Origin of the sequence: Haloarcula hispanica ATCC 33960 (genome assembly GCF_000223905.1) — an archaeon.
Taxonomy (GTDB): domain Archaea; phylum Halobacteriota; class Halobacteria; order Halobacteriales; family Haloarculaceae; genus Haloarcula; species Haloarcula hispanica.
The window spans coordinates 2,724,310-2,835,048 of record NC_015948.1 but is presented as its reverse complement, the minus strand read 5'-3'; the positions used below and the strand labels follow the sequence as shown (position 1 = coordinate 2,835,048).

At 64.3% G+C, this 110,739-nt stretch carries 117 protein-coding genes and 6 tRNA genes (2 of these 123 cut by a window edge); 63 read left to right on the top strand and 60 right to left on the bottom strand.

Going from position 1 to position 110,739, the window contains the following annotated elements; translation table 11 throughout:
* A protein-coding gene (gene pyrE, locus HAH_RS14350; protein ID WP_014041567.1) for an orotate phosphoribosyltransferase crosses the window boundary here: on the top strand, positions 1-538 show its 3' portion. 14 nt of this gene lie to the left of the window's left edge; 538 of the gene's 552 nt are visible here — the last part of the coding sequence; the start codon falls outside the window, past its left edge; the stop codon is at positions 536-538.
* A gap of 86 nt (positions 539-624) precedes the next feature.
* Positions 625-873 carry a glutathione S-transferase N-terminal domain-containing protein gene (locus tag HAH_RS14345; protein ID WP_014041566.1) on the top strand — a complete coding sequence of 83 codons (249 nt, stop codon included), beginning with the start codon at positions 625-627 and terminating at the stop codon, positions 871-873.
* A 58-nt stretch (positions 874-931) separates the two neighbouring features.
* Here HAH_RS14345 and HAH_RS14340 read toward each other — a convergent pair whose 3' ends face one another.
* The gene (locus HAH_RS14340) at positions 932-1,900 is read right to left on the bottom strand and encodes a transcriptional regulator (RefSeq protein ID WP_014041565.1); all 969 of its coding nucleotides are present in this window, start codon (positions 1,898-1,900) and stop codon (positions 932-934) included.
* A gap of 128 nt (positions 1,901-2,028) precedes the next feature.
* Here HAH_RS14340 and HAH_RS14335 point away from each other — a divergent pair, with 128 nt between their 5' ends.
* The 3 genes from HAH_RS14335 to HAH_RS14325 all read left to right on the top strand — a co-directional run bounded on the left by HAH_RS14335 (position 2,029) and on the right by HAH_RS14325 (position 4,020).
* On the top strand, positions 2,029-3,294 hold the full coding sequence (locus HAH_RS14335) for a tRNA(Ile)(2)-agmatinylcytidine synthase (protein ID WP_044952074.1): 1,266 nt from the start codon (positions 2,029-2,031) through the stop codon (positions 3,292-3,294).
* Positions 3,295-3,553: 259 nt separating this feature from the next.
* Positions 3,554-3,760, top strand: a complete 207-nt coding sequence (locus HAH_RS14330) for a hypothetical protein (protein WP_014041563.1) — start codon at positions 3,554-3,556, stop codon at positions 3,758-3,760.
* A gap of 32 nt (positions 3,761-3,792) precedes the next feature.
* Positions 3,793-4,020, top strand: coding sequence for a hypothetical protein (locus tag HAH_RS14325; RefSeq protein ID WP_023843450.1), 228 nt, complete (start codon positions 3,793-3,795; stop codon positions 4,018-4,020).
* A gap of 1 nt (position 4,021) precedes the next feature.
* Here HAH_RS14325 and HAH_RS14320 read toward each other — a convergent pair whose 3' ends face one another.
* Both HAH_RS14320 and HAH_RS14315 read right to left on the bottom strand, forming a co-directional pair.
* Positions 4,022-5,086, bottom strand: coding sequence for a pyridoxal-phosphate dependent enzyme (locus tag HAH_RS14320; RefSeq protein ID WP_014041561.1), 1,065 nt, complete (start codon positions 5,084-5,086; stop codon positions 4,022-4,024).
* A gap of 280 nt (positions 5,087-5,366) precedes the next feature.
* Positions 5,367-6,323, bottom strand: coding sequence for a succinylglutamate desuccinylase/aspartoacylase family protein (locus HAH_RS14315; RefSeq protein ID WP_014041560.1), 957 nt, complete (start codon positions 6,321-6,323; stop codon positions 5,367-5,369).
* A 99-nt stretch (positions 6,324-6,422) separates the two neighbouring features.
* On the opposite strand from HAH_RS14315, the gene HAH_RS14310 reads away from it, so the two are divergent.
* The gene (locus tag HAH_RS14310; protein ID WP_014041559.1) at positions 6,423-6,674 is read left to right on the top strand and encodes a DUF7536 family protein; all 252 of its coding nucleotides are present in this window, start codon (positions 6,423-6,425) and stop codon (positions 6,672-6,674) included.
* A 7-nt stretch (positions 6,675-6,681) separates the two neighbouring features.
* Here HAH_RS14310 and HAH_RS14305 read toward each other — a convergent pair whose 3' ends face one another.
* On the bottom strand, positions 6,682-7,905 hold the full coding sequence (locus HAH_RS14305) for a potassium channel family protein (protein WP_044952068.1): 1,224 nt from the start codon (positions 7,903-7,905) through the stop codon (positions 6,682-6,684).
* Positions 7,906-8,138: 233 nt separating this feature from the next.
* Here HAH_RS14305 and citZ point away from each other — a divergent pair, with 233 nt between their 5' ends.
* Positions 8,139-9,284 carry a citrate synthase gene (gene citZ, locus HAH_RS14300; RefSeq protein WP_014041557.1) on the top strand — a complete coding sequence of 382 codons (1,146 nt, stop codon included), beginning with the start codon at positions 8,139-8,141 and terminating at the stop codon, positions 9,282-9,284.
* A 367-nt stretch (positions 9,285-9,651) separates the two neighbouring features.
* Here citZ and HAH_RS14295 read toward each other — a convergent pair whose 3' ends face one another.
* Entirely contained in the window at positions 9,652-11,286 is a 1,635-nt protein-coding gene (locus tag HAH_RS14295) for a potassium channel family protein (protein WP_014041556.1), read from the bottom strand.
* Between the two features lie 285 nt (positions 11,287-11,571).
* Between HAH_RS14295 and ilvA the strand changes: the two genes are divergently transcribed.
* From ilvA to HAH_RS14275, 4 genes are all read left to right on the top strand, one after another.
* A complete protein-coding gene (ilvA, locus tag HAH_RS14290; RefSeq protein WP_014041555.1) occupies positions 11,572-12,783 on the top strand; it encodes a threonine ammonia-lyase in 1,212 nt (403 codons plus the stop codon).
* Between the two features lie 151 nt (positions 12,784-12,934).
* Entirely contained in the window at positions 12,935-13,138 is a 204-nt protein-coding gene (locus HAH_RS14285; protein WP_014041554.1) for a hypothetical protein, read from the top strand.
* Between the two features lie 29 nt (positions 13,139-13,167).
* Positions 13,168-13,249, top strand: a tRNA-Ser gene (locus tag HAH_RS14280).
* 344 nt (positions 13,250-13,593) lie between these two features.
* Complete coding sequence (locus tag HAH_RS14275) at positions 13,594-15,072, top strand: polysaccharide biosynthesis protein (protein ID WP_014041553.1); 1,479 nt, start codon at positions 13,594-13,596, stop codon at positions 15,070-15,072.
* Between the two features lie 30 nt (positions 15,073-15,102).
* On the opposite strand, the gene HAH_RS14270 is transcribed toward HAH_RS14275, so the two are convergent.
* Entirely contained in the window at positions 15,103-15,474 is a 372-nt protein-coding gene (locus HAH_RS14270; RefSeq protein WP_014041552.1) for a VOC family protein, read from the bottom strand.
* A 59-nt stretch (positions 15,475-15,533) separates the two neighbouring features.
* Positions 15,534-16,412: a PhzF family phenazine biosynthesis protein gene (locus HAH_RS14265; RefSeq protein WP_014041550.1), complete on the bottom strand. Its 879-nt coding sequence runs from the start codon at positions 16,410-16,412 to the stop codon at positions 15,534-15,536.
* On the opposite strand from HAH_RS14265, the gene HAH_RS14260 reads away from it, so the two are divergent.
* Positions 16,404-17,132 (top strand): DJ-1/PfpI family protein, encoded by a 729-nt coding sequence (locus tag HAH_RS14260; RefSeq protein WP_014041551.1) that lies wholly within the window; start codon positions 16,404-16,406, stop codon positions 17,130-17,132. The genes HAH_RS14265 and HAH_RS14260 overlap by 9 nt on opposite strands.
* Before the next feature lie 9 nt (positions 17,133-17,141).
* Here the strand turns inward: HAH_RS14260 and HAH_RS14255 are convergent, their stop codons facing one another.
* Together HAH_RS14255 and rnz are read right to left on the bottom strand one after the other, a co-directional pair.
* A complete protein-coding gene (locus tag HAH_RS14255) occupies positions 17,142-18,215 on the bottom strand; it encodes a Gfo/Idh/MocA family protein (protein WP_014041549.1) in 1,074 nt (357 codons plus the stop codon).
* Positions 18,216-18,257: 42 nt separating this feature from the next.
* Complete coding sequence (gene rnz / locus HAH_RS14250; protein WP_044952062.1) at positions 18,258-19,193, bottom strand: ribonuclease Z; 936 nt, start codon at positions 19,191-19,193, stop codon at positions 18,258-18,260.
* 369 nt (positions 19,194-19,562) lie between these two features.
* On the opposite strand from rnz, the gene HAH_RS14245 reads away from it, so the two are divergent.
* The 3 genes from HAH_RS14245 to HAH_RS14235 all read left to right on the top strand — a co-directional run bounded on the left by HAH_RS14245 (position 19,563) and on the right by HAH_RS14235 (position 22,370).
* Positions 19,563-20,789 (top strand): ribonuclease E domain-containing protein, encoded by a 1,227-nt coding sequence (locus tag HAH_RS14245; protein ID WP_014041547.1) that lies wholly within the window; start codon positions 19,563-19,565, stop codon positions 20,787-20,789.
* A gap of 57 nt (positions 20,790-20,846) precedes the next feature.
* Positions 20,847-21,512: a potassium channel family protein gene (locus tag HAH_RS14240; RefSeq protein ID WP_014041546.1), complete on the top strand. Its 666-nt coding sequence runs from the start codon at positions 20,847-20,849 to the stop codon at positions 21,510-21,512.
* A gap of 381 nt (positions 21,513-21,893) precedes the next feature.
* Positions 21,894-22,370: a DUF7384 family protein gene (locus HAH_RS14235; protein ID WP_014041544.1), complete on the top strand. Its 477-nt coding sequence runs from the start codon at positions 21,894-21,896 to the stop codon at positions 22,368-22,370.
* A 16-nt stretch (positions 22,371-22,386) separates the two neighbouring features.
* Here the strand turns inward: HAH_RS14235 and HAH_RS14230 are convergent, their stop codons facing one another.
* The 10 genes from HAH_RS14230 to HAH_RS14190 form a co-directional block, all read right to left on the bottom strand.
* Positions 22,387-24,090 carry a methyl-accepting chemotaxis protein gene (locus HAH_RS14230; protein WP_044952059.1) on the bottom strand — a complete coding sequence of 568 codons (1,704 nt, stop codon included), beginning with the start codon at positions 24,088-24,090 and terminating at the stop codon, positions 22,387-22,389.
* 131 nt (positions 24,091-24,221) lie between these two features.
* Positions 24,222-25,019, bottom strand: a complete 798-nt coding sequence (locus tag HAH_RS14225; RefSeq protein WP_014041542.1) for an SDR family NAD(P)-dependent oxidoreductase — start codon at positions 25,017-25,019, stop codon at positions 24,222-24,224.
* The gene (locus HAH_RS20345; RefSeq protein ID WP_255355555.1) at positions 25,009-25,131 is read right to left on the bottom strand and encodes a hypothetical protein; all 123 of its coding nucleotides are present in this window, start codon (positions 25,129-25,131) and stop codon (positions 25,009-25,011) included. Before HAH_RS20345 ends, HAH_RS14225 begins: the two co-directional genes overlap by 11 nt.
* Positions 25,121-25,792: a non-canonical purine NTP pyrophosphatase gene (locus tag HAH_RS14220; protein ID WP_014041541.1), complete on the bottom strand. Its 672-nt coding sequence runs from the start codon at positions 25,790-25,792 to the stop codon at positions 25,121-25,123. The genes HAH_RS20345 and HAH_RS14220 overlap by 11 nt, the downstream gene beginning before the upstream one ends.
* A gap of 65 nt (positions 25,793-25,857) precedes the next feature.
* Positions 25,858-26,133 (bottom strand): DUF5808 domain-containing protein, encoded by a 276-nt coding sequence (locus HAH_RS14215; protein ID WP_004590574.1) that lies wholly within the window; start codon positions 26,131-26,133, stop codon positions 25,858-25,860.
* A 267-nt stretch (positions 26,134-26,400) separates the two neighbouring features.
* Positions 26,401-28,062 (bottom strand): bifunctional N(6)-L-threonylcarbamoyladenine synthase/serine/threonine protein kinase, encoded by a 1,662-nt coding sequence (locus HAH_RS14210; RefSeq protein ID WP_014041540.1) that lies wholly within the window; start codon positions 28,060-28,062, stop codon positions 26,401-26,403.
* 9 nt (positions 28,063-28,071) lie between these two features.
* Complete coding sequence (locus tag HAH_RS14205; RefSeq protein ID WP_004590578.1) at positions 28,072-28,206, bottom strand: 30S ribosomal protein S27ae; 135 nt, start codon at positions 28,204-28,206, stop codon at positions 28,072-28,074.
* Complete coding sequence (locus tag HAH_RS14200) at positions 28,207-28,515, bottom strand: 30S ribosomal protein S24e (RefSeq protein WP_004516108.1); 309 nt, start codon at positions 28,513-28,515, stop codon at positions 28,207-28,209.
* A 194-nt stretch (positions 28,516-28,709) separates the two neighbouring features.
* Positions 28,710-29,717 carry an AAA family ATPase gene (locus HAH_RS14195; RefSeq protein WP_014041539.1) on the bottom strand — a complete coding sequence of 336 codons (1,008 nt, stop codon included), beginning with the start codon at positions 29,715-29,717 and terminating at the stop codon, positions 28,710-28,712.
* Positions 29,718-30,339: 622 nt separating this feature from the next.
* Positions 30,340-30,410, bottom strand: a tRNA-Gly gene (locus HAH_RS14190).
* Between the two features lie 206 nt (positions 30,411-30,616).
* On the opposite strand from HAH_RS14190, the gene HAH_RS14185 reads away from it, so the two are divergent.
* Entirely contained in the window at positions 30,617-31,450 is an 834-nt protein-coding gene (locus HAH_RS14185) for an NAD+ synthase (protein WP_014041538.1), read from the top strand.
* Positions 31,451-31,473: 23 nt separating this feature from the next.
* Here the strand turns inward: HAH_RS14185 and HAH_RS14180 are convergent, their stop codons facing one another.
* Both HAH_RS14180 and HAH_RS14175 read right to left on the bottom strand, forming a co-directional pair.
* Positions 31,474-32,250, bottom strand: coding sequence for a DUF3105 domain-containing protein (locus HAH_RS14180; protein ID WP_014041537.1), 777 nt, complete (start codon positions 32,248-32,250; stop codon positions 31,474-31,476).
* Between the two features lie 38 nt (positions 32,251-32,288).
* A complete protein-coding gene (locus HAH_RS14175; RefSeq protein WP_014041536.1) occupies positions 32,289-32,963 on the bottom strand; it encodes an enoyl-CoA hydratase/isomerase family protein in 675 nt (224 codons plus the stop codon).
* 60 nt (positions 32,964-33,023) lie between these two features.
* Here HAH_RS14175 and HAH_RS14170 point away from each other — a divergent pair, with 60 nt between their 5' ends.
* From HAH_RS14170 to HAH_RS14150, 5 genes are all read left to right on the top strand, one after another.
* The gene (locus HAH_RS14170; RefSeq protein WP_014041535.1) at positions 33,024-33,680 is read left to right on the top strand and encodes a DUF7114 family protein; all 657 of its coding nucleotides are present in this window, start codon (positions 33,024-33,026) and stop codon (positions 33,678-33,680) included.
* 67 nt (positions 33,681-33,747) lie between these two features.
* Positions 33,748-33,819: transfer RNA gene (locus HAH_RS14165), tRNA-Thr, on the top strand.
* Between the two features lie 304 nt (positions 33,820-34,123).
* Positions 34,124-34,363 carry a hypothetical protein gene (locus tag HAH_RS14160; protein WP_023843446.1) on the top strand — a complete coding sequence of 80 codons (240 nt, stop codon included), beginning with the start codon at positions 34,124-34,126 and terminating at the stop codon, positions 34,361-34,363.
* 74 nt (positions 34,364-34,437) lie between these two features.
* Positions 34,438-34,677, top strand: coding sequence for a hypothetical protein (locus HAH_RS14155; protein ID WP_023843445.1), 240 nt, complete (start codon positions 34,438-34,440; stop codon positions 34,675-34,677).
* The gene (locus HAH_RS14150) at positions 34,674-34,949 is read left to right on the top strand and encodes a hypothetical protein (protein WP_014041532.1); all 276 of its coding nucleotides are present in this window, start codon (positions 34,674-34,676) and stop codon (positions 34,947-34,949) included. Before HAH_RS14155 ends, HAH_RS14150 begins: the two co-directional genes overlap by 4 nt.
* A 57-nt stretch (positions 34,950-35,006) precedes the next feature.
* Here the strand turns inward: HAH_RS14150 and HAH_RS14145 are convergent, their stop codons facing one another.
* The 7 genes from HAH_RS14145 to HAH_RS14120 all read right to left on the bottom strand — a co-directional run bounded on the left by HAH_RS14145 (position 35,007) and on the right by HAH_RS14120 (position 40,500).
* On the bottom strand, positions 35,007-35,447 hold the full coding sequence (locus tag HAH_RS14145; protein WP_014041531.1) for an acyl-CoA thioesterase: 441 nt from the start codon (positions 35,445-35,447) through the stop codon (positions 35,007-35,009).
* A gap of 129 nt (positions 35,448-35,576) precedes the next feature.
* A complete protein-coding gene (locus tag HAH_RS14140; protein ID WP_004590591.1) occupies positions 35,577-36,125 on the bottom strand; it encodes a KH domain-containing protein in 549 nt (182 codons plus the stop codon).
* Between the two features lie 95 nt (positions 36,126-36,220).
* Positions 36,221-37,261, bottom strand: a complete 1,041-nt coding sequence (locus tag HAH_RS14135; protein ID WP_044952056.1) for a PAS domain-containing sensor histidine kinase — start codon at positions 37,259-37,261, stop codon at positions 36,221-36,223.
* Positions 37,262-37,470: 209 nt separating this feature from the next.
* Complete coding sequence (gene rio1 / locus HAH_RS14130) at positions 37,471-38,406, bottom strand: serine/threonine-protein kinase Rio1 (RefSeq protein WP_014041528.1); 936 nt, start codon at positions 38,404-38,406, stop codon at positions 37,471-37,473.
* A gap of 41 nt (positions 38,407-38,447) precedes the next feature.
* The gene (eif1A, locus tag HAH_RS14125) at positions 38,448-38,735 is read right to left on the bottom strand and encodes a translation initiation factor eIF-1A (RefSeq protein WP_004516096.1); all 288 of its coding nucleotides are present in this window, start codon (positions 38,733-38,735) and stop codon (positions 38,448-38,450) included.
* A gap of 120 nt (positions 38,736-38,855) precedes the next feature.
* Entirely contained in the window at positions 38,856-38,984 is a 129-nt protein-coding gene (locus tag HAH_RS20340; RefSeq protein WP_023843444.1) for a hypothetical protein, read from the bottom strand.
* Positions 38,977-40,500 (bottom strand): aldehyde dehydrogenase family protein, encoded by a 1,524-nt coding sequence (locus HAH_RS14120; RefSeq protein WP_014041527.1) that lies wholly within the window; start codon positions 40,498-40,500, stop codon positions 38,977-38,979. Before HAH_RS14120 ends, HAH_RS20340 begins: the two co-directional genes overlap by 8 nt.
* A 188-nt stretch (positions 40,501-40,688) precedes the next feature.
* On the opposite strand from HAH_RS14120, the gene HAH_RS14115 reads away from it, so the two are divergent.
* Positions 40,689-41,405 carry a helix-turn-helix domain-containing protein gene (locus HAH_RS14115; protein ID WP_014041526.1) on the top strand — a complete coding sequence of 239 codons (717 nt, stop codon included), beginning with the start codon at positions 40,689-40,691 and terminating at the stop codon, positions 41,403-41,405.
* A gap of 1 nt (position 41,406) precedes the next feature.
* Here HAH_RS14115 and HAH_RS14110 read toward each other — a convergent pair whose 3' ends face one another.
* Both HAH_RS14110 and HAH_RS14105 read right to left on the bottom strand, forming a co-directional pair.
* Entirely contained in the window at positions 41,407-42,243 is an 837-nt protein-coding gene (locus HAH_RS14110; protein WP_014041525.1) for a proline dehydrogenase family protein, read from the bottom strand.
* Positions 42,244-42,314: 71 nt separating this feature from the next.
* Entirely contained in the window at positions 42,315-43,286 is a 972-nt protein-coding gene (locus tag HAH_RS14105) for a proline racemase family protein (RefSeq protein WP_014041524.1), read from the bottom strand.
* Between the two features lie 140 nt (positions 43,287-43,426).
* Here HAH_RS14105 and HAH_RS14100 point away from each other — a divergent pair, with 140 nt between their 5' ends.
* The 7 genes from HAH_RS14100 to HAH_RS14070 all read left to right on the top strand — a co-directional run bounded on the left by HAH_RS14100 (position 43,427) and on the right by HAH_RS14070 (position 49,115).
* A complete protein-coding gene (locus HAH_RS14100; protein WP_014041523.1) occupies positions 43,427-44,725 on the top strand; it encodes an ABC transporter substrate-binding protein in 1,299 nt (432 codons plus the stop codon).
* A gap of 30 nt (positions 44,726-44,755) precedes the next feature.
* Positions 44,756-45,673, top strand: a complete 918-nt coding sequence (locus HAH_RS14095; protein ID WP_014041522.1) for a branched-chain amino acid ABC transporter permease — start codon at positions 44,756-44,758, stop codon at positions 45,671-45,673.
* Entirely contained in the window at positions 45,670-46,779 is a 1,110-nt protein-coding gene (locus HAH_RS14090; RefSeq protein WP_014041521.1) for a branched-chain amino acid ABC transporter permease, read from the top strand. Before HAH_RS14095 ends, HAH_RS14090 begins: the two co-directional genes overlap by 4 nt.
* The gene (locus HAH_RS14085; RefSeq protein ID WP_023843442.1) at positions 46,772-47,584 is read left to right on the top strand and encodes an ABC transporter ATP-binding protein; all 813 of its coding nucleotides are present in this window, start codon (positions 46,772-46,774) and stop codon (positions 47,582-47,584) included. Before HAH_RS14090 ends, HAH_RS14085 begins: the two co-directional genes overlap by 8 nt.
* Positions 47,581-48,303, top strand: coding sequence for an ABC transporter ATP-binding protein (locus tag HAH_RS14080; protein ID WP_011224244.1), 723 nt, complete (start codon positions 47,581-47,583; stop codon positions 48,301-48,303). Before HAH_RS14085 ends, HAH_RS14080 begins: the two co-directional genes overlap by 4 nt.
* A gap of 117 nt (positions 48,304-48,420) precedes the next feature.
* Positions 48,421-48,831: an SCP2 sterol-binding domain-containing protein gene (locus tag HAH_RS14075; RefSeq protein WP_014041519.1), complete on the top strand. Its 411-nt coding sequence runs from the start codon at positions 48,421-48,423 to the stop codon at positions 48,829-48,831.
* 38 nt (positions 48,832-48,869) lie between these two features.
* Positions 48,870-49,115, top strand: coding sequence for a DUF7470 family protein (locus HAH_RS14070; RefSeq protein ID WP_004590621.1), 246 nt, complete (start codon positions 48,870-48,872; stop codon positions 49,113-49,115).
* 11 nt (positions 49,116-49,126) lie between these two features.
* Here HAH_RS14070 and HAH_RS14065 read toward each other — a convergent pair whose 3' ends face one another.
* The gene (locus HAH_RS14065; protein WP_014041518.1) at positions 49,127-50,173 is read right to left on the bottom strand and encodes a PAS domain-containing sensor histidine kinase; all 1,047 of its coding nucleotides are present in this window, start codon (positions 50,171-50,173) and stop codon (positions 49,127-49,129) included.
* 115 nt (positions 50,174-50,288) lie between these two features.
* Complete coding sequence (locus HAH_RS14060) at positions 50,289-52,265, bottom strand: DUF460 domain-containing protein (RefSeq protein WP_014041517.1); 1,977 nt, start codon at positions 52,263-52,265, stop codon at positions 50,289-50,291.
* Positions 52,266-52,508: 243 nt separating this feature from the next.
* Between HAH_RS14060 and HAH_RS14055 the strand changes: the two genes are divergently transcribed.
* The 4 genes from HAH_RS14055 (at position 52,509) to HAH_RS14040 (ending at position 54,955) form a co-directional block, all read left to right on the top strand.
* Complete coding sequence (locus HAH_RS14055) at positions 52,509-53,069, top strand: sugar O-acetyltransferase (protein ID WP_014041516.1); 561 nt, start codon at positions 52,509-52,511, stop codon at positions 53,067-53,069.
* Between the two features lie 97 nt (positions 53,070-53,166).
* Positions 53,167-53,514: a thioredoxin family protein gene (locus HAH_RS14050; RefSeq protein WP_044952312.1), complete on the top strand. Its 348-nt coding sequence runs from the start codon at positions 53,167-53,169 to the stop codon at positions 53,512-53,514.
* 62 nt (positions 53,515-53,576) lie between these two features.
* Positions 53,577-54,344: a glycerophosphoryl diester phosphodiesterase membrane domain-containing protein gene (locus HAH_RS14045; RefSeq protein WP_014041514.1), complete on the top strand. Its 768-nt coding sequence runs from the start codon at positions 53,577-53,579 to the stop codon at positions 54,342-54,344.
* 92 nt (positions 54,345-54,436) lie between these two features.
* Positions 54,437-54,955, top strand: a complete 519-nt coding sequence (locus HAH_RS14040) for an HPP family protein (RefSeq protein ID WP_014041513.1) — start codon at positions 54,437-54,439, stop codon at positions 54,953-54,955.
* Positions 54,956-54,986: 31 nt separating this feature from the next.
* Here HAH_RS14040 and HAH_RS14035 read toward each other — a convergent pair whose 3' ends face one another.
* Positions 54,987-55,424, bottom strand: coding sequence for a universal stress protein (locus HAH_RS14035; protein WP_014041512.1), 438 nt, complete (start codon positions 55,422-55,424; stop codon positions 54,987-54,989).
* A 4-nt stretch (positions 55,425-55,428) separates the two neighbouring features.
* Positions 55,429-56,523, bottom strand: coding sequence for a sulfite exporter TauE/SafE family protein (locus tag HAH_RS14030; RefSeq protein WP_014041511.1), 1,095 nt, complete (start codon positions 56,521-56,523; stop codon positions 55,429-55,431).
* A gap of 165 nt (positions 56,524-56,688) precedes the next feature.
* Here HAH_RS14030 and HAH_RS19710 point away from each other — a divergent pair, with 165 nt between their 5' ends.
* Together HAH_RS19710 and ddh are read left to right on the top strand one after the other, a co-directional pair.
* Positions 56,689-56,865, top strand: a complete 177-nt coding sequence (locus HAH_RS19710; RefSeq protein ID WP_014041510.1) for a hypothetical protein — start codon at positions 56,689-56,691, stop codon at positions 56,863-56,865.
* A 62-nt stretch (positions 56,866-56,927) separates the two neighbouring features.
* On the top strand, positions 56,928-57,854 hold the full coding sequence (gene ddh / locus HAH_RS14025) for a D-2-hydroxyacid dehydrogenase (protein WP_014041509.1): 927 nt from the start codon (positions 56,928-56,930) through the stop codon (positions 57,852-57,854).
* Positions 57,855-57,896: 42 nt separating this feature from the next.
* Here the strand turns inward: ddh and HAH_RS14020 are convergent, their stop codons facing one another.
* Both HAH_RS14020 and thiD read right to left on the bottom strand, forming a co-directional pair.
* Positions 57,897-58,532, bottom strand: coding sequence for a DsbA family oxidoreductase (locus HAH_RS14020; protein WP_014041508.1), 636 nt, complete (start codon positions 58,530-58,532; stop codon positions 57,897-57,899).
* 75 nt (positions 58,533-58,607) lie between these two features.
* Positions 58,608-59,984: a bifunctional hydroxymethylpyrimidine kinase/phosphomethylpyrimidine kinase gene (thiD, locus tag HAH_RS14015; RefSeq protein ID WP_023843441.1), complete on the bottom strand. Its 1,377-nt coding sequence runs from the start codon at positions 59,982-59,984 to the stop codon at positions 58,608-58,610.
* 122 nt (positions 59,985-60,106) lie between these two features.
* Here thiD and HAH_RS20010 point away from each other — a divergent pair, with 122 nt between their 5' ends.
* Complete coding sequence (locus tag HAH_RS20010; protein ID WP_004590650.1) at positions 60,107-60,271, top strand: DUF7331 family protein; 165 nt, start codon at positions 60,107-60,109, stop codon at positions 60,269-60,271.
* Positions 60,272-60,276: 5 nt separating this feature from the next.
* Here HAH_RS20010 and HAH_RS14010 read toward each other — a convergent pair whose 3' ends face one another.
* The 8 genes from HAH_RS14010 to HAH_RS13975 form a co-directional block, all read right to left on the bottom strand.
* Entirely contained in the window at positions 60,277-61,158 is an 882-nt protein-coding gene (locus tag HAH_RS14010; RefSeq protein WP_044952050.1) for a DMT family transporter, read from the bottom strand.
* Positions 61,159-61,198: 40 nt separating this feature from the next.
* Positions 61,199-63,505 carry a CARDB domain-containing protein gene (locus HAH_RS14005; RefSeq protein ID WP_014041505.1) on the bottom strand — a complete coding sequence of 769 codons (2,307 nt, stop codon included), beginning with the start codon at positions 63,503-63,505 and terminating at the stop codon, positions 61,199-61,201.
* A 250-nt stretch (positions 63,506-63,755) separates the two neighbouring features.
* Positions 63,756-64,049: a stress response translation initiation inhibitor YciH gene (gene yciH, locus HAH_RS14000; protein ID WP_004516073.1), complete on the bottom strand. Its 294-nt coding sequence runs from the start codon at positions 64,047-64,049 to the stop codon at positions 63,756-63,758.
* A gap of 44 nt (positions 64,050-64,093) precedes the next feature.
* The gene (locus HAH_RS13995; protein ID WP_014041504.1) at positions 64,094-66,328 is read right to left on the bottom strand and encodes a transglutaminase TgpA family protein; all 2,235 of its coding nucleotides are present in this window, start codon (positions 66,326-66,328) and stop codon (positions 64,094-64,096) included.
* The gene (locus HAH_RS13990) at positions 66,325-67,299 is read right to left on the bottom strand and encodes a DUF58 domain-containing protein (protein WP_014041503.1); all 975 of its coding nucleotides are present in this window, start codon (positions 67,297-67,299) and stop codon (positions 66,325-66,327) included. The genes HAH_RS13995 and HAH_RS13990 overlap by 4 nt, the downstream gene beginning before the upstream one ends.
* Positions 67,296-68,255: an AAA family ATPase gene (locus tag HAH_RS13985; RefSeq protein WP_014041502.1), complete on the bottom strand. Its 960-nt coding sequence runs from the start codon at positions 68,253-68,255 to the stop codon at positions 67,296-67,298. The genes HAH_RS13990 and HAH_RS13985 overlap by 4 nt, the downstream gene beginning before the upstream one ends.
* A 193-nt stretch (positions 68,256-68,448) precedes the next feature.
* On the bottom strand, positions 68,449-68,718 hold the full coding sequence (locus HAH_RS13980; RefSeq protein ID WP_014041501.1) for a DUF7573 domain-containing protein: 270 nt from the start codon (positions 68,716-68,718) through the stop codon (positions 68,449-68,451).
* 73 nt (positions 68,719-68,791) lie between these two features.
* On the bottom strand, positions 68,792-69,475 hold the full coding sequence (locus tag HAH_RS13975) for a class I SAM-dependent methyltransferase (protein ID WP_014041500.1): 684 nt from the start codon (positions 69,473-69,475) through the stop codon (positions 68,792-68,794).
* Between the two features lie 162 nt (positions 69,476-69,637).
* On the opposite strand from HAH_RS13975, the gene HAH_RS13970 reads away from it, so the two are divergent.
* Both HAH_RS13970 and HAH_RS13965 read left to right on the top strand, forming a co-directional pair.
* Positions 69,638-70,981 (top strand): tryptophanase, encoded by a 1,344-nt coding sequence (locus HAH_RS13970; protein WP_044952048.1) that lies wholly within the window; start codon positions 69,638-69,640, stop codon positions 70,979-70,981.
* Between the two features lie 98 nt (positions 70,982-71,079).
* A complete protein-coding gene (locus HAH_RS13965; RefSeq protein WP_014041498.1) occupies positions 71,080-71,298 on the top strand; it encodes a hypothetical protein in 219 nt (72 codons plus the stop codon).
* Here the strand turns inward: HAH_RS13965 and HAH_RS13960 are convergent.
* The 7 genes from HAH_RS13960 to HAH_RS13930 form a co-directional block, all read right to left on the bottom strand.
* Positions 71,255-72,232: a 5,10-methylenetetrahydromethanopterin reductase gene (locus HAH_RS13960; protein WP_014041497.1), complete on the bottom strand. Its 978-nt coding sequence runs from the start codon at positions 72,230-72,232 to the stop codon at positions 71,255-71,257. The genes HAH_RS13965 and HAH_RS13960 overlap by 44 nt on opposite strands.
* Entirely contained in the window at positions 72,219-72,992 is a 774-nt protein-coding gene (locus tag HAH_RS13955) for a coenzyme F420-0:L-glutamate ligase (RefSeq protein ID WP_014041496.1), read from the bottom strand. The genes HAH_RS13960 and HAH_RS13955 overlap by 14 nt, the downstream gene beginning before the upstream one ends.
* Before the next feature lie 106 nt (positions 72,993-73,098).
* Positions 73,099-73,587 (bottom strand): metallophosphoesterase family protein, encoded by a 489-nt coding sequence (locus HAH_RS13950; RefSeq protein WP_014041495.1) that lies wholly within the window; start codon positions 73,585-73,587, stop codon positions 73,099-73,101.
* A 74-nt stretch (positions 73,588-73,661) separates the two neighbouring features.
* Positions 73,662-73,958 (bottom strand): winged helix-turn-helix transcriptional regulator, encoded by a 297-nt coding sequence (locus HAH_RS13945; RefSeq protein ID WP_170832126.1) that lies wholly within the window; start codon positions 73,956-73,958, stop codon positions 73,662-73,664.
* 117 nt (positions 73,959-74,075) lie between these two features.
* On the bottom strand, positions 74,076-74,729 hold the full coding sequence (locus HAH_RS13940; protein WP_005537126.1) for a hypothetical protein: 654 nt from the start codon (positions 74,727-74,729) through the stop codon (positions 74,076-74,078).
* A 432-nt stretch (positions 74,730-75,161) separates the two neighbouring features.
* A tRNA-Asp gene (locus tag HAH_RS13935) sits at positions 75,162-75,234 on the bottom strand.
* A 51-nt stretch (positions 75,235-75,285) separates the two neighbouring features.
* A tRNA-Asp gene (locus HAH_RS13930) sits at positions 75,286-75,358 on the bottom strand.
* Between the two features lie 276 nt (positions 75,359-75,634).
* Here HAH_RS13930 and HAH_RS13925 point away from each other — a divergent pair.
* The 7 genes from HAH_RS13925 (at position 75,635) to HAH_RS13895 (ending at position 84,219) form a co-directional block, all read left to right on the top strand.
* On the top strand, positions 75,635-75,862 hold the full coding sequence (locus HAH_RS13925) for a DNA-directed RNA polymerase subunit H (protein WP_004959115.1): 228 nt from the start codon (positions 75,635-75,637) through the stop codon (positions 75,860-75,862).
* On the top strand, positions 75,862-77,427 hold the full coding sequence (locus HAH_RS13920; protein WP_004959113.1) for a DNA-directed RNA polymerase subunit B'': 1,566 nt from the start codon (positions 75,862-75,864) through the stop codon (positions 77,425-77,427). Before HAH_RS13925 ends, HAH_RS13920 begins: the two co-directional genes overlap by 1 nt.
* A gap of 1 nt (position 77,428) precedes the next feature.
* The gene (gene rpoB, locus HAH_RS13915; protein ID WP_023843439.1) at positions 77,429-79,255 is read left to right on the top strand and encodes a DNA-directed RNA polymerase subunit B; all 1,827 of its coding nucleotides are present in this window, start codon (positions 77,429-77,431) and stop codon (positions 79,253-79,255) included.
* Positions 79,252-82,161 carry a DNA-directed RNA polymerase subunit A' gene (locus HAH_RS13910; RefSeq protein ID WP_014041493.1) on the top strand — a complete coding sequence of 970 codons (2,910 nt, stop codon included), beginning with the start codon at positions 79,252-79,254 and terminating at the stop codon, positions 82,159-82,161. Before rpoB ends, HAH_RS13910 begins: the two co-directional genes overlap by 4 nt.
* A 2-nt stretch (positions 82,162-82,163) precedes the next feature.
* Positions 82,164-83,351: a DNA-directed RNA polymerase subunit A'' gene (gene rpoA2, locus HAH_RS13905; RefSeq protein WP_014041492.1), complete on the top strand. Its 1,188-nt coding sequence runs from the start codon at positions 82,164-82,166 to the stop codon at positions 83,349-83,351.
* Complete coding sequence (locus tag HAH_RS13900; protein WP_004515442.1) at positions 83,351-83,776, top strand: NusA-like transcription termination signal-binding factor; 426 nt, start codon at positions 83,351-83,353, stop codon at positions 83,774-83,776. The genes rpoA2 and HAH_RS13900 overlap by 1 nt, the downstream gene beginning before the upstream one ends.
* Positions 83,777-83,874: 98 nt before the next feature.
* Positions 83,875-84,219, top strand: a complete 345-nt coding sequence (locus HAH_RS13895; RefSeq protein WP_014041491.1) for a hypothetical protein — start codon at positions 83,875-83,877, stop codon at positions 84,217-84,219.
* A 26-nt stretch (positions 84,220-84,245) separates the two neighbouring features.
* On the opposite strand, the gene HAH_RS13890 is transcribed toward HAH_RS13895, so the two are convergent.
* Positions 84,246-86,633 (bottom strand): methyl-accepting chemotaxis protein, encoded by a 2,388-nt coding sequence (locus HAH_RS13890; protein ID WP_014041490.1) that lies wholly within the window; start codon positions 86,631-86,633, stop codon positions 84,246-84,248.
* Between the two features lie 458 nt (positions 86,634-87,091).
* Between HAH_RS13890 and HAH_RS13885 the strand changes: the two genes are divergently transcribed.
* The 6 genes from HAH_RS13885 (at position 87,092) to HAH_RS13860 (ending at position 91,644) form a co-directional block, all read left to right on the top strand.
* Positions 87,092-87,520: a 30S ribosomal protein S12 gene (locus HAH_RS13885; RefSeq protein WP_004515440.1), complete on the top strand. Its 429-nt coding sequence runs from the start codon at positions 87,092-87,094 to the stop codon at positions 87,518-87,520.
* Positions 87,521-87,522: 2 nt separating this feature from the next.
* Positions 87,523-88,143 carry a 30S ribosomal protein S7 gene (locus HAH_RS13880; RefSeq protein WP_014041489.1) on the top strand — a complete coding sequence of 207 codons (621 nt, stop codon included), beginning with the start codon at positions 87,523-87,525 and terminating at the stop codon, positions 88,141-88,143.
* Between the two features lie 49 nt (positions 88,144-88,192).
* Positions 88,193-89,572, top strand: coding sequence for a PQQ-dependent sugar dehydrogenase (locus HAH_RS13875; protein WP_014041488.1), 1,380 nt, complete (start codon positions 88,193-88,195; stop codon positions 89,570-89,572).
* Positions 89,573-89,657: 85 nt separating this feature from the next.
* Positions 89,658-90,239 (top strand): biotin transporter BioY, encoded by a 582-nt coding sequence (locus tag HAH_RS13870; RefSeq protein WP_014041487.1) that lies wholly within the window; start codon positions 89,658-89,660, stop codon positions 90,237-90,239.
* A complete protein-coding gene (locus HAH_RS13865; RefSeq protein WP_014041486.1) occupies positions 90,236-90,940 on the top strand; it encodes an energy-coupling factor ABC transporter ATP-binding protein in 705 nt (234 codons plus the stop codon). Before HAH_RS13870 ends, HAH_RS13865 begins: the two co-directional genes overlap by 4 nt.
* Positions 90,934-91,644 carry an energy-coupling factor transporter transmembrane component T family protein gene (locus tag HAH_RS13860; protein WP_014041485.1) on the top strand — a complete coding sequence of 237 codons (711 nt, stop codon included), beginning with the start codon at positions 90,934-90,936 and terminating at the stop codon, positions 91,642-91,644. The genes HAH_RS13865 and HAH_RS13860 overlap by 7 nt, the downstream gene beginning before the upstream one ends.
* Before the next feature lie 54 nt (positions 91,645-91,698).
* Here the strand turns inward: HAH_RS13860 and HAH_RS13855 are convergent, their stop codons facing one another.
* The 3 genes from HAH_RS13855 to HAH_RS13845 form a co-directional block, all read right to left on the bottom strand.
* Entirely contained in the window at positions 91,699-94,842 is a 3,144-nt protein-coding gene (locus HAH_RS13855) for a PAS domain S-box protein (RefSeq protein WP_014041484.1), read from the bottom strand.
* Positions 94,843-94,995: 153 nt separating this feature from the next.
* Positions 94,996-95,790: a DUF5781 family protein gene (locus HAH_RS13850; RefSeq protein ID WP_023843438.1), complete on the bottom strand. Its 795-nt coding sequence runs from the start codon at positions 95,788-95,790 to the stop codon at positions 94,996-94,998.
* Positions 95,791-95,860: 70 nt separating this feature from the next.
* Positions 95,861-97,054 (bottom strand): trans-sulfuration enzyme family protein, encoded by a 1,194-nt coding sequence (locus HAH_RS13845; protein ID WP_014041482.1) that lies wholly within the window; start codon positions 97,052-97,054, stop codon positions 95,861-95,863.
* 279 nt (positions 97,055-97,333) lie between these two features.
* Between HAH_RS13845 and HAH_RS13840 the strand changes: the two genes are divergently transcribed.
* The gene (locus tag HAH_RS13840; RefSeq protein WP_014041481.1) at positions 97,334-99,520 is read left to right on the top strand and encodes an elongation factor EF-2; all 2,187 of its coding nucleotides are present in this window, start codon (positions 97,334-97,336) and stop codon (positions 99,518-99,520) included.
* A 196-nt stretch (positions 99,521-99,716) separates the two neighbouring features.
* On the opposite strand, the gene HAH_RS13835 is transcribed toward HAH_RS13840, so the two are convergent.
* A complete protein-coding gene (locus tag HAH_RS13835; protein WP_014041480.1) occupies positions 99,717-100,811 on the bottom strand; it encodes a peptidase in 1,095 nt (364 codons plus the stop codon).
* A gap of 105 nt (positions 100,812-100,916) precedes the next feature.
* Here HAH_RS13835 and HAH_RS13830 point away from each other — a divergent pair, with 105 nt between their 5' ends.
* The 11 genes from HAH_RS13830 to HAH_RS19705 all read left to right on the top strand — a co-directional run bounded on the left by HAH_RS13830 (position 100,917) and on the right by HAH_RS19705 (position 108,143).
* A complete protein-coding gene (locus HAH_RS13830) occupies positions 100,917-101,138 on the top strand; it encodes a hypothetical protein (RefSeq protein ID WP_014041479.1) in 222 nt (73 codons plus the stop codon).
* Positions 101,139-101,217: 79 nt separating this feature from the next.
* Positions 101,218-101,751 carry an amino acid-binding protein gene (locus tag HAH_RS13825; protein ID WP_008307542.1) on the top strand — a complete coding sequence of 178 codons (534 nt, stop codon included), beginning with the start codon at positions 101,218-101,220 and terminating at the stop codon, positions 101,749-101,751.
* The gene (locus HAH_RS13820) at positions 101,748-102,692 is read left to right on the top strand and encodes a homoserine dehydrogenase (protein WP_014041478.1); all 945 of its coding nucleotides are present in this window, start codon (positions 101,748-101,750) and stop codon (positions 102,690-102,692) included. The genes HAH_RS13825 and HAH_RS13820 overlap by 4 nt, the downstream gene beginning before the upstream one ends.
* A 277-nt stretch (positions 102,693-102,969) precedes the next feature.
* Entirely contained in the window at positions 102,970-104,235 is a 1,266-nt protein-coding gene (gene tuf / locus HAH_RS13815; RefSeq protein WP_005537153.1) for a translation elongation factor EF-1 subunit alpha, read from the top strand.
* 3 nt (positions 104,236-104,238) lie between these two features.
* The gene (gene rpsJ / locus HAH_RS13810; protein WP_004515425.1) at positions 104,239-104,550 is read left to right on the top strand and encodes a 30S ribosomal protein S10; all 312 of its coding nucleotides are present in this window, start codon (positions 104,239-104,241) and stop codon (positions 104,548-104,550) included.
* A 138-nt stretch (positions 104,551-104,688) separates the two neighbouring features.
* A tRNA-Ala gene (locus HAH_RS13805) sits at positions 104,689-104,760 on the top strand.
* Between the two features lie 191 nt (positions 104,761-104,951).
* Positions 104,952-105,215, top strand: coding sequence for a DUF7563 family protein (locus HAH_RS13800; RefSeq protein ID WP_004590698.1), 264 nt, complete (start codon positions 104,952-104,954; stop codon positions 105,213-105,215).
* Complete coding sequence (locus HAH_RS19180; RefSeq protein WP_014041477.1) at positions 105,212-105,409, top strand: helix-turn-helix transcriptional regulator; 198 nt, start codon at positions 105,212-105,214, stop codon at positions 105,407-105,409. The genes HAH_RS13800 and HAH_RS19180 overlap by 4 nt, the downstream gene beginning before the upstream one ends.
* A gap of 142 nt (positions 105,410-105,551) precedes the next feature.
* Positions 105,552-107,168 carry a DUF7845 domain-containing protein gene (locus HAH_RS13795; RefSeq protein ID WP_014041476.1) on the top strand — a complete coding sequence of 539 codons (1,617 nt, stop codon included), beginning with the start codon at positions 105,552-105,554 and terminating at the stop codon, positions 107,166-107,168.
* A 358-nt stretch (positions 107,169-107,526) separates the two neighbouring features.
* Positions 107,527-107,892: a hypothetical protein gene (locus HAH_RS13790; protein WP_023843436.1), complete on the top strand. Its 366-nt coding sequence runs from the start codon at positions 107,527-107,529 to the stop codon at positions 107,890-107,892.
* A 59-nt stretch (positions 107,893-107,951) separates the two neighbouring features.
* The gene (locus HAH_RS19705; RefSeq protein WP_014041474.1) at positions 107,952-108,143 is read left to right on the top strand and encodes a hypothetical protein; all 192 of its coding nucleotides are present in this window, start codon (positions 107,952-107,954) and stop codon (positions 108,141-108,143) included.
* A 24-nt stretch (positions 108,144-108,167) separates the two neighbouring features.
* On the opposite strand, the gene HAH_RS19545 is transcribed toward HAH_RS19705, so the two are convergent.
* The 4 genes from HAH_RS19545 to HAH_RS13775 form a co-directional block, all read right to left on the bottom strand.
* Complete coding sequence (locus tag HAH_RS19545) at positions 108,168-108,668, bottom strand: hypothetical protein (protein WP_144443763.1); 501 nt, start codon at positions 108,666-108,668, stop codon at positions 108,168-108,170.
* A gap of 87 nt (positions 108,669-108,755) precedes the next feature.
* Positions 108,756-109,139 carry a hypothetical protein gene (locus HAH_RS13785; protein WP_023843435.1) on the bottom strand — a complete coding sequence of 128 codons (384 nt, stop codon included), beginning with the start codon at positions 109,137-109,139 and terminating at the stop codon, positions 108,756-108,758.
* Between the two features lie 160 nt (positions 109,140-109,299).
* Complete coding sequence (locus HAH_RS13780) at positions 109,300-110,475, bottom strand: hypothetical protein (protein WP_014041473.1); 1,176 nt, start codon at positions 110,473-110,475, stop codon at positions 109,300-109,302.
* A protein-coding gene (locus tag HAH_RS13775) for a DUF2062 domain-containing protein (RefSeq protein WP_014041472.1) crosses the window boundary here: on the bottom strand, positions 110,468-110,739 show its 3' portion. It continues 523 nt past the right edge of the window; only the last 272 of its 795 coding nucleotides appear in the window; the start codon falls outside the window, past its right edge; its stop codon occupies positions 110,468-110,470. The genes HAH_RS13780 and HAH_RS13775 overlap by 8 nt, the downstream gene beginning before the upstream one ends.

The window sequence follows — 110,739 nt, the reverse complement described above, 5'->3', positions numbered from 1 at the left end:
CCTCATCGCGGCGCTGCGGGACGCCGACGCCGTCAAGTTCGGGGAGTTCGAGCTCTCCCACGGCGGCACGTCGAACTACTACGTCGACAAGTACGTCTTCGAGACCAACCCCGACTGTCTGGACCGCATCGCCGAGGCCTTCGCCGAGCGCATCGCCGAGTGGGACACGGACGCCACGCTCGCCGGCGTCGCCCTCGGCGCAGTCCCGCTGGTCGCGGTCACCAGTGTCGAGACGGGCATTCCCTACGTCATCGCCCGCAAGCAGGCAAAGGAGTACGGCACGGGCAACCGAATCGAAGGGGATCTGGCCGACGGCGAGGAGGTCATCATCCTCGAAGACATCGCGACGACCGGCCAGAGTGCGGTCGACGCCGCCGAGGCGCTCCGCGAGGCCGGCGCTATCGTCAACCGCGTGCTCGTCGTCGTCGACCGCGAGGAGGGGGCCAGCGAGAACCTCGCCGACCACGACCTCGAACTGTCCTCGCTCGTGACTGCCTCTGACCTGCTCGCCGACGCACCCGACGATATCGACGTATAGCGCTGGTCGGAACGCTCTCGGCCCTGCACGAGACGAGCACACCACCGATGTGTTCTTGACGCTGGCTCGCCTACCCACGAGTGCAAATGGCTAATCTCGAACTCTACGAACTCGAAGGCTGTCCGTACTGTGCGAAGGTAATCAAGAAACTCGACGAGCTGGGCCTCGACTACGAATCCCACATGGTCCCGCGGTCCCACGGCGATCGGACCGAAGTGAAGGAGGTTTCGGGCCAGACGGGCGTTCCCGTCCTCGTCGACGAGGACAACGGCGTCGACGGGATGCCTGAATCCGACGACATCGTCGAGTACCTCGAAGAAACGTACGGGCAGTAGACTCGGCGCTTACGGTAGTTCTCGTTTTTACGTGACAGCGAAGACTGAGAGCGCCCGCTCAGGCCACTTCCTCGGGTTCCTCGCCGCGCTCCATAATGAGGTCGCGCAGGTCGATGGCGTCCTCGATGTTTTCCATCTCCTCTTTCTCGATGAGCGCGGTCCCCTCGACGGACTCCCGTCGGAGTTCGTCGACGACGTACACCGACCGAGTCCGGGTTACCTCGCCGACCGAGGACATGATGCGGGCTCGCTTCTCGGCCGTCTCGGTGAACGCCGAGTGACCGGCAAGGACTTGCCCGTGCTCGTCGTCGCTCTCGTTGACGCTCTTGAACGGCGCGCGGTCCGTCGGGTGGACCTCGAAGCCGATACGAGTGAATACCGTCACAATCGGCTCGTCTTCCGGTGCGACGGCGGGGTCGTCCGGTGTCGGCTCGTCGTCACGGACTTCCTCGGCGCCGTCGAGGACGCTCACCGGCGAGGTCAGCGGCGCGTCGAACAGGTCCTCCAGTTCGGCGGCCACCTCGACGGAAGCGTCCATTCCGTCCTCGTATTTCGAGACCGTCCGTCGGGAGACGCCAAGTTCCTTTGCCAGTCGGCCGAGCGACCAGTCGCGGTTCTCGCGCACGTCAGCGAGAATCTCGGAGTCGATGTTGACGTAGAGTCCGCCCGGCGCGGCGTAGATGAGCGGTGGGACCTCCTCGACGAACAGGTCCATCGCGGTGTCGGGCGACAGCACGGGGACGCCGTGCCGGAAGTAGACGACGCCGGGTTTCAGTTCCTCGTCACGGGTCCGGAGTCCGACTACGATCGGTGTAGCATTCAGGTACGTGCCCAGTCGCCGCATCTCGCCCCCGGTCTGTGCGTCGAAGGCGTCGATGTTGCCCAGTATCTTCAGGAGCAACACGTCCTCACCGCGACGGGCAGCGATGTCGAAACTCTTCGGACGAATCGCACAGCGGTCGCTGACGAGGAAGCCAGCGTCTTCGAGCATCGCCATGACGTTTTCCACCAGCGCCGACCGTGACATAGTACTCTGTACCTCTACTGAGTCTAGCCCGCTCACCCATTATATGCATTGCGCCGTTCGTTGACCTCTCAGGCTCCTACCGACAGCGTGACGAAAGGGGTTTGACCGTTTCGGGGCTACAGGCGCTTGTGACTGTCGTCGGCCTCGATGATACGGACTCGCGCGAGCGGGGGATGTGTACGACCTACGCCGCCGCCAGCCTCGCGGAGTCGATACGCGACGCCGGGGGGACCGTCGAGCGACTGCTCCTCGTCCGACTGAACCCTGCCGTTGAGCACAAGACCCGCGGGAACGCGGCGCTGGCAGTGCATACGGACCTCGATGCCGACACGGCGCTTGAACTGGCCGGGGACGTGCTCGACATGGCTGAGACCGACGACCCCCGGACCAACCCCGGCGCTATCGTCGCGGACTGCGACCCCGAAGACGTCCCGCCGCAGGTCGCAACGTTCGCCTGCGAGACAATACAGTCGATACAGGACCCGATGGCCGCGACGACGCTAGCTGACGTGGTCGGGTTCGCCCGCTGTCAGCGGGGCAACGGCCGCGGGCTCGTCGGCGCGCTCGCGGCGGTCGGGGCCTGGGCCGCGCTGTCGGACTGGACCTACGAACACATCGCCTACCGGGAGCGAGACCGGTGGGGCACTGAGCGGGCGGTCGACGGCGAGAGCGTCCGCGACGTAGCGGCCGAGTACTACCCCGACGTGTGGGACACTGTCGACCGTGCATCGGGCTATCCTGTCTGCGTTCCCCGGACGCCGTGTCCGATTCTCTACGGGATCCGCGGCGACGACCCCGACGCCTGCCGCGCCGTTGCCGACGCGATCGACAGCGAACCCATCGCCCGGCGAGCGACGTTCGTGACGAACCAGGGGACGGACGTCCATCTACAGGACGCCGCTGTCGACGCGGTCACGGCTGACAGCGCCTACCGCGTCACCGGCGACGTGGTCGACGCCCCCGAAACGCGGGAGGGCGGACATGTGTTCGTTACGCTCGAGGGCGACGATACGACCCTCGACTGTGCGGCCTTCGAGCCGACAAAGGGCTTTCGCGACCGGGTCCGCTCGCTCAGGGTGGGCGACCGAATCACCGCCTGTGGCGAAGTGACTGACGGCACGCTCAAACTGGAGAAGTTCGCGGTCCGGGAACTCGTTCGGACGGAACCCGTCACGCCGGACTGCCCGGACTGTGGGCGGTCGATGAAATCCGCCGGCCGGAACCAGGGCTATCGGTGTCGGGACTGCGGGACCAGCGCCGACGGCAAGGTCGAGCAGTCAATCGAGCGGGGACTGGAACGCGGCTGGTACGAAGTGCCGCCGGTTGCACGCCGCCACATCGCGAAGCCGCTGGTCCGTGGCGGGTTCGACGCGCCCACTCACCCGTCCCGCTGAGACCGATTAGCGTCGCGGTGTACCGGTCTCTCTCGACCTCGGGGACGACATTATCCGGAAATCAGATCCGACAATTCGAATGCGGTGTGACATCGTCGCGTAAACATCCCACCCGACAATCAATCGTGGCCCTGGTCCTGTCTTCTATCTGGTTCGAACCGGCTACCGTCGAGTAAGCACCACGAATATTCCGGTAATACGGGGATATACCTCGATTTAGACTACGGATAACAATATTGATATACCGTTATGTGCGGCCATGAGCACCGAAGGGGCAGACACCCACCGGCGAAATACGACGGACGGCGAGGCCGCCGAGAAGCTATTGACTGTCGAACACGAGCCGGCTGCGGGCGGCGGCCAGCGCTCGATCCTGTATCCGCCCGGCAGCACGCCCTCCGAACTGGAAGCGAACTGGCTGGCCGTTTCGTCGGACCTTCTCGTTCCGCTTGACGACGTTCAGTAGCCCTTACGCCCGATAACCGACAGGTAACAATAATGATACCTGTCGTGAATCGAGACATGGACTCCGATACCCGGTCGACGAGTGCGGTGACGGCAGCGGCTGACGTTGACGAGGGAACGCTACCTGCCGTGGTACGCTCCCGTCCCGACGGCAGTGAGCGACTCATCTGCTACGCGCCGGATGTCGACACGACAGACGTAGAGGACCAGTGGCTCTCCGTCGATGCCGACTTTCCGGTCTCGACACTGCTGATGCGGTAGGTTAGTCGTTCCGTCCGGTCAACGCAACAACCACGTCGTCACCGTCCTGGAGTTCTCCCCGCTCTCTGAACTGAGGGAGCGCAGCCGTCGCCGTCGCACACGTCGGCTCGACGTGAAACCCTGCCCCACTGAGTCGGTCGCGCTCTCGCTCGGTTGCCGCCGCGGAGACAGCGACGGCGGCACCGCCGGTTTCGTCGATGGCATGTCGTACTTGCTGGGCACGCGGCGGGTCGCGGATGTGGATCCCGTCAGCGAGGTCGTTGGCAGCAGCGTCGTCCGGTGTACTGCCCTCCTCGTCGGCGATGGGACTGTACCCGACCGCTTGCGTCCCCAGTATACGCGGGATAGCGTCCGTCCATCCAGCTTGCTCCAGTGCCCGGAACCCGCGGTAGAGGCCGAGAAACAGCGTCCCGTGACCGAGCGGTGTGACGACGGCGTCCGGCACGCTCCAGTTTCTCTGGGCGGCGATTTCGTAGGCGGCCGTCGCCGTCCCGGCGAAGAACGCGGGGTTCCAGGCGTGACTGGCGTACCAGCCCGCCCCACTCTCGACGGCGTCGATACAGGCCGCGGTTACGGACTCTCTACTCCCCTCGACCGGGACCACGTCGGCTCCGGTCCGTTCGATGCGGCGAACCTTCGCTTCCTTTGCGCTCGCCGGGACGTATATCTCCGCGTCCAGGCCCGCCCGTGCCGCGTAGGACGCGACTGCCAGCCCGGCGTTGCCCGAGGAGTCTTCGAGCACGCGGTCGGCTCCGACTCCGAGCGCTTCGGCGATGACCGTCGCCGCGCCGCGGTCCTTGAAACTCCCCGTCGGGTGGAGATACTCCAGTTTGAACGTGGCGTCCCACCCGGGCGCGTCGACCAGCGGCGTCCAGCCCTCGCCTAAACTGACCCGTTCGTCCATGGGGAGGAAGTCAGCGAAGTCCCAGACGCCGCTGGTTCGCGAGAACTGCGCCGGTCGGCTGTCGGGCAGGGGCTGGCTGGCGTAATCAAGCGGAGCCCCGCAGGAACACCGCCAGGGTTCCTCACGGGGGTACTCCCGGTCGCAGACGCTACAGGTGCGCATGGTCCCACTCGGATGCGGACGGTCCAAAAGCTGGCGGCGTCTGTGGCGCGGTAGTCGGTGCCTGTGGCTGGGCTGGCGGAGCGCACGGAGCGATGGCCGGGCGGCCGCTCCGTCGGCCGCCCCGGGGAAAGGCAGGTCAGCAAGCGAGCATACGCGGCGCGAAGCGCCGCGTTTCACGGGACCGAGCGTAGCGAGGTCCCGCGTTTTTCCCACGTTTTGCGAGGGGGTGCCCACAGGCCGCACCGCGGCCGAGGACACTCTCCGAAGTAAAAAGTGGTTGTCAGTAGGTGTCGACGTTCGTCCCGACCGAGCAGACGTACTCGCCGGTCGCGACCTGCGGGAGTCGACGGGCACGCCAGAACACGCCGCTGGAGTCGGCGGTGATTTCGGCCTTCGGATCGCCGAACACGTCGGTCACCTCGAACAGCGTCTCGCCGCGGGCGACGCGGTCGCCGAGGTCGGGCTTGAGGTCGATGAGGCCGCCGACGGGGGAGCCGTACTGTTCGAATCCGGAGGCGCGGGTCTGGGGGCGCGTGTCATGGTGGCCATCGAGGAAGCCGTAGTAGTGCAGGACGTTGAAGACACCGTCGACGCCCCGCTGGATGGACTGTTCATCCCAGCCGACACAGCCGCCGAGTTCGGGGTCGATTGTCGGCACGCCCTCGTCGGGGGCGGCGCGAGCCAACTGCCCGTCGGGGCCTTTCTGGTCGAGGATGTAGCCACAGCCGAACACTTTCGCGAGTTCGAGACACTCCTCGTGGAGGCGGTGGCGGGTGCCACACCGGACCCGTACCTCGTCGATCATCCGCGAGGTCGACCCCTGGTGTAGGTCGAGCACGTAGTCGGCGCTGATGGCGGCGTTGAACGTCGCCGCGGCGATGCGCTCGCTCGACGTCCCCGTTTTGTCGCCCGGATACGCCCGATTCATCTTCGTGTCGTCGATCGGGTTGCGGTGCTCGGCGACCTGGAACGCGTGGTAGTTGACGACGCCACAGACTAGAATCGTTCCGGACAGCTCTGCTGGGTCGAGCTGCGGGAGTGTTCGCTGGATGACGCCGACGCCGTTCAACTCGTCGCCGTCGCTGGCCGCCTGTATGTAGAGGGTCCGCCCGTCGTCGACACCGTTGACGACGGCGACCGGTAGCCCGAACGTCGACCCGTCGCGGGTCTCACCGACCTCCAGCCGCCCCGTGTCTTTCTCACCGGGGGCGGCGGTCGCCGTACCGAAAGTAACCATTGTTCCCACGTTTGCCTTGGGAGCCTTTACTGGTTCGGATTTCGCCAGCAGTTGCGCCGGACCGACGGCATCTTGGGGCCGCCACCCCTATCGACAGGTGTGTCCCAGTCCGAGCCACAGAGCGGGAAAGCGGCGATGGTCGCGGCGCTGAACGTGCCACGGAACGCGAAAATCGGCTTCGTACTCGCCGGCCTGTTCACGGCGGGGCTGTTCGCCCTGTTCGTCCTGCCGGGGACCCAGCGCCCGATGGGGTTCTACGTGGCGCTGGGGTTCGTTCTCGCGACGTCGCTGGGCGGTCTGCTGACGGCGCTGTTTACGGCCGTGTCTGCTGTGCGACTCGCAAGACAGTAGCAGAACGCTATTTTCCCTCGGCCAGTTCTGTAAGCCGACCGCCGCCGGTTCGAGTCCCCTTCGCGATGAGCACGTCGCCCGTCTGAATCTGCGTTTCCGGGCCCGGCGAAACGACCCAGTCGCCGCCCTCGCGCCCGGTCCGTTCACTCTCCCCGGCCCCGCGACGTATCGCGATGATCCGCATACCCGTCGCCGTCTTGACCGCCGCGTCGCCGATGGTCGTCCCAGCGAGGTCGCTGTCGGGGTACACCGCCGTCCGGACGATGACCTCGTCGGACTCCTGCACGGCCTCGGCGACGACCGGATGGGTCGACAGTCCCCGCAGAACCCCCTCGCTCATCTCCAGCGCGGCGTCGGAGATAACCTCCGTCGAACGGGCCAGGTGGACGAGGCCTCGCAGCGACACGGGGTCGTCGATGTCGGCGGCGGCCCGGAGCGTCCAGGCCTCGAACCGGGACTGCAGCGCGTCGACCTCGGCTTCGAGTTCGACGACTTCCTCGGCGACTTCCGTACTGTCGAACAGCACCGCGCCGTAGGCCAGATCGACGGCCAGCTCGCCCATGTCTTTCATCAGGACGATGGAGTCGACGGCGCGTTCGAGGTCCCGGACGCCTCCCTCCGGCGGTTCCGGCGGCTCGTACACGTCGCCGGTCGCGTCCTGATACACCTCGGCGATGCCGGCCTCTGGCCCCCGGAACAGCACCACGTCGTCCGCTTCGAGGCGCGTCTCCCGGTCGGGGTTGAGCAGCCAGTTCCCCTGCCGGCGGATCGCCAGCGCGCGGACGCCGGTCTCGGTTTCGAGGTTCAGGCTCCCCAGCGTCTCATTGGCTAGCCGAGAGTCCGAACCGATTGTCGCCCGCACGAGCGTCTCGACGGCTTCGGGCAGGGCCGCCCGCATCGTGTCTGGCAGGCCGATATCCTCTAGCACTATTTTGGCGATGTCGCCGGCCGCGTCGCTGATCTTCTCGGCGGCCCCGACCATCCCCAGGACGGGGGCCAGCGACTCCGCGTCCGCCGTCGACCGGCAGGCCATCAGGAGGCTCATGCGTGCGCGCAACTGGAGCACGTCCATCTTTTCCTCTAACTCCAGCACCTCCGCGGCCACGTCGTCGCTACCCAGCAGGACAGCCGAGTACGAGAGGTCGATGAGCAACTCGGCGGTGTCTTTCATCTCGGCCAGCACCTGCTTGACGCTGACCGGTTCGTACTCGACCGTCCCTGTCGGGTCCATGGCCGTCGATTCGATGGCCCCGAGCAAAAACGTTCCTCACTGTGTGGAGAGATAGCGCGCCCCGCTGTCAGCCACGACTGGCCGTTTGCATACCAGTGTGGGTGCTACGTTGGGGTATCGACCCAAATAGACCGGTAATCAGATGGACAGTCGTCCAATAACTGTTCCTGACATTGTGCCACACACGCTCGGAAAGAAAATGTTTTTCCCGGAAGGTAGGGAACTGATTGCGTATGTCCGACGACCTCAAGAAGGGACTCGAGGGTGTCATCGTCGCCGAGTCCGAACTCAGCGTTATCGACGGCGACGCTGGCAAACTCGTGTATCGGGGGTACACCATCGAGGACCTTGCGAAGGGTGCCAGCTACGAAGAGGTGCTGTACCTGCTCTGGCACGGCCACCTGCCGAACCGGGACGAACTCTCCGAGTTCAAGCAGGCGATGGTGGACGCGCGCGGCGTGGACGACGACGTCATCTCGACCGTGCGACAACTCGCCGAAGCGGACGAGAACCCGATGGCAGCGCTCCGGACTGCGGTGTCGATGCTCTCGGCGTTCGACCCTGCGCCCGAGGACGCCGAACCGACCGACGAGACGGTCAATCTTGAAACTGGACGGCGAATCACGGCCAAGATCCCGACCATCATCGCGGCGTTCACCCGTATCCGCGACGGCAAGGAACCCGTCGCACCTCGCGACGACCTCGACCACGCCGCGAACTTCCTGTACATGCTCAACGGCGAGGAGCCCGACGACGTGCTCGCCGACGTGTTCGACCAGGCGCTCGTCCTCCACGCCGACCACGGCCTCAACGCCTCGACGTTCTCGGCTATCACGACGGCGTCGACGCTGTCGGACGTTCACAGCGCGGTCACTTCCGCCATCGGGACCCTGAAGGGGCCGCTCCACGGTGGGGCCAATCAGGACGTTATGGAGATGCTAAAGGAGGTCGACGACGCCGAATCCGACCCGCTGGACTGGGTCAAGAACGCCCTCGACGAGGGCCGCCGCGTCTCCGGCTTCGGCCACCGCGTCTACAACGTCAAGGACCCGCGCGCGAAGATTCTCGGCGAGCGCTCGAAGGAACTCGGCGAGGCCGCCGGGACGCTCAAGTGGTACGAGATGTCCACCACTATCGAGGACTACCTCATGGAAGAGAAGGGGCTGGCCCCGAACGTCGACTTCTACTCGGCGTCGACGTACTACCAGATGGGCATCCCCATCGACATCTACACCCCCATCTTCGCGATGTCCCGCGTCGGCGGCTGGGTCGCCCACGTCTTCGAGTACATCGAGGATAACCGTCTGATCCGACCGCGTGCCCGCTACGTCGGCAAGAACCCCGACGAGACGGAGTTCGTGCCGCTGGACGAGCGGTAAGGCGCTCCCGCTGTCAGTCGTCCGTAGCCTGTCACTACCGCGTGGCCGTGAGCGCGTTTCATCGCGCGAACCGGGGAAGGGCAGGGCGGCCAGCGTCCAGCGGCGACGCCGCCGGTTCTCGGAATCGGCCCAAGATGCATCTCCTGTCGAGTCTCTCCAATATCGAACTCTGCGGTAACGGACGCGTAGCGACTGTCCGCGAACGAAGTGAGCGGTTCACCGAACGCGAGCATAGCGAGCGTTCGGCCTTTTTCGCCACCGAAAGACTCGCGAGGCTCGTCTTTCGAGCCTTGCTTTGCTCCGCTCAGCAAGACCACGTTTTTGCGCCGAGCGGTGCGTGAAGCGCACCCGAGGCGGAAAAAGGTGGTTAGCCAAACGTCGATTTGAACCGCGTCACGCCGTCGTCGGTGCCGGCGATGACGAGCTTGTCAGTCGGTTCGATAGTCACGCCAGGACCGAGGTCAGTGATGACTGCACCGTCGCGTTCGATGGCGACGACCGTACAGCCCGTCCGTGAGCGGACATCGGCCTCGCCGATCGTCGTATTCCCGAGACCGTTAGCGGCGACGCGGATGACCTCGACTTGCTGGTCCATCGAGATGACGTCCTCGTCTTCGAGGATCGTGGAGGCGAGCATCCGGCCGCTGACCGTCGACAGCGCGAGGACGTAGTCAGCGCCCGCCCGGTACATCTTCTGGACGTTCTCGCTTTCCTCGGCGCGGGCAATGATTTCGACGTCCGGGTTGAGGTCACGGATGACCAGCGTCGCGAACTCGGTGTCGGTGTCCTCCGATAGGGCGAGAATAACCGTTCTGGCTGCGCCGACGCCAGCGTGTCGCAGGTCGTCTGGCTCCGTGGCGTCGCCGACGACATCGACGCCGGGCTCGTCGGTCTGATCGAGCACTGTGTGCGGCACCCCGGCGTTCGTGAGCGCCGCCGTGATCGTCTGGCCGACCTCGCCGGCACCGATGATGACAGTCTCCCCGCGGCGGAAGCCGTGTACGCTAGAAAGCGTCATCTCCTTGAGCTGTTCCAGCTGACGTTCGGTCCCCGAGACCAGCAGGACAGTACTGCCGTCGAGTTCGGCGTCGGGGTCGGGCGGACTCACGAACTGGCCACGGAACCACGCGCCGATGACGTTGACGCCGGTCTCCTCGCGGATGCCGCTGTCGGCCAGCGTCGTTCCGACGAGGTCGCTCCCACGGTGGATCGGCAGTTCGGCGATGTCGAAGTCCTCACCGATCTCTATCGAATCCCCGAGCGTCGTCGAGACGCCGGTCGTGACTTTGCTCGCGAGGCTCTCACCGAGCAGTCCACGCGGCGACAGGACGGCGTCGGCGCCGGCGAGGTCGTGGTACTTCGCCCGGTCGGGCTCCTTGACGACACTGACGGTCTGGACGGACTCGTCGACTTCACGGGCGGTGAGGATGATACTGGTGTTCACCTGGTCGGACGCGTCGGCCACGACCGCGCGGGCGGACGACAGATGGGCTCGCTCGAGCCCGTCGACGGACTGCGGGTCGGCGTGGATGACGTAGTACCCGTCTTCGTAGAGGTCGTTGGCCCGGTTCCGGTCCGGCTCGACGATGACGTAGTCGACGTCCCAGGTGTCGAGTTCGGTGACGAGTGTCTCACCGCGGGGAGAGAACTGACAGATGACGACGTGGTCGCTGAGTCCGTTTTCGACCGTATTCGGGGCTTTCGTCTCCATTGCCTCCTCGAACAGCGGAAACAGCAACACCGGTAATGCGAGGAAGATGAGCACGACGCCGGTGATGTCCATCACGATGATGAGTAGTAACATCTCCGTGCTCTGCCAGTCCCCATCCGAGCCGTAGCCAGTCGTAGTAAACGTCTCTACGACGATTTGCAGCGATTTCAGGAACGTGCGCGGCTCGTTCTCGAAGGCCGACATCCCGTAGTCGTAGGCCAGCGCATAGGCTAGGATGATGCCAACGAGGCCGAGAACGTACAGCGCTGTTCGTCGCTGCCAGGTATCCATCTACTACGTTCTGGGATACCGAGTGTAAAACAGTTCTGTCCGGCTAGTCGACGGCCCTCTCAGGAAACGAGCGCCAGGGAGAGTTTCTCACCCGGCCGTTGTCCCGCACTTTCACTTTCACCGCGCTACGACGGGATTTAAGTTAATCGCGTTCCTTCTCCCGCGTGCAGTCACACGCTCCCCCTTTCCGTTTCAGGACACTACCCGAGCAGTCGTGGCTATGGCGGCCGTCGATGCCGCATGGTCGGCCGACAGTATAACATGGTCCGGTGAATAGCCACTCCCATGCTCTCATTTGAGGACGTCCTCGCGGCACAGGACACCGTCTCTGAAACGGCCAGGCACACACCGCTCGATTACTCGCACACGTTTTCGGCGATGACAGGCGCGGATATTCATCTCAAACTCGAACTGTTCCAGCGCACGGGGTCGTTCAAGATACGGGGTGCGACCAACCGCATCGCGTCGCTCTCGGACGCTGAACGGGAAGCCGGTGTCGTCACGGCGAGCGCCGGCAACCACGCTCAGGGAGTTGCACTGGCCGCCACGCGAATCGGCGTCGACTCGAAAATCGTGATGCCGGAACGAGCACCAGTCTCGAAGGTGAAGGCGACCCGGAGCTACGGCGGCAACGTGGTCCTCCACGGCCGGGACTACGACGCGGCCGCCGAACACGCCCACGAACTCGAGCGCGAGGAGGGCCGGACCTACGTCCACGCTTTCGACGACGAGAAAGTGATGGCGGGGCAGGGGACCATCGGACTGGAAATCTACGAGGACCTCCCCGGTGTGGACACGGTCGTCGTTCCAATCGGCGGCGGCGGGCTCATCAGCGGCATCGCCACGGCGCTCAAAGGTAAGGACGAAAGCATCCGCGTCATCGGCGTCCAGGCCGAGGGAGCGTCCAGCGTGGCCGAATCCCTGGAGAAGGGGCACCGTATCGAACGTGACAGCGTCGAGACCATTGCCGACGGCATTGCCACTCGTACCACCGGCGAAAAGACGTTCGAGGTCATCAGCGAACGCGTCGACGAGGTCGTGACGGTGTCGGACTCCGAAATCGCTGTCGCCCTGACGACGCTGTTAGAGCGCTCAAAAACACTCGCCGAGGGCGCGGGTGCCGTCGCGCTGGCCGCCGTCATGGAGGAGAAGTTCGATTTCGAGGACGACGAGACGATTGTCCCCGCGCTGTGTGGCGGGAACATCGACCTGAACATGTTGACTAACGTCATCATGCGCGGCCTCGTCGAGACCGGCCGCTATCTCAAGATCCGGACTGTCCTTCAGGACCGCCCCGGCGCGCTAGAGGAACTCGTCGAGGTCCTCTCGCGCGAGCAGGTCAACATCTATGGCATCGAGCACGACCGGACCAGTCGCGACGTGGCGATGAGTTCGGCCGAGGTCGAACTGGATCTGGAGACCCGCGGCCACGACCACGTTGACGAACTCATCGACGCGCTCACCGACGAGGGGTACGAGGTCGACGTGCTCGTCTGACTGGGTCTCTCCCCCCGAGCCAGAGCGCGCCGAGAGAACTGTTCTCGACTGATTTCGGCGGGGTTTTAGCCGCGGCGGCCACCGCTTCGTGTATGCGACGGCTCGCACGGACAGTACCTGCCGATACAACAGCACGGAACGGAGGGCGCTGATGGACCCGCGAACGAAGGCCAGCCTCCTGTGGGGCGTCGTCGGGGGCCTCGCGTTTCTGGTTCTCGTTCAGGGTTACGAACTGCTGGCCGGGACGCCGGTGTCGATATCAGCCAAAGCCGGCGTCGCCGTAGCCGTCGGTATCGGGGCGACGCTGGCCTCTTACCGCATGCAGCCCCGGCTGTTCGGAAACGAAAGCCCTTAATCGCCCGCCCTCGCACTCTCGAAATACGTGCCAGGATGGCCGAACGGTAAGGCGCACGCCTGGAAAGCGTGTTCCCTTTCGGGATTCTGGGTTCAAATCCCAGTCCTGGCGTTTTCTGTGACTGACTGCGAGTGAGGAGCGACAGCGACGAGCGAGCCAGCAGTCACGAAACGTACACTGACTGGAATTTGAGCACGCGAGTCGCAGCCCCGGGAGCACAGCGAAGCGAGCACCCCGGAACGTCTCGCCATCGGTTCAAATCCCAGTCCTGGCGTAGTGAGGTTCGAACGAAGTGAGAACCTCCGGAAACGCGAACGGCGAACGAAGTGAGCCGTGAACAGAGATTTTCTGTGACTGACTGCGAGTGAGGAGCGATAGCGCCTGTCACATTGCTGTTCCGACTGCCAGTGCAACCACCGCACCGTTTTCCCGCCCACAGCCCTGATACTCGGTCGATGGTCGAACAGCGTGACGGCGACGAGATAGACCTGCTGGACTCCTCTATTCGGACGACCAGCGGGGCGCTGTTCTCGACGACGCTGTTCGTTCTCAGCGGTATCGTCTACGCGTTCGTCACATCGCCTGGAGCGACCGGGACGTATTTCTTCGTCAGTATCTCGGTCTCGCTCGTCCTTCGTCCGATTCGGGGCATCAGCCAGACGCTGCAGAAAGTCGGCAGCGAACGGGGCGAAGCTGTCGGCCCGTATCTCGGACTGGCAGTGCTATTCGCCCTCGGCTATCTCCTCGTCGCCGGTGTGGCTGTGGCCGCGCTGGCCGGCGTCATCGTCCGCAATACCGTGGTGTCTCCGGGACTGCTCGCGCCTGTCGGTCTGTACGCCCTTGCGGTTGCACTGTCGATGGTCGCGACGAGTCTGGTCGGTGCCATCGGCTACCCGAGCGTACAGACGTGGCTTAACGGCGTCCAGAGCGCCATCCAGCTCATTATCCTGCTGGCGCTGGCCCCGACACTGACGACCGCCGGCGACCTGCTGCTCGTCGTGGCCGGGGTTCGGCTGGCGGTGCTCGTTCCTGTGACCGTCGCGCTGGGCGTCGTCCCGACGCTGCCGGACCGACACGCCGTCGAGCGCGCCTGGAACTTTGCCAGGTGGAGCGTCCCGGACCAGGTGCTGGACCGTCTGTCGTACAATATGCCGGTGTACGTGCTGGGCGTCGTCGCGACGCCGGCGGCTGTCGGGATCTACGAGGCCGCCGACCGGTTCGCTGACTTCGGCGCGACGATTTCCTGGCGGCTCTCCTCCCCGCTGCTCACGAAGGTCAGCGGGGACTCCTCCGCCGGTGACACGCAACTCGCGTACCTCGACGGGGCGGTCACCGGCGGGACGGGCGTCACCTTCGTCGTTTTCGGCTACCTGTTGGCCGCACACGACGTGGTTGCGCGGATCGCTTTCGCCGGCTCGGAGGGTGTCTTCTCGACGACTGTCCTGCTCGTCGGCGGCGTGAACATCCTCCGTGGCTTCTGGACGCTCACGTCACACGCCATGGAGGGTATCGGGAAACCGAGCGTGAGCTTCCGCACGAAGCTCTACGGACTGGCGTTCAGCGTTCCAGTGCCCACGATCTTCGGGGCGGAGTTCGGGGCGGTCGCCGGGGCCGCCGGGTACGGCGTCATGAATTTGGTCGTCTTTGGGTACGTCATCTACTATTCTCGGGCCGTCTTCGGCCGGATTCCGCTCGAACCCAAGGTTGCAGCGTATCTCACTGTCGGCCTCGGAGTCTCGTTCGCACTCACGACCGGTGCGGTCGCCGGCCTCACGCGCGCTGGCCTCTCCCCGGTAATCGTTGCCAGCGCGGCCGCTGTGACGTGCCTCGTCGGCTTCGGCGGCTTCCTCGCTGCGGTGTCCGAACCGGCTCGACTCGTCGCCACCCGGACGGCAGCGCTATGGCGCGGTCGGGTTCGCTCCCTGCTTGGGTGAGCACTGCTCGTTCGCTGCGGATGTCGCCGCTCAGAGCCAGCGGTAGAACTCCAGTGTGTACCCTTCGGGGTCCTCGACGAAGGCGGCGAAGGCCTCTGCAGCGTCGACTTCAGTCGGTTCCAGCACCGGCGCAGCGCCGGCGTCGATGGCCGTCTCGAAGGTCCCCTCGACATCGTCGACGGTGAACGCGATGTGGTCCACGTCGGCGCGGTTCGGCGCGACCGGGGTGGTGCGGTCGGGATCGTAGCGCAGTTGCAGGTCGCCGTCGCCGTCTCGGCCGAGATAGACGTTCTCCACGCCGTCTAGCGTGAACCGATTCGTCTCCTCGAAGCCCAGCGCGTCGTAGAACTCCATCGCGCGGTCGAGGTTTGAGACGCAGATCGCGGTGTGTGCGAGGTCCATGCCGCGGCGTTGTGGACGGGGCGAAATGAGTGTGCCGGAAACCCGGCTGTCACGGCCACTTAGAGCAGGTCGCCGCGAGCGACGGCGACGACGCTGCCGCCGACTCGGACGCTGATGTCCTCGCCGCTGCCGTCAGTTGAGAGATGCAACAGCGACGGTCGCCCCATCTCGTAGCCCTGCTCGACACGGGCCTCGACGGCAGGGCTCCCGAGCATCTCGTGGCGGGCGAGATACGCGGCCAGGCAGCCGTTCGAGGAGCCGGTCGCGGGGTCCTCCGGCACGTTGTAGAACGGCGCGAACACGCGGACGGCGAGGTCGTTATCGGCGCTTCGCGGCTCTCGACAGACCGCCAGGACGTTCTTCGCGTCCCGGTCGCCGGTCACGGCGTCGTAGGCGTCGCGGTCCAGGTCGATGGCTTCCAGCGCGTCGCGGTCGGCCACCGGGACGACAATCGTCGCCAGCCCCGTGGAGACGATTTCGACCGGCCAGTCGTGGTCCAGTCGGTCAGCCGGCAGGCCGAGAACGGCGGCGAGGTCCTCGTGGGTCAACTGCTCGCCGAACTCGGGGGCCTGCTGTGTCATCCACAGGATCTCGCGGCCGTCGCGCTCTCGCACTTCGACCGGGACCTCGCCAACAGGCAAGTCCAGCGTCACCGTTTCTGGAGTCCCGTCAGCCAGGTGGTCCCGGATGACCTGTGCGGTCCCGAGCGTCGGGTGGCCGGCGAAGGGTATCTCGGCCGCCGGAGTGAAGATGCGGACCGGCCACGCACCGTCGGTCGGTTCGCCGGTGACGAACGTCGTCTCCGAGTAATCCATCTCCGCGGCGATAGCCTGCATCTCGTCCTCGTGCAGGTCGCCGGCGTCGGTCACGACGGCGAGTTGGTTCCCGGCGTATCGCTCCCGGGCGAACACGTCGACGATGTGAAACGGATGGGACATACCTGTTCGCTCGGCGTCGCTCCCAAAGAACACTCCGGATGCCTGTCGGATGGTACCGAGTCGCTTGAAGCCACCGGGCTATTTCTCGCCGTCAGCCGTATCGAGGGCATGGACACTGTTGCAATCGCCTGCTTCGACGGGTTCGACGAACTGGACGCCATCGGGCCCTACGAGGTGTTCGAGAACGCGGCGCGCTCTGGCGCGTCGTGGGACGTGACGCTTCGCTCGGTGCGCGACTCGGACACGGTCACTGCGAGCCACGGGCTTCGAGTCGAACCGGACGGATTGCTCGCCGACGTGACCCCGGACCTGCTCGTCGTCGCTGGCGGCGGGTGGAACGACCGAAGCGAGGCCGGCGTCTGGACGGAGACCGAACGCGGCGACCTGCCCGACGCCGTCGCGGCGGCACACGACCGCGGTGCGACTGTTGCCGGCGTCTGTACCGGCGGGATGGTGCTCTCTCGGGCCGGCCTGCTCGATGGCCGGCCAGCGGTGACACATGGCGGCGCAATCGAGGACCTGCGGGCGACCGACGCGACGGTTGTCGACGCCCGGGTCGTCGACGACGATGACGTTCTGACCTGTGGCGGCGTCACGTCCGGGCTGGACCTCGCCGTCCACCTCGTCGAACGCGAGTGGGGCGCGGACGTGGCCGCCGCTGTCTGTGAGGAGATGGAATACGAGCCCTGCGGCGAGGTCTTCCGCGGCGAATCGGCGTAAAACGCGGAATCAGGCGTTCGCGCGGGCGTCGTCGAGCAGCGCCTGCACGTCGACGGCCTCGCCGGTCGCGCTGCTCTCGATGGCGGCGAAGACGATAGCCATCGACTGGAGGACGCTGTCGACGTTCGTCGGCATCGGCTCGCCGCCGTCGACCCAGTCACAGAACTGCTCGATGAGCCAGGCGTTCTTCCAGTGGGGCCGTTCGGCCAGCGGCACCGCCTCGCCGTCGCCCTTGCCGATGCTCTCGAAGTTCCCGGTGTCGTACGCGTCGGCGTGGAACCGCTCGACATCGCGGCGGTCGAGGAGGACCGTCTGGTCCGAACATTCGGCGCGGAACTGCTCGTGCCCCCAGCCGTTCAGCGTCGTCGCGTTGGCGTAACTGCCCTCGTACTGTGCACGGGTCCCGTCGGCGAAATGCAGCGTCACGAGGCCGCTGCAGTCACCGTCGTAGTCGGCCTCCTCGGGTGTCCACGTCTCGGCGTACACCCGCTCGCAGGGCGAATCGGCCAGCGACGCGAGGATGTCGAGGTGGTGGATTGCGCCGTCGAGCAGGAGCATGTTCTCCATTTCGTAGACGTAGTCGGCGTAGAAACCTCGCTCGCGGACGTTGCCCGTGTACCGAGCCGTCAGATAATCGATGTCGCCGGCCTCCTCAACGGCCCGGCGGAACGTCGTCTTGTCCCGGTCGAACCGGTGGCTCATCGTGATCCCCATCTTCTTGCCGGCCTTCTCCACCTTCTCGGCCACCCGGACCGACGCCTCCAGTGTGTCGGCAATCGGCTTCTCCGAGATGATATGCAGGTCGTGGGCGAGCGCCGTCTCCACGACGGCCTCGTGGGTCGACGGCGGCGTCACGATAGAACAGATGTCGGCCGGCCGCTCCGAGAGCGCGGTTTCGAGGTCGGTGTAGCACTCCTCGGGCGACAGTCCGAGTTCTTGCTCTGCCAGCTCGTGTCGTTCCGGGTCGGTGTCGACCGCGGCGACGACCTCGATTCGGTCATCGTGAACGTTCGGCGGAATCGCGTCTGTCGCCCAGGTGGACCCCTGGCCCCCCAGACCGACGTGGACTAATCTGTGTGTCATGGCTTCGTTATCGCTTCGAGGAATAAATGCTGCACTATCTCATCAGTACTCGTCTGCGTCCGGGAACTCGACACGGCGCTCCATCCCGTCTTCGGCGAGCACGACCTCGCCGTCGAACGCGTCCCGGGCTTCGTCGACTAGCTCGTCGGCGCTCGCGGCGTAGCGGGTCGAAATATGGGTCAGTGCCAGCGTCGACGCGCCGGCCTGCCGCGCCACGTCGGCGGCTTCCCGGGCGGTTGAGTGCGCCGTCGCCTTCGCTCGCTCTTTCCGGTCCTCGGCGAAGGTAGCGTCGTGGACGAGGAGGTCTGCGTCCTCGCTCGCTTCGATGACGCTCTCTGTCGGCAGCGTGTCGCCGGTGTAGACGAACCGCCGGCCGGGACGGGCTGGACCGACGACGGCCTCCGGCTGGATAGTTTCACCATCGTGTTCGACGGCCTCGCCGCGGTGGAGCTTGGAGTACTTCGGCCCTGGCGGGATACCGAACTCCTCTTCGGCTTTCTCCCGGTCGAACTTCCCCTTCCGGTCGTCCTCATCGAGGACGTAGCCGACGCTAGCACACCGGTGTTCGGTTTCGATGGCGCGGATCTCGTACTCCGACCGGTCGAGGACTACGTCTCCGGCCGACACCTCGTTGATGCGGACGGGAAACGAGGGTGTCGTCCCGTTGGCCTGGATTAGCTGTTTGATGTTCCCGCGCGTGCCCGCCGGCGTGTGGATGGCGATGGCGCGCTCCCGTTCGTTGAAATCCCACGTCTGGAGCAGCCCCGGAATCCCGAGGACGTGGTCGCCGTGGAGATGCGTGACGAACAGGTGGTCGATAGCGAAGCCGGTGCCGTAGCGCATCATCTGCCGCTGTGTGCCCTCGCCGCAGTCGAAGAGCAGGTAGTCGCCGTCGCGATTGACGAAGATGCTGCTCGTGTTGCGCTGGGTCGTCGGCACGGCCCCACTCGTCCCGAGAAACGTCACGCGCATAGTCATCGAATCCTCTACTGTCGACGGGTAAACCGGTGTCGAAAGGGTGTCGTCACAGGAGCGGTAGCACTCTTCGTCTTGTCACTGCGCCGCTCGTTTGTGTGTCGGGATGTGACATGGCTGTTTCTACTGACCGGTAATGGCGGCTGCTTTCCGGCGTCACACACTGTCTCGCGCGCTTCTCCGTCGAGACCTTAACCACCAGCAAAACAATTTAACACTGAGTAAGTGTCGCTCAGTCTCACTTTCCCGAGCCGGCAGTAACAGATGACGGCTTAGCAGGTTATTATGTCCTATTGAACTGTCTCGCCAGTTTATGTGTCCCTCACCCGTTGCATCGTTCGCATTGCCTTCCGATCACCGCAGAACCGCATCATGATACGCACACGCACACTCGCCGTTTTCGCTGCGCTACTCGTCGTCGGCGGCCTCACCGCACAGGTCGGGGCTGTACCGGGCGTGACAGCGCAACAGGAATCGCCGTCAGAACAAGCCGGGAACACAGGCGTCGCAGTCGATTCCCTGACCGCCCCGGAGAGCGTCGCACCGAACTCGACTGCTGACGTGGCCGCGACGGTCACGAACAACGAGAACACTACAGTGACTGAATCCGTGGCGTTCCGGTTCGACGGGGCTGTCGTCGACCGGACGCTCGTCACGCTTGAGCCCAACGAGACCACCACAGTCCAGTTCTCAGCGGACACGACCGGCGTCGCGCCCGGTGACTACCGCCACGGTGTCTTCACCAGCGACGACGGGCAGGTCGCTCCAGTTACCGTCTCTGAATCGTTCACCCTGGAGAGCCTCGACGCACCGACGAACGCTACCGCCGGTGACAACATCACTGTCGACGCGACCGTCGCCAACCCGAACGACTTCAACACGACACAGGCCGTCGAGTTCCGACTGGGTGGCCAGCCGCTGGCCTCCGAGTCTGTGACCCTCGACGCGAACGAATCCACTGACGTGACGTTCACCGTTGACACGACCGGCGTCGAGCCGGATACGTACACTCATAGCGTCTTCACGCGCGACGACGGTGCGTTCGCCGAGATAACCATCGACTCAGCCGTCGATGTGCCCGAAGAGCCGACTGAAGACGAGACTGAAGAACCGACTGAGGACGTGACCGAAGAGCCGCCGGCGAACGAGACTGAAGAGCCGCCCGCGAACGAGACTGAAGAGCCGCCCGCGAACGAAACCGAGGAGCCGCCCGCGAACGAAACTGAAGAACCACCAGCGGACGAAACTGAAGAACCGGCTGAGAACGAAACCGAAGAACCACCAGCGGACGAAACCGAGGAGCCGCCCGCGAACGAAACCGAAGAACCACCAGCGGACGAAACCGAGGAGCCGCCCGCGAACGAAACCGAAGAACCACCAGCGGACGAAACTGAAGAACCGACCGAAGGCGAAACGGAAGAGCCGCCCGCGAACGAGACTGAGGAGCCGACCGAAGGCGAAACGGAGGAGCCGCCAGTAGACGAGACTGAAGAGCCGCCAGCAGACGAGACCGAAGACGGAACCGAGGAGACTGACGAAAGCGACGAGACTGACGAAACGGACAACGCGACCGAAGAAGCCGCGACGACAGAAGGCTAACGCGCGCCACCCTGTCACCCGTTCACATTTTTAATGGTGGCCGTCGTACCGTAGTCCATGAAGTTCGTTATCGTTGGCTATGGCCGCGTCGGCATCCGGACCGCACGGATCCTACAGAGCGAGGGCCACGAGGTTGTTATCGTCGACAACGACCCTGTGAAAGTCGAACGGGCCTCGGAGACCGGGTTCGAGACGATTCAGGGTGACGGCAACGAGGAGAGCGTCCTCATCGATGCCGGCATCGAAACCGCGGACGCTATCGGCGGCCTCACGGGCGACCTGAACACGAACTTCACCGCCTGCATGATTGGCAAGGAGTTCGGCTGTCGGACCGTTCTGCGGATCGACGCCGACTACCGCGAGGAGATATACGAGAAGTACGCCGCCGACGTGGACGAGATCATCTATCCCGAGCGGCTGGGCGCGGCCGGCGCGAAGACGGCACTGCTGGGCGGTGACTTCAACGTCCTCGCAGACCTGACCGAACAGCTCTCGGTCGCGAGTATCCGCATTCCCGACGACTCGCCGTTCGTCGGGAAACGGGTCGTCGAGGTGGAACTACCAGGAGACGCACACATCTACGCACACGGCAAAGACCACGAACCGATGACGATTCCGCTCCCACAGACGGAAATCGAACCCGGCGACAGTGTCGCGATCATGGCCGACCCCGGTGGACTGGACGATATTCGGGCGACGCTCCGGGGCGACGCGTCAGCCTGAGATTCCGGGACCGCATCCCGCGTTGTCGTCTCTTTTTCAGGACGATAGCGCTTGCTGTCTGCGGCGAAAGCCGGAGGGAGTAGAATATGAAAGGGAGGATCGCGGTGTCCGGGCGCGCCTGGGGAGGATAGGATGGCACACAGTGGCACCGACATCCACTGGAGCCGTGGAAGCGCGCCCGTACCGGGTGGAATGCTACCGGTAGACATAAATGCCCGTCAGACAGGCGGCCGACGGACGACAGACGGCACGGCTTTTTGCCCGTTCAGCTACTGCTTCCTGCTATGACCTGGGCGACGTTGTTCGAACGTGCGGCGGACCACCAGACCACGGTCGACGCTGTCCGTGTGGCCCTCGACGAGCACCGGGCGGAGGACGACGATGCGTGAGCCGTCGCCGGCGCGTGTCGTCGCCGACGCCGACGTCCTCGCCGCCGATCTGCTGTGTGGACCAGACAGCGATGCCCGTGCCGCTATCGACCACATCCGCCGGCACTCGTGGGTCACGCTCGTCGCGAGTGACCACCTGCTAGACGATGCCGCTGCCGTTATCGCCGACCTCGCCGACGACGACCTGGCGGCCGATTGGCGGGCGCGGATCGAACCCGACTGTGACATCGTCGAGCACCCGGTCGGCGACCAGCCCGCGCTGGCATCGGCCTATCGGGGCGGCGCACAGCACCTCCTCTCCTACGATGACGACCTGCGGAGCGCCCGGACCAGCGCGTCGCTCAACCGTCATCTGTCCCTGAGTGTCAGACCACCGGACGCCTTCGCGCGCCTGTTCGACCCGGAGTCACTATACCCAGTCGTCGAGGACGGCGAGTATCCCGGTCCGGACCGTGACCCACGCGCGTAGCCGGTAATCTCGCTGCTTAGTCGTCAGCCGTCGTTACGGTGGTTGTGGCGCCTGCTCCCGACGGCCCGGCTGCGTCCTCGGCAACGTCGAATTCTGCAAGCACCTCACGCAACTCGTCGGTCTGGGCTGCCATCTCCTGTACCTCGGTGGTCACTTCGGTAATCGTCGCGGTCTGTTCCTCGGTCGCGGCGGCGACAGCCTCGGACTCCTCGTTGGTCTGCTCGCTCACTGTCGCGACTTCGTCGACCATATCGACGACCTCCTGCGTGGTCTCTGCCTGTTCGGAGGTAGCTCCTGATATCTCCTGAATCGAATCGTTGACCTCGCCGAGCACGTCGACGATGTCCTCGAAGTCCCGGAGCGCCGACTCGATGGTTGCGGCGCTGTCGGTCACCTGCTGGTTCGTCGCTTCCACGTCGCTGACGGTTTCGCTGGCCTCGTGCTGGACCGCCTCGATGCGGTCCGATACGTCCGTTGCAGCGTCACGGGTCTCTTCGGCGAGCGTCTTCACCTCGTCGGCGACGACGGCGAACCCGTCACCGCTTCCGTCCGCGCGGGCCGCCTCGATGGAGGCGTTCAGCGCGAGCATATTGGTCTGCTCGGCGATGTCCGTGATGACCTCGACGATGTCGTCAATCTCGCTGATCTGGTCGACCAGACTCTCGACCGCAACGGCGATGTCGTCGATACGGGCCTCCATTTCGTCGAGTTCATCGATAGCTTGCTCGGCGTCCGCGCGCCCCTCTCGGCCTCGCTGTGTCGCCTGCTCGGCGGTCCCGGCGGCGCTTTCGGCGGTCGCGGCGATCTCTTCGACGGTGGCAGACAGCCTGTTCATCTCCGAGGCGACGTCGTCGTGGCGCGACGCCTGCTGACTGGCTCCCGCCGAGATCTCCTGAACCGACCGGGAAATCTCGTCGCTCGCATCGTCGATCTCTTCGACGCTCCGGGTGACGTGATCGCTCGTCTCGTCGACGTCCTCTGCGAACGCGGCGACGGTGGCAACCGTCTCCCCCAGCGTCGTCACGAGGTCGTTGTAGTTCTGGACAACGGCGTCGAACTGCTCGTCGTCGGCCTCGAAGTCCTCGTCGATAGTGGCCGTCAGGTCCCCGTCTTTCGCCCGTTCGGCGGCGTCACCGAAGGCGACGACGAGGTCGTTCAACGCCTGGGAGCGCCGTTCGAGGTCGCTGGTCATCGTCTTGAGTTCGGTGGTGTAGTCGTCCATACTGGCGGCCATCTTCTCCAACGACTCTCCGAAAGCTCCGGGGACATCCTCGTCGAGGACGTCGGCGTCGAACTCCTGTCGGGAGAGCGCGTCGGCCTGTCGGGACACCGTCAGAAGGTAGGATTGCATCGACCGAAACGACGAGAGCAGTTCGGCGACCTCGTCGTCCCGCTCGCTCTCGGGCAGTTCCACGTCGAGCTCGCCGGACGCGATGTGGTCCGCACCCGCGGCCATGGCTGTGATTGGCTCGACGAAGTCCTCGCGGGTGATGAACACCGTGTTGGCGAACGCGACGATAGCGCCAGCGAGCAATACACCGGTGACGACGAACCGGACGGTCCCGCTGGCGACGAGAGAGACGACTGCCAGCGCGACCGAGGCGGCAAACTGTAGACCGACGGCCGCGAGCACCTTCCGCTCGACGGAGCCGGAGACGCCGAAGAGGTCCAGTGATTCGCGTATCACCGCTTTGTACTGTCCGACGGGGTCTGTGAGCATACGCACCCTTTTCTTACAGTGTTTAATAATGTTCCAGTCTAATTCTCGGATATTGAAAAGAAATCAGTGGACGTAGGCCCGGTAATAAGCGACACAAGCCCAGGGCCGATAGCGTTCTCGTACTTGATTCTCTACCGGCCTCGATTGACCAGCGCTGCAACGCGCCGGACGACACAGCGCGGCGTCACCCTGACCAGCCGGTCGATAAGCCGCATCGACCGCCGCGGAATGACGACAGTCTCGCCAGCGGCGGCTCCTTCGTAGGCCGCCGTCGCGACTGCTTCGGGCGTATTCGAGGCGACAGACCCAACCATCGAGTCCGCCATCCCGGCTCGTTCCTGAAACTCTGTGTCGACCGGGCCGGGACAGACGACCGTCACATCGACCGGAGTCTCACGGAGTTCCTCGGCCAACGCCTCGCTGAAGCTGTTGATGTACGCTTTGCTCGCGTAGTAGCCAGCGAGATTCGGTCCCGGCTGGAACCCGGCGACTGAACCCACGTTGATAACCGCGCCGCCGTCGTCGAACTCGTCGAGGAATAGCCGCGTCAGTTCGACCGGGAGCATGACGTTCAGCCGCAACTGCGTCCGCTCGGCGTCGAGATCGCTTTCCGCGAACGGGCCGTAGGTCCCCACGCCGACGTTGTTGACGAGGACACCGATGTCCAGCTCGCGGTCCAGCACCTCCTCGTACAGGGCTTCGGCGGCCGCCGCGTGGTCGAGGTCCATTACAATCGGTGTCGCCGTGACGCCCCTCGTTTCGAGGGCCGCGGCCAGCCGCTCCAGTTTCCGCTCGCTCCGGGCGACCAGCACCACGTCGTGCCCGCGTGCGGCGAACTCCTGTGCCAGCGATTTGCCGATGCCCGCCGACGCACCGGTTATCAGGGCGGTGCCGCCGGTCCCGACGACCGGCACGTCGCTACCGCTCACCGTACCACTCCGCGACCGGTGTCGCTTCGGGTTCCAGCGCCGTCGGTCCCTCGTCGCTGGAACTTCCGAGGGATGGGCCCCATCCCTCGACGGACGGTTCGCTACCGCTCACCGTACCACTCCGCGAACTTCGACAACGCCCGCCCGCGGTGGGAGATCGCGTTCTTCTGCTCGGTGCTCATCTCCGCGAACGTCGTTCCGTCGTGCTCGAAGATCGGGTCGAAGCCGAACCCGCCCTCGCCGCGCGGCGCGACGATTTCACCGTTCACGCGCCCCTCGAACAGCTTTACCGGGACTGTCTCGCTGCTCCTCCCCGCGCTCCCGTCATGGACCTGTTCGTCCGTCGTCGCCGCGCCGCGGTCGTCGGCCGCTAGGTCCTGTCCGCGCCGGTCCTCGCGGTCGATCCCGCCCGGATCAGGCGTCGCCTCGAACCCTTCGCCGTCGCAGTAGGCGATGACCGTCTTGAACGCCGCGCCGCGGTCGTCCTCCGGCTCGGTCATGCGCCAGACGCGCTCTACGCCGACGGTGTCCTCGACGTAGGAGGAGTACGGCCCGGGGAACCCGTCGAAGGCGTCGATGAACAGTCCTGCGTCGTCGACGATGACCGGTCCGTCAGCCGCTCGGTAGGCCGCCCGCGCCCCCTCGGCCGCGACCGTTTTCAGGTCGTCTGCCTGGACTTCCGGGTAATCGAAGTCGAACTGTTCGACCTCGTCGTCGAGATACTCGGTCGCCTCCCGGACCTTCCCGGGGTTGGTCGTGACAAAATTGAGCATACCGGCACACAGCGACCGGCGATAAAAGAGCCGTCGAAACTCCGCAACCGCCCAACCAATCCGTCTCAGTCGACGACGACTTCGACAGGTTCGTCCTCGCTCTCGGATTCGAACTCCTCGCTGCTGCCGCCGCGTTCGAGATACAGCATCACGCCGGCGACCGCCAGCACGACCCACGAGCGCCAGTTCGCCAGGTTCAGCGTGTAGCCGATGCCGAACGGCTTCTCCACCAGCATGTCATCGCCCGGCTTCCAATAGGCCGACACCAACCGCTTGAGGCTCGGTCGTTCGAAGTTGTACGGCACGCCGAACAACGTTCCCGACTGGGGTTTTTCTGCCATACCGATTCCTATTCGGGCCGAGGTTAAACCATTTGTCCACCACCTTTTTCGACGGGGGCATCGCGCTCGCTCCCGGCGAGCGCTCAACCCCCGTCCAAAAACGTCCTCAGAAGTCGGAGACTTCTGATGGGCTGCACAAGAGCTTCGCTCTTGTGAACGTGGGCGAAAAAGGCGCGAATCGCGGAGCGATTCGCGTGAAACCGCGGCCGAAGGCCGCGGTATGCTTGCTCCGCCGACCGCAACTCAGCACCGCCCTTGGTTCCTATCCTACTGATACCGGCCCCGACCCTCGATGTCGTCGAGGCTGGCGAACACCGTGTCGGCGTGGTCGCTCTCGGTCCGGTAGGCGTCCTCGGCAGCCGACAGCAGCGTCTCGGGATCGTCCGCGGTCCCGGCGAGCGACTGGGCGAGGACGTGGAGGTCCATCGCGTGGTCCTCGGCCTCCTGCGTGTAGTAGCCGAGGCCGAAGTCGATCAGGAACGTCTGGTCCGCCTGTTCGTCACGACCACCGACCCGGACGTTTCGCGTCGTCGGGTCTCCGTGGACGAAGCCGGCGTCGTGGATGCGAGCGAGCCATCGGCCCACGTCTGTAACGCGTGACTCGGACAGCCCCTCGCGCAGGTCAGCATCGCCCACGCGCTGGAAAACGATACGAGATTCCTGCGGGTCCACGTCACGGACAAGCGGCGTCGGGACGCCGTTGCGCCGGGCTTCGCTGGTGAGTCGGGCCTCCTGTCTGGTGCGTTCGATTCGCAGGCGCTCGTCGAGCGTCGGATGGCGGTAGCTGCGGGGCACGCGCTCCTTGATGACGCGATCACCGTCGAAGCGGACGGTCGCCTCCGCGCCCTGGACTTCGTCGTCCGCCGCCCGATAGCTGTCCACCGACTCTTCGGTCCCGCGCCAGGTGACGGCCACCTCGTCGGGCCGGAAGTTCGAGTCAATCTGTGAGTCTTCGATAGCGATGGTGTCGCCGGCCGCGTACATCTTCGCGCCGAGCATCGCGATCATCCCGGCGTTGTCCCGCAGGAAGCGGTGCTCGGGGGCGTAAAACGTTGCGCCGCGTTGCTCGCACATCTCGCCGAGCATCCGCTGGAGACGGTCGTTCTGGCCGACGCCGCCGCCAAGCACCAGCTCGTCAGCGCCGGTCAGCGACAGCGCCCGCTCGGAGACTTCCGTCAGCATCGCGAAAATGGTCTCCTCCATCCCGCGGCAGACATCGTCGACCGGAACGCCGTCGTCGACGGCCTGCTTGGCGGCGCTCATGATGCCCGAGAACGAGAAGTCCATCCCCTTGACGACGTAGGGCAGTTCGTGGTACTCGCCGTCGCGGGCGTGCTGTTCGACCTTCGGTCCGCCGGGATGGGACCAGCCGATGTGGCGGGTAAACTTGTCGATGGCGTTGCCGACGCCGGTGTCCATCGTCTCGCCCAGCACGCGGTAGCGGCCGTTCCGGTAGCCCAGGATGTGGGCGTTCGCGCCGGAGGCGTTCAGACACACCGGCGAATCGAAGCCCGAGCGATGGCGGCCCACTTCGAGGTGAGCGACCATGTGGTTCACGCCGACCAGCGGCACGTCGAACCGTTGGGCGACCGCCCGAGCGGCTGTGGCGACGATGCGAAGACAGGGGCCGAGTCCCGGGCCACGAGCGAAGGCGACGGCGTCAATCGGCGCGCTGTCGTCTCCGTCCCCGTTCGTACCGCCAGCGGCCGCCCGCTCGTGTGCATGTCCGATGGCCGTCTCGACGACGGTCGGAATGGCTTCGCCCATGTGCTCGGCGGCCTCGCGCGGGTGGATGCCGCCGCTGTCTGGCGCGTATGCGTCCGTCTCGATGAAAACGTGGTCGTCGTCAGTTACCTGCGCTGGGTCCGGCGTCTCGAACACCGCAGCACTGGCTGCCCAGGCGGTACCTTCGATACCCAGAATACGCATCGGGCGGCCTTACTTCCACTCGGTGTAGCCGCACTTGCCGCAGTGCTGGCGGTCCTCGTGCTCGGCGAGGACGGTGTCACCGCACCGGGGACAGGTCTCGCGGTCGAGTTCGCCGTCGTCGCTGTAGTACTCGTTGTGTGGCATCTATGCTTCCTCCGCTTCCTCTTCGCCGTCGGCGACGATCTTGTTGCGTTCGAGCATGTGGTCCTGCTCGACATCGCGAGCGTACTCGGGGTTGTCGTAGACCTTCGCGTAGCCGACCGTCTTCCGCATGCCGAACTTGGTGTCGAGCTTGTGGATGACGACTTCTTCGGCATCCTTGTTCAGCGTGGCCGCAAGAGAGTCGCGGACAGAGAGACGGGAGGGGGTGGCTTCGTCGTGGACGACCTCGAACCGGACGTCCGTGCGGTGCAACATGGGATTCTCGTCTTCTTCGATGATGTCGATATCCATGGTTCGTTGTCCGTATCTACCCGCCGAAGCGCGTAAAAGGATTTCGAAGCGGTTGACGCCGCCTCGGCGGCTGAGCGTCCGCGATTCCATGTCACCGCGCCGTATCGCGGTTCGGCGAGGAACGGGAACGCGCTGTAGCGGCACGCTCCGACCGTTACAGTCCTGATAAAGCGATAGCGGCTGGACGCCGACCCTTACTGCTCGCCCAGCTGTGCGAGGAGGTGTGAGAGATGAATTCGCTCGTTGGCCGCGTCGACGAGCGCCATATCCGTCTCCCCGGCCATGGTGTGAATTTCGGCCAGTCGATCGCCGGAGTAGCGTGACCGGGCCACCGCCAGTATGTCGTCGAGGATGTCGGACGCGCCATACCCCTCGTCGACGAGCAGGTCGTCGAGCGTCGACCGCGCGTCGGTAAAGCGCCCGTCTTCGGCGGCTTCAATCATCTGCTCGACCTGGTCGTCGGCTTCGACGGCGTTCAGCGTCTCGAAGGCGGCGTCCATCGTCACCTCGCCCTCGGCTTCGGCGGTCGTCTGGGCGGCCAGCACTGCTGTTCGGAGGTCCCCCTCAGCGTAGCCGGCGACGTACTCGATGCCGTCGTCGTCGTGGTCGACGCCCTCCGCGGTGACGATGTCCTCCAGCACGGACGCCGTCTCCTCGTGAGTCGGTTCGCGCATCACGACCGGGAAACACCGCGAGCGGATCGGCGGGATAACGGCCGATGGCTGGCGCGTCGCGATGACGAACTGCGTCGCCTCGTAGTACTGCTCCATCACCCGACGGAGCGCCTGCTGGAAGTCCTCGCGCATCCCCTCAGCGTTGTCGAGCAGGATGGTTTTGTAGCTGCCCGACACCGGCGAGTAGCTGGCGGACTCCTTGAGGACGTGGTTGATGAGGTCGGCCTTCGAGGATTCGCGGCGGCGCTTGCTGTCGATGAACGACGCGAACCGCGGATCGTTCGAGACCTCCTTTTTCGTCATGCCGAACACGTCGGCCATGTTGAGTTCCGTGAAGTCCGCGTCGGGGTTCTCGTGGACTTCCCGGGCAAAGGCTCGGACAGCGGCCGTCTTCCCGCTCCCTTTCGGCCCGTGGACCAGGAGGTTCATCGGCTCCTCGATGGCTCCTTGCAGGTGCTCGCGGGCCTTCGGCTGGCGGATGTCCGACAACTCCGGGGCGTGTGTCTCCGTCCACAGCGGCGCGTCCATCTGTTGGCACTGGGTATGCCCGGCCCCGACAAGTATCCCGCGGTCCGCGGGCTCACGCTATCCGCTGGTACCAATGGTGCAATCGCGGCGCGTTCAGTGACGCCGCTCACGACCGCAACCCAATAGCGACCGACACACCGGCACCGGTGGTCCCCGGCCCTCGCTTACGAGAGCAGACTGTCCGCGACTGGCTGCCATCCACATTCCACGCACTCGAACTCCGCGTCGGCTGTTTTTATCACCGGCTCATGGCATTGCTTACATTCCAGTAGGGGATTGTGGGGCCGAGTGGCTGGTCGAGGCATGCGTTAACATATTACATGTTATTCTCATATAACCATTCATTCTACGTACCTAGAACCATGCCGCTACGACCGGCGGAGCTGAAGTCGTATACCGGCTATGTGTGCGTTTCCAGCTGCCGCTCCTGCTGGTTGTTCGCAGCAAAACCCGCCGGCCGGGAGTGAGCGAACGCGACGCGTTCGCGAACATCGGGCGGCAAACGACCGCAGGGAGTGCGCCGGCCGGGAATTGAACCCGATGGCGAGACTCACTCTGTTCGCCTCGCGTGATTCAATTCCCGTGGACTGCATTTGCTGCTCGCGACTTGCTCGCAGCAAAATGCGCCGGCCGGGAATTGAACCCGGGCTATTGCCTTGGGAAGGCAATGTCCTACCACTGGACCACCGGCGCTCGTTGCACTCGCGCCGAGGCTCGCAAATCCGTCGGATTTGCTCACCACCGGCGCACTTCGGTAGACTGCAGGTCGGTCGGACCTGCGAACCCCGTATCGAACTGTCAACAGCGACCGCACTTGAACGTAGCGTTTCGACTGGACGGTCGTCCGAAAATATCGCGCCGATGGATGGGTATTAGTTCCGCCCGGCCAACTAATAGATATGGCAACAGCGGACTCCGTCGTACGGGCCAACGACCCGATGGACCTGACGTTCTCCGAGGCTGAACTGGACGCCCACCGCGACCATATCACGTCGTTCATCGAGGACCAGGTCGACGCTGCCGGTGTCGACACCGTGGTGCTGGGGCTCTCTGGCGGCATCGACAGCACACTCGTCTCACACCTGGCTGTCGAGGCGCTTGGCCGCGACGCTGTCCACGGCCTCGTGATGCCCAGCGAGGTCAACCGCGCGGACAACATGAGTGACGCCGAGCGCGTGGCCAACGACCTGCTCGGCATCGAGTACGACGTTATCGAAATCAACCCGCTGGTCGACGCATTCCTCGACGCCTATCCCGACGCCGAGGGCGACCAGCTCGCCGTCGGCAATCTCCGGGTTCGCTGTCGGGCGGTGCTGAACTATCTCGTCGGTAACCACGAGCAGGCGCTGGTCCTAGGCACCGGGAACCGGAGCGAAGCACTGGTCGGCTACTACACGAAGTACGGCGACGGCGCGGTCGACTGCCATCCCATCGCGGCGCTGTACAAACAGCAGGTCCGACAGCTGGCGAAACACGTCGGGGTCCCGGACGACCTCGCCGAAAAGACCGCCAGCGCCGAGATGTGGGCCGGCCAGACCGACGCCGACGAGATGGGGATGGACTACGACACGCTCGACTCTATCCTCGCTCTGCATATCGACGGCGGTGTCCCGGCGGCTGCGACAGCCGACCGGCTCGGTGTCCCGCTCGATGTCGTCGAGACTGTCCGCGAGATGTACGAATCGAGCGCCCACAAGCGGGCGATGCCGCCGGGTGCGGACCCGCTGTACTGAGGCCTGTTCCTTCGACTTAGTCGTTAACGGACCGGGTTCTCCGGGCCGCGACCCAGATACTCCGAGAGGAACGCGTGGACGGTCTCGGCGTCGTAGCTGTCCATCGTTAGCTCGTGCCGCCACGCCGTCACGACGTAGGTCGCCCGCGGGTCGTCGTTGGGGTTCGGAACAGCGATGACGCTCCGCCAGGTGCCGGTGTGGGTGCTGGAGAACTCCCGAAGGCTCTCTCTGGCTTCTGGGGAAATTGAATCGGGGTCGTAGTAGACGATGACCGCGCCGTGTTCGAGCGTGTGGACGAGCGAACCGAGCAGCGGCGTCGCCTCGTAGAAGCCTGCACTCACCGTTGACGCATAGTGTGTCCCGGAGAGTGGCGGGACTCGCTGGTAGTCGATAGCACTGCCTTCTTCGACATGGTTGTTCCCCCGGTCCGGGAACTGTTCCACACTGGACAGTCGGTCACTGTCGCCGGTGTCGTCCAGTGACGACGCTTCGACCCCGGTGGCCTCGACCGCGGAGAGCGGCTGTGCACCTGTCGTCCCGACCAGGTCCGCGTCACTTCCGCTGCCGCCGTCGCCACCGCTCAACTGAGTCACGTACACTGTGAGCCCAATAGCGAGCACGACGACGACGCCGATAACAATCGGCCCGACCGGGAGGGCGTTCCCCTCTTCGCCACTGGTATGCTCTTCGACGCGCCGTCGATCAATCGCGCCCAGTTCGCCGTCGTGGGCGTCGGCGAGATGGTCAAGGTAGGTGTCGTCGCCGTCGAACGATTCCCCGCAGTACTCACAGTCGACCATTGGCGGTCCGTATGCGAGGCGTCGTCTTGTACCCTTTCCTACTCCGCCTTCGCGCTGAGGTCGGCGAAGGCCTGCTGTTCGCGGCGCTCCTGTGTTTCCCTGTCTGCATCGTCTCGCATCCGTGCTTTCAGCACTCGAAGCGCGTCCGCGTCGACGGCTGCTATCTCTTCAGCGACAGCCCGAGGCTCCGCAGTCACCCGTGAGACCAGCCCCATCTGCAGCGCCGTCTCGGCGTCAAGCGTTCGGCCAGAGAGCGCGATGTCGAGCGCGTCGCCGGTCCCGACGATGTCGGGGAGCCGCGCTGTCCCGCCCCAGGCCCCGAACAGGCCGAGTTTGACCCCCGTTTCCGCGAAGGTCGCGCCGGGCGTCGCCACCCGGATATCGCAGGCCAGCGCCAGTTCGACGCCGCCGCCCCGCGCCGCGCCGTCGATACCGGCGACGACGGCCCCGTCGTAGGATTCGAGCGTCCGAGCGACCCGCTGACCCAGCGCCGCGAACGCCTCGGCGCTCTCCGAATCGAGGGCCTTGACCTCGTCGAGGTCCGCGCCGGCGCAGAACGCCTCGCCAGCGCCGTGGAGATACAGCACTGGCTCGGTCGCTGACTCGACTGCTGTTTCGAGGTCACGTAGCGCCGTGCTGGTGAGCGCGTTGCGCTGGTCGGGCCGGTCGAGCGTCAGGGTCCGGATACCATCGCCGCTCGTGGTCTGTACCATGCCTGCTGTGACTCTGCGGTTTCCAAAGGTCTTTGCCCTTCCCGTCGCTAGACCCTCATAATGGAGGAAGTGGCGGCAGTTCGCCGAGCGGCGTTGGCGGCAGTCGACGATGTCGAGCCTGACCGGCTTCACGAGCGGATCGCCGCTCGCCTGGACGACGCGTCGCTTGCGCCCGGCGTCCTGGCGCTCGTCAGCGCGGGCGCAACCAGCGACCCACCGGTCGACCTGGCCGACGGCGTCGCCGACCGAGCCGCCGGCGTTCAACTCATCTACGAGGGACTTTCGCTCACTCGCCAACTGGCCCACGACGACCCTTGGGTCAACGGCGACCGCGACGCGGCCGACCTGGATATCCTCATCGCGGACATCCTCGTCTCGCGTGGCTTCTACCTGCTCGCCAGGACCGAGGCCGCCGACGCCGCCGTCTCCGTCGTCCGTTCGTTCGGCCACGACCAGACAGTCCGTCAGACGACCAACGACGACAGTCTCGACGCCGCGCTCGAAACTGACATTCTGGAACTCGCCGTGGTCGCCGGCGTCACCGCCGCCGGCATCCGACCCACACCGACGCTCCGCGAGTACGCGACTGAACTGGCCGTCGACGGCCTCCCGTCGAACGCCAAATTGCTCGGTGAGGAGGTTGCCGACGCGCTCCGGGCCCGCGCGGGGGCCGAACAGCCATCCGGCGACGGGACCGAGGCCGCCGCCGACCACTGATACTAATCGACACACCGGCCCTGAATCGAAACGACTTTAGACAATTGCCGGATACACATTGATGCGTGCCTGGGTAGCTTAGCGGTAAAGCGCGTCCTTGGTAAGGACGAGACCCCGGATTCAAATTCCGGCCTAGGCTTTTTCCAAGCGACTGACCCAGAGCGCCAGCGATGGGTCCGGAGCGCGTGAAACGCCGGATCCGGAATTTGAATCCCTGCCAGTCGCAGCGCCGACCAGCGTGAGGGCGACCGTCCTGCTCCGGTTCACATTCCGGCAGAGGCTTTCTACAACGAATTAACTGTCCAGAGCGACGGACTCCGTGATCAGGTGAGGCAATAGTGGCAGTTGCAAGCCCGAAATTGTACCGAAGCGTGGAATCCCGAAACCTTCAGTTCTGCTGACCGCTTGCAAAGGGATATACCGCTGTAGGCCCAACATTGCATGTGAGTACCACACACGACGAGACGGCAGAGGCGGTATCGCAAGCCGAGAACGGCCGCGCCATGGGGCCCGCCGCGCTGGCGTCCGTCGCGTCCGTTGCCCTGGCGCTATATTTCTACTACGTCCGCGGCGACAAACAGCGGGGTCAGTTCATCGGTCTCTGGCCTGCGACCATCCTCGGACTCGCCGCGTATCTCAGACTCGGCGAAATCAAACGGCTTCTCCGAGAGGGCGCTGACTGAACAGGAACTGACGCCGGATTCCGCCGTGGTATCGAGTTACAACCAGCCGTCCGACCAGCCACCACCATCGACACATGCGCTCAACCCTCGCCCAGACCATCACACGCCTTGACCTTGACACCCGAATCCAGTACGGACTGATGCTCCTCTTCGGAGGACTCTGCCTGCTAGCGGCGGCCGCCCCGCTTGGCCCCCTCACGAAGGCCGTCGTCGTCTCCGCGCTGTTCGGATTCACCGGCGGGCTCTGGGTGTCACACCTCGTGCAGATCATTCAACGGGCCGCGGAAACGGCACAGCCCGAGGCCGAGCAATGACTGAAGATGTCACCGAGGACTCGCCACAGACATCCGGCTTCCTCGCCGGGCTCGAGTTTCTCACCGGTGAGGACCCCAGCGCAGGCTCGTTCCTGCTGGTCGTTGGGATGGTCACCTGCGTCTTCATCGCCGCGTTCCAGTTCATGCTGACCCCCCCGATTTCGACACTGCTTACGGGGCTCGTTCTGGTCATCGCCGTTATCAGCTTCATACTGGGTGCGGTGCTGGATATGCTCAATTACTTCGACACGCCGCGGAGCCCGTCACATTGAGCCTGGCGCACGGAAGCCATCCCGCTAACACCGCCCTCTAGTGGCAGTTCCTGTCGGCTACCGCTGCGGTTCTTCTGCGAGCGCCGTTTCCCGTAGTCGCTTGCATGCCTCGCTTTCGGCCGTCAGTTCGGGCACAGGCGTGGGCGTGCCGTCGTCGACGGCGACGAAGGTGGCGTAGGCGCTCGTCGTCTCCTCCGTTTCGCCCGTGTGGGGGTCCTCGCGGGCGACTTCGATGCGAACCCGGACGCTGGTTCGGCCCGTCGCGTAGGCGTATGACTCGATGAGTGCGGTGTCACCGATGGGTATCGGGCGCTCGAAGTCGACGCGAGACATCTGCGCGGTCACGCAGGACTCTCTGGCGGCCCGCATGGCCGACATCGCCCCGATTTCGTCCATCCACTTCATCACGATGCCCCCGTGGGCACTGTTGTAGTTGTTAGCGTGGGTCGGCTGGACGCGCTCACGGTTGACGATGTGCGTATCGGCGATGGTCGGCATACCGTCTCGTAGAGCGCGTCCGGGGAAAACGGTGTGGTGCGCCGCTGACGGGATTCAGCAGCGACCGTGTGCGCATCCACACTGTCGTCGTGGCGCGTAATCGCCAATCAAACAGCCGATTCGCCGCAGTTACCCGGTGAACTGGTGGTATTCGAGGCCCTTGTGTTTCATCTCGTTGTGCTTGCGTTCGAGGAACGAGTAGACGGAGCCATGCGGTGCACCGTCCAGAATCATCTCGGCAGCCTCCCGGACGGCGTCGACCTGCTCCGGACCGCCGATGATGCCCAGCGTCGAGCCGTAAATGACCACGGCCGCGCCGGAGAGTTCCTGCATGAGTTCCCGCGTCCGGCCACCCTCACCAATGAGACGGCCCTTCTGGCGGCGGAAGTCGTTCTTGTTGCGGGAGGCGGCCTCGATATCGATGAGTTCGAACATCATCATGTCGTCTTCGAGCAGCGCCAGCGCGTCGTCGGGCGCGAACCCGCGGCCGATGGCCTTCACGATGTCGGGGCCTTTCAGCGCCGTCACCGGGTCGCCGACGGACTCGACTTTCACCGTGCCGTCCTCGGAATCGATATCCAACCGGACCTCTGCGCGCTCCTCGATTTCGCGCATGGTCTCACCTCCCTCGCCGATCAGCACACCGATACGGTCCTGCGGAATCTTCACGTGTTGCATAAGTATACTACCCCGTAGGAGGTTCTGCCTGTTTAAAACTTCGGCAGTCGCGTGACTGACAAGTGCCGGGCGGCCGTCCGCCGGCAGAACCCGCTTCAGTCCAGAAACTCGACGCCGGTGATTTCGAACCGCGCGCCGCCCGTGTCGCTGTCGGTGACGAGGATGTCCCAGCCGTGTGCGCCCGCGATGGTCCGGACGATCGAGAGCCCGTAGCCGCTGCCGTCTTCGGCAGTCGTGAAGCCGTGGTCGAACACGTCGTCTTTGATGTCTACCGGGATGCCGGGGCCGTCGTCCTCGACGTAGAAGCCGTGGTCCAGCGGGCCGACGCGGACGATAACGGCGCCGTCGCCGTGTCGGATGCTGTTCTGAAAGAGGTTCTCGAACAGTTCGATGAGACGGTCGGCGTCGGCGCTCACCGAGCCAACATGGTCGTAGTGGAGCGTGGCTCGTTCGGTTGTGCCGCCGGCCCCTTCCCAAGCGGTGTCGACAACGTCCTTGACGTTCGTCGTTTCCGGGTCGGTGACGACGTTGCCCTGCTTGGCGACAGAGAGCAAATCGTCGACGAGGCGGGCCATCCTGTCGCTCGTCTCTTCGAGCGCGTCGAGGTGTTCCTCGTCACCGGTTTCGCGGGCCAGATCCACTCGTGAGGAGATGACACTGAGTGGGCTCCGCAGATCGTGGGCGAGGATATCCGTGAACTCCTTGAGCCGGTCGTTCTGGCGTTCGAGCATCTTGTCGTACTGGTGTTTCTCGGTCGTGTCCTGGCTGACTGCGACGAACCCCTCGGGGTCCCCATCCCCGAGCGGCGAGAGCGAGAGTGTCGCCCAGAACACCGTCTTATCAGCCTGCCGGTGCCAGTGCTGTGTCTCTATGGGGCCGTCTGCCGCCTCGGTCAGCAGTGCGTCAACGGTCGTCTCCATTTCTTCGGGGTCGGCAAACAGCATGTCGACGTGGTGGCCGACCGTCGCGTCCCGGTCGTAGCCGTACAGCGTCGCTGCCGGGTCGGGCCAGGTCGTGATGGTGCCACTAGCATCGAGCATGAACACCGCATGCGAGGACAGTCCTTCGATGAGGCGCTCAGACACCGAGTCGTCGTCGCGCGCTGACTGCTGATCCGAGCTGTCTGTAGTGTCCATCAGCCGCACCTACCCTGGACAGGCCAGCGATAGTTCACACGGGACAGGGACCACTGTGACAGGTAAGCCATATAGATGTATGCAGTAACTAACATATTACGCACTGTGGTTTTCACAGCAAACGCGAGTTGTTATGAACCGGGTAACAGCGGTGCTGTCAGTCGGTTCGTGTGTGAGAACCCGCAGACATGACTGGCAATGGCGACCACTCACTCCTCGTCACGACGGTCCGCCGGCGTCCCCTGCGGGACAGCGTCGTCGTCGCTCCCCGGGGCGGTATCGTCCTTGTCTTTCGGGGTCGCGTACTCCCGGACGTACGCGAGCAGATCCTCGGGGGTGGCGTCGACGCCCTGTCTGGCGAAGAAGTTCGCGACGTTGCGGCAGTCCCGTTCGAGGAAATCGTCGGCGTTGGGGTGGTGGATGGTCACTGCCTGCCCCAGGTCGATGATGTACAGTTGGCCCTCGTGGAAGACGATGTTGTACTCCGAGAGGTCGCCGTGGACGAGGCCGGCGTCGTACAGCCGCCGGGTGTACTCCTTGACGACCTCGTAGGCCGTCTCCGGGTTCTCGATGTGGACCTCGCTGAGACGTTTGCTGCGGCCCTCCTCGGTCCCCAGATACTCCATCACGAGGACGTTCCGCTCGACGGCGATGGGCTCCGGCGTCCGAACGCCGGCCCGCCGTGCGCGCTTGAGGTTCGACGACTCCTTGCGGACCCACGCGGTGACAACCTTCTTTTTGTCCGAGCCGATGCCCTCGAATCGGGGGTCGCCGTCGAGATAGCTCCGCATGTCCTTGAAATCGGAGGCGTTGATGCGGTACACCTTGACGGCGACCTCTGTATCGCCGGACAGCGCTGTGTAGACGTTGGCCTCTTTGCCGGTCGAGATCGGCCCGCCGAAAGCGTCGATGTGGCCGTCCTGAACGAGCTTGTACAGCGCGCCGTAGGTGGCGTCGTCGAAGACGCTGGCCTCGACTTTGAATTGGTCGGCGTCCTTGATGCGCTCGCGGAACTCGCTAAACTCGCGGTCCCGCTTGCGGGCGATGCGGTCGGCTTCCGTGTCGGAGACGTCGACCTCTTCCCACTCGTCGCCCGGTGAGTCGACGTCGTCCGTATCGAGCAGGCCGAACTGCCCCTCGGTCACGCTTTTGCCTCCGTCGAGCGCGCGGCCAGATACATATCAGGCTACTCCTGAATGTGGCCCTCCTCGCGCAGTTGGTCGGCGTCCTGTTTCTCATAGCGCCATGTGATGTCGGCTTTCTCGTCTTGCCAGTCCCAGGGTTCGACGAGGACCACGTCGTCTTCGCGTATCCAGATCCGCTTTTGCATCTTGCCCGGAATCCGGGCTGTGCGTTCGACGCCGTCCATACAGCGTACCTTGACGCGATTCGCGCCAAGCATGTCCATGACGACGGCGAACACCTCGTCTTCTTCCGGCATCCGCAGGTTCTTTCTGCTGTCGTTGTCGCTCATAGACGGTACTTCGACGGGGAGAGGTTTAAGGTTTGGAAAAGTTGGACCGAGAACCCGGTCCGTGGCCCCCGTGACGGTGTGGGACAGACGCTGGGGCCGTAGAAAAGCGATGTCGTCGCGTCAGTCAGCGCCGAGACAGCCGACCCACGAGCAGTCGGTACAGGTTTCGATGCCTTTCGCCGTCGTCGTCTCCCCGCGACAGCGCGGGCAGATGGAGCCGATCTCCGGCGGCTGGACGGACTTACTCATCGGTGATGATGTCCGCCGACAGCCCCTGTGCCATCTCGATGTCCTTGGAGTTGTTCAGCGTCCAGGCGGTGCGCTCGGTGACGGCCTCGATGACCTCGCGGCCGCTCGGGAGGCCGTTGCCGGACTTCTTGACGCCGCCGAATGGCAGGTGGACCTCCGCGCCGATACACGGGAGGTTGCCGTAGGCGAGGCCGATTTCGGCTTCGTCGCGGAACTGGTTGATCTGGCGGTAGTCCTCGGAGATGATGGCACCGGCGAGGCCGTAGTCGACGCTGTTGTGCATCTCCAGCGCCTGATCGAAGTCACCCGAGTACTCAAGCAGCGCGACGTGGGGGCCGAACACTTCCTCGTTGATACAGCGCAGGTCCTCGTCGTAGTCGATCTCGTAGACGAACGGGCCGACCCAGTGGCCCTCCTCGTGACCCTCGGGAATCTCTTCGGCATCGAGGTCGGCGCGGTCGACGAGCACGTTCGCGCCCTCCTCGCGAGCGAGGTCGTTGTAGCGCTTGAACTTCTCGACCTGGTCTCGCTCGATGAGCGGCCCCATGAAGGTGTCTTCCTCCAGCGGGTCGCCGACGGCGATGTCTTCGGCGATGTCGACGAACCGCTCCTTGAATTCGTCATAGAGGTCCTCGTGGACGATGAGCCGCTCCGAGGAGACACAGCGCTGGCCGGTCGTCTTGAAGCTGGACATCACGGCCGAGTGGACGGCGATATCGAGATCGGCTTCCTCCGTGACGATGACGGCGTTCTTTCCGCCCATCTCGCAGGCGGCGATCTTGCCGGGTTCGCCGCCGACCTTGGAGGCGATCTTGTGGCCGACTTCGGCGCTGCCCGTAAAGAGGACCGTCTCGACGCGGTCGTCCTCGACGATGGCGTTGCCGGCGTCGCCGTAGCCCTGCACGAGGTTGAACACGCCGTCCGGGATGCCCGAGTCCTCGAACATCTCGGCGATGATGTGGGCACACCACGGGGTCTGCTCGGCGGGCTTCCAGACGACGGTGTTGCCCTCGACCAGCGTCACTGCGAGGTGCCAGAACGGGATTGCGACCGGGAAGTTCCACGGGGTGATACAGCCGACGACCCCCTTCGGCTTGCGCCGCATATAGGCGTCCTTGCTGGCGATCTCGGACGGTACCACGTCGCCGTGGGGGTGGCGGGCGTTGCCGGCGGCCCACTCGACCATGTGCCAGGACTCGGTCACGTCGGCCAGCCCCTCGCTGATCTCCTTGCCACACTCCATGGTGACGATTTCGCCGAGTTCCTCGTGGCGGTCACGCAGCTCGTGGTAGATGTCCCAGAGGTACTCTGCGCGGTCGATGTGCGAGAGCGAGCGCCACTCGTCGTAGGCGTCTTCTGCCGCGGCCAGCGCGCGGTCGACGTCGGCCTCGGTTCCGCGGTGGAACGAGGCGAGCGCCTCGCCGGTAGCCGGGTTCTGACTTGTGAACGTTTCCTCGCCGGTGCCTGTCGTCCATTCACCGTCGATGTAGTGTCGCCGTGAGTCGTCTGTACTCATGGTAGGTACTGTACGCGTCCCCCACCAATATGTTCCACCGTCCATGGTCAGGGGTCGGCAATAACCTGATATATCCTCTACAATCCGGCATTATCTCCCATGGTCGGTGTTCCCCTTATGAACCGCACCTTTATCTGCGTCCATATCGTGACTGTCTTTAGCACCCCTTCATACGGAGGGCGCCCAGTATGAGTGAAGCACAATCAGAACACGGGGGACTCCAGCTCACCCTGAGCATCTGGCATCCTGACTGCTGGACCCTCGAAGTCACCGATCAGACCGCGGCTGGCCTGTTGGCTCACGGCGTGTACAACACCCAGAACGGCAGCGTGAAGGGCCTGTTCACGGCGTACGCAGACAGTATTAACGACGTCGAGGATCTCATCGACGCGACCCGTGATTCGTCGCTGACCGACTCCGTGCTGGAGTTACGCGAGCGCCACGGCGCGACTGGCACGTCCTCGTCGCCGGGGAACACGACCCGCGAGCTGTTCGTCGAGTACGACCCGGACAACACCATTAGCGACAGCCTTCTCTCGCGGGGGTTCATCCACAACGACCCGGTTCGCGTCCGCCACGGCCGCGAGCACTGGCCGGTGTTTTTCCCGGACTCCCGCGACGAGGCCGAGTCGCTCCTCGACGAGATCCGCGAGGAACAGTCGGCCGATATCGAAGTGACTCGAATCACGTCCGCCGGCGGCGGCAATCCGCAGCAACTCCGGCGGATGGACAGACTCTCGGACAGCCAGCGCGAGGCGTTCGAACTCGCCAGACAGGAGGACTACTACGCGTGGCCGCGGGGCATCTCGACGCGCGAACTCGCGTCGAAACTCGGCGTTTCGAAGACGACGCTGCTCGAACACCTCCGGAAAGCAGAAGCGAAACTACTCGACCCGGACCAGTAAGTTAGCTCAGAACGGCCCGAACAGCGAACAGCGCGTTCTCTTTGCGTTCACGGACGCGCCGGTAGAAGTAGGAGAACCACTTGTCGCCGTAGGGGATGTACTGCCACATCGGGACGCCCTCCGCGGCGAGGTCGCGCTGGGCGTCGTCGCGGACGCCCATTAGCATCTGCACTTCGTAGTCAGTGCCGTACTCGTCGTGGAGGTCCTTCGCGTAGTCTATCATCGCCGGATCGTGGCTACCGACGCCGATACCGCCATCGAACTCCTCGAACATCAGTTCGAGACAGTCGCGGTAGGCTTCGTTGACGCGCTCTTTTTTCTTGTAAGAGACCTCTTTGGGCTCGGAGTAGGCTCCCTTGACCAGCCGGACCTTCCCGGGAAGAGGAGCGAGCCGTTCGAGGTCCTCGGGCGTCCGCTTGAGGTTTGCCTGTGTACAGACGCCGACGCCGCCCTCGTGGTCCGTGACGAGTCGTTCGTACGCGTCGAGGGTCACATCGGTCGTCGTGTAATCCTCCATGTCGACCCAGACGAAGACGCCGTGGTCGTCGCCCGCCGCAACGATCCGTTCGAGGTTCTCGACGAACACGTCGTCCCCAACGTCGAGGCCGATCTGCGAGGGCTTGACCGAGATAGCGCAGTCGAGGCCGCTCCTGTCGATTTCTTTGACTAACTCGGTGTACTGGTCTGCGTCCTCGTCGGCGGGCTGGCGCTCGTCGTAGTGTTCGCCTAACAGATTTAGGATGCCCTTGACGCCGTCGTCGTTGAGCGAAGCGACGTGGTCGAGCGCCCCCGGGGCTGTCTCCCCGGCGACGAAGTTGTTCGCTATCGGCGGAATCATTATCGAAACTACGCCACTATATGAGCCTAAACGCACCCCCTACCAAAAAAGTCCTCCTCCATGGCCTGAAATTAAGTGAGTGTGAAACTGCCGAGCGTATCGTCGTCGTCCCGGTAAAACGTGTGATCGCCCGTGATATGCGCTGTACCCGAAACGACCGGGCTGGTCACGGTGACACCGTCGTCGACGTTTGTCTCGCTGATATACCCCTCGAACGCCGACCCCACCGGGCCGGTCACTTCGACACGCTCGCCAACAGCGAGGTCACCGTCGACGTGGTGAAGCGTCAACCGCGCACACGTCCCCGTCCCACAGGGAGAGCGGTCGATAGATCCGTCGGCGAACACCACACAGCTCCGGTCGCTGTCGCCGCCGGCGGTGAGTTCGACTGCCGAGACGGTCACTGACGAACCGGTGATTGGGTCGTCGGGTGCGACGTCGTTGACTGCTCGGCGGAGTGCCAGTGCGGGCTCGATACACTGCGTGGCTTCCTCGCCGTCGAGCGTGACGCCCAGGCTCTCAGCGTCGACGACGGCGAAGTAGTTCCCGGAATAGACGATACGAGCCTCGACCGGGATGCCGTCCTGTTCGACGGTAATCGTCTCACAGACGTAACTGTCGACGTTCTCGAACGCGACGCGGTGGACGACGCCGTCAGCTATTTCGACCGTCACGTCGACCAGCCCGGCCGGGGTTTCGACGGTCAGTTCCCGCGTTTCGGGGAGTTCGCCCCGTTCGACGAGTGCGGTCACGACCCCGATGAGGCCGTGGCCACACATGTCCAGATAGCCGTCAGTGTCCATGAAGAAGACCCCGAGGTCGGCCCGGTCGGTGGGCACCGGGACCGCCCCGAACATATCCGCGTGTCCGCGGGGCTCCTGCATGAGGAGTTTTCGGACGCCGTCTGCTGTGGCTGCGAACCGGTCGCGTCTCTCCCGGACGGTCTCTCCGGCGAGTGTGTCGGCCTCGATGCCGTCGAGTACGATGCGCGTCGGCTCTCCGCCCGTATGCGTGTCTACCGTGATAAACTCCGTTCGTTCCATAGCCGTAGCGATACTCTATGCGGGAAAGGCGTTCCAGAAGTATTAATTGACGGCTTTCCGTACGCCGTCCAGAACATGGTGCCTACCATGGACGGTGACAGGGTTATACAGGGACTTACGAAAAAGGATATCAGTATACCATGAACGACCATGACAAGTCTTCGATCGACAGGCGAAGCGTAATCAAAGCCGCTGCCAGTGCCGGACTCGTCGGCCTCGCCGGCTGTTCCGGTGGTGCTCCCGACGAAGGTGACGGTGGCGACGGTGGTGACGGCGGCGACGGTGAATCGACGGACACCTCGACGGATTCGGGCTCTGAAACCTACACCATCGGGATGGTGGACAGCCTCTCCGGCTCGCTGTCCGCGTTCGGGCAGCGGAACCAGCGCGGCAAGGAAATCGCGCTTGACGATATCAACTCCGTCGGTGTTAGTGGCGGCGAACTGGCGATCTCACAGCAGGACGACCAGAGTACGAGCCAGGGTGGAGTCAGTGCAGCCCAGACACTCGTCAATCAGGAAGAAGTTCCGCTGCTCATCGGTACTGTCGGGAGCGGCGTCAGCACGGCCATCCACGAGAGCGTTGTCCAGAACACTGATGTCGTCCAGATCAGCCAGAACAGCACCAGCCCGAACCTGACGAACTTCCCGGACCTGCTCCGGATGCCGCCGGCCGGCAAGGCACAGGCGGAGGCGATCTCAACGCTCCTCGATGAAGACGGTAACGAGTCCGCTGCCCTGGCCTGGATCAACAACGATTACGGGCAGTCCGTCGGCGAGGCCTTTATCGAGGCCTACGACGGAGAAATCGTCTACAACGAACCCCACGACCAGGGCCAGTCCTCCTACAGTAGCACCATCTCCTCGATGGCTAACACCGACGCCGACGCGTGGGTGTTCATCACCTACCAGCCGGAGTTCGCAACGATGTCCCAGGAGGCGTTCGACCTGGGCGTCACCGATCAGGCCGCCTGGTACGGTGGGGACAGCGTCAAAGGCCCGAAAGTCCTCGAATCAGCTCCCGAGGGCAGCCTCGACGGAATGAAGGCCGTGGTGCCGAGCGTCCCACAGGACGCCGAGAACTATCAGGCGTTCGTCTCGGAGTTCGAGGAGCGCTTCGGCGAGGAACCAACGTCGTGGTCGGCGTACGCCTACGACGCGGTGGTCGTCAGCGCACTCGCTATCGAAGCCGCCGACGAGTTCACCGGCTCGGCGCTCATGGAGGTCGTCCGTGACGTGACTCGTCCCGAAGGCGAGGAGGCGACCACCTATGAGGATGCACACGAGATTCTGGCCAACGGTGGCTCGCCATCGGACGTGGACTACACCGGCGTGAGCGGCCCGATCGACCTCGACGAGAACGGTGATCCCGTCGGGTTGCTGCAGGTGTTCGAAGTCGTGGACCACGCGTACGAATCCAGCGGCTTCATCGAGGGCTAAGGCGGCCACGACCCTTTTCCATTTTCACCAATGGCGCAGATATTACAGTACCTGGCAAACGGGCTCGTTTTCAGTAGTATCATCATCCTCGGGAGCATCGGACTCTCGCTGGTCTACAGCATCGCCGACTTCGCGAACTTCGCACACGGCGATACGATGACGCTGGGCGCCTACGGGGCGTTCGTCGCGTTCGGCGTGTTCGGCGGTCTCGGCGGCACCGTTCTCGGTCTCCCGATCGGGTTCTTCATCGCCCTGGCAGTCGGAATGGCGCTAGCGGCCGTCGTCGCCGTCCTGACTCACATTCTCGTGTACAAGCCCCTCGATACGGACTCGATCGGGCTCCTCATCACGAGCATCGGCGTGGCGTTCGTCTACCGCGCGGTGCTACAGGCGTCCTTCGGGACGGACTTCCTGCAGTACGATATCCGTCGCAGCGGGCCGATTCAGGTGTTGCTGGACACGCTCGGCGTCGCGGTGACACAGCGAGACGTCGCGATCATCGTCAGCGCGGCGGTACTCGTCGTCGCTCTACACCTCTTGCTCCAGCGGACGACGCTGGGCCGGAAGATGCGTGCGACGGCTGACAACCCCGACCTCGCACGCGTGAGCGGCATCCGAACCGACCGCGTCATCCTCGTCATGTGGGTCGTCGGCAGCGCCCTGGCCGCCGCCGGTGGCGTCTTCCTCGCGCTGTACAGCCAGCTCGACCCGCGCATCGGCTTCAACATCCTGCTGGTCGTGTTCGCCGCGGTCATCCTCGGCGGTATCGGTTCGGTGTACGGGGCGATGCTCGGTGGGCTGCTCATCGGGATGCTCCACGAACTGACGCCGTTGCTCGGCGACATCGGGCTCCCCATCAGCAACGCCTACGCGCCGGCCGTCGCATTCGTCATCATGGTCGCAGTCCTGCTTGTCAGGCCTCGCGGCATCGCGGGTGATATGACATGAGCGCGCTCGATGTCGGTGGGTACTCGCCCCGGGAGAAAGGCGTCGCGGGGGTGCTGGGCGCGCTCGCCGCGCTCCTGCTCGTCGCGGTTTTGACCGGCTTCCTTGCACCAGCGTACCTGCTGTATCTCATCGGGCTGTCGGCGATGTACATGCTCCTCTCGATGGGGCTGAACGTCCAGTGGGGGTACGGTGGCATGATCAACTTCAGCGTCGCGGCCTTCTTCGGCCTCGGCGCGTACGGGACCGCGCTGCTAACGGCGTCCGGCTCGCCGATATCCGGCGGCGTCAGCCCCGTCATCGCGCTGTTTGGCGGTCTCGGCCTCGCCGCGGTGCTCGCGGTGATTATCGGATATCCGACGCTGAAACTCCGCGATGACTACCTCGCAATTGCGTCGCTGGGCCTTGCAGAGGTCGTGCGTATCTTCATCCTCAACGAATCGCAGTGGACGGCGGGCAGTGCCGGTCTGACCGGCATCCCGCTGTTCTTCTCCGACTGGCCCGTGCTCGGTGACCTGACGTACCCCTACATCTTCTACGTAGGCGGGACGCCGGTGTTCAACATGAGTCAGTCGGTGGTCACCAGCGCGCTGAACGTCGTCCTCGTCACGGTGATTGTCGCGGCCGTCTACCTGTTCCTCCGGCGCATCCACCAGTCGCCGTGGGGCCGCGTCCTGCGAACCATCCGGACCGACGAGGACCTCGCGGAGACGCTGGGCAAGAACACGTTCGCGTTCAAGATGCAGGCCTTCGTCATCGGGAGCCTCATCATGGCGCTCGCGGGCGTGTTCTACTCCCACCTCGTCCTGTTCGTCAGTCCCTCGGACCTCCAGCCGATCACGACGTTCTACGTCTGGGTCGCTGTCATCCTCGGCGGCACCGGCAGCGACCGCGGTGCGATGCTGGGCGGGTTCACTATCGTCGCCATCCAGCAGGGGACGCGCTTCCTGACCGACACTGGCGCACTTCCCATCGGCGCGGCACCGCTCCGACTCATGCTGGTCGGCCTGCTCATCATCTTTATCGTCAGGCTCCGCCCGGAGGGGATTCTCCCGCCGGAGCGCGAGCTTATCTGGCCCGACTCGCTGGGCGGTGGTCGCGATGAGTGAGCAGTCGCTCGTCTCCGACGGCCCCGTTCTCGGCAAGGAGGACCCCGTCCTCCGTGCTGAGGGGCTGGAGAAACGCTTCGGCGGCCTCGTGGCGACGGACGACGCGTCAATCGAGGTCGAACGCGGCACCATAACGGGCCTCATCGGCCCGAACGGCGCCGGCAAGTCCACGCTGTTCAATCTCGTCTCGGGCTTCTACGAACCCGACGCCGGCTCCGTCGCAGTCAACGGCGTCGACGTGACTGGCCAGAAGCCCCACCAGATCGCCGATCAGGGGATGATCCGGACGTTCCAGACGCCGCGCAAACCGGAGGGGATGACCGTCCGGGAGGCGCTGCTCGTGGGGCCGCACAACCAGACCGGGGAGTCGATCATCCCGCTGTTCACCTCGCCTGACACCGTCGAACAGGAGGAACGGCGCTCGCTGGAACAGGCCCAGCAGATGCTCGAACGGTTCGAGATCGGCGATCTGGCCACCCAGCCCGCGACGGACCTCTCGGGCGGACAGATGAAACTGGTCGAACTGGCCCGCGGGATGATGGCCGAACCCGACCTGCTCCTGCTCGACGAGCCCGTCGCTGGCGTCAACCCCGTGCTGGCCGACAAGCTGGCCGGGTTCATCGAGGAACTCAACGAGGAGGGGATCACCTTCCTCATCATCGAACACGACATGAACTTCATCATGCGCCTGGCCGACCCGATTATCGTCCTCAATCAGGGGAGTGTCCTCGTCGAGGGGCCGCCCGAGGCGGTCCGGAGCGACGAGCGCGTCATTGACGCCTACCTGGGAGGGCCGTCGGAATGACCGACCCCATCCTCACCGTCGACGGCGTCGACAGCGGCTACGGCGAGGTGCAGGTGCTCGACGACCTCTCGCTGACGCTCGGCGAGGGGGAGATCGCCTGCCTCGTCGGCCCGAACGGGGCCGGCAAGTCTACCGTCCTCAAGACGGTGTTCGGGATGCTGGAGCCATGGACCGGCTCGGTACGTTTGGGCGACCGCGAGATCGGCGGCATGGCCCCCGAAGACATCGTCCGTATCGGCGTCGGCTACGTCCCACAGACCGAGAACGTGTTCGGCTCGCTGACCATCGACGAGAACCTCCGGATGGGCGGGGTCGCCCGCGACGGCGGCCTCGACGAGGTCGTGGCCGAGCTGTACGACCGGTTCCCCATCCTCGACGACAAGCGTACCGCGAACGCGAAGACGCTCTCGGGCGGCCAGCGGCAGGTGCTGGCCTTCGCCCGCGCGCTCGTGATGGAGCCCGACGTGCTCCTCATCGACGAGCCGAGCGCCGGGCTGGCACCGAACACTGCGAAAGAGGTGTTCGACGACGTGGAGACGGTCAACGACCTCGGCACGTCGATCCTCATGGTCGAGCAGAACGCCCGCGAGGGGCTGGGCATCTCCGACCGCGGGTTCGTCCTCGACCAGGGGACAGTCAAGTTCGAGGGCGAGGCGGACTCGCTGCTCGACGACCCCGAGGTGTCCCGGCTGTATCTCGGCGGCGAATCCCGCCGCTGAGGTCTCACATCGCTGTTTTATTCGCGCTCGCCGCGGAGCCGCGACGACGACCCTGCTGGCGTCGCATTCGAACGGACAAGGCAACACAGAAAAGCCCCCCTTGCATACCGCCTGCCAATGACTGTGACGCTGCCGACCGAGGCCGACGACTGGGCCGCCGCGTGGCGCGACCGGATAAACGACCGGTCCGAGTTCGCCGACAGCGCCGACGGCTTCACCGCCGTATTCTGTTTCGAAATCCGTGCTGACGACGCCTATACCGGCGAACCGATACAGTTCGTCGTTGTAATCAAGGACGGTGTCTGTACCGCCGCTGGGACGGTCGCGGACCCCGAGTACGACTTCGCGTTCCGTGGTCCCTACAGTCAGTGGGTCACGATGCTGCAGGGCGACCTCGATATCTCCGCCGCGGCGATGGACGGGACGTTCGACGTCGAGGGCGATACGATGCGGCTGCTGCGCCGGCAGGACACCATCGCCGAGATGGTCGCGGCGGCACAGAACGTCGACACCGAGTTCGAGCACTGACCGACGGGCTTTTGTCCGCCCGCTTGGCCTACACGGGTATGCTCGACAAACTCGGTGCGGTTGGTATCGGCGGCATCGTCGTTTTGCTCGCCGGCATCGGTCTGGTCGCGTGGAAGGCACCCATCGTCGCCGTCGGCATCGCTCTCGTTGTCGGGGGCCTCGGACTGGTCGTCTACGGCCTCGTCACGAGCCTGCTCGGTGCGTTCGGACTCGGCGGCGGGATGGGCGGGATGGGTGGCGGCGGCATGGGCGGTGGCGGCATGGGCGGCGACGGTATGCCCTGACGCGAGCGCGACTAACAGGCGGTGTCCGCATCAATATCGAACTCGAACCGTGCACCGCCGTGTTCTCCTGCTGTGGCACGTACTGTCCAGCCGTGGGCTTCGGCGATTGCCCTGACGATATAGAGACCGAAGCCGGTCCCGTCAGCCGCCCGTGACGCGCCCGGTTCGAACACCCACTCCCGGTCGTCCGGGTCGATTCCCCGGCCGTCATCCTCGACAGCGAAGCCGTCGGCCGTCGGTACGAGACGAACTGTGATGTCGGTAGTGCCAGCTTTGCGCTCCTCGTCAGATACGCGGTCGTCACGCACAGGGCCGTGTGTGACCGCGTTAATGAAGATATTCTCGAACAACCGAAGCAGTCGCTTCGGGTCTGCCTCGACCGGTATCGGCGGCGGCGGTTCCAGCACTGCACTGCCGGTTTCGACGTGGTTCCACGCCGTCGTCGCCACGTCGGCGATATCCACCGCCTGCTCGTCGGTTGCCAGCGCTCCCTCTCTGGTCGCCGTCCGCAGATCGTTGATAATCGATTCTAACCGCTGTAACCCGTCTCTGGCGGCGTCGATACGCTCGGGCGACAGCTCCTCGGCAGCGAGTTCGAGGTGGCCGCTGGTGACGGCAAGCGGCGTCCGGAGGTCGTGTGCTAGCAGGTCAGCGAACTCCGTGAGCCGCTCGTTCTGCCGCTGGAGGTGCCACTCCCGTTCGCGCCGGTCCGTGATGTCGCGACCGACACCGCTGAATCCCTGGACTGTGCCGTCGTCCGCCGTGAGAAGCCGGCCGCTGAGTTCGAACGTCACGACTCCCTCCGTCGTCTCGGCCCGCGCTTCGACGGTCGTCTGACCCGACTCGAACACCTCCGCGATGGCTGCTTCAACGGCTGCCCGGTCGTCCGCGACGAAAAACTCGGTTGGGTCCATGCCCGACAGTTCGCTGTCCGTCAGGCCGAACAGTTCGTTCAGTCGGGCGTTCCAGTAGGCAAGCCGGCCGTCCGTGTCGTAGACGTAGAAGACATCGTCGAGCGTTTCGAGTGCGGCCGCCAGAACACGACACTGGTCATCCATGCGAGAGAGAGGCACCCAATGAATATAACCACGCAGTACAGACGGCCCGCGGTTCGGCAAGTGACACTGAACGGGGTTCCATACAGCTACTGTCCGCCGACAGCCCGGACAGCGCCTAGTTCTCGCTTGTCGGCCGGTCGGCCCGGTGTTCGCTGATGATCTGGTCCACCATCTCCGCGTTCTGTTCCTTCCGGCGGTCGGCGGCGCGTTCCTCCCAGTCCTCGATTGCGGCCTCGATTTCGCCCTCGCGGGCGACGGCCAGTTCGTCCACTTCCTGCACGGTGACCAGTTCAGCCGGTGCGACGGGGACCTCGTTGTCGAACAGCACTTGATCAGCGATATCGGAGAGATTGCCGTTCCGGAGGACGAGTTTGGGGTCGATATCGGCCAGCTGCTGGGCCGTCGACCGGCCCGCGCCCGAGGCGTCCCGGAACATGACGATGTCGTCCTCGACGAGGCCGAACCGCTCGTCGGCGTCGGTGATGGCGTCCTTGGTGAACTGCTCGACCACCTTGACCGGGGTGAGCCCCTCCTGTTTCTCCGACACGTCGGCGAAGTTCGAGTGGTCGAGCTTCCACAGCGCCTTCAGCCGGTCGAGTTTGTCGGCCAGCGCCTCGCGTTTCTCCTCCTCTTCCTCGACCTTCCGCTCTAAGGCCTCGTTGCGCCGCTGTAGCCGCGTCACCTCGCGGTCTTTTCTGACTTCGCGCCGGCCCTCGCTGCGGGCCTTCTCCAGCTGTTTGTCCTTCTCGGCGAGCTGGTCGTCCTTGCGCTTGATCGTCTCCTTGAGGTCGTCGACGTGTGATTCGAGCCGTTCGATGCGGGCGTTCAGCCGCTTGATCTCCTTCTCGTCGTCGGTGAGCTCCCGGGGCTCGTGAGCCGTGTCCTCTTCGGCCTCGCCGTCGTCGTCTTCGAGGTCACGCAGCACCGTCTCGACGCTCTCTTCGCCGGCGACGACGCGGTCGATGACCGGCCCCACGTCGTGCTGTGGCGGCACCTTGCTCGCGACGCGCTCGAACTGGTCGGCGTGGTGATCGAAGGCGTAGAGGGCGGCGGCCATCGCGTCGCGCTCGTGGTCGTTGTCGTAGGCTTCCTCGCGTGTCCGGTGTTTCTTCTCGTCGACGGGCAGGTCCGTATCGGGCTCCCAGCCGGCAGCGCTGAACGAGCGCCGGAGTTTCTCGACGGTCTCGGGCATCGGCGTCACGTCGGCGGCGACGACGACGGGCCGCCCGCGCTCGATAATCCACTCCGTCGTCGCGGCGGTGCCGTCGGTTCGCGAGGAGTATACATCCAGTACAGTGCCGTCGAGGGAGACGATGGCGACAGCCGTCGTTGTCCCGGGGTCGACGCCGACGACGACGTGGTCGCGCCGTTTCGCCAGCGGCTTGAACTCGATGCCGTCCCGCCGCTGGCGCTCGATTTCGACGCGTGTGTCGCCCGAACGCGCTCTCGATACAGGGATGTCCTGCGGTCGTGCCGACACCAGAAAGACGGCGTTCGAGAAGCCGCCGTACTTCTCGGTCACGTCCCGCTCGTACTCCAGACCGGCCGCGTCGAGTTCGGACTCGATTTCACGGGCGCGCTTCCGGACCGCGCCGTGGATGCGTCGCGTGTAGCGGTCTTCTGACCACCCACCTTTCCCGGTCGAGCGGCCCCGCGAGACCTTCACCTCCGTCGTATCGGTAAACGCCGACACTTCCTGACCGACGTTGGCGGCGGCCAGCCGGGCCGCGGCCTCGGCCTCCTCCATCGGGTCCTTGCCGTAGGGGACGCCGTGGCGCTTGGCGACCCGCGAGAGCGGTTCCGGTCGCTCGTCGCCTGTCACCTGCACCAGCTTCGTCTCGTCGGGGAGCGACCCCAGAAAGTGGATGAGGGCGTTTTTGTCCTCGGCGAGTTCGTACATGTTGTCCGTCGCGACGATGGCCGGCTCCTCGTCGTCGATACGCCGGCGGAGCTTCCGCCGCGAGACCACGTCTCGCTCGACTGATTCCCCGTCGAAGACCACCAGCGCGTACGACGGCGCGTCGCCGCGTACGTCGCCGCTCTGGATGTCGACACCGAAAACGACTGCGTCGAGCGCTGCCGTGCGGTTCACGAACCATGGTAGGCGACGGTCGACTATAAATCCGTTCCGGGCTAGCAGTATGGGCACTGTTCGGTACGTGAGTGAGACTTCGAACAGCCAGAAAGCCCCACCCAGCGTGGATTGTTCAACTGGCTTGCGGAGGGGGTTATTGTTCGGGATCGTTGACCCCAACACCTCTTATCAGGGCGCTCCGACGGCCCACTATGACCATCCCTCGCTACGCCGCGAGAGAGACTTCGGAGGTAGGTCGGCATGGTATCTGAACGGGAGAAGATGCTCGCGGGCGAGCACTACGACGCGAGCGACCCAGAACTCGTCGCGGCTCGCGAGCGCGCGAACGAACTCACCCGGGAGTACAACCGGACCGATCCATCGGACACCGACACCAGACAGGCACTCATCGAGGACCTGTTCGGCTCCGTCGGTGCGGACTGTCACGTCGAACCGCCCTTCCGGTGTGACTACGGCGACAACATCCACGTCGGCGAGGGCTTTTACGCGAACTTCGACTGCGTCGTACTGGATGTCTGTCGGGTCGATATCGGCGACGACTGCCTGCTCGGGCCGGGCGTCCACATCTACACCGCGACGCATCCGCTTGACCCGGAGGAACGACGTAGCGGCGTCGAGTACGGGAAGCCGGTATCCATCGGTGACAACGTCTGGATCGGCGGCCAGGCGGTCGTCAATCCGGGCGTCACCATCGGCGACGACGCCGTCGTTGGGTCCGGCGCTGTCGTGACCGACGACGTTCCCGCCGGCGTCGTCGTTCAGGGGAACCCCGCGTCGGTCGTACGAGAAATTGAGGACTGACGGCCCGCGCAGCAAGCGTGGCTGAGCGGCTGTGACCCGTCGCGGGGTTCTTCGCGCTGTGGCACGTACTGACTGTATGGACACCACGACCGAAGATATGGACACGACAACGGAACACGGCGTTCGGACGGTCGAAACGCGGGACGAACTCGACGACGTGCTGGCGACGGCCGACCGCGTACTGGCGATGGTCCGGACAAGCGGCTGTACAATCTGCAAGTCGATGGAGCCGATACTCGACATCGCCGCGAAAGCCACCGACGCGACAGTCGTCGTATTCAATCCCAAACGCGACCTCGATGCCGTCGACGCGTTCGACGTGCGGAGCGTCCCGACGTTCCTGCTGTTTGCCGACGGGGAGCTTATCGACCGCCGTGCCGACGGGTTCGTCCCGGCCGAGGAGCTAATCGAGTTCGTCGAAAGCGGGTCGGAATCGGACGCGTGAACCGAGTGGCCTTCTCACACTGAGACAACACTTATGTCCCCGCTTGTCGAAGCGCTCCCTTGATGGCCCTCCAAATCGGCTCCGTCCTCGAAGAGGCGGGGTATCGGCTGTTCAGTCGTACCGGCGCGATACTACTCGTAGCGTTTTTCGCCCTGATGGCTAGCTTTCAAGCACTGTTCAACACGATCGTGGCGACGACCTACACCAGGATGGGATACGGCGAGATCGCCGCAGCCCTGCCGCTGACCCTCGACATCTCGCTCAATGTCGCTGGTGCCGGTATCGCCATTGGCTCTGTGGTCTCACTGTATCTCACCATCGTGTCTTTCCGGACGTTCGCTGCCGGAGCGCGTGACAGTTTCCCCACGGGAGCGCTCACTCGGAACGTACCGCTGGCGATGGTGAACGTGTTCGTCGGCGGAATCGTCTACAGTCTACTGGTGTTCATTGGGTCGGTCCTGCTCCTCATCCCTGGCATCTTCGCCTACGTCGCGTTCATCTTCATGATGCCGTACGTCATCGTCGAAGACCGGAACTTCGTCGCGGCGCTCAAAGAGAGCTATCGGCTCACCGAGGGCAACCGGCTGGCGCTGTTCGGACTGCTGTTAATTGTCGGTACCGCCGCGGCGCTCGTCGGCGGTGTCATCGGATTCGTCGGCGCGCTGGCGCTTTCGGGGCCGACTTCGCAGCTTCCGACCATCGTCATCCAACCACTGGCGTCGCTGTACGGCACGGCGATTATCGCGGTCGCGTTCGAGCAACTCCGTGAGCGTGACGGGAGGCCGCCGTCGGCCCCGAGCGAGGACGATACGTCGATGACCGCGCTCTGACTGGAGCTGCTGGCCGCTGTTGTCCCCCGGGACTACAGCGCCACTCTATCGGACCGTGACTGTCTTATCCGTCCAGTTTCCTACCGGGAGCAATGCGACGGCATCGGATCGGAACGAGCCTGTACGCCGGCGTGCTGTTCGTCGTCCTCGGGACGCTCGCGTGGGCGAGCGGCCAGCCGTTCATTTTCCCGAGTCTGGGCCCCTCGGCGTTCATCCTGTCCTTCCAGCGGAACGGCGACCGGACGGACCTGATAAGCGTCGTCGTGAGCCATCTCATCGGCGGCATCGCGGGGCTGGTCGCGTACAGCCTGCTTGCCGGCGGTGTCTCGCTGGTCGCGGATCCGGCCGCGTTCTCGACGGACGGACTCCGCCTCGTCGCGAGCGCGACGCTCTCGATCATCGCCACGAGCTGGGGGATGATCGCCACCGACACGGTCCACGCCCCGGCCTGTGCGACGACGCTCATCGTCTCCTTAGGGCTGCTCTCGACGCCGCTGCAGGTCGCAGTCATCGTCGTCGGTGTCGGCGTTCTCGTCGCGTTCCACGCGCTCGTGCTGTCCGCCTACCACCGGGCTATCGGCTCGTCTCGCGCGGGTCCGGTCGATGTCTGATATGCCAGTACAGGCCGCTATCCGCTGTGTCTCATTCGTCTGCCAGTTGCACGGTCAGCACCGGCACCGGCGATTCGCGGACGACCGTCTCTGCAACGCTGCCGATGAGATAGTGGTCCAGTCCGGTCCGGCCGTGGGTCCCCATCACGACGAGGTCCGCCGGAATCTCCGTGACGGCGTCGACGATTTCCGTCTTCGGGACGCCCTCTCGCTGTGTGGTCTCGACCGAAACGTCGTCGGGTAGCTCGGCGACGGTCGCATCGATGGCCGTCCCTGCGCGCTCCCGCTCCGCCTCGATCCATGCGTCGGTCGAGAGACCGCTCGACGGGCTCTCGAACCGGTTGCGGGTGTCGACGACCGAGAGGACGTGGACTGTCGCGTCGAACCGACCTGCAATCGTTCCGGCATGCCTCGCGGCCGCACCGATACCGTCGCTGCCGTCGGTCGGGAGGAGGATCGTGTCGTACATCGTCTTAGACACCACCCGTCGCCATCAGGAACAGCGCTACGGCGATGACTGCGAACAGCCCGCCGACGAACTTCTTGATGGTCCCGGTATCCAGTGCGGTCGAGACGTACGGTGCGATCTGGCCGCCGGTGACGGTCGCGGGCACAGTCCAGACGACCATGTTCCACGGCGTCGACGCGAGGTCGATCGAGTGCGCGCCCGGAACGAGGCCGCCGCCGAAGACGTGAACCAGCGACGCCAGCACGGCCGTCGTCGCGACGACGATGTGGTTCGTGCCGATGGCGACCCGGACAGGGACCTCTGTCCGGAGCATCGAGATGATGCCCAGTTCGCCGACGCCGAAGCCGGCCAGTCCCTGGAAGACGCCGCCGATGCTGTAGTTCGCGAAGCGTTCGAGATAGCCGCCGCGCGTGTAGCCGTAGTCGTTGCCGTCGCGGTCGACGCGCGTCACTGCTCCGTCGTCGGCCGTTTCGACGCCGGCCGGGCCGAGCTTGTTGTCGTCGTCGGGGAGTGTCGCGTCGCCCCCATCAGCCGATACCTCCGGGTCACTGTCGCCTGCCGCGCCCGGCTCCTCGTGGCCGAGGTCAGCCTTGAAAAGCAAGTACGACGCCGCCAGCAGAGCGATGCCGAGCAACGCGTGAAACAGCGGCTCCGGGATGACAAACGACAGTAGCGCGCCGGCGATGACAAAGGGCACGCTCCCGAGGACGAGGCTCAGCGCGAGCCGTCGGTCGACGAGCCCGTACTGGATAAACGCGAGTGCGGAACTGGAGAGGCCGAACGATTCGCTGATGAGCCCGACCTTCACCAGTGTCTCCGGTGTCAGCGTCTCTCCGGCTAGTAGCGGGAAGATGAAGATGAGAAACGGAACGAACAGGGCCGACCCGCTGATACCGACCGTGTTGACGATGGTTGCACCAGTGACGAAGGCGATACAGAGCCACCAGTACTCGAACCAGTAGCCGGTGCCCGCGTCCGCGGGCGTCGGTGCGGCGGTGTACACACCGACGACGAACAGCAGTGGTGCCAGAAACACGAAGACGTGCTGGTACTTGAGAAACCCCTTCTGGAGTCGACTGGACGGTGACGACGTGGTCATTGACGCGTGAAGCCAGCATTGTTAATTATCGCTTAAATCCCTTGTTGTCTGTACTTGTTTCAAAAATGATGGCATAAATACGCGAAGACGGCAAAAACACACGAGGTCTCCGGTGGCCTAATATCCCTAATATTTATTTCACAGCCCGTGGTAACACATATCGTTATGAGTTTTCCAGAGGGACCGATGGAGTCGGGCGGCCGGTCGAGTTACGATGAAGACGTTTCTGCCGACGCCGCGGACACAGACGGACTCTTTGGAGCCTTGCGACGGTTCTCGAAGCGGTGGTCCCGCCGCTACATCGAGATGCGTGTCGACGCGCTCGAAAGCCGCTGGGACTGATCGGTTCGACATTTCGCCGCGTTCCGGAAAAGGACTATACTGTCCCCGCCGCAGGGACGGACATGGATATCGCTAGAATCGCTGTTCACGAGTCAGTTGCGAAGGCCTGTCCGCTGGAGGCGATGGTCGCCGCGCTACAGGGGCTCGGCGTCCCTGTCGAAGTTGTCGGCGACGACGCAACCTTCGATACCAGTGACTGCGTCGTCACGTTCTCTCCGCGGGAGGCGTTTCTGGACGCCGCCTGGGTCCACGGCATCCGTGCGGGCTACGACGAGTTCGACGTGGACGCCTACGAGGCGGCCGGGACGGTACTGACGAACAGCACTGGTATCCACGGCGACACCGTCCCGGAAACCGCCGTCGGCTATCTGACGGCGTTTGCTCGCCGTCTCCACGTCTACCGGGACCGACAGGGCGACAACGACTGGACGCAGGAACCGTACGACGCGCCGTTCACGCTGACTGGCGAGCAGGTATGCGTGGCCGGTCTGGGCACCATCGGTCAGGGAATCGCTGACCGGGCCGACGCGCTGGGGATGGAGGTCGTCGGCGTTCGCCGCTCCGGTGACCCCGCCGAGAACGTCGAGCGCGTGTACACACCCGACGAACTGGACGCCGCCGTCGCCGACGCACGCTTCGTCGTGCTGTGTTGTCCGCTCACCGTAGAAACCGAAGGCATGGTCGACGCCGCTTTGCTCGCGCAGATGCGGGCCGACAGCTACCTCGTCAACGTCGCCCGTGGGCCTGTCGTCGTCGAGGACGCGCTGCTGAACGCGCTCGACGACGGGACGATTGCCGGGGCGGCCCTCGACGCCCACTGGGAGGAACCGCTGCCAGCGAACCATCCGCTCTGGGACCACGAGTCGGTCATCGTAACGCCACACGTCGCCGCGTTCACGAACCGGTATCACGAGGATATCGCGGCCCTCGTTCAGGAGAACATCGAACGGATCGACCGCGGCAAGTCACTGCGGAATCGCGTCGCGTAAGTTCGCTTCCTGCTATTCGAGTACAGCGACCGGCTGCGCCGCTCAGGTGCCTTCGACTAGCCGTTCTAGCTGCTCGGGCGGGACCGCGCCGCGGGCGGCGTGGCCGTCGTACGCGAACGTCGGGACGCCGGTGATGCCCTGGCGCTTGGCCGCCGTGAACTTCTCGCGGACCGCAGACCGGAGGCCGTCGTCCGCGAGCGCCGACCGGATCTCGTCGCCGTCGACGCCCGCGTCCTCGGCTAGGTCGACCAGCAGGTCCTCGTCGCCGATATCCTGCCCGCCCTGCCACAGCGCCTCGAAAACGGCCACGTCGAAGGTCAGCCACGTCTCGTAGTCGTAGTGCTCCTTGACGTAGTAGGAGGCGATCTGGGCGGGCAGCGAATCGATGTCGGTGGCGATATCCAGATCCATCTCGACGCCGTACTTATCCTGGAGCCGACGGACGCCCTGCTTGGCCTGTTCGTAGTAGTCCTCGTCCTTGCCGTCGTCGACGGAGTGGTCGATGGAGCCGTCGGGGTTGCGCTTCCCGCTCCGGAGGTCGAAGGGGTGCCAGTCGACCTCCAGTTTCTCCTCGCGCGTCGACTGATACTGCCTGAGCGATTCGCGTCCGAGATAACAGAACGGGCAGACGTAGTCCGAGAAGACCGTGATCCGCTCGCTCGACTGTGTCTCACTCATACGTCCGGGTATGCGTTGCTCGCGGTTAAACGCGGTCACCGTCTGTGTCGACACAGCGCACGACCGACCGGCCCGCTACGCGCCGTCCCCGATGGTCTCCACCCGGGAGACGAGGTCGTCGACGTCCGCTGCGAGCAGCATCACGCGGCCGTCGGTACCCACGCCCTCGCGGCCGACGACGGCGACCGGCGTTCCGTCGCTGGTCCCGAACGCCCGGTCGATGCCCCACTGTGCCGCGGCGTCGTCGGAAACCTCGTCCGGTTGCTCGTCGGGGTCGTACGTAGCGACTGAGCCGTCCAGCGACGCCAGCGCGTCCTCGATGGCATCGGTCAGTCGGCAGTCGACGGCGAACCGGACCGCTGGGTCGTGCTCCCGGGCGGCCAGCAGGGCACGAGCCACCGTCGTCGATGCGCCAAAGCGGACGCCGCGGTTCGGCCGGACGCCGTCCATCGTGCGGGCGATGCGGCCCTCGACGGCGGCGACCGCGTCCGGCGTCTCCGCGTAGGGCGTCGCGCCGGCGACGGTCATCCCTCGCTCGGGGACCAGCGTCGACACGTCCGCCTTGACGAGCGCCGACACAGCCCGCTCAACGGCCTCGCCCGTCGGATGGCGTGCGGCGTCGTTGCGCGTCTGGACGAGGTGGTGGACCGCACCCGGGCCTTCACCAACGTCGAGGTTGTACCGGACTGCGCTCGCAAGCAGGTCGATACTGTCTCCGACTGCCGTCGGCAGGTCGTCGCCGTGGGCCAACTGCGTCGCGATGGCCGAGGACAGCGTACAGCCCGAACCGTGGGTGGCCTCGGTGTCGATGCGGTCGTGGCGGAACGTCGTTACCCCGTCCTCGGTTACGAGAGTGTCGACCACGGCGTCGCCCGGGACGTGGCCCCCTTTCACGAGCGCGCTGTCGGCCCCCATCTCGACGAGGTCGCGGCCAGCCTGTTCCGCGGCCTCGGGGTCGTCGACGTCGCGCCCGGTCAGGACGGCGGCCTCGTCGGCGTTCGGTGTGACAAGCGTCGCTTCGGCGATGAGGGTCTCGTAGGCGTCTTCGGCTTCGGCGGCCAGCAGTCGGTCGCCCGACGCCGCCACCATCACCGGGTCGACGACGAGGTTCGGCAGGTCGGCAGCGTGTTCCACGACCAGGTCGATGACGTCGCTCGTTGCGAGCATCCCCGTCTTGACCGCGGCCACGTCGAAATCTCCCGTGACCGCCTCGATCTGGGCCTCGATCTGTTCAATCGGGAGCAGATGCTGACCCTGTACGCCCGTGGTGTTCTGTGCCGTGATGCTGGTGATCGCGCTGGTCCCGAAGCCGCCACAGGCCTCGATGGTCTTGACGTCGGCCTGGATACCGGCCCCGCCACCGGAGTCGCTGCCGGCGACGGTCAGCACGACTGGCGGCGTCACTGGGGCGTCCGCTCGTGTCATACCTGATGACTTCACTGGCGGCCACATATCGGTGCTGGTCTCTCAGTCGGACGAAACTATGCGGCCAAATCCTAGTATGCTAATATTACTCCATACTACATTTGAGAAACATTTATGTGTCACTGTGTCGGATGTGCCCTTGTACCACAATGGAACCAGCGTCGCGCGATACTACCGACTCCGACGAGCAGTACGGCAGCTTCACAACTGGCGGCGGCGACGTCGTCGTCTACGACACCGAGAACCCGACCGCGTGGCTTCAATCCAGCTATGCGGTACAAGTCGGCTGCTCGTCGGAACGAAAGTCGGCCTGACCTTTCTATCCGACCGATATCATCGCGATACCGACGATAGCCAGCCCCGCAGCGGCCAGGCGTGCTCGGAACTGCGCTTCGTCGAGAACAATCGCGCCCAGAATAACGGCGACGATGGCTTGCCCGTTGACGATGGGTGAGACGATACTCGCCGGGAGCAACTGGAAGGACAGCAACACGATGTGGTTCGCGTAGGCGACGAACATCGCCGCGACGACGAACTTCGGGAGGTCCCCCCGCCATCCCGGCGGGACCTGATACCGGAACGCGAGCGGCGTCATCAAGACGGCGATGCCGACGGCCATCACCGGGATGTAGGTCGTCGGTTCGACGGCCAGTTCCTGCATCAGCACCCGCTTGCTTACATCGACGAGCGCGAACGCCGCAGCCGACAGTAAGGCTAGCTGTGCGGGCCGGGACTTCCGGGCCCGCTTGAGCGGGGCCAGCAACGCTGTGCCCTGCCAGTTCGCGACGTAGACGGCGGCGGTCGCGACGACGACACCGCCGACCTGCAGCGCCGAGAGATGCTGGCCCAGCAGTCCGACTTCCAGCGGTAACACGAACACGGGAACGATTTTGCTGATCGGCGACACGTAGGAGACTTCGCCGACGCGGATCGCTCGAAAGAGGGTGAGCAGTCCAACCGCCGTCACCGCCGTCACGGCGAGAACCGACGAGAGGACGTTGACGCGGTTGCCCGCCGGGAGGAAGGGCTCGTTGCTGACGAAGACGATGGGGAGGTAGACGATGGGGACCAGGCTGTACGTAAGCAACAGGAACACCGGCGACGGATACTCGGTGAACCACCGCTTCATCACGAACAGGTACACCCCGAACACCAGCGCCGACAGAACGGCGTACGCGATTCCGACGTTCACGGTTGACAACGGCTAGCCGACCGCAATAACTGTTCCCTTCGGCCTCGTGTCAGGAACCGCGCTGACGGGCGATCAGGGCCGCAAGCAACACCGCGAGACCGGCCACGAGCGCGGTGAAGCCGTTGCCCTCGCCGGCTGTCGTCTGTGTGTCTGTGAGCCGCTCCGTCGGCGTCGACGTTGGTTCGGCTGTTTCGGTCGAGACGACCACCTCGACCGCCGTCGCGGTCCGTCCGTCACCCGCCGACAGCGAGACTGTTCCGGGTTCGCCGAGGGTGACCGTCCGCACGACTGTCGTCGTCGCCTGTGGCGGGAGATACAGCCGTTGCTCCGCGAACACGGTGCCGTTGCGGCGGAACTCGACCGCGATTGTCCCCGGAATCTCGTTGTCGTTGGCGACAGTGGCGGTCACGTCCACACTGTCCCCCTGCCTGACTTCTTGCGGACTCGCGGTGACGTCAGTGACGCTGGCCGCTGCCGGTTCCGTCACCACGACAGTGACGGTGTCGCCGTCGACACTGATCACGTATCGGCCGGGGTCGGCAAACGTGTGTGTCACTTCGACCTCGGTCCGCTCCCCCGGTTCGATCTGGCCCTGTTTCGCGGCGACGACGGTCTCGTTGACCGCGAGCGTCACGTTGTACGCTCCCGCATCACCGCCGGCGTTCTCGACGACCGCGTCGACCGCGAGCGTCTCGTTGGTCGCCAGCCGGATCGGTTCGCTCCCGCCGACGGGTGCGTCAGACCGGTAGAGACTGTCTGCACGGTAGGCGTCCGCGCGGTCGACCGGTGGGAGGCTGTAGCCGATACGGGCGGGGATCGCACCGAACAACCGCCGGTGCGTCGTCTCGTTCCACATCGCCACCGTTGTTGTCGTTTCGGTCTCCGTCGCGGTCGTGTTCCGAACGCTTGCCCCGCCAGTGGCCTCGACCTCGCTGAGGAACTGCGATTGCGTGACCGGGTCGCGGTAGCCGTTTAGCGACTGGAACACAGTCTGGAGTGTCTTGTTGCGGTCAGTAGCCGAGCGGATATGGACGTCTGCCCGCCCGGCTACCAGCGCGCCCTTCCTGTAGTTCGCGTCGTTCGTCCAACTCGACCGGTCCGTCAGCGCCACGTCGCTGTAGACGGGGCGTCCGCCCGCTGCGAGCTGTGCCCGGAACTCGTCGAACCCGATCCGGTCCTGTTCCAGCGTCAGGACGGCGGCGTAGTACGTCGCCCAGCCCTCGACCGTCCACCGCGTCTCCCGCGTCGTCTCGTAGGCCTGCCGGCTGTGGACGTACTCGTGGAGCCAGACGTTGTTGGCGGTATCCAGCGATTGCCGGGACTGGACCCACATATCTGCGTCACCGATCTGATACCCCTCGACGCCCCACTCGACGGCCTCGGACGGCGCGGCGACGACGAACACCTGCTCGTCACGGTCACCGACCCGGAGGGCGTTCGACGCGTTCGCCATCGAGTCGAGGACCGAAATCGGCGAGGCCGTCATCGTCGCCCGCTCCGGTATAGCCAGCGTGAACGTCTGGTTGTGCGCCGTCTCCTCGAAGGTCGCTACCTCGCCGAGGTACACGATCTCCTCGCCCGCCGCACCCGGGCCTGCCGTCCGGAGTGTCCGGTTGTACCTGACGGGGTCCTGGCCAGTGTAGCGCCAGCGCGTCGGCGTCCGTGACCGCGTGAGCAGCGCCCAGTCGCCCGTATCGACGCTGAGATAGCGGCCCTCGGCCCCCTCCGGACCGCTCTTCTCGATGGTCCGGTTCGGGTTGATGCGGTAGCTGACCGTCGCCGTATCCGTCGTTTCTTCCCACTCGTAGACGGACTCGTTGACGCGCTCGAACCCGTCGGTGTCAGTCACCGTCGCTTCCGCTGGGACGTGTGTTTCGAGGTCGACGACCCGGTCCGGAACCTCGTAGGTCAGGGTCACCGCGACTTCGCCCGGCTCCTCCGGTATGCGCGCGTAGGTCTGTGTCTGCTGAATCACGTCGCCGTCGTCGGTCTGTGTCGCACCCGACGTGGCTGTCCCTGTCTCAATGCTGGCCGCCATCGCGACGGCCCCTCCGGCAGTGTTCCCACCCTGTCGCCGCGGCCGTCGACGGTGTGTATCGGCACTTCCGACCCGGGCTAGCGAACCGCTCGCCTCGGCAGTGGCCGCTGTCTCGACTGTCCCACCACTATCTTGCTCTGACGTCCTATCAGCCTGATACGTACTGTTCTCGCTGTCTCCGCCGACTGCTGTGTCGACGCTGGCCCCGGTCACCGCCCCGTGGTCAGCGCTCGCCGCCACCGGGAGCGACGCGAATCCCCCACCGAGGAGAAGGACCACGAGTCCGACGGCCACCACCCGTCGGGGTACAACGAACATTGCAAACAGTTACCTCCCCGTGGTTGAAATAGTTGACCGCCGATTATGGGTGCTGGTATCATGCAACAAAATCTGTCTCGACCGGTCGCTACCAGAAGCGCCCACGACGGTAAAAAAAACAGCCAGACCTGAACCACTCGTGGCCGGCCGCAGCGACCACTCGCGAGCAGACCAGACTGAAAAGCTGGCGAGCAGGTCACAGCAGTGGCTTGCCACGGCGCTCTCACGAGAACCGTTGGCAGTCAGGAGTTCAGGCGACGTTGAAACCTTTGTCGCGGAGGAAATCCTCGACGCGGCCCGTGTGATTGCCCTGGAGCTCTATCTGCCCGTCCTCGACAGTGCCACCGCAGGCGAACTTCGATTTGAGGTCTGAGGACAGCGAGTCCATGTCGACGTCTTTCGGGTCGAATCCCTCGATAATCGTTACCTCCTTCCCGTAACGGCGCTCGTCGATGCGGATGTTAATCTCCTGGGACTCCTTAGCGACGTCCTCACAGACGCAGAGCTCCTCAGGCAGCCCGCACGTCGAGCAGACTTCCGACATTACAATCGCGCCTACGAACACGACCTATTAAACACTGTCGGGGACTACCGGGCGGAGACGATTCTATCAGCGATTTCGACGGCCTCGTCGGCAACCGCTTCGTCGACCTCGCCGCCGTACCGGAGTCGTTCCCGTAGCGCCGCCAGCCGACGGACCCGGTCGTCGGCCTCTATCGCGTCGAGATACGCCCGGACTGTCTCACCGCTCTCGCGGTCCCGGTGTTCCGTCGCAAGGACGTACATGGCCCGCTGGAACGCTCGCTCGATGTCGGTCTCGGGGTCCACGCGGCGCTGGTAGCGCAGCCACACTGCCCGGTAGGCTCGCCCGCTGAGGCCGGACCGACGCGCGCCCGCCGCGATGCCGAGCAGTGCAACGACGCCGAGCGTCATCTCCTCGCGTGACGGGAGGTCCGGCAGGCTCGGCCCCGCATCGTCGCCCGTGCCCGGCTCCCTTGCAGTGCCGGTTGGCGTGTCGGTTTCTGTGGCCGTTGGTGTCTCAGTCGGCTCGGCCTCGGTTTCGTCGGTCTCGGTCAGCGGGGCGGGTGTCGACGTGTCGGATGGCGTGTACTGTTCGACCGGGTTGTCGTCGCCGACAGTGGGTGACGATTCGTCCGAACTCGCCTCCTCGATACGCTGCTGCCTGACCGCCTCGCGCGGCCCGGACGGCGTCGGGTCGAACTGCACCCAGCCCTGGTCGGGGAAGTACACCTCGACCCAGGCGTGGGAGTTGAGCCCGCGCACAACCCACTGGTTCTCGTCGATTCGCTGGCCGGACGTGTAGCCGACGGTCATGCGCGCTGGAATGCCTTGTGTCCGGAGCATCGTCACCATCGTCGTCGCGAAGTAGACACAGTACCCCTCGTCCATCTCGAAGAGGAAGGCGTCGGCGACGTTGAAGTCGGGTCGGTCGACCTCCAGCGAGTAGCCCTTGCTCTCCTGGAGCCACCGCTCGACGACCAGTGCCGTCTCGTAGGGGTTTTCGGCGTTCGCGGTGAGGATGGACGTCCGTTCGGCGACCCGATCCGGCGTGCTGTCGGGGAGTTGAGTGTACAGCTCCGCGGTCGCGTCGTCGTAGTCAGTGCCGGCCCCGCGCAGCCCGTCGGGCGTCGCCACGAGCAGTTCGCTCCTGACCTCGTAGCTGTCGCCCGTCGACAGCGTACCGTTAGGCTGGAACCCGCCCTCGCTGGAGACCAGTACCGACGGCTCCCCCGAGTAACGGACGGGCTTCCAGGCGGCCGGGACGGTCCCGATGGTCGACTCCGCCCGGAACTCCTGTCGAAGTGTCCGGGTCTCTCCCTCAGGAGAGTCGAGGCGCTGGTCGTCGTACGGGATGGGGTTCCCCGTCCGCACCCACCCGTTGCCGGTGTAGCGGTCGTAGGAGGCGACCCGCCAGTAGCGCGGTTCCTCGCTTTCGACCGTGTACCGTATCTCCGGCGTCAACGAGATGCTCCCGAGCACCGAGAGGGACTCCCCGGCGTCGAAGAGGCTCCCTTCGACGGTCTGGCCGTCCGACCCATCATCGTACGACAGCAAACTATCCCGGGTGATCGGGACCTGCGAGAGCGCCGCCGGGACGACGATTATCGCCGCCAGTTGTTCGAGGACGGCTCGCCGCCCGGCGTCGATGCCCTCGCTGTCGTCGTCCGTCTGTCCCGTCTCGCTGCTGCCGGACATCGCATCGGGTCGCTTCGTCAGGTCCGCCGGCTCGTCCGCCGACAGCGTATCGAGCGTCCCGAAGCCGATGGTCGCCGCGATGCCGACCACGCCCAGCAGCGTCGTCACCACGCCGGCGTCGGTCGTCAGGGCGAAGAACGCCAGCGCCGTGCCGGCCGCCACCGTCGCCGTCACGTACCAGCGCCGCAAGGCGAAGTACCAGGTCAGAAACACCGGTGCCGGCGCGAACGACAGCACCCACAGCCTGACCTTGGCAATCTGGAGCAGTGACCGTCCGGTCAGCAGAGCGGCGGTGTCGCCCAGAAGTTCTGTCACTGCCGGGTTCGTCGAGAGGTTCAGGATGTACGCACCGAGACCGCCGGCGAACAGCACTGCGCCGACAGCGACCGCGAGGGGCGGTCTGAGCACGCGAGCCAGCAGCGTCGCACCGACGAGCGAGAGCGCGGTGAGCGCCAGAAACAGAGTCGGGTCGCCGACTACGTCGCTGAGATAGTACATCGTCCGCAGCGGCGCACCGATGGCCAGCGCCGCCGCAAGCAGCGCCAACGTTCGTGACCCGCTCCACGGGACTCGGCGGCGGATTCGTTCCACGACGACGGCGCTCATCCGTTCACCTCGCCTGCGATGGGGTTGTCCCGACTGGCGGTCACAGCAGCGAAGGACTGGCGGCGGCCGTCGACCGACACCGTGACCCCGTCGCCGTTGGCTGTGACAATCACGTCGGCGTCGTCTGTCCGGCCGGTCTGGCCCGCGTCAGCCCGGGCCAGCAGTTCGAGCAGTCGCGTTCGGTGGGTGTCGCCGTACCCCTGTTCGACCGCGCCGTTCGGGACGGCGAGTTCGACGGCGAGACCACTCTCCAGCGCGGCCATCGTGATCGTCGCCGCCGCGGCGGCCATCTCGTCGGCGTGGCCCCGCTGGGCTTCCGCGGCAACGAGCAGGGTCCGGTCGCTCCGGTTGTCAGTGAACTCCTTGACTAACAGGTCCTCGCGCTTGGCGCTTGACTTCCAGTGGACGTTCCGCAAGGAGTCGCCGCTGACGTACTCTCGCAGTCGGTCAAACGACTGCCGGTCCTCGTTCTCCGGTGTGAACGTCCGCGCGAACGCGTCCGTGCCGCCCAGTCGGTAGACGGGCGGATACACCAGTACGTCGGCCTTGCTCTCGATGGTGTAGCGCTCTCTGATGAGTCCCAGTGCGTCCGTCACCGTCGCTTCGACGGGGCCGACCTGTTGCTCGCCCCGGGCCGTGTAGGTGACTCGGTAGGTCACCGTCGCGGGCAGGGATTTAGTGACTGTCGTCTCCCCCTCTAACCCCTCGGAGAGCCGGTCGGTGACTGTCGCGATGCCGCTGCCGTCGACGCGGAACTCGACCAGCTTCGTCTCGCCGGGAAAGCCACGGCGGAGGCGGCTCCGCTCGACAGTCGGCGCGCCGCTCCAGCGAACCTGCACGGCGGCGGCGAACACGCCGACGAACAGCGGGCCGGCGACGGCAGTGAGCCCGGGCTGGCCGAATCTGGCACTGACGAGGAGGGCGGCAACGGCGACGGCGAGGACGGCGAAACCGCGGCGCGTCGGTCTCATTCGACGTAGACGGTATCGAGTGCCTCCGCGACGAGTTCCCGGGCGTTCTGCTCGCTACTTTCAGTGCGGATCCGGTGCGGGAGGACAACCGGCGCTTCCGTCTGGATGTCGTCGGGGATGACGTAGCTGCGGCCGTCGAGGACGGCCCGGGCCTGTGCCGCCCGCAGCAGCGAGATGCTCCCTCGCGGGCTGACGCCCAGTTGTGCGTTCTCCCGCGTGTACCGCGCCAGCCGGGTCGCGTACGAGCGAATGGGCTCTTCGACGGTCACGTCGGCCACCGTCTCCCGAGCGGCGGACAGCGCTTCGAGGGTGGCGACCGACGTGAGTTCCTCGATGGGGTGCTGCCCCACGACGTCACCCAGCATCTCCGTCTCTGCCGCTTCGTTCGGATAGCCCAGATGGAGTTTCGTCATGAACCGGTCGAGTTCAGCCATCGGGAGGTCGTAGGCCCGGTTCTGCTCGACCGTGTTCTGCGTGGCGATGACGGTAAACGGCTGTGGCACGGGATGTGTGGTCCCGTCGACGGACACCTGCTGTTCCTCCATCGCCTCAAGCAGCGCCGACTGTGTCTTCGGCGGGGCGCGGTTGATTTCGTCGCCGAGAACGACGTTGGCGAAGATCGGGCCGGGCCGGAACTCGAACTCCTGTGTCTTCTGGTTGTAGATGTTGACACCGGTCACGTCGGTCGGCAGGAGGTCCGGTGTGAACTGGACGCGCTTGAACTCACCGTCGAAGGAGGCCGCGACGGAGCGGGCCAGCATCGTCTTGCCGACGCCGGGGACGTCCTCAAGTAGAATGTGTCCGCGGCCGAGCACCGCCGTCACGATGTGCTCGATAGCGTCGTGTTGTCCGACGATGACCTGCTCGACGTTCTCGATCACCTGATTGGCGACGCGTGTCGCGTCACGGAGGGGACTGTCCGACTGTTGACTGCGTGAGGTGTCAGTGTCTGTCATAGTCGCGGTCTCGTGGGACGACGGCTTGGCACGGGGACTGGTGGGATAGTCTGCCCTGTCGACCAGTAAGTGTCTTGTGTGGGTGCCACATCCTCCGGGCCGTTCAGTTGTAGCCGCGTCTACGGCGTGATGGCATGTAACTCTGTGGATGCGTGAGGTCCACACACATCCGCTCTGTGGCCGGTAGCGGGGCTCACCAGCACTTGCAGGCCCCACAGACGAGGAGCCCGTCCTGTGTCCACCGGCGCTCGACGACCTCGCCACACTCGTCACATGCCGCTCCCTCGGGCGACCACGCGTACGTCGTCACGGCCGGGTCGACCGCCTCGGACGAGGCTGCGGAGTCGGTGGTTTCGCCTTCTGTCTCTGCAGTATCGTCTCTCGCCGACATGCCGTCCGCTCCTTCGTCCTCGCTCTCGCTGCTATCGTCGAGAAAGTCCTCCAGCGAGGCGTCTTCGGCCATACACCCTGGTTTTGGTTGCGGTCACAAAATACCCTGTCGGTCGTTCCGACGCCGTGCTCTGATGCCTACCTCGTTATTCGGTGGCGACGCCGACGGTCAGCAACGTCCCCAGTTCGCGGTAGCGCTCGACCATCGCCTCGCGGGTCTCGAACTCGTCCGTGGGGAACGCATCCGCCGGCGGAATCTCCACCTCGCGGTCGGGGATCGTGTCCTGCGACGCAACGGCCAGGCCGGCCTCACGGAAGGCCTCGCGGTACTCCGGGCCGCTCCAGCGGGTCATCTCGATGTCGATGAACTCCTGCCACTCGTGGGAGTGGACGTTCTCCTCGTAGTAGTTCACCGCGATGTGGGCGGTCCCGCCCGGTCGCAGCACTCGCGCGATTTCTTCGAGGGTGTGTGGCGGATCACTGGCGTAGTAGAACGCCTCCATCGAGAACACATGGTCGATGCTGTCGGTCGCAAACGGCAGCGCGTCGAAGTCGCCACGCAGGAACCCGATACCGTTGTCGTCCGTGTACTCGCGGGCGTTCCGGAGCATCTCCGGTGACCCGTCGAGCCCGTAGCAGGGGCCGGCGTCGTTGGTGTCACGGAGCGCACGGAGCGCGTAGCCCGAGCCAGTACCGAGGTCGAGTACCGTGTCGCCCGGTTCGACCGGCATCCGGGCGAGGACGTGCTTGGCGGTGTGCCAGTGCCGGTCTTCCATCCCTCTGTCTTTGCCTTCGGCCGCCCACGCGTCGAATTCCTCGCGAACGCTCATACGTCCCTCCAGCAGTTCTGGCCTCAAAATGCCCGCTATTTTAGCCTGCCAGAAAGACGTGTCCACCGATAGCCGTACCCGTCTGGTGATGGACATCTCAGCCCACCTCTGTACACAAAATATCAGATGGGGAATAAGTCAATCGGCGTACTGCGACACAGCATGCGCTCGTACAAGGCTAAATCGGTAACGTCGATACAGCTTCCGCCCCGTGAGCGACGTGAGACCGCGCTCAGCGAAGCCGGACACAACGTCTTCAACCTCGCTGCGGATGATGTCTTTATCGACCTGTTGACTGATTCGGGGACTGGCGCGATGAGCGACGACCAGTGGGCGGACGTGGTCCGCGGGGACGAGGCCTACGCCGGTTCGCGCTCGTTCGAACGCTTCCGTGAGGCGGTCGCTGACGTGATGGGATTCGACCGCGTGGTCCCGACACATCAGGGCCGCGGCGCGGAGAACGTCCTGTTCGGGGCGCTACTGGACGAGGGTGACGTCGTGCTCAACAACACGCATTTCGACACCACCCGCGCACACGTAACGAACCAGGGCGCTATCGCGGTTGACTGCCCGGCAGAGACAGACCTGACTACTGATAGCGTCGGGACGTTTGCCGGAAACTTCGACACAGATCGGGGGTGGGACGCTGTCGAGGAGTACGGGCAGGACGCCGTCTCGGCTGTCGTCCTGACGATCACGAACAACTCCGCCGCCGGCCAGCCGGTGTCGATGGCGAACATCCGCGAGACGGCCGCCTTCGCCACGGAAATCGACGTACCGTTCGTCATTGACGCCTGCCGGTTCGCCGAAAACGCACAGTTCATCAAGCAACGGGACCCCGAATACGCCGATACGCCACTCAGTGAGATCGCTCGCGAGCAGTTGCGTCCCGCGGACGCAATCACGATGAGTGGGAAAAAGGACGCACTCGCAAATATCGGCGGGTTCACCGCAGTCCGCGACGCTGCCCTGTTTGAACGGTGCAAACAGCGCGCGATCCTGTATGAAGGATTCCCGACCTACGGTGGCCTCGCAGGTCGTGATCTTGAAGCGATGGCCACCGGTCTGCGGGAAGCGGTCCAACCGCCGTACGTCGCCGAGCGGATCGAACAAGTCGCGACCCTCGGCGACCTCCTGCGTGAGCGCGATATCCCGATCGTCACGCCGACCGGCGGCCACGCCGTCTACATCGATGCGGCCGCCCTGCTCCCGGACATCCCCGCCGACCAATTCCCCGGGCAGCGGCTCGTCTGCGAACTCTACCGCGAAGGCGGCGTCCGGACAGTCGAACTCGGTTCGTTTGCGTTCCCCGGGACCGACCGCCCAGAACTCGTTCGGCTCGCCCTTCCTCGCCGGACGTACTGGCGCGAACACTTGGAACACATCGCGGAGACCGCTGCTCGCGTTCGCGACTGTCGCGACGAGTACACTGGCCTGAAAATCGTCTGGGAGCCACCGATGGAAGAACTCAGACACTTCTCAGCGGAACTCGAGCCCGTTGCGTAGGGTCGTTCGCCCGTGGCCCCGGACGACAGCGACCCACGAGCAACCACGTTGTGGCCGGGAACGCAAACACAAAGTAGGGCCACGCTAACGTTCAGGTAATGCAAGGACTGCTGTCGGAACTGCTCCAGAGCATCATCGACATGCCCGGCTGGTTCATCGACGTGGCACTGAACGACCCGCTGGCGGCACTCATGCTCGCCGTCGGTGCCGTCATCACGACCGTCTCGGTCGTCTTCTTCGGGTACCTGTCGCTGGGGGCCGTGCTGTCGCTGTTCAGTGGCTCCGGCGGTCGAGGACCGCCCCAAGCAAATCGATAGCCGTCTCGACGTCCGGCCCGAGCGGCGACGCGAACACGATACTGTCGGCATATTCTTCTAATTCTGCCGTGCGCTCGGCCACCGTCTCCGGCGTTCCGGCGATACAGAACGCGTCCAGCATCGCCTCCGTCACACCCTCGAACGCGGCCGGGAACTCGCCGGCCGAAATCGCCGCCCCGATGTCGGCGGCGGCGTCGTGGTCGATGCCGTGGCGGTCGAGCACCGGCGGCGGCGACCCCGCGGCGACGAACGCGACCGGTGGCCGGGCGGCTTCCCGCGCCTCGGCCTCGTCCTCGGCGACCGAGACGCTGGCGTAGGCCGCGAGGTCGAACTCGCCGTACTCCTCGGGCCGTTCGTCGGCCATCTCTTCTACTTGCTCGCGTGCCCACGCGAGGTCTTTCGGGTGCGCGCCGTTGTACAGCGCGCCGTCGGCGTGTTTCGCCGCCATCCGGGTCATGTGTGGCCCCTGTGCACCGACGTACACCGGAATATCGCCGACCTCGTAGTTCAGCCCGGCGTCGACGGCCTCGAACGTCCCGTCGTGGTCGACCCGCTCGCCGTCCCAGAGCTTCCGGGCCGTCGTGAACGTCTCAAGCACGCGACGCAGGGCGTCGTTGTGGTCGAAGCCGAGGTTGCTGAGCGTCGATTTGTCTCCCGGCCCGATACCGAAGACGGCCCGGCCATCGCTCAGTTCCTCCAGCGTCGCCACCCGCGAGGCCAGCGTCACTGGATGCGTCTCGTAGGGGTTGGCGATGCCGGGACCGAGCAGTATCTCTTCGGTCCGTTCGGCCATCGCGGTCAGCGACATGAACTGGTCGCGGTTGTTGTAGTGATGGCTGACGTACACGGCGTCGAGCGCGTTCGATTCGGCCTGTTCGGCAAACGAGGCGAGCTGTGCGACCGGATGTTCCGGGGTGAGTTCAATCGCGTACATGAGACCAGTCTCTGAGTGCTTGTCTGACTACGTCCTTCTCCGGGTCGCGGAACAGTTGCTCGCTGCCCGCGTGGTCGCCGAAGTCGAAATCGCGGACGACTGCGACGGGCGTTCCGCCGTCGCCTTCGCCGGTGACGAGGTTGGCCGCGGCGGCGAGTTCGTCGACAACGGCCTGGACGGTGGCTTCGAGTTCGCGGCCGTCGCGGTCGTGTTCGCCCCGCCAGTCCCGAGAGGCAGGGAGCCCGGCCCAGCCCAGTGCGACGCCGCGCTGGCCGAGTCGGAACGGCCGCCCCGACGTGTCGGTGACGATAACGCTGGGTTCGACGCCCGCTTGTTCGCGGATGCCAGCACGGATGGCTTCGGCCTCGGCCGTCGGATTCTCGGGGAGCAAGAGGAGGTCCGCGCCGGGCACGTTCGAGCGGTCGATGCCCGCGTTGACGGTGATATGCCCGAACTCCGTCACGCCGAGGATGAAGGGGGCTTCGACCAGCACCTCAGTACACTCATCGAGAATCGCCTGTGCCATTCGCGGGTCTTTCTCCTCACCGGCGATGTCCTCGATGGTCGCCGCGATGCGCTCGGCACGCGCGCTCGGCTCGTACGACGATAGCGACCGGCCGCGTCCGTTGGCCTTGGAAACGATAGTGCTGGCGACACAGATCACGTCGTCGTCCCGGAGGTCGGCCTGCTCGACGAGCAGCCCCGCCACGTCGTCCCCGGGGCGGACCTCGGGCAACCCTTCGACCGCGAAGACTTCCATACCGTTCCTGCGGTCCCTGCGGGAAAAAGACCCGCGTTCGCTGCAAAGCCGGCCAACAGTGGCAACAGCTGCCGGTACGCGGGAGCGAACCGCGACAGCCGAGGCCTTACAGCTCGTATTGGTGCACGTCGAGCGTGCCGTCCTCGACCGTCGCCGTCAGCATCGTCGGTCGGCTGGCCGGCGATGCGCCCGTGACGCTGCCAGGGTTCAGGAGCCGCACACCCTCGTAGACAGTGTCCGTCAGTTCGTGGGTGTGGCCGGCGACGCCGACGGCACTGCTGTCGGCCTCGTCGCGGACCGCAGCGGCGACACGGTCCGCCCAGCCCCGCGGCGACCCGGTGCCGTGTGTCACGACGAACGTGACGCCGCCGAGTTCGACTGTCGCCCGCTCCGGCAATCCGATCTGTGGGTCGATGTTGCCCGAGACGGCGGTCAGCCCCGTCGCCATGTGGCGGATGTCAGCGAGCGCCCCCTTGCTGTCGAAGTCACCGGCGTGGATGACGTGGTCCGCGACTTCGATGCGCTCCCGGAACGACGGCGGGATTTCGTGTTCCCGGGAGGGAATGTGCGAATCGCTGATGAGAGCGACATCCATACAAATCCATCGCGTCGGCGTTCAAAAAGGGTTTCTGCCACGGAAACGGGTGCCGACCGATCGCTGTGGCGGCGCTACTCTGTGGACGAAAACACGTCCCGCAGTCCGTCCAACTGCTCGACCAGTCGATCAATGCCGCCATTGATTGTTGCGACCCGCTCGTCGATGTTGTCCACCGGAATCGCTCCCTGCGGCGTCGGCTCGATGAGTTCGTCGTCTTCCAGCATCCGCAGCGAGTACCGCACCTTGTGTTTCGGGACCCCTGTCTCCTCGGCGAGCCGAACGATACCGATCGGCCCGTTCTCGATGACGGCTTCGAGGATCGACAGGTCCCGCCCCTCCTTCTCGACCTGATCTTCCAGTCGGTCCATTCCCATAGCAAATCGTATCTGTGCTTTTACGGCCACGACACATAAACGCCTCAGTTGCGGCACTGCGACGCGGGTTGTCCTTCTGTACCGCTCTCTGCCTATGTGAACCATCAGTCGCTACTCGTCCGAGACCGGCGTCCGGCGAAGCTCGTCGAGCTGGTCCCGGAGCTTGCTCAGCTCCGTCTCCAGTTCTTCACGGCGGTCGATGAGCGCGCTCAGCTCCTCCGTGTTGACCGAGTAGTCGTTATCCATCGCCACGTCCAGCGCGTCGGTCGTCGCGCTCGTGAGGTCAGACGCCACCCGCAACACCTCGCTTGGCGTTCCGCGGGACTCGTACAGCTCCTGTTCGCCCGACAGCGGGCTGTATGTCACCATCGGCGACTCGACCCCGCGGTGGTAGCTCACGGCGTAGCTCGTGTCCGTCACCGGATTGAGGCGGTCGTCCGCCCGCTCCGTTCGGACGATGTTGAACGGCTCGGCCAGCGCGGGAAACGTGTCGGCGAGGTCCCGAAGCCGGTCCGCGGCGGTCACGTCCAGTTGTGCCTCCACGTCGCCAAAGAACTGCCGGGAGTTGGTGAGGCTAAACGCTACGGTGTAAAACACTGACTCGTCGCTGTCGGCCAGATTGCGAACGCGGTCGCGGACCTCCTCGTGACGGCCCTCGATAGTGAGCTTCTCCAGTTCCTCAAGCAGCGCCCGGACGCCCTCCTCGCGTTCGAGGAACGCCTCGACGATCGCGCCGGGCATTTCCTCGCCATCCACGTCCTCCATGGCCCCTCTTTTGCGGGGCCTCGTAAACAGTTTGTCGCTGGCAGCCGCTAATCCGCACGGCTTACTGGCAGCCGCTAATCCGCACGGCTTATACTGTCGGCTGTACGTCTGTGAAGAATTTCGCCACCCTGAGGTGGCGAATATCTTGAAATAGTTACAGCCGACAGTATTACAACCAACACAAAACATATGCCATCCCGCGTGAAGTGATAGCACGTCCGACCCCGGTGGACGGACACTATGACAGGCCAAGGGGGCACTTCCCCGGACGTCTGCTATTGTGCCGGGCGTGTAATATCAGTATATGCCGTTTTATCGACCAGTAAGCGGTGTTTACTGCTTGCTGGACAGCCACTGAAACGGGGGCCCGGAACGGAGTGAGCGATCACGACGCGATGAAACGCGTCGCTCACCGAGTCAAATTCAGAGAAACGCCCGGAGCGGGATTTGAACCCGCGTCACGACCGTGACAGGGTCGTATGATGGGCCACTACACCATCCGGGCAGCCTACGAGCACACACTGCACGGTGCTCGTCAGTTGGGTCGCAATAGGAACGCCCGGAGCGGGATTTGAACCCGCGTCACGACCGTGACAGGGTCGTATGATGGGCCACTACACCATCCGGGCCTTCGTTGCATTTCTTCGTACCTTGGTGTCGGTATTAAGACTTTCCAAAGAAATCCGCCCCGTGATGAGTGCACATGACGGGACCCAAAGTTCTATGTCCGGTCTGCTTCATGTGATTGGTAGGAGCAACCACGCCCGCAGTCCGCGAGGGTGGACGGGTCCGATAGCCACGGCAGAGCGACTTGGTAAGTGTTATATGCACCCCGACAGTACGGCCCTGTAGTATCTCGTGACAGCCACCTTCTCCAGCAGCAGGCCAAACGCACACGCACACACATGGTAGATGTAAGTCAACACGACCTCGTCCCAGACCACAGTGTCGTCGACGAGGACGACCTCGAAGCAGTACTCACGGAGTATGAAATCAAGAAGACGGACCTTCCGAAGATCAAGCGCACCGACAAGGCGCTGCCCGATGATGCCGAAGTCGGTGACGTGGTTCGGATCGTCCGCGACTCTCGAACGACGGACGAAGCCGTCGTGTATCGACTGGTGGTAGAATAATGGACACACAAGATCGCCGCGCTATATCGCGTGAATATTTCGCCAAGGAACGGCTCGCCGAACACCACTTCCGCTCGTTTAACGCCTTCCTCGACCGGGGGATGCAGCAGGTCGTCGACGAGAAAGAGACCATCGAGACCGACATCGGTGACAAGGAAGGGCAGGAACCGGTGTGGGTCGAACTGGGCGACGTCCGCGTCGTCACTCCACGGGTTCGCGAGGCCGACGGCAGCGAGGAACTGCTGTACCCGCAGGAAGCCCGCCTCCGCAACATCACCTACTCCGCGCCGGTGTTCATGGAGATGGCCATCGTCCGCGGCGGTGAGGAGGAGCCGGAGGAAGTCGTCGACCGGACGGAGACCAAGATCGGGCGAATGCCCATCATGGTCGGGTCGAACAAGTGTAACATCGCGGGCTTCACCGACGAGGAACTCATCGACATCGGCGAGGACCCTGCAGACCCCGGTGGCTACTTCTGTGTCAACGGCTCCGAGCGGGTGCTGATGACCAGTGAGGACCTCGCCCCGAACAAGATTCTGGCCGAGTACGACACCAAGTACGGCGACGAGGTGCAGGTCGCCAAGACGTTCTCCCAGCGCCGTGGCTACCGCGCGCTGGTGCTGTGTGAACGGACCCGGGACGGGCTGCTGGAAGTCTCGTTCCCGTCCGTTTCGGGCAGTATCGACTTCGTCACGCTGGTCCGCGCGCTGGGGCTGGAGTCGGACGAGGAGATCGTCCACCGCGTCAGTGAGGACCCGGAAATCGTGAAGTTCATGCTGGAGAACCTGGAGGAGGCCGAGGTCCAGACGACCGAGGAAGCCATCGAGACGCTGGGCAAGCGTGTCGCCTCCGGGCAGGGCAAGAACTACCAGCTCAAGCGGGCCAACTACGTCATCGACCGCTATCTCCTCCCGCACCTGCACGAGGAAGGCGTCGAGGAAGAGGAAGTCCGTATCAACAAGGCCTTCTACCTCTGCCGGATGGCCGAGGCGTGTTTCGAACTGGCACTGGGCCGTCGCGAATCCGACGACAAGGACCACTACGCCAACAAGCGGCTGAAGGTCAGCGGCGACCTGATGACCGACCTGTTCCGGACGGCGCTGAACAAGCTCGCCCGGGACGTGAAGTACCAGCTCGAACGGGCCAACATGCGGAACCGACAGCTCTCCGTTTCGACAGTCGTTCGCTCGGACGTGCTAACCGAGCGGCTGGAGCACCCGATCGCGACGGGGAACTGGGTCGGCGGCCGCTCCGGCGTGAGCCAGCTGGTCGACCGGACCGACTTCATGGGGGTGCTGTCACACCTCCGGCGACTGCGCTCGCCGCTCAGTCGCTCTCAGCCCCACTTCGAGGCACGGGACCTGCACGCGACCCAGTGGGGTCGCATCTGTCCCTCCGAGACGCCGGAAGGACCGAACTGTGGGCTGGTGAAGAACTTCGCCCAGGCGATGGAGCTGTCACAGGACGTGTCGGACCCGCAGGGTCTCAAACAGGAACTCGCAGAGATGGGGGTCCAGGGCATCCCCGGTATCGAGTCGATCGAACAGCAGCCCGCGGACGATTAATATGAGTCAGGGACGCGAAGCCAAAGTATACGTAAACGGTAGTCTGGTTGGGACACATCCCGACCCGGAACAGCTCGCAGAACAGGTACGACAGGCGCGACGACGGGGGGACGTCTCCCAGATGGTCAACGTCTCGGTCAAGAACCGGACCGGGGAAGTCATCATCAACGCCGACGCTGGCCGTGCCCGACGCCCGCTGCTGGTCGTCGAAGACGGCGAACCGCTGATGACCGACGAGGAGGTCGAGCAGGTCAAAGAGGGCGAGCTCGAATTCGAGGAACTCGTCGAGCGTGGCCTCGTCGAGTTCATCGACGCCGAGGAGGAGGAGGACATCCTCGTCGGCGTCGACGAGGACGAACTCACGGAGAAGCACACGCACCTGGAAGTCGACCCGCAGCTGATGTTCGGTATCGGTGCCGGGATGATTCCGTACCCCGAACACAACGCCTCGCCCCGGATTACGATGGGGTCGGGGATGATTAAACAGTCGCTGGGCCTGCCGTCGGCGAACTACCGCATTCGCCCGGACACGCGCCAGCACCTGCTGCACTACCCGCAGCTATCGATGGTCAAGACCCAGACCACCGAACAGATCGGCTACGACGACCGCCCGGCGGCACAGAACTTCGTCGTCGCCGTCATGAGTTATGAAGGCTTCAACATCGAGGACGCACTCGTGATGAACCAGGGGTCGGTCGACCGCGCGCTCGCCCGTTCACACTTCTTCCGTACCTACGAGGGCGAGGAACGGCGCTACCCCGGCGGTCAGGAGGACCGCTTCGAGATTCCTGACGACGAGGTTCGTGGCGCACGCGGCGAGGAAGCGTACACGCACCTCGACGACGATGGCCTCGTCAACCCCGAAACGAAGGTCGGCGAGAACGCCGTCCTGCTCGGCAAGACCAGCCCGCCCCGGTTCCTCGAAGAGCCGGACGACATGGGCGGTCTCTCGCCCCAGAAGCGCCGGGAGACGAGCGTGACGATGCGTTCGGGCGAATCCGGTGTCGTGGACACGGTCACGCTGATGGAAGGCGAGGACGGCTCGAAACTTTCGAAGGTCTCTGTGCGTGACGAGCGCATCCCCGAACTCGGGGACAAGTTCGCGTCACGGCACGGCCAGAAGGGTGTCGTCGGCCACATCGCCCCGCAGGAGGACATGCCCTTCACCGAGGAGGGTGTCGTCCCGGACCTCATCATCAATCCGCACGCACTGCCGTCGCGGATGACCGTCGGCCACATCCTCGAGATGATCGGCGGCAAAGTCGGCGCGCTCGAAGGCCGCCGCGTCGACGGCACCGCCTTCACCGGCGAGGACGAGGAGGAACTGCGCGGCTCGCTCGAAGACCACGGCTTCGACTCCAGCGGCAAGGAGACGATGTACTCCGGCGTTACCGGCGAGAAGATCGATGCGGAGATCTTCGTCGGCGACATTTTCTACCAGAAGCTGTACCACATGGTCTCGAACAAGCTGCACGCCCGCTCGCGCGGGCCGGTGCAGGTGCTCACCCGCCAGCCCACCGAGGGACGCGCCCGCGAAGGTGGCCTGCGCGTGGGTGAGATGGAGCGGGACGTGCTCATCGGGCACGGCGCGGCGATGGCGCTCAAGGAGCGTCTGCTCGACGAGTCCGACCGCGAGTGGATCAACGTCTGCGGGCAGTGCGGGATGACCGCCGTCGAGAACGTCGAGCAACGGCGCATCTACTGTCCGAACTGCGAGGAGGAGACGGACATCCACGAGGTCGAGATGTCCTACGCGTTCAAGCTCCTGCTCGACGAGATGAAGGCGCTCGGAATCGCCCCGCGGATCGAACTGGAGGACGCAGTATGAGCTCACAACAGACACCCCAGGAAATCGGTCAGCTCAGCTTCGGGCTGATGGACCCAGAGGAGTACCGCGAGATGTCGGCCACGAAAGTGATCACGGCCGACACGTACGACGACGACGGCTTCCCCATCGACATGGGGCTGATGGACCCGCGGCTTGGGGTCATCGACCCCGGACTGGAGTGCAAGACCTGCGGGAAACACAGCGGCTCCTGTAACGGCCACTTCGGCCACATCGAACTCGCTGCGCCCGTCATCCACGTCGGGTTCGCGAAGCTCATCCGCCGACTCCTGCGCGGGACCTGCCGGGAGTGCTCCCGGCTCTGTCTCGACGAGCACGAGCGCGACGAGTTCGCTGACCGACTGACACGGACCCAGGACCTCGGTCGCGACCTCAACGACGTGACCAAGGCCGCCATCCGGCAGGCCCGCAAGAAGGACCGCTGTCCGTTCTGTGGCGAGAAGCAGTACGACATCAAACACGAGAAGCCGACCACCTACTACGAGGTGCAGGACGTGCTGGCCTCGGACTACCCCGAGCGGATCGCCGCCGCGATGGAGGAGTCCGAGGACCCGATCTCGCCGATCGACCTCTCCGAAGAAACCGGCATCGACAGCAGCCGTGTGCAGGAGATTCTCAGCGGCGAGTTCCGACCCCGGCAGGAGGACCGCCGCGCTCTGGAAAAGGCGTTGTCGGTTGACCTGACCGAGGAGGACATGAACAAGCTGATGCCCAGCGACATCCGGGACTGGTTCGAGGACATCCCGGACGAGGACATCGAAGTGCTGGGGATGAAACCGGCCCGCTCCCGGCCGGAGTGGATGATTCTGACGGTGCTGCCGGTGCCGCCGGTGACGGCTCGGCCCTCGATTACGCTGGACAACGGCCAGCGCTCCGAGGACGACCTCACCCACAAGCTTGTGGACATCATCCGCATCAACCAGCGGTTCATGGAGAACCGCGAGGCGGGTGCGCCACAGCTGATTATCGAGGACCTCTGGGAACTGCTGCAGTACCACGTCACCACCTTCATGGACAACGAGATTTCGGGCACGCCGCCGGCGCGACACCGCTCCGGCCGGCCGCTGAAGACCCTCTCCCAGCGCCTGAAAGGCAAGGAGGGTCGCTTCCGCGGCTCGCTGTCCGGGAAGCGCGTGAACTTCTCCGCCCGGACCGTCATCTCGCCGGACCCGACGCTCTCGCTGAACGAGGTCGGCGTGCCGGACCGGGTCGCCAAGGAGATGACCCAGACGATGAACGTCACCGAGCGAAACCTGGAGAAAGCGCGGCGCTACGTCTCCAACGGGCCTGAAGCCCACCCCGGCGCGAACTACGTCAAGCGGCCGGACGGCCGCCGGCTGAAGGTGACCGAGAAAAACTGCGAGGAACTCGCGGAGAAGGTCGAAGCGGAGTGGGAAGTGTCCCGCCACCTGGTCGACGGCGACATCATCATCTTCAACCGCCAGCCGTCGCTGCACCGGATGTCTATCATGGCCCACGAGGTCGTCGTGATGCCGTACAAGACGTTCCGGCTGAACACGACGGTCTGTCCGCCGTACAACGCTGACTTCGACGGGGACGAGATGAACATGCACGCCCTGCAAAACGAGGAGGCCCGGGCCGAAGCCCGCGTCCTCATGCGCGTGCAGGAACAGATGCTCTCCCCGCGCTTCGGCGAGAACATCATCGGCGCGATTCAGGACCACATCAGCGGGACCTACCTGCTGACCCACACCAATCCGAAGTTCAACGAGACGCAGGCGCTTGACCTGCTCCGGGCGACGCGTATCGACGAACTGCCCGAAGCCGACGGCGTCGATGAGGACGGCGAGGAGTACTGGACCGGCCGCTCCCTGTTCTCCGAACTGCTGCCGGACGACCTGAACCTGGAGTTCACGTCCTCCGCCGGCGACACGGTCGTCGTCGAGGACGGCCAGATGACTGGCGGCACCATCGACGAGGACGCCGTCGGCGCATTCGGCGGCGAAATCGTCGACACCATCGCCAAGGACTACTCGCGGACCCGCGCCCGGATTCTGGTCAACGAGGTCTCGGCGCTGGCGATGCGGTCGATCATGCACTTCGGGTTCTCCATCAGCATCGACGACGAGTCCATCCCGCGGGAGGCCGAAGAGCAAATCAACGACGCCATCGACAGCGCCTACGACCGCGTCGAGGAACTCATCGAGACCTACGACCGCGGCGAACTCGAATCGCTGCCCGGTCGGACCGTCGACGAGACGCTGGAGATGAAGATCATGCAGACGCTGGGCAAGGCGCGTGACTCCGCCGGTGACATCGCCGAGGACCACTTCGGCGAGGACAACCCGGCCGTCATCATGGCCGAGTCCGGCGCGCGTGGGTCGATGCTGAACCTGACCCAGATGGCCGGCTGTGTCGGCCAGCAGGCAGTCCGTGGCGAGCGGATCAACCGCGGCTACGAGAACCGCACGCTTAGCCACTTTGAGGAGAACGACCTCTCGGCGGACGCCCACGGCTTCGTGGAGGCGTCCTACCGCTCCGGGCTCGGCCCGAAGGAGTTCTTCTTCCACGCGATGGGTGGCCGCGAGGGACTGGTCGATACGGCTGTCCGGACATCGAAGTCCGGGTACCTGCAGCGCCGGCTCATCAACGCCCTGTCAGAACTCGAAACGCAGTACGACGGGACCGTCCGGGACACAAGCGACACCATCGTTCAGTTCGAGTTCGGCGAGGACGGCACGTCGCCGGTCGACGTGTCCTCGAACCAGGAGGGTGACATCGTCGACGTCGAGCAGATCGCCGACAGCGTCCTCGACGAGGAGTTCGAGAGCGAGAAACAGAAAGAGAGCTTCCTCGGCACGCGGACCGAGCGGACCAACCTCTCGGAGCATGCGGACGACTGGTGGATGGCCGAGGGTGACGACTAACAATGACAGCACACGACGTATCAGCAGACATCGAAGCCGTCGTCGAGGACACTGAGCTGCCGCGACGGCTGAAAGACGAAGTGTACAGCACCATCGATGAACGGGGCGTCGGCGTCGACGACGCCGACCGCATCGCCAAGGCCGTCGAGTCCCGCTACCTCGACACGCGTGTCGACCCGCTGGACCCGGTCGGGACCGTCTCGGCCCAGTCCATCGGCGAACCGGGAACGCAGATGACGATGAACACGTTCCACTACGCGGGGGTCGCCGAGATCGACGTGACCCAGGGCCTGCCACGGCTCATCGAGCTGGTGGACGCCCGGAAGACGCCGGACACGCCGATGATGACGGTTCACCTCGACGAGGAGTACGCGGATGACCGCGAGCGCGCACACGAGGTCGTCTGGAAGATCGAGGCGACGCGCATCCTCGCGCTGGGTGACATCTCGACGAACGTCGCGGACATGCTCGTCGAGATCGACCTCAACGAGGACACGCTGCTGGAGCGGTGGCCGACGGTCAACGACACGGACGCCATCGCCGAGGAGATCGCCGAGACCATCGAATCGAATCTCGGCGTCTCGACCCGGCAGGCCGGCACGGTCATCGAGTTCGGCCCGGAGGAACCCAGCTACCGCGACCTCCTACAACTGGTCGAGGAGTTGCGGGAGATCGTCTTCAAGGGGATCGAGGAGATCACCCGCGTCGTCATCCGCAAGGAGGAGACTGACAACGGCGAGGAGTTCGTCCTCTACACCGAGGGGTCGGACTTCGGCGAAGTGCTCGACATCGAGGGCGTCGACGCCTCCCGGACGACGTGTAACAACATCCACGAGATCTACCGGGAACTCGGCGTCGAAGCGGCCCGCGAGACGCTCATCAACGAGACGATGAACACGCTCGAAGAGCAGGGGCTCGACGACGTGAACGTCCGGCACCTGATGCTCGTGGCCGACATCATGACCAACGAGGGGACCATCGAGTCCATCGGCCGCCACGGCATCTCGGGGTCGAAAGACTCCGTGCTTGCCCGTGCAGCGTTCGAGGTGACGGTCAATCACTTGCTCGACGCCGCCATCCACGGCGAGGTCGACGAACTCGACGGCGTCACGGAGAACGTCATCGTCGGGAAGCCGATCAAGCTCGGCACCGGCGACGTCAACCTCCGGATGGGCACGACCCAGGACTGATGCGGGTCGAACTCTCGGACGAAGCGCGTCGACTGGTCGCCCTCTTCGAGGACGAGGCAGCCGTCACCGTCCGGGATTGCGTCGTCGACGAGGACCACGACCAGGTGGTGTATCTGGTCAAGCGCGGGGAGATGGCCGACGCTATCGGCCCGGGCGGTCAGACGGTCGAGCGCGTCGAGGAGCGCCTCGGCCGCGAGGTCAAACTCGTCGAAGCCGCCGAGACGGCCGAGGACTTCGTGGCCAACGCGCTCGCGCCGGCCGCGGTGTACAACGTCACCGTCTCGGAGAACGACGACACCGTCGCGTACGTCGAAGTGGCACAGGAAGACCGCGGGGCTGCTATCGGCCGCGAAGGCCGAAACATCGACGCCGCCCGGCAACTGGCGAAGCGACACTTCGAAATCGACGGCATCGAACTGACCTGAGCGAGGCGATTCGAGCGGGTCCACGGACCCGCCTGCTCGGGCAGTCGATGTGGAGACGGACAGAAACCGCTTTTTTGATTGGTCGTGAACCGACTGCTATGCCTGCACTCCGGCGTCCAGACGGCGGCGACCTGCTGGCTCCGCTGACTATCGTCGGCATTTACCTGTATCACGCACACGTTCTGGGGAACCCCCCGTCCGGACTCGAAGGCGCGTTTATGCTCGCGCTGTTCGTGTTGGTGGGGGCCACGAGTCTCGTCGAGGGACTGCTCGCGTCACCGGCGTACCCGCTCGTCGGTGGCGGACTAATCGCGGTCTTTTATCTCGTCCGGTTCAGCCAGCGACAGGATATCGGCTCCGCCTTCGGCGTTTGTGCCGGAGTTCTTTTCGGTAGCTATGGCCTCTACCAATTGGTCACGTCGAGCGCCGAACCGAAACTGTAAGTGGCAGATGAAACAGGAGGCGACACTCAGTCGTCGCCAGTGGCCGGGTCGTCCGCGCCGTGTTCGTACACGTCGGTATCGCTGTGCGTGGTGCCGCTGTCGACATCGAACGTCTGCAGGAGTTCGCTGAGGTCGCCGGCCTGATCCGAGAGGGACTCGATGCCGCCGGTGACTTCGTTGATCGTCGCGGTCTGTTCCTCCGCGGCGGCGGCGACGTTCTCGGCGCGGGAAGCGGTTTCCTCGCTGATTGTCCCGACCTCGTCGGTCATCGCCACTGCTTCCTCCGTCGTCGCGGCCTGCTCGTCGGTGGCGTCGCTGATGGACTGGATACCGTCGTTGACCTCTTCGACGCGGTCGACGATCTGTTCGAGGGATTTGATCGCGTCGTCGACAGTGTCGATACCGTCCGTGACGGAGTCGCCCATCTGCCTGATGTCGGTCACGGCGTCACCGGTGGTGTCCTGCACTTCCTCGATAACCGTCGAGACCTCCTCGGTGGCTTCGGTCGTTTCCTGTGCGAGGCCTTTGATCTCGTCGGCGACGACGGCGAACCCTTCGCCAGCTTCGCCGGCTCGTGCGGCCTCGATGGAGGCGTTCAGGGCGAGCATGTTGGTCTGCTCGGCGATGTCGTCGATGAGGTCGACGATGTCGCCGATCTGCTCCATCTCCTCGTCGAGTGACTCGACGCGGTCGATTGTTTCGTCGGCTCGCGTCTCGATGTCGTTCATCACCTCGATGGCCTCCGATGCGCGCTCGCTGCCGGTTTCACCGATTTCGGCGGCTTCGTTCGACGTGGTCGCGACTTCGTCGGCCTGTGCCGCGACCTCTTCGACCGTCGCGGAGAGGCCGGACATCTCGTCGACCGTCTCCTCGATGTTCTCGTACTGCGTCTCCGCGCCGTCGGCGATCTCCTGTACGGATTCGCTGACCTCCTCGCTGGCGTCACGGACCTCCGTGGCGCTCGCGGTGATCTGGTCGGCGGAGCCGTCAACGTCGTCGGCAAACTCCCGGATACGCATGACCGTCTGGCCAAGTTGGGCGAGCATATCGTTGAACGCGGCGGCGATGTCGGCCATCGCGTCGTTGTCCGTGTCGGTGTCGAGTCGCTGGGTGAGGTCGCCGTCGGCCGCTTTCCGCATCACGGCCGAGAACTCCTCGGCCTGCCGTTCGAGCGTTCCGGCCAACTCCTCAGCCTCCTCTTTGGACTCTTCGGCCTCTTGCTGGGCCTGTTCGAGATCGCTGATGAACGATTCGAGGTTGCCGTGCATGCTCGATAGCGACGCTCCGAGCTGGCCGGGGATGTCCTCGTCGAGCACCGGGTCGTCGAACGCCTGTCTGGAGAGCGCGTCGGCCTGTGCGGCGACGGTGTCGAGATAGGTCTTCATCTCGTAGAAGGCGTTCTGGACGTCGCCGATCTCGTCGAGGCGGTCAGACTGTTCGATGTCGGTGTCGAAGTTCCCCACCGCGAGGGCTTCCGCCTGTGTCGAGAGCTGTCTGAGCGACTGCATGATGCCGCGACCGACGAGGACGCCGATGAGGGCGAACCCGGCCAGTGAAACGCCGATGATGGCGACGAAGCTCCCCTGAATACTGTCACGTAACGCGAAGGCGGTCGATTTCGGGGCCTGCTTGACGACGATCCACGGCGTGTCATCGACGGACTCCGCGGCGATCAGGTACGGCCCGCTCCGGGCCACGTCGCTCTCTCCCGCTGTGAGTGCGGTCAGGTTGGCGGAGACGTTGTACTGTGTCCCGATAGTCGAGGCGTCCTCGGCGAACTGGACCGTGCCGTCCTGTCGGATAATCCGCGTTTCACCGCCGTCGATGGAGTTGCGGAACTGGGCCGTCCGCGCGGTCACGTTGTGGACCACGACGACCAGCTTGTCGCTCCGGGCGACCGGGCTCGCGAAGGCGATGTACTTGCCCCCGTTATAAGTGTACACTGTCGACATATCGACCGAGTTCGACCCGGTGACCGAGAGGCCTCCACCTTCCCACTCGAAGTCGTCAGTCCGGAGCGACGTGTCGCGTCGGTCGCTCAGCGACGACTCCTCGATTTCCAGGGTCTCCTCGTTGACGTAGTGGATGGCATACACGGACTCCGGCTGGTAGAACGCTTGCCGCTGTAACGCACCACGGATCATCGTTGGACTCCCCTCCTGAACGTCGGACAGCGTTGAGAGAGTTCGTGCGGCGTTTCGCTGGCTACGGACCCAGTCCGCTGTTGTCGTGGCCGTCTGGATGGTGCCCGTCTGCAGTTCGTTCTCGCGCTGTTCAGTCAGTTCGTTTGCGACCGTCCGCTCCGCAGTGACGCTGACACCCGCAACGAGCAGGGCAATACAGAGAATGATGAGCGTCAACTTCCGGAGGTACGTTCGCCGGACGATGTCTGGGAGACGTTGTTCGAGTTTCATAGATACTACCCGCAGGTCTGTCTGAATAACTCAAGCGCCGGTACTAGAAACCATCTGCCCAGTTATCACACCTGATTCCATGTGGCCGGGCTATCTCCCGGCCTGGCGGACTGGGACCGGTGTCTGTGACTCCTGATACGTACACTGTCGGCTGTGACGAATTCCGCAGACCGATGCTAGTGTGGTCTCCCGAAATAGTGTCAGAAAACTCTGTGAAAGCTGAAATCATCGAATATGGGTTCCCGAAGGACCGCCGGGAACTGTTTTGCGCGTCATACGCCGACCGAAACACCTTGTTACCCGTTTCTTTCCCGCTGTCGTGGCCTCTCTTCGCGTTATCTAACCCAGTTCTGCACCTGATTTCCCCGTCTATGGCACAGAACGCCACACACGGAAGCGCTACCGGCTGAGTCCGAAAGAGGAGTCTTAAGTACCTCCGAAAGGTACCAGTGCCTACTATGGCGAACGGCAAGTACGCCGCGCGCAAGCTCAAGAAGGACCGCCAGAAACACCGGTGGTCCGACACTGACTACGCGCGTCGCGAACGCGGCCTGGGCAAGAAGTCCGACCCGCTCGAGGGTGCGCCCCAGGGACGAGGTATCGTACTGGAGAAAGTCGGCATCGAGGCCAAGCAGCCCAACTCCGCTATCCGGAAGTGTGTCCGCGTCCAGCTCATCAAGAACGGTAAGCAGGTCACCGCGTTCTGTCCCGGTGACGGCGCTATCTCTTTCATCGACGAGCACGACGAGGTCACGATTGCGGGTATCGGCGGGGCGAAGGGCCGCGCGATGGGCGACCTCTCCGGTGTCAACTACAAGGTCGAGAAGGTCAACGGCGTCTCTCTCATCGAACTTGTTCGCGGGAACGCGGAGAAACCGGTCCGATAACCATGAGTGCCGAAGACACACCCGAGGCTGACGCTGACGAGGCTGCGGAAAGCGAGCCGGAGACGGCCCGTGCGAAGCTGTTCGGCGAGTGGGAGATCGCGGACATCGAGTACTCCGACCCCTCGACCGAGCGCTACATCACTGTCACGCCGATCGCCCACACGATGGGGCGACACGCGGACAAGCAGTTCAAGAAAAGCGAGATCAGCATCGTCGAGCGGCTCATCAACCGCCTGATGCAGACCGACGAGAACACGGGCAAGAAGCAGCTCGCGACCTCCATCGTCACTGAGGCGTTCGAAATCGTTCACGAGCGCACCGACGAGAACCCGATTCAGGTGCTCGTCAGTGCTGTCGAGAACAGCGCCCCGCGAGAGGAGACCGTCCGCCTGAAATACGGTGGTATCTCGGTCCCGAAGGCCGTCGACGTCGCGCCACAGCGCCGCGTCGACCAGGCCCTGAAGTTCATCGCAGAGGGCGTGTACGGTGGCTCGTTCAAGACCACCACCAGCGCCGCCGAGGCGCTCGCACAGCAGCTCATCGGCGCTGCTAACGACGACGTCCAGGCCTACGCGGTCAACCAGAAAGAAGAGAAAGAACGCGTCGCGGCCGCCGCTCGCTAACACGGCTGTCTCCGACATCTTTATTCTTCTTTGTTCTGCAGTGAAATCTATGCGAAAACCGTGCCGGGACGGCGGGTCTCGCCGCCAGTATCTCGCCGCACTCGCCGCCGCCGGAGCGACCGCGCTGGCCGGCTGTCGCGGTGAGTCCGGGTCACAGGACGGTAGCTCGGACCCGACACCGACAACCACAACGACGGCAGACCCGGCTCGGGCGCTGGACCGCTACGACGTATCCCTCAGCCACGAGCGCAGCCAGTCACCCGACACCGACTGGGCGGCTCCGACCGCGTCGCCAACAGACACACCGCTCGCCACCGAACCACTCATCGAGGATCTGGAGATCCCGTGGGACCTCTCGTTTGCCGCGGACGGAACGCTGTTTCTCACCGAGCGGGTCGGCCGCGTCCTCTCGTTTGTGGACGGCAGCGTCCGAACAGTCACCGAACCGGCGGCAGTCATCGACGCGGAATCGAGCGACGATGGCTGGTGGGTCACCGGCGGTGAGGGCGGCACGCTCGGCGTCGCCGCGCACCCGACTTACCCCGAGCCGCCGGTAGTGTACGTCTACTACACGACGACAACCGACGACGAGCGGGTCAACCGGGTCGTCGCCATGGATGTCTCGGCCGAGGACCCGGCCGCCACGGAGTCCGTCCTCGTCGACGACATTCCCGGAAGCAAGATACACAACGGCGGTCGGCTCACGTTCGGCCCCGAGGACTACCTCTGGATTACGACCGGGGACGCCGGGTCCGGCGAACTGGCCGCCGACACCGATTCGCTCGGCGGGAAGGTCCTTCGCGTGACGCCCGCGGGCGACCCCGCTCCGGGGAACCCGGACCTCGGTGGTGACCCGCGGGTGTTCACCTACGGCCACCGGAACCCACAGGGGCTGGCCTGGCTCCCCGACGGGACCGTCGTCGCCTCGGAACATGGCCCGACCGGCCGGGACGAACTCAACCGCCTCGAAGCTGGCGGCAACTACGGCTGGCCAGACACCCGCAAGCACGAGGAGTACGCCGACGCCGGCCCCGAGGTCCGCCGCCCGCTCGCAAACACGGGCAACGCCGGCGGTTGGGCTCCCTCCGGGTCGCTGTTCTACACCGGCGACGCCGTGCCGTCGCTGCGGAACCGACTGCTCACTGGCGGCCTGAAGGGCCAGAAACTCCTCACAACGACGCTGACGCCGGCCGGTGGGGACCTGCCACCGGGTGACGACGCCGAGGTGTACGACGCTGACTGGACCGACGACGCCTACACCGCGACGACCCACTCCCTGCTGGCCGACGAAGTCGGCCGGATTCGCCACGTCGAGCAGGGACCGGACGGCGGCCTCTACCTCGTCACGTCGAACCGCGACGGACGGGCCGGCGACGGCTTCCCGCGGGAGCGCGACGACGTGCTCGCCCGCATCACGCCGGCCGAGTGACCAGCGCGGGCGGGCACCCGGCACCGCTCTCCGCTCTGTTCCGTGAACCACTGGCTATATTTCGGTTGACGAGAGAGGGAGACCCATGGCAACAGAGCAATCCGTCGACCTCGTCGACGACGAGACTGTGGGCTTGTTCACGAAGGCGGTGCTGCTCGCGGCGCTGACCGCGGCGCTCGCACAGATATCTATCCCGCTTCCGGGACCGCTGGTGCCGTTCTCGCTGCAGCCGTTCGGGATGTTCTTCGCCGGCCTGCTACTGGGGCCGCTGTGGGGCGGCGTCGCGCTCCTGTTGTACCTGCTGGTCGGTATCGCCGGTGCGCCGGTGTTCTCGAACGGGAATGCGGGTATCGGATACGTCATCGCCGGCCAGGGGTCGGGCGGTTTCCTCGTCGGGTTCCTCGTCGGCGCGGTCGTCGCTGGCGCTATCGCACACCGGAGCGTAGCGCCCAAACCGGTCGCTGCTCTCTCTGCCCCAGTGCAGGTCGTCGCGCTCACCGCGGCGGTCGTCGTCGTGTACGCTATCGGCATCCCGTGGATGTGGTTCGTTACTGGCCTCCCACTCACTCGCGCCGCGGCCGTGATGGCTCCGTACATACCACTTGACCTCCTGAAGCTCGGTATCGCAGTCGCCGTTGTGCAGGGCGGATATCTCAACGGTCGATGATAGCGGTCAGCGACCTGCGCTATCGGTACGGCGACGTCGACGTCCTCGACGGGCTCACGCTGTCAATACCCGACGGTCAGTACTGCCTGCTCGTCGGACCGAACGGGAGCGGCAAGACGACGCTCGTCCGGCATTTCAACGCCCTGCTGACGCCCGACGCCGGAACGATCACCGTCGACGGGACCGACGTGACGGACGACCCGGTCGTCGCCCGGACACGCATCGGGATGGTGTTCCAGCACCCCCGCGACCAGTTCGTCGCCGCGACCGTGGCGGCTGACGTGGCCTTCGGCCCGGAGAACCTCGGCCTCGACAGGGACGAGATCGACCGCCGGGTCGGAACGGCGCTCGACGCCGTCGACCTCGGCGATGCAGCGGATAGCCGTATCGACGCTCTCTCGGGCGGCGAGCAGGCCCGCGTCGCCATCGCCGGGGCGCTCGCCATGGAACCGGACTACCTCGTGCTCGACGAACCGCTCGTCGGCCTCGACTGGCCGGCCAGGGAGTCGGTGCTCGACCACCTCGACGCGCTGGCCGCCGATGGAACGGGCATCATCGTCGTCACGCACGACCTCCGGGACCTCCACGAGCGGGCCGACCGCCTCGTCGCGCTGCAGGATGGGCAGGTCGTGCTCGATGCGTCGCCATCCGAAGCGCTCGATACCCTCACGGACCTCGGTATCCGCGACCCACGATGTTGAGCTACCGGCCCGGCTCGACGTTCGCGCATCGGCTGGACCCGCGGTCGAAGCTCCTGGTCCAGTTCGGGCTCGCCATCGCCGCGGTCGCACACCCCACGCTCCCGTGGCTCGTCGGGACGACCGCGTTCGCACTGGGGACGCTCGCGGCGGCACGGCTCTCGCCGCTGGCCGTCCTGCGCTCCTACCGGGTCGTCCTCGCCGTGCTGGCGCTGGCACCGGTCGTCGCCGGTGTGGCGCTCGGCCCGCCGTGGTTTCGGGTCGACCCGGCGCTCCGTTCGGCCCTGCACGTCGGGCGCATCCTCCCGGTGTTGCTCGTCAGCGCCGCCTACCTCACCTCGACGCCAGTCCGAGATACCCGGGCGGCGGTCCAGCGCCTGATCCCCGGCAAGCCCGGCCAGATCCTCGGTATCGGGATGGCGCTCGTTGTCCGACTGTTCCCGCTGGTACTCGCGGACGTTCGGGAGGTGCGCGATGCGATCCACGCTCGCGGCGGTGAGGCCCGCCCGCTACGGGACCGCGTTCGGCTGCTCGCCGTTCGGTCGCTGGAACGGACCCTCGACCGCTCGGACCGGCTCTCGGCCGCTCTGCGGGCCCGCTGTTTCGCGTGGAACCCGACGCTGCCGCCGCTTGCCTTCGAGCGTCGTGACTACCCGGTGCTCGCCGTCGGCATCGCGCTGTCGGTGTCGCCGCTCGTTCCGGTTTAGCCGGTCGCCTGTGTGCGCCCGAGTACAACGGTGGATGGTGGTTTCGCTATTCTGTCACTCCACGACATCGACACCGGTAATCTCGAACCGTGCGCCGCCCTCGTTCCCCTCGTCGATAGTTACCGTCCAGCCGTGGGCGTCGGCAATCTCCGCGACGATCCAGAGCCCGAACCCCGTCCCGGCGTCTGACGTCGAGTAGCCGGTCTCGAACACGCGTGACCGCTCCGATTCGTCGATGCCATCGCCGTCGTCTTCGACGTAGAAGCCGTCGTCAAGTTCTCCAACGGTGACCGTCACGTCGTCGCCGCCGTGTTCCACGCTGTCGTCGGCCCCCGGCCGACTGCTTGTGGAGCCATGCTCCACACTGTTGCTGAACAGGTTCTCGAGCAGTTGTTCCAATCGGCTCCTGTCGGCACGAACGACGGCGTCTGTCTCGACAGTGAGTTCGGCGTCGTTGGTTTCGACGTTGTGCCAGCACTGTTCGGCCGTGTCCGTGAGCGCCACTACGCCGGCGTCAACCGCTGACTGCTCGTCGCGAGCGGCCGCGAGCAGGTCGTCGATGAGCGTCCGCATCCGCGCGAGCGCGTCGCTGGCGCTGTCGAGGTGTTCGCTGTCGTACTCCTGTTGGGCCAGTTCGATGCGTCCCTCGGCGACGGATAGTGGGTTCCTGAGGTCGTGGCTGACGATGCTCGTGAACTCTTCGAGACGTTCGTTCGTGTCCTCCAGTTCCTGCTCGCGGCGCTTGCGCTCGGTGATGTCACGGTCGATACCGATTGCCCGGACTGGCGTCCCGTCGCTGTCGGATTCGACGCGGCCCTTTGCCTCCATCCAGCGGACCTCGCCGTCACGGACGATTCGGAACTCGGCTTCGTACGTGCCGGTCTCGGTCGCTGATTCGATTCGGGCCGCGACTTCCGACTGGTCCTCGGGATGGACCAGCGGTAAAAACTCGTCCAGCGACTCGATGTCGGTGCCGTACAGCGTCTCGGACCCGGGGTAGTACGACAGGCCGCCGGACTCGAACTCGCGGTCCCAGACGACCGTATTAGTGGTCTCTAGCGCGATTTCCATCCGCTCGCGTGCCTCCTCCAGTTCGCGCTCCCGGAGCTTCCGGTCCGTGATATCCTGGACAGAGCCCCGGAGTTTGACAACATCGCCGTTCTCGGTGACTGGTTCACACAGTGCGCGGACCCATCGGTCGTGGTCGTCGTCGCCGATACGCACCTCCATGTCGTATCCTTCTGCCGTCTCTATCGCTCGGTGGAACTCCGTCATGACCGTCTCTCTGTCGTCGGGGTGGTACAGATCGACGATAGACTCGACGCTCAGTTCGTCGTCCGGTGTCAGCCCGTGTATCCGGTAGAACTCGCTTGTCACCGTCATCTCCGGCGGCTCGCTCGTCACGTCTATCTCCCAGCCACCGACGCTCGCGATCCGCTGGGCCTGGTCGAGGAGTTCCTTCGTTCGCGTAAGCTCCTGCTCGCGTGCCTTCCGTTCGGTGATGTCCCGGCCGATGCCGGCCAGCATCGGGTTCCCGTCGGGGTCTTCGACGCGGGTCGCCGTGAACTCGTGGGGGATCTGGTCCCCCGATTTCGTGATAAACGGCACTTCCACCCGGGTCGTGTCGCCCTCGAACACCGATTCGATAGCGGCCGCGACGAGGTCCTGATGCTCCTCCGGGAAGAAATCGGCTCCGTGAGTCCCGGCAACTTCCGCGTCCGAGTAGCCGGTCACGTTCAGCAGGCTCTCGTTCCAGCGCCGGAAGCGGCCGTCGCTGTCGAGGACGTAGAACACGTCGTCGATGGCGTCCAGCATGTCGTCGGTGTACTCCTTGTACCGTTCGAGGCGTTGTTCGCGCTGCTGGCGTTCGAGTTCGTAGCTCACCCACTGCGTCGCGAGATGGACGAACGTCTTCTCGTCCTCGGTGAAGGGGGTCTTGCGGGCCTCCCGGTCGACGAAACAGAGGCTCCCTGAATGCGCGTCACGGACACGGACCTCGGCGCTGATGTACGTCTCGTATTCCCAGCGGTCGTATGCCGGGTCCGAGGCCCACCCCTCATCGGACGCTTCGGCGATTGCCATGACGCTCCCTGTGTCGATCATCTTCCGGCAGTACGCCTCCGACAGCGGTGTGACGGTTCCTGGCTTGAGCCGTTCGTCGCTCCCGCTCGCATAGCGGACGGTGAACTCGTCGCGGTCAGTATCGTTCGCGGACAGGAACGCGCCAGCGGTCCCAAGGCGCTCCCGACCAAGGTCCAAAACCGCCTGTATCTTCTCTTCAAACGAGGCGTCGGGGTCGGCGCTGATCTCGTAGAGCTTCCGGAGCGTCTGGTTGTGCTCTGTGAGCTGGTTCTTGGTGGCTTCGAGTTCGCGCTCGCGGTTCCGCCGCTCGGTGATGTCACGGGCGAACCCGGCCACGCGAACGACCTCGCCGTCGTCGTTCGTGATTGGCTCGCCCTGTATCCAGACCCAGCGCTGATACTCCTCCGTTGCGTTGACACGGCATTCGACGTCGGCCGACTCGCCGTGCATGAGACGCCGCATCGCGTCTTTCATCAGCTCGCGGTCCTCGGGATGGATACCGTTCAGGAAATCGTAGGGGTTGTCACGGAGCTTGGCCACTGACCGCCCCCAGATATCCTCGTAGGCGGAGTTGATCACGAGGACTTCGCTCAGGTCGGCTGTGAACTCCCAGAGGATATCGTTGGTTGCCTCAGTGAGCTCCCGGACACGGCGCTCTGACTCGGCGGCCTGTCGCTTCGCGCGGTACTCGGAGACCGCGTTTTCGATGCGGTTGGCCAGTAGCTCGTACACCTCGACTCCGAACGACTTCTGTAGATAGTCGGTGACGCCCATCGAGATAGCTTCGCTGGCCACCTCTTCGCTGCCCTTGCCGGTGAACAGAATGAACGGTAGGTCCGGGTTCGTCTCCCGAATCGCATCGAGCAGATCGATGCCGTTCATCTTCGGCATATCGTAGTCGGAGACGACGGCGTCGAATCCGTTTTCGGCGAGCTGGTCGAGCCCGTCTCGTGCGCTGGTCGCGGTTTCGACGGAGATCCGGTCGTCCGCAGCCTCCAGGGAATCCGCTGCGACAGCCACGAAATCAGGGTCGTCGTCGATGTGTAACACCTGAATCCGTTCGCCGACGACATCGGTTTCCCCGTCGAGATGCCGGCCGCGAAGCGCCTCGGTCATAGTCAACTAGTTCACAAGTCCACGCAAAAACAGTTCTGCCAGTTAATTTGTGTTCGCGCGCAAGCGAAGCCGGCAGTCGGTGGCGACGAGGCTATCGCCTGCGTGTGACAACACCCGGCCGTCAGTGAGCCGGTCTTCCCGGGACATTCGGTTTCAGTCTGCCGCTCGGCCGCCGCCGCCGGCGTACGCGCGAGTCACGTCGACGAGCGCCTTCCGGAACTCGGACTCGTTCGGCTCGGGCGACAGCGAGCCGAAGTGGCGCTTGAACTCCGTGAGGTCGACCGATTCGGCGTCCTGGGCCGCGGCGTGGGCGAGGTCGTACAGCCGGTGGTCCGGTTCGACCAGGTCGTGGCGCTCACACAGCGCAAGAGCGAACGCCGCATTGACGGCCGTGATATCCGGGTCTGCAGCCGGCGTCAGTCGTGCGGCCGGTTCGCTGGGGTGGCGCACTCGGGTCGGTGACGTCGAGCGGTCCCAGGTCGGCGGGTCGCCGGGGCGGTCCGCGACGGCGGCCGCGAGGCTGGCTTCCAGAAACGGAACCAGTTTGTCGCCGGGCACCACCGGCATCCAGATGTCGTCGGCGTAGACGTCTTTCATGTGGTTGGCGATCTGGTAACAGTGCGTGAGCTTTCGCTGCTCGACCGAACGCCCCGCCAGCGCGAGGTAGATGGCCTCCCGCGTCGACTGGGTGTGTGACGGATGCTCCCGTTCGTGATGGTGCATGTGCGCGTATTCGTGTAACGCCAGTTCGCGGGCCATCGCGCTCGTCGCGGCCTGGCGGGAGATTGTCAGCCGGTGGGCGTCGTCGCTGTGGCTGACGCGGGTGCGCTCGTCGGGGTCCTCCCGGATCCGGACAGTCACTGGTCGGTTCAGGTCGTGTTCCGTCGAGAAGAGGTCCCGCGCCCCGAGAAACGGTTCGGCCGGCCCACCCTGCACGTGCACGTCCATGTGTCACCTTCTCATGGGTCGCAGAGCTATTAATCCACGGGTGGGGGCAGCGTTCGCACAGAGCGGGTGCTCAGGACTCAATCGCCGCGAAACCGCGCTCCAGGTCGGCCCGGAGGTCCTCGACGGCTTCGATACCCACCGAAAGGCGGATAAGCGTGTCAGAGATGCCGAGTTCGTCCCGCGCAGCCGGTGAGAGGGGTTCGTGTGTCATCGCCGCCGGGAGCTCCGCCAGGCTCTCGACGCCGCCGAGGCTGACTGCCAGCGTCACCGTCTCTAACGCTTCGAGGAAGCGCTTGGCGTCGGCCATGTCTCCGGCCAGTTCGAACGAGAGCACGCCGCCAAAGCCCTGCATCTGCTCGCGAGCCAGGTCGTGCTGTGGGTGACTCTCTAACCCTGGGTAGTGGACCGTTTCGACGCGCTCGTGGTCGTCGAGGTACTGCGCGAGGGCCATAGCGTTGTTCTCGTGGCGAGTCATCCGGACACCCAGCGTCTTGATGCCCCGCGAGATGAGATAGCTGTCGAACGGGGCGAGCATGTTCCCGAGCGCGATCTGCTGGCGGAACTCCACCCGCTCGGCCACCTCGGGGTCGTTAGTAATCAGTGCGCCGCCGACGGCATCGCTGTGGCCGTTGAGGTACTTCGTCGTGCTGTGGACCACGAGGTCCGCGCCGAGGGACAGCGGCTGCTGGAAGTACGGACTCGCGAAGGTGTTGTCGACCCCGAGCGTCGCGTCGTAGTCGGCGGCGACGGCCGCAATCGCGTCGATGTCACAGAGTTTTATCAGTGGATTTGTCGGGGTCTCGACCCAGACTAACTCCGTTGCCGGCGTCATCGCGGCCGCGACAGCGTCGGCGTCAGTTGCGTCGACGAACTCCACGTCGACGCCAAGCTGGTCCCGGAACAGCGTTTCGAACATCCGTCGCGTGCCCGCGTACAGGTCGTCGAACGCAACGACGTGGTCGCCCGGTTCGACCAGTGAGAGCACCGCTGTTGCAACGGCCGCTGTCCCCGAACTGAAGGCATAGGCTCGCTCTCCGTCCTCTAGCGCGGCTAACTCCTGTTCGAGGCCGTGTCGTGTCGGGTTCGACAGCCGCGAGTAGAGGAACTCGCCTTCACCGGGGTCGACGTCCTCCAGAGAGAGGTCCGTGTCGAGCCCGGCTAGTTCGTAGGTCGACGAGAGGTGTATCGGGAGCGTGACATCCCCTGCTGCTGACGCCGTCTCGGTATCGACTGCAATCGTGTCGAGGTGTGGACGCCGAGTCATACGCTTCCGTCTGCTGGCTGGCGCTAATACCTTTGCAATCATTACTCATCCGACTGCAAATAATTATAATCGCTGGGTATACTCCCGTGACTATACTGTCGGTTGTTCTCCCGTGAGGGGTTGCCCCACAGGTAGCGACTATCTGCACGAAGACACAGCCAGCAGTGCACCGACCGTTCGGAATGCCAGACCATGACACGCGAACGGCCGGATTTCGAGCGGTCACGGCCGTAGTGAAACACTATCCTTTTGACCCTGCTGTTGATAGAAAGCTGTATAATGGGCCGACGTAAGAAAATCGTCCAAGAATGTGAGACACTGATGGACGATCCGGAGCACATCCGGAACATCGCCATCGCTGCTCACGTCGATCACGGAAAGACGACACTGACAGACAATCTGCTGGCCGGTGCCGGCATGATTTCCGACGACACCGCCGGCGAACAGCTGGCGATGGACACTGAGGAAGACGAACAGGAACGTGGGATCACCATCGACGCGGCTAACGTTTCGATGACCCACGAATACGAGGACCAGAACCACCTCATCAACCTTATCGACACCCCTGGCCACGTCGACTTCGGTGGCGACGTGACCCGTGCGATGCGTGCCGTCGACGGCGCGCTGGTGGTCGTCGACGCCGTCGAGGGCGCGATGCCCCAGACCGAGACGGTGCTCCGGCAGGCGCTCCGCGAGGGCGTCAAGCCGACGCTGTTCATCAACAAGGTCGACCGCCTCATCTCCGAGCTTCAGGAAGGACCCGAGGAGATGCAGGAGCGCCTGCTCGCGGTCATTCAGGACGTCAACGACCTCATCCGCGGCATGACCGAGGAGATGGACGACATCGAGGACTGGACGGTTTCCGTCGAGGAAGGAACCGTCGGCTTCGGCTCCGCGCTGTACAAGTGGGGCGTCTCGATGCCGTCGATGCAGCGGACCGGCATGGACTTCGGCGAAATCATGGAGCTCGAGCGCAACGACAACCGCCAAGAACTCCACGAGCGCACGCCGCTGTCCGACGTGGTGCTCGACATGGTGTGTGAGCACTTCCCGAACCCTGTCGACGCCCAGCCGATGCGAGTTCCGCGTATCTGGCGTGGCGACGCCGAATCCCAGCTCGCCGAGGACATGGCGATGGTCAACGAGGACGGCGAAGTCGTCCTGATGGTCACCGACATCGGTGTCGACCCCCACGCTGGCGAAATCGCCGCCGGTCGTGTCTTCTCCGGCACGCTGGAGAAGGGGCAGGAGCTGTACGTCTCCGGAACTGCGGGCAAGAACCGCATCCAGAGCGTCGGTATCTACATGGGTGGCGAGCGCGAGGAAGTCGAGCACGTTCCCGCCGGGAACATCGCCGCCGTCACGGGCCTCAAGGACGCCATCGCTGGCTCCACCGTCTCCAGCGAGGAGATGACGCCATTCGAGTCCATCGAGCACATCTCGGAGCCGGTCATCACGAAGTCCGTCGAGGCACAGAACATGGACGACCTGCCGAAGCTCATCGAGACGCTCCAGCAGGTCGCCAAGGAAGACCCGACCATCCAGGTCGAAATTAACGAAGACACCGGCGAGCACCTCATCTCCGGGCAGGGTGAACTCCACCTGGAAGTCATCGGCCAGCGTATCGAGCGCAACCAGGGCATCCCGATCAACACCGGTGAGCCGATTGTTGTCTACCGCGAGGCCCCGCAGAACGAGAGCCGCGAAGTCGAAGGTCGGTCGCCGAACAACCACAACCGCTTCTACATCAGCATCGAGCCGCTCGGCGAGGACATCGTCGAGACCATCAAGATGGGCGAGGCGTCGATGGACATGCCAGAACTGGAGCGCCGTGAAGCGCTGCAGGAAGCCGGCATGGACAAGGACGACTCCCAGAACATCGAGCACATCCACGGGACCAACATCCTGCTCGACGAGACGAAGGGTATCCAGCACCTCAACGAGACGATGGAACTCGTCATCGAAGGCCTCGAAGAAGCCCTCGACGACGGCCCGCTCGCGTCCGAGCCGGTCCAGGGGTCGCTCATCCGTCTCCACGACGCCCGCCTCCACGAGGACGCCATCCACCGCGGCCCGGCCCAGGTCATCCCGGCCGTCCGCGAGGCTGTCCACAACGCGCTCATCGACGCCAGCATCAAGCTGCTGGAGCCGATTCAGCAGGTCCGCATCGACGTGCCCAACGACCACATGGGCGCTGCGAGCGGCGAGATTCAGGGCCGCCGTGGCCGCGTCGACGATATGTACCAGGAAGGCGACCTGATGGTCGTCGAAGGCGTCGCCCCGGTCGACGAGATGATCGGCTTCTCCTCAGACATCCGCTCGGCCACTGAGGGCCGTGCCTCCTGGAACACCGAGAACGCCGGCTTCCAGGTCCTTGCCGACAACCTCCAGCCCGACAAGATCAGCGAGATCCGCGAGCGCAAGGGCATGAAGCAGGAACTGAACCCGGCTATCGACTACTTCTAAGTACCTTTTTACTTCGTCGGGTTTCCTCGCGCCGCCGATGGCGGCGCTGCGGGAACCACTCCTCGTAAAAATCTACGCTAAAAACGACCTCCAAGTCGCGCTCTGTGAGCGCGCTCGGAGTGAAACCGCGCGCCGCCGGCGCGCGGTATGCTGTCTGCCCGCTTTCTCTTGTCTCTGCCCCGCTACAGGACTGCTCTCATTCTCCCGCTTGTTCCCGCAACCGGTCGATTCGGTTCCCCAGCGGTGGCGATTTCGAGAACGGGTTCGCGAGTCGTCGTCTCGACGGCTCCATTTCGTGGACGGTAGCGTACCGTTCGAGGGCGTCGGCAACGGCATCGGGGCCGACGCGGTCGGCCGCGTAGTCGTCGGCTGCCCGGACACCGCGGCGGGTGACCCACAGGCTGGCGACGATGAGTCCGAGACTTGCGCCGGCAAGCGGCCACAGCGGGCCGACGTCGGCCAGTGCCACGAACAGCGGAACTACTGCGACAAGCAGGCCGCCGACGACCCGGGCAAGGACTCGGGCGTTCTGGCGGCCGGCCTGGATTGCGAGCAGGGCCGTCGCCGTCTCGTCGTCGAACACGTCGAGGAACGTGCTCGTCAGGAACAGGCGGCGATACCCGGGGAAGCCGCGCACGGTCACGTTCGCGGTTCTCTCCTGTTCGGTGTCGAACACCCGGACGTCTCGGACAGTCAGTCCCGCACGCTCTTTGAGTCGCTCCAGCGTCTCCGCTGTCGGTTCGTCCGGTCTATCGACCGACCGGATTAGCGGGATGAACCACGGGGAGACAGCCTGTACGGTGACAGCGAAAACGGTAACGAGAGCCAGCAGTCCGGGGGGCGACAGCCCGGTTTCGAGCGGTACCACGACGACAGTCACCAACGCAGTGATTCCGAGGACGTACCGTCCCATCCGGACCACCGCCCGACCGGTCGAGAGTTCGATGTCACGAACGCTGCGGATACCCGGGACAGTCGGCGCGTAGGCGGCCAGTCCGACGGTGCCGGCGGCGAGCAGCTCGGCGAACGTCGCTACCACTGCTCCGACCACTCCGGTCTGCCCGCCGGCGATCAAGTGGCCGAGTCCGAGCAACAGAAAGACGACGTACGACAGCAGCGTGAACGGGAGTATGATGCCGAGGAACAACTGCCGGTATCTGGCGACGGGGTTCGAGAGTCGTCGTACGACCGCGCTTCCGAGCGCGCCGATGCCCGCTCCGACGACGGCGAGGACACCGACGAGGAACGCCGCCGTACCTATCGCTATCGGGGCTGACTGGAGGGCGTGCACATACGACACGCTTCACCGGTAGGAAAAAAACGTAGCGTTCCCTGCCCGCGACTGTCACGACGGCGGAGCCCCACGCTTAGGTCACCCGGAACCGAACGGCAGGGTATGAGTGACCGCCTTCACCAGATTGTGGACCTTCTCGTCGCTGCTGTCATCGCCGGCACGTCGACGTTCATCTGGAATCTCGTCCTGCCGACGGGGCTGGCGCTGACGCTTGCGGGGATGTTCGCGGCGATGTACTACTTTTCACGCAATCCCTGGGGGTCGCCTCGCGGCGAGGCGTACAACGAGTGGATCGACGACCTGTACGACCGCTTTCTGCCCTGAGACCAAACGAACGGTTTCTTATACGTGCCCCTGCTGAGTCATCCACAATGAGCCGAGATACCCAGGAGGTGAGCGGGCGATGAGCGACTCGACCGACGAGGTACGGTCCTACACAGTTCGGCTGGAGCTGGTCGACGAACCGGGCGAACTGCTGCGGGCGCTCGAGCCCATCGCCACGAACGGCGGGAACCTCCTCTCTATCTTCCACGAGCGGGGGAACGTGACCCCGCGGGGCCACATCCCCGTGGAGGTCGACCTGGAGGCGACCCCCGAGCGGTTCGACGGAATCGTCGACGCACTCCGGGACGCGGGCATCAACGTCATCCAGGCCGGGGCCGAGCAGTACAGCGAGGCGTTGACGATCATCCTCACCGGCCATCTCGTCAACACAGACCTCTCTGACACGCTCTCGCGGATTCACGAGTCCACGGACGCGACCGTGACCGACCTCTCGCTGTCGGCACCGGAGGGGACCGACGACGCCTCCAGCGCGCGCATCCGACTGGCGACCGAGGAAGGGGCAGTCGACGAGACGATGACTTCGATTCGTGCTGTCGCCGACGAGAAGGGGCTCCACGTCATCGAACCGCTCGCTGCGGGAGGTGAGGCATGAGGCTCGCCGTCATCGGAGCCGGTGCAGTCGGCTCCAGCGTCGTCGAATTAGCGAGCGACCACGGCCATTCGGTCACCGCGTTCGCTGACTCCAGTAGTGCCGTCATCGACAGCGCCGGCATTGACACTGCCGAGGTGCTCGACCGGAAGCGAACCGACGGCGTTGTCGGCAGTGCCGCACCCGAAGACGCGCTTTCGGCCGAGTACGACGTACTCGTCGAGGCGACGCCGACGACGCTCGGCGACGCCGAACCGGGGTTCAGCCACGTTCAGGCCGCACTCGAACGGGACCGCCACGCCGTGCTGGCGAACAAAGGCCCGGTCGCAGAGCGGTACGCCGACGTTCGCGCGCTGGAACGCGAAAGCGAGGGGAGCGTGCTGTTCGAGGCAACCGTCGGCGGCGCGATGCCGGTCCTCTCGACCATCGACGACTTCGACCCGAGCCACATTACCGCCGTCCGCGGGGTGCTCAACGGGACGGCGAACTTCATCCTCTCCCGGATGGCGACCGAGGGTCTCGATTACGAGCACGTCCTCGCGGAGGCGCAGGACCTCGGCGTTGCCGAGGCTGACCCGACCTTCGACGTCGACGGCACCGACGCGGCGCTGAAAGGCGTCATCGTCGCGAACGTCCTGGCCGATGACGAGACAGAATACACGCTCGATGACGCCGAAGTCGAGGGCATTCAGGATATCTCCGGCAGTGCGCTCGAACTCGCACGGGCTGACGGGCGGACCGTTCGGCTCATCGCCGAGGTCGTCGAGGGCTCCGTCCGCGTCGGCCCGCGGCTCGTTCCGGACAACGCGCCGCTTGCCGTCTCCGGGACCCGGAACATCGCGCAGCTAGAGACCGAACACGCCGGCCAGCTCAACATCTCCGGGCGCGGTGCCGGCGGCCCGGAAACCGCGAGCGCGGTGCTTGCCGATATCGGCCGACTGTAACGAGATAGCGGGATTTCCGACGCGCCTGTATCGTTCTCTTATCCACTGTGCTTCCCTCAGTTGGCAGTCCCGTTTGTCACTCCGAAGGACACAAACCCGGCCGTGACTGCCGGTATCGGTCGTTCTCCCTGACCAAGCTATTGGGTGCCACACTACCATGCCATGTCGTGCCGAATCGCAAGAAAGCGACGGGCTGACGCTTACACGCTTTCGAAATCGTTTTATGAACCACCAGCTAATAAACCCGATACAGCGCCTCTGCGCGTGAGAGATAACAATGAGCGACGAACAACACCAGAACCTGGCCATTATCGGCCACGTCGACCACGGGAAGAGCACGCTCGTCGGCCGACTCCTGTACGAGACAGGATCGGTACCGGAGCACGTCATCGAACAGCACAAGGAAGAAGCCGAGGAGAAGGGCAAGGGCGGATTCGAGTTCGCCTACGTCATGGACAACCTCGCCGAAGAGCGTGAGCGCGGTGTCACCATCGACATCGCCCACCAGGAGTTCAGCACCGACGCCTACGATTTCACCATCGTGGACTGTCCTGGTCACCGCGACTTCGTGAAGAACATGATTACCGGCGCGTCCCAGGCCGACAACGCCGTCCTGGTCGTCGCCGCGGACGACGGCGTTCAGCCGCAGACTCAGGAGCACGTGTTCCTGGCCCGCACCCTGGGCATCGGCGAGCTCGTCGTCGGTGTCAACAAGATGGACCTCGTCGACTACGGCGAATCCGAGTACAAGCAGGTCGTCGAAGAGGTCAAGGACCTCCTCACACAGGTCCGCTTCGACCCTGACAACGCCAAGTTCATCCCGCTCTCGGCGTTCGAAGGCGACAATGTCGCCGAGGAGTCCGAGAACACGGACTGGTACGACGGCGAAATCCTGCTGGAAGCACTCAACAACCTGCCGGCTCCGGAGCCGCCGACGGACGCGCCGCTCCGACTGCCGATTCAGGACGTCTACACCATCTCCGGTATCGGTACGGTCCCGGTCGGCCGTGTCGAGACGGGTATCCTGAACACGGGCGACAACGTCAGCTTCCAGCCGTCTGACGTCTCCGGTGAAGTGAAGACCGTCGAGATGCACCACGAGGAAGTCCCGAAGGCCGAGCCCGGTGACAACGTCGGCTTCAACGTCCGCGGCGTCGGCAAGGACGACATCCGACGCGGTGACGTCTGCGGTCCGGCCGACGACCCGCCGTCGGTCGCCGAGACCTTCCAGGCCCAGATCGTCGTGATGCAGCACCCGTCCGTCATCACGGAAGGGTACACGCCGGTCTTCCACGCCCACACGGCACAGGTCGCCTGTACTGTCGAGTCCATCGACAAGAAGATCGACCCGTCCTCCGGTGAGGTCGCCGAGGAGAACCCCGACTTCATCCAGAACGGGGACGCCGCCGTCGTGACGGTCCGCCCACAGAAGCCGCTCAGCATCGAGCCGTCCTCCGAGATTCCGGAGCTCGGTTCGTTCGCTATCCGCGACATGGGTCAGACCATCGCCGCCGGCAAAGTCCTCAGCGTCAACGAGCGATAACGTATGTCCCAGCAGGCACGCGTTCGGCTCGCGGGCACAAGCCCCGAGGACCTCGACGACATCTGCGCCGACGTGCGGGAGATCGCGAACAAGACCGGCGTCGAACTCTCCGGTCCGGTTCCGCTCCCCACCAAGACGCTGGAGGTTCCCACCCGCAAGTCCCCCGACGGTGAGGGGACCGCGACGTGGGAACACTGGGAGATGCGCGTCCACAAGCGGCTCATCGATATCGACGCCGACGAACGGGCACTGCGCCAGCTGATGCGCATCCAGGTTCCCAACGACGTCTCCATCGAGATAGTCCTCGAGGACTGAGCCTCGGGACCTGTCGCTTCGCGACAGCGTCGTTGTGTAGCCCGACCGAACCGCTGGCCGGGACAGTGTGAATCGCTATCGAAGGCCGCTCTCACGCGCAGGGTTTTTATAACTCCGCGTTCGAGTGGCAGACCACGCGGGCTCGTAGATCAGTGGCAGATCGCTTCCTTCGCAAGGAAGAGGCCCCGGGTTCAAATCCCGGCGAGTCCATGGCGTTACTTCGTTCTGGCGAACTATCCCGAAAAGCGTCGCCTACGCCCTTCTATCTGAATCTTACTCGCAGGCCCTTCTGCGTATAAACTCGAAATCAAATCGAACCACGAACGGTTACGAATCATCTGGGGTGCAGTCTTGCGATTTTGCGAAGGATTTGGCCGCTTCCCGAGCGGGGGTGGTTTCTCTTGAGTAACCGACTTGTCGAGAACGCAACTATCGAGAAGTCGAACTGCCAGCACTGCGGGGCACACGTTTCGCGTGACTTTCGGCGGACGTTCGGCGACGGCGATGATATTGCCCACCGCTGTCCAGCCTGTGACTGTATGCCCCGTATCTCGCGGGGCACTGCGGCTGGGAAAGAACTCGACTACCCCGACCCAGAAGACCAGCCACAGCGGAATCAGGGCGGTCGAGTGGAAGCCCGGACTGACGGGGGTGAGAGTCTGTGACTCCGCAGTCTTCGCTGTTCGATTACGAACCGGACCTGTCGCCACTGACTGACGCCGAGCGAGAGGTGTACGAGGCTGTGGGCATGGGCCAGTATGGGCCACGGGAGTACGCCCGGAAGACTGGCCGTTCACCCGGTACTGTGGGCAATCTCCTTGGCCGTGCTCGCGAGAAACTGGAGGGGGTTCCGGCGTGACTGGGTTCGTTCGTGCTTCGGAATTATATGACGTAGAAGCAGGCGAACCCCTTCAGTTCGACTGGACGAACCTCCAACCGCTTGCGGAGAGTCAAGCCGAGGTCGAGCGGGCGGTGGCCGCCGTCAAGACTGACGGGGGGCGATGCGAACGATAGGGCTGGCCCCTCACGAACTCCACGCCAATCTCCTGTTCAATAGCGACGGCCTTGCGCCGTTTTTCGCGCTGGACAGTGAGGTCAAGGCTGGTGAGGGGTCAAAGTGCGGCGAGTTTCTGCAGGATGGCGAGCGGTGGGTCGTTCGCCTCTCCTACCAGGACAGCAATATCGTTCACCCCGGTGGGCGGACACCACAGGGAACGGACTGGCAGCTGCAGACCATGCGCGAGTACCGGCTAAAGGTTGCCCGTCATCCCGAGGAGGATTCGGTCGGACAGCAGGATTTCGTAGCCCATGTTGCCCCACGCTGGCCCGGGATGCAGGGCGAGCGGGACGACGGCAGCCGTATCGAGATTCCCGTGCCGGACGGCTTCGGCGAAGGTGTGAACGTCCGCGTGAAGGGGTCGAATATCGAGTTTCACCGATATCCCGAGCTACTGCAGCGGGCAGCCGTCGAGATTGGCGTCACCGGTCGGTACTTCCAGGAGCCACACCCTTACAGCAACGTTCAGGACGCCGAAAAGTACGCCCGTGTTCATCGGGATGCTAGCGGACCAGTCCACGCTCGCGATGGGCCGATTGCGGCGATGGGCCACCTGTTAGAATCCGACCGCCGCGGCTATCGGAAGATCGTCCAGAACGATGACGACGAGCGCGGGCGGAACCTGCCAGGATACTACCACACGGCCACACTCGGCCCGAAGCGGATTCGAGAGGCGTTCCCCGACCACCACCTCCCCAAGGAGGTGAAGCACTACTACGCCCGTGAGGCGCTGTCTGTGCCCGACGACCATCCGCTATCCCACCCGAAAGTCGGTTCGTCTCTGCAGGCTTCGCTGCTGGATGATGATGAAACTGTCCGGTGGCGCGACTTGGAGAAGCTGGAACGGGAGTTAGACCAGACTGTGTTGTCGGTACTGGCCGATGCGGGTATCGACATCGCACCATCTGGTTCCGGCCCATTTGTCGAAGATTCGTACTTCGAACCGGAGGTGGACCATTCCGGTCCCGAACCGGTGGGCTTGGATCTGACGCGAGTCGAGCAGAAGCAGGAGAGTGTCGTCGTGCGCCATCTCTCAGACGGGCTCTCGCCGGTGCAGTGGGAAGCCCTGGAGATGTTGGTAGCAGACGGCGGGCAGGTTGCTCCGGCGGATATCGCCGACGAGTACGGCCGTCATGTCGAGAGTGTCCGTCGAGCGCTTCGAGAGATGGAAGACTTGGTGATCTCGGACTATGCCGACGTGTCGCTCCGGTCGGAGTACGTCGCGGAGATGGTTCACGCCGCCGTCGACGAGGCGCGGGAAGCCACTCGCCGTGCTGTCGATACCGCGGCGAAGGCCGCGGAAGCGGTCGAACGTGGGCTGGAGAATACGATGAGCGCGTTCATCGCGTGGGCAGCTCGCCACGGTGTTGACGTGAATGACGCTCGCGAGGCACAGATGACCCTGCGGTTCGGGGAGATCGAGAAGCACGGGAAAGCGATTCGCGAAGGCTTCCGGGTGTGGAAAGACGCGGGAATGCCCGAAGAGCGCTACCGGCAGGCCCAGGTCCAGCTCGCGGATGGCTCGCGAGGGACGGCCTGGCGCTGGCTCGCCACCGGGTAGCGGCCCGCCTGATGAGAGGCATCACTGTCCAGCACCCCGAAAACACCGCTTTTTTTGCCGATTTCTCTCCCTGTTCGGCACGGTCGCCGACGTGATCGAGGCTCGACCGAGCCAATGGCTCGGCCGTCGCCCGAACGGAATCAAACCCGGGGGGTTGTGATTCCGTTTAGAGGTGTGGCTAAGGCCACATCATCAAAATACACCGCACAGCTCTGTATCTCCTGTCTCAATCCTATGCTTCCGACATCCACATTTTACCCGGCACTGATGATATCGGCCCATTACATGGAAACGTGGGAATTGAGGGAAGTATGGGAACGCCATATTTATATGGGTTGCCCTACACCTGTCTTCTGTAATGGCTTCATACGATGTCCTCGACCGCGTGGTCGTAGACGAGTGGGGAGAGCAGAAGGGCCGCACCGAGGTACAAGCCGTCCACGAAACGGAATCAGACCAATACGAAGTAAGAATGCCGTTTTACCAGGATAATGGCCGATATGGACGCAATGCGGCAACGATTAGTCCTGATGTGGATATAGCAGAACAAGCCGCTGAGGCAATTCTAGAAATGAGTGAGGTGGCGAGAGAACATCAGAAGAGAGATCGAGTCCATTCAGTGATCGATTCCGCCGAGAATCTGGAAGAAGACGAAATCGATGAACTACTCACATTAGTTGAAGAGATGGGCATAGAGGAAGTGAAGAACCGACTTACAGAGTAAACAAGCCGCGAATAGGGAGTATAGATTTGCCAAGCCGATCTCCGAACTAATCCAAACATATGACACAGAAACTCATTGACTCCCGCTCTGTCAACGAAACAGGAAATATACAGCTAATCAAGACAGGACATGAAGATTATGAAATCCGCTGTTCGGACCAAGGTAGACCTCTGTATGTCGAGAATACTGACGATGCACTATCGTTGATCAGTGCTGTTGCAGAGTTTGCAGAGGAAGTGGAGAAATTGTGAAATAAAGCTAATAATCGGGCTTAATCAGAGGTAGCTCGGTTTACGCAGACGCCCTTCCCGTTCTAAAACATCCAAGGCCGTTTTAATCAAGTCTACATCAGCTTTCCCAACTGTGGCGTTACCATTGTGATATTCTGAATCTAAGTCTGAATATAGATCGTCATCTGGGACAAACAAGCCGAACTCTGACATTTGAATGCCTTTCAATTCTTTTCCATTGGCCTTTCGAAAGGTAGCACAGTTCGGTTCCCATCTGCCGACAGTAATAATCTCATCGTCATCGTTGGGTGTCCTGATAACACCCAAGCCACCATTGCGACTAATTTCCATGATTCGATTGAACGCTCTCCCCGCGGCAGGTCTATGATCTTCACTTGGTACTTGCTCACTACTAAGCGACCAACCTGAATCAAAGTCAGCAATAAAAAGCCCCTCTGCAGTATATCGTGCTTGCAAAGTTGTGGTGATCCCAGGCTTATTGTAACAACGAATTGCGATTACGTCTTCACTCTTCTTTTCCGTCATACGATATACCAGTCATATAGCATTCACATAACAGTTGTCCCTCTATCAATTACCAGATATTCTACCAAGGAAGTAACTAGGTCGGACTCAGTATCGTAGTTCAGAGACCGGTATCTTTGCTTGCTTAGCGTCTCGATGTATTCCGCCACCGTGCCAGTCTAATTTTGGGAGCCTTGATGAGTGCCGTATCTCCCACTCTAATACCTCGATACCGCGCCCACGAACCCGATAAACGCCGAAAGCGTACCATCCATTCTCAGCACGCAGTCGTCTGTGATACCGGTCGTAGAGTTTGAACGTACCGGGCTGGCCGTCGGCGTGGCGGTGCATCGCCGATTTGATTTCAACAGGTGTTCCGTCTGGCCGTTTCGCGTCGTGCCAGCTGCACCTGTCGAGATCGAGGTCGTACCGCTCGGCGGCTTTGCGCTCGACGAGCGTCCCGTAGTGATTGGCCTTGTGGCTTCGACTCATTCGCGCACCTCGCGTGCGTCATATATAGATACTCCTCCGGGCTGTTCGCGGCCGTTGCCCATGGCTCGCGCGTGCTCGCACCGCGAGCGCACGCCATGGGCCAACAACAGGGCTACGCCGGGGGGTTGGTAGTTGTTGGATTGCTCGAGTCCGTCCGTTGTCATGCGGTTAGCTCCGTCACCTCACCAACCACGTTTCGGTGCTTGCCGTCGTCCTGATACTCGTTCCAGCGCTGACGGACCCATTCGGCGCTGTACGGCACGAAATCGGCGATTTCGTGGTTTGGTCTGTCCGGTTCCGATTCCTTGGCCGTGATGACCGTGTAGATCGCGAGCTTTCGAGAGAGGTTTTCCGGGTCTACCTCGTCACCGTCATCCTCGCCGCTTGACCACGACCACGTCGTCGGTTCCTTGTCGTCGTATCGCCAGTCCGTTTCGGGGATACCCGAGACGGAGAAGATCGGGTTGACACCCTTCCGATTCCGCACGTCTTCGTAGAAGGTCGCTTCTTTCAGTCCTTCCTTGTGGACACAAACACCGAGTTCCCGAACGAGCGGGTGCACGTCACGGCCGTCGTGGCCGATGATGATGAGCGAGCCGCCATACTTCCGAATCTTGTACGTGAGCGGGCCAAGTTTGGTCTTTGTCTCGTAGCCATCCGACCCGCTCCCGCCGGCGTTACTGCTCGCCTCGTCGAAGATGAACAGTTTCGGAACCTGCTCGTTGTGCATCGGGTCACCGTCCTGTTTCAGCCACTCGTTCAGTTCGCCGTAGTTGGCGAGCCAGCCATCACGACGATCTCCGTCCGAGTCGGTCCACTCGTCGGTCTCTTCGAGCGTCCGGATGTTCGATGCGACCAGGGCGTCTGAGGGCTGTTGTTCCTTCCAGAGCTGTCCGAGTAGACAGGCGAAGTTCGACTTCCCTGTACCAGGTTCGGCCCATTCGTAGAACATCGGCGCGGGACCGGTCATCTGTGCCCGGAGCTGGTCGATGGCTTTGATGCCGGAGATATCGGCCCGCTGGCCGGCGTCTCCGGTGAAGTGCTTCAACGACTGCATATCACCGTTCGCCATGGCTCGCCGTGCCGTCTCGGTCCCCTCGATACGGACGATCTCCCGAACGTGCGAGAGGTCCTTGGCCTGTCCCGGCATCTTTTCGGGCCGGTCGCAGTGGCGTGGGTCGTAGTGGGTTTCGAGTATCGAGAGGTAGCGAGATAGTTTCTCATCGCGAACGATTCCGGCGTGCTGGTGTACCTCGTCGGGATCACGTTGGCCGTAGCCGTCCTGATACTCACGGAACTGTGCGGGCGTGTAGAGGTCGTTACCGTCGTCAGTCATCGTTTACTCGTGGGTCCTGTGGTTGCTCGTTGGTCGGTTCGTCCTGCCCATAGCCCACAGCGGCGTCCGCCGTAGGGTCTGGAGCGTCGGTGAGGTCGTGGATGGTGGGTGCATCTTCTGGATTCTCGCCGTCTTCGATGAGGTTGCCGAAGGTCTCTTTCGCGGCTGTCTTCTGAATCATCTGGCCGCGTTCGTTGGCTTCGGCGTCGGCGGTGACGAGCTTCTTTTGCAGCTCGACGGACCCACGGGACCACCGACCACGGA

Coding starts and splice junctions, on each gene's coding strand:
- HAH_RS14345 (WP_014041566.1), top strand. CDS start 625: ATGGCTAATCTCGAACTCTACGAACTCGAAGGCTGTCCGTACTGTGCG.
- HAH_RS14340 (WP_014041565.1), bottom strand. CDS start 1,900: ATGTCACGGTCGGCGCTGGTGGAAAACGTCATGGCGATGCTCGAAGAC.
- HAH_RS14330 (WP_014041563.1), top strand. CDS start 3,554: ATGAGCACCGAAGGGGCAGACACCCACCGGCGAAATACGACGGACGGC.
- HAH_RS14325 (WP_023843450.1), top strand. CDS start 3,793: ATGATACCTGTCGTGAATCGAGACATGGACTCCGATACCCGGTCGACG.
- HAH_RS14320 (WP_014041561.1), bottom strand. CDS start 5,086: ATGCGCACCTGTAGCGTCTGCGACCGGGAGTACCCCCGTGAGGAACCC.
- HAH_RS14315 (WP_014041560.1), bottom strand. CDS start 6,323: ATGGTTACTTTCGGTACGGCGACCGCCGCCCCCGGTGAGAAAGACACG.
- HAH_RS14305 (WP_044952068.1), bottom strand. CDS start 7,905: ATGGACCCGACAGGGACGGTCGAGTACGAACCGGTCAGCGTCAAGCAG.
- citZ (WP_014041557.1), top strand. CDS start 8,139: ATGTCCGACGACCTCAAGAAGGGACTCGAGGGTGTCATCGTCGCCGAG.
- HAH_RS14295 (WP_014041556.1), bottom strand. CDS start 11,286: ATGGATACCTGGCAGCGACGAACAGCGCTGTACGTTCTCGGCCTCGTT.
- ilvA (WP_014041555.1), top strand. CDS start 11,572: ATGCTCTCATTTGAGGACGTCCTCGCGGCACAGGACACCGTCTCTGAA.
- HAH_RS14285 (WP_014041554.1), top strand. CDS start 12,935: ATGGACCCGCGAACGAAGGCCAGCCTCCTGTGGGGCGTCGTCGGGGGC.
- HAH_RS14275 (WP_014041553.1), top strand. CDS start 13,594: ATGGTCGAACAGCGTGACGGCGACGAGATAGACCTGCTGGACTCCTCT.
- HAH_RS14270 (WP_014041552.1), bottom strand. CDS start 15,474: ATGGACCTCGCACACACCGCGATCTGCGTCTCAAACCTCGACCGCGCG.
- HAH_RS14260 (WP_014041551.1), top strand. CDS start 16,404: ATGGGACATACCTGTTCGCTCGGCGTCGCTCCCAAAGAACACTCCGGA.
- HAH_RS14265 (WP_014041550.1), bottom strand. CDS start 16,412: ATGTCCCATCCGTTTCACATCGTCGACGTGTTCGCCCGGGAGCGATAC.
- HAH_RS14255 (WP_014041549.1), bottom strand. CDS start 18,215: ATGACACACAGATTAGTCCACGTCGGTCTGGGGGGCCAGGGGTCCACC.
- rnz (WP_044952062.1), bottom strand. CDS start 19,193: ATGACTATGCGCGTGACGTTTCTCGGGACGAGTGGGGCCGTGCCGACG.
- HAH_RS14245 (WP_014041547.1), top strand. CDS start 19,563: ATGATACGCACACGCACACTCGCCGTTTTCGCTGCGCTACTCGTCGTC.
- HAH_RS14240 (WP_014041546.1), top strand. CDS start 20,847: ATGAAGTTCGTTATCGTTGGCTATGGCCGCGTCGGCATCCGGACCGCA.
- HAH_RS14235 (WP_014041544.1), top strand. CDS start 21,894: ATGCGTGAGCCGTCGCCGGCGCGTGTCGTCGCCGACGCCGACGTCCTC.
- HAH_RS14230 (WP_044952059.1), bottom strand. CDS start 24,090: ATGCTCACAGACCCCGTCGGACAGTACAAAGCGGTGATACGCGAATCA.
- HAH_RS14220 (WP_014041541.1), bottom strand. CDS start 25,792: ATGCTCAATTTTGTCACGACCAACCCCGGGAAGGTCCGGGAGGCGACC.
- HAH_RS14215 (WP_004590574.1), bottom strand. CDS start 26,133: ATGGCAGAAAAACCCCAGTCGGGAACGTTGTTCGGCGTGCCGTACAAC.
- HAH_RS14210 (WP_014041540.1), bottom strand. CDS start 28,062: ATGCGTATTCTGGGTATCGAAGGTACCGCCTGGGCAGCCAGTGCTGCG.
- HAH_RS14205 (WP_004590578.1), bottom strand. CDS start 28,206: ATGCCACACAACGAGTACTACAGCGACGACGGCGAACTCGACCGCGAG.
- HAH_RS14200 (WP_004516108.1), bottom strand. CDS start 28,515: ATGGATATCGACATCATCGAAGAAGACGAGAATCCCATGTTGCACCGC.
- HAH_RS14195 (WP_014041539.1), bottom strand. CDS start 29,717: ATGGACGCGCCGCTGTGGACGGAGACACACGCCCCGGAGTTGTCGGAC.
- HAH_RS14185 (WP_014041538.1), top strand. CDS start 30,617: ATGGCAACAGCGGACTCCGTCGTACGGGCCAACGACCCGATGGACCTG.
- HAH_RS14180 (WP_014041537.1), bottom strand. CDS start 32,250: ATGGTCGACTGTGAGTACTGCGGGGAATCGTTCGACGGCGACGACACC.
- HAH_RS14175 (WP_014041536.1), bottom strand. CDS start 32,963: ATGGTACAGACCACGAGCGGCGATGGTATCCGGACCCTGACGCTCGAC.
- HAH_RS14170 (WP_014041535.1), top strand. CDS start 33,024: ATGGAGGAAGTGGCGGCAGTTCGCCGAGCGGCGTTGGCGGCAGTCGAC.
- HAH_RS14155 (WP_023843445.1), top strand. CDS start 34,438: ATGCGCTCAACCCTCGCCCAGACCATCACACGCCTTGACCTTGACACC.
- HAH_RS14150 (WP_014041532.1), top strand. CDS start 34,674: ATGACTGAAGATGTCACCGAGGACTCGCCACAGACATCCGGCTTCCTC.
- HAH_RS14145 (WP_014041531.1), bottom strand. CDS start 35,447: ATGCCGACCATCGCCGATACGCACATCGTCAACCGTGAGCGCGTCCAG.
- HAH_RS14140 (WP_004590591.1), bottom strand. CDS start 36,125: ATGCAACACGTGAAGATTCCGCAGGACCGTATCGGTGTGCTGATCGGC.
- HAH_RS14135 (WP_044952056.1), bottom strand. CDS start 37,261: ATGGACACTACAGACAGCTCGGATCAGCAGTCAGCGCGCGACGACGAC.
- eif1A (WP_004516096.1), bottom strand. CDS start 38,735: ATGAGCGACAACGACAGCAGAAAGAACCTGCGGATGCCGGAAGAAGAC.
- HAH_RS20340 (WP_023843444.1), bottom strand. CDS start 38,984: ATGAGTAAGTCCGTCCAGCCGCCGGAGATCGGCTCCATCTGCCCGCGC.
- HAH_RS14120 (WP_014041527.1), bottom strand. CDS start 40,500: ATGAGTACAGACGACTCACGGCGACACTACATCGACGGTGAATGGACG.
- HAH_RS14115 (WP_014041526.1), top strand. CDS start 40,689: ATGAGTGAAGCACAATCAGAACACGGGGGACTCCAGCTCACCCTGAGC.
- HAH_RS14110 (WP_014041525.1), bottom strand. CDS start 42,243: ATGATTCCGCCGATAGCGAACAACTTCGTCGCCGGGGAGACAGCCCCG.
- HAH_RS14105 (WP_014041524.1), bottom strand. CDS start 43,286: ATGGAACGAACGGAGTTTATCACGGTAGACACGCATACGGGCGGAGAG.
- HAH_RS14100 (WP_014041523.1), top strand. CDS start 43,427: ATGAACGACCATGACAAGTCTTCGATCGACAGGCGAAGCGTAATCAAA.
- HAH_RS14095 (WP_014041522.1), top strand. CDS start 44,756: ATGGCGCAGATATTACAGTACCTGGCAAACGGGCTCGTTTTCAGTAGT.
- HAH_RS14090 (WP_014041521.1), top strand. CDS start 45,670: ATGAGCGCGCTCGATGTCGGTGGGTACTCGCCCCGGGAGAAAGGCGTC.
- HAH_RS14085 (WP_023843442.1), top strand. CDS start 46,772: ATGAGTGAGCAGTCGCTCGTCTCCGACGGCCCCGTTCTCGGCAAGGAG.
- HAH_RS14080 (WP_011224244.1), top strand. CDS start 47,581: ATGACCGACCCCATCCTCACCGTCGACGGCGTCGACAGCGGCTACGGC.
- HAH_RS14075 (WP_014041519.1), top strand. CDS start 48,421: ATGACTGTGACGCTGCCGACCGAGGCCGACGACTGGGCCGCCGCGTGG.
- HAH_RS14070 (WP_004590621.1), top strand. CDS start 48,870: ATGCTCGACAAACTCGGTGCGGTTGGTATCGGCGGCATCGTCGTTTTG.
- HAH_RS14065 (WP_014041518.1), bottom strand. CDS start 50,173: ATGGATGACCAGTGTCGTGTTCTGGCGGCCGCACTCGAAACGCTCGAC.
- HAH_RS14055 (WP_014041516.1), top strand. CDS start 52,509: ATGGTATCTGAACGGGAGAAGATGCTCGCGGGCGAGCACTACGACGCG.
- HAH_RS14050 (WP_044952312.1), top strand. CDS start 53,167: ATGGACACGACAACGGAACACGGCGTTCGGACGGTCGAAACGCGGGAC.
- HAH_RS14045 (WP_014041514.1), top strand. CDS start 53,577: ATGGCCCTCCAAATCGGCTCCGTCCTCGAAGAGGCGGGGTATCGGCTG.
- HAH_RS14040 (WP_014041513.1), top strand. CDS start 54,437: ATGCGACGGCATCGGATCGGAACGAGCCTGTACGCCGGCGTGCTGTTC.
- HAH_RS14035 (WP_014041512.1), bottom strand. CDS start 55,424: ATGTACGACACGATCCTCCTCCCGACCGACGGCAGCGACGGTATCGGT.
- HAH_RS14030 (WP_014041511.1), bottom strand. CDS start 56,523: ATGACCACGTCGTCACCGTCCAGTCGACTCCAGAAGGGGTTTCTCAAG.
- HAH_RS19710 (WP_014041510.1), top strand. CDS start 56,689: ATGAGTTTTCCAGAGGGACCGATGGAGTCGGGCGGCCGGTCGAGTTAC.
- ddh (WP_014041509.1), top strand. CDS start 56,928: ATGGATATCGCTAGAATCGCTGTTCACGAGTCAGTTGCGAAGGCCTGT.
- HAH_RS14020 (WP_014041508.1), bottom strand. CDS start 58,532: ATGAGTGAGACACAGTCGAGCGAGCGGATCACGGTCTTCTCGGACTAC.
- thiD (WP_023843441.1), bottom strand. CDS start 59,984: ATGTGGCCGCCAGTGAAGTCATCAGGTATGACACGAGCGGACGCCCCA.
- HAH_RS20010 (WP_004590650.1), top strand. CDS start 60,107: ATGGAACCAGCGTCGCGCGATACTACCGACTCCGACGAGCAGTACGGC.
- HAH_RS14005 (WP_014041505.1), bottom strand. CDS start 63,505: ATGTTCGTTGTACCCCGACGGGTGGTGGCCGTCGGACTCGTGGTCCTT.
- yciH (WP_004516073.1), bottom strand. CDS start 64,049: ATGTCGGAAGTCTGCTCGACGTGCGGGCTGCCTGAGGAGCTCTGCGTC.
- HAH_RS13995 (WP_014041504.1), bottom strand. CDS start 66,328: ATGAGCGCCGTCGTCGTGGAACGAATCCGCCGCCGAGTCCCGTGGAGC.
- HAH_RS13990 (WP_014041503.1), bottom strand. CDS start 67,299: ATGAGACCGACGCGCCGCGGTTTCGCCGTCCTCGCCGTCGCCGTTGCC.
- HAH_RS13985 (WP_014041502.1), bottom strand. CDS start 68,255: ATGACAGACACTGACACCTCACGCAGTCAACAGTCGGACAGTCCCCTC.
- HAH_RS13980 (WP_014041501.1), bottom strand. CDS start 68,718: ATGGCCGAAGACGCCTCGCTGGAGGACTTTCTCGACGATAGCAGCGAG.
- HAH_RS13975 (WP_014041500.1), bottom strand. CDS start 69,475: ATGAGCGTTCGCGAGGAATTCGACGCGTGGGCGGCCGAAGGCAAAGAC.
- HAH_RS13970 (WP_044952048.1), top strand. CDS start 69,638: ATGCGCTCGTACAAGGCTAAATCGGTAACGTCGATACAGCTTCCGCCC.
- HAH_RS13965 (WP_014041498.1), top strand. CDS start 71,080: ATGCAAGGACTGCTGTCGGAACTGCTCCAGAGCATCATCGACATGCCC.
- HAH_RS13960 (WP_014041497.1), bottom strand. CDS start 72,232: ATGTACGCGATTGAACTCACCCCGGAACATCCGGTCGCACAGCTCGCC.
- HAH_RS13955 (WP_014041496.1), bottom strand. CDS start 72,992: ATGGAAGTCTTCGCGGTCGAAGGGTTGCCCGAGGTCCGCCCCGGGGAC.
- HAH_RS13950 (WP_014041495.1), bottom strand. CDS start 73,587: ATGGATGTCGCTCTCATCAGCGATTCGCACATTCCCTCCCGGGAACAC.
- HAH_RS13945 (WP_170832126.1), bottom strand. CDS start 73,958: ATGGACCGACTGGAAGATCAGGTCGAGAAGGAGGGGCGGGACCTGTCG.
- HAH_RS13940 (WP_005537126.1), bottom strand. CDS start 74,729: ATGGAGGACGTGGATGGCGAGGAAATGCCCGGCGCGATCGTCGAGGCG.
- HAH_RS13925 (WP_004959115.1), top strand. CDS start 75,635: ATGGTAGATGTAAGTCAACACGACCTCGTCCCAGACCACAGTGTCGTC.
- HAH_RS13920 (WP_004959113.1), top strand. CDS start 75,862: ATGGACACACAAGATCGCCGCGCTATATCGCGTGAATATTTCGCCAAG.
- rpoB (WP_023843439.1), top strand. CDS start 77,429: ATGAGTCAGGGACGCGAAGCCAAAGTATACGTAAACGGTAGTCTGGTT.
- HAH_RS13910 (WP_014041493.1), top strand. CDS start 79,252: ATGAGCTCACAACAGACACCCCAGGAAATCGGTCAGCTCAGCTTCGGG.
- rpoA2 (WP_014041492.1), top strand. CDS start 82,164: ATGACAGCACACGACGTATCAGCAGACATCGAAGCCGTCGTCGAGGAC.
- HAH_RS13900 (WP_004515442.1), top strand. CDS start 83,351: ATGCGGGTCGAACTCTCGGACGAAGCGCGTCGACTGGTCGCCCTCTTC.
- HAH_RS13895 (WP_014041491.1), top strand. CDS start 83,875: ATGCCTGCACTCCGGCGTCCAGACGGCGGCGACCTGCTGGCTCCGCTG.
- HAH_RS13890 (WP_014041490.1), bottom strand. CDS start 86,633: ATGAAACTCGAACAACGTCTCCCAGACATCGTCCGGCGAACGTACCTC.
- HAH_RS13885 (WP_004515440.1), top strand. CDS start 87,092: ATGGCGAACGGCAAGTACGCCGCGCGCAAGCTCAAGAAGGACCGCCAG.
- HAH_RS13880 (WP_014041489.1), top strand. CDS start 87,523: ATGAGTGCCGAAGACACACCCGAGGCTGACGCTGACGAGGCTGCGGAA.
- HAH_RS13875 (WP_014041488.1), top strand. CDS start 88,193: ATGCGAAAACCGTGCCGGGACGGCGGGTCTCGCCGCCAGTATCTCGCC.
- HAH_RS13870 (WP_014041487.1), top strand. CDS start 89,658: ATGGCAACAGAGCAATCCGTCGACCTCGTCGACGACGAGACTGTGGGC.
- HAH_RS13865 (WP_014041486.1), top strand. CDS start 90,236: ATGATAGCGGTCAGCGACCTGCGCTATCGGTACGGCGACGTCGACGTC.
- HAH_RS13860 (WP_014041485.1), top strand. CDS start 90,934: ATGTTGAGCTACCGGCCCGGCTCGACGTTCGCGCATCGGCTGGACCCG.
- HAH_RS13855 (WP_014041484.1), bottom strand. CDS start 94,842: ATGACCGAGGCGCTTCGCGGCCGGCATCTCGACGGGGAAACCGATGTC.
- HAH_RS13850 (WP_023843438.1), bottom strand. CDS start 95,790: ATGGACGTGCACGTGCAGGGTGGGCCGGCCGAACCGTTTCTCGGGGCG.
- HAH_RS13845 (WP_014041482.1), bottom strand. CDS start 97,054: ATGACTCGGCGTCCACACCTCGACACGATTGCAGTCGATACCGAGACG.
- HAH_RS13840 (WP_014041481.1), top strand. CDS start 97,334: ATGGGCCGACGTAAGAAAATCGTCCAAGAATGTGAGACACTGATGGAC.
- HAH_RS13830 (WP_014041479.1), top strand. CDS start 100,917: ATGAGTGACCGCCTTCACCAGATTGTGGACCTTCTCGTCGCTGCTGTC.
- HAH_RS13825 (WP_008307542.1), top strand. CDS start 101,218: ATGAGCGACTCGACCGACGAGGTACGGTCCTACACAGTTCGGCTGGAG.
- HAH_RS13820 (WP_014041478.1), top strand. CDS start 101,748: ATGAGGCTCGCCGTCATCGGAGCCGGTGCAGTCGGCTCCAGCGTCGTC.
- tuf (WP_005537153.1), top strand. CDS start 102,970: ATGAGCGACGAACAACACCAGAACCTGGCCATTATCGGCCACGTCGAC.
- rpsJ (WP_004515425.1), top strand. CDS start 104,239: ATGTCCCAGCAGGCACGCGTTCGGCTCGCGGGCACAAGCCCCGAGGAC.
- HAH_RS13795 (WP_014041476.1), top strand. CDS start 105,552: ATGCGAACGATAGGGCTGGCCCCTCACGAACTCCACGCCAATCTCCTG.
- HAH_RS13790 (WP_023843436.1), top strand. CDS start 107,527: ATGGCTTCATACGATGTCCTCGACCGCGTGGTCGTAGACGAGTGGGGA.
- HAH_RS19705 (WP_014041474.1), top strand. CDS start 107,952: ATGACACAGAAACTCATTGACTCCCGCTCTGTCAACGAAACAGGAAAT.
- HAH_RS19545 (WP_144443763.1), bottom strand. CDS start 108,668: ATGACGGAAAAGAAGAGTGAAGACGTAATCGCAATTCGTTGTTACAAT.
- HAH_RS13785 (WP_023843435.1), bottom strand. CDS start 109,139: ATGAGTCGAAGCCACAAGGCCAATCACTACGGGACGCTCGTCGAGCGC.
- HAH_RS13780 (WP_014041473.1), bottom strand. CDS start 110,475: ATGACTGACGACGGTAACGACCTCTACACGCCCGCACAGTTCCGTGAG.